General features: G+C 44.9%; 107 protein-coding genes and 2 riboswitches (2 of these 109 running past the window's edge). Of the genes, 49 read left to right on the top strand and 58 right to left on the bottom strand.

Annotated elements, in window-relative coordinates:
• On the top strand, positions 1–2103 hold the 3' portion of the coding sequence (locus tag ViNHUV68_RS14975; protein ID WP_391091279.1) for an ATP-binding protein. 294 nt of this gene lie to the left of the window's left edge; the window shows 2103 of its 2397 coding nt (coding positions 295–2397); its start codon lies off the left edge, out of view; the stop codon is at positions 2101–2103.
• 135 nt (positions 2104–2238) lie between these two features.
• Here the strand turns inward: ViNHUV68_RS14975 and ViNHUV68_RS14980 are convergent, their stop codons facing one another.
• Together ViNHUV68_RS14980 and ViNHUV68_RS14985 are read right to left on the bottom strand one after the other, a co-directional pair.
• Complete coding sequence (locus ViNHUV68_RS14980) at positions 2239–3495, bottom strand: Y-family DNA polymerase (RefSeq protein WP_038173227.1); 1257 nt, start codon at positions 3493–3495, stop codon at positions 2239–2241.
• Positions 3495–3902, bottom strand: coding sequence for a translesion error-prone DNA polymerase V autoproteolytic subunit (locus ViNHUV68_RS14985; RefSeq protein WP_391091281.1), 408 nt, complete (start codon positions 3900–3902; stop codon positions 3495–3497). The genes ViNHUV68_RS14980 and ViNHUV68_RS14985 overlap by 1 nt, the downstream gene beginning before the upstream one ends.
• Positions 3903–4319: 417 nt before the next feature.
• Here ViNHUV68_RS14985 and ViNHUV68_RS14990 point away from each other — a divergent pair, with 417 nt between their 5' ends.
• Together ViNHUV68_RS14990 and nfsA are read left to right on the top strand one after the other, a co-directional pair.
• Complete coding sequence (locus ViNHUV68_RS14990) at positions 4320–4835, top strand: hypothetical protein (protein ID WP_038173229.1); 516 nt, start codon at positions 4320–4322, stop codon at positions 4833–4835.
• A gap of 349 nt (positions 4836–5184) precedes the next feature.
• A complete protein-coding gene (nfsA, locus tag ViNHUV68_RS14995) occupies positions 5185–5907 on the top strand; it encodes an oxygen-insensitive NADPH nitroreductase (RefSeq protein WP_391091283.1) in 723 nt (240 codons plus the stop codon).
• A gap of 95 nt (positions 5908–6002) precedes the next feature.
• Here nfsA and ViNHUV68_RS15000 read toward each other — a convergent pair whose 3' ends face one another.
• The 4 genes from ViNHUV68_RS15000 to ViNHUV68_RS15015 form a co-directional block, all read right to left on the bottom strand.
• Positions 6003–6347, bottom strand: coding sequence for a YajD family HNH nuclease (locus tag ViNHUV68_RS15000; protein ID WP_038173231.1), 345 nt, complete (start codon positions 6345–6347; stop codon positions 6003–6005).
• 673 nt (positions 6348–7020) lie between these two features.
• Positions 7021–9339, bottom strand: coding sequence for a DEAD/DEAH box helicase (locus tag ViNHUV68_RS15005; protein ID WP_391091285.1), 2319 nt, complete (start codon positions 9337–9339; stop codon positions 7021–7023).
• Complete coding sequence (locus tag ViNHUV68_RS15010) at positions 9332–10030, bottom strand: hypothetical protein (protein WP_391091287.1); 699 nt, start codon at positions 10028–10030, stop codon at positions 9332–9334. The genes ViNHUV68_RS15005 and ViNHUV68_RS15010 overlap by 8 nt, the downstream gene beginning before the upstream one ends.
• A 333-nt stretch (positions 10031–10363) precedes the next feature.
• Complete coding sequence (locus ViNHUV68_RS15015) at positions 10364–11932, bottom strand: ATP-binding cassette domain-containing protein (RefSeq protein ID WP_391091289.1); 1569 nt, start codon at positions 11930–11932, stop codon at positions 10364–10366.
• 336 nt (positions 11933–12268) lie between these two features.
• Here ViNHUV68_RS15015 and ViNHUV68_RS15020 point away from each other — a divergent pair, with 336 nt between their 5' ends.
• Together ViNHUV68_RS15020 and ViNHUV68_RS15025 are read left to right on the top strand one after the other, a co-directional pair.
• Positions 12269–13075 carry a transporter substrate-binding domain-containing protein gene (locus ViNHUV68_RS15020; protein ID WP_391091291.1) on the top strand — a complete coding sequence of 269 codons (807 nt, stop codon included), beginning with the start codon at positions 12269–12271 and terminating at the stop codon, positions 13073–13075.
• Between the two features lie 333 nt (positions 13076–13408).
• Positions 13409–14482, top strand: coding sequence for a diguanylate cyclase (locus ViNHUV68_RS15025; RefSeq protein WP_391091293.1), 1074 nt, complete (start codon positions 13409–13411; stop codon positions 14480–14482).
• 56 nt (positions 14483–14538) lie between these two features.
• On the opposite strand, the gene ViNHUV68_RS15030 is transcribed toward ViNHUV68_RS15025, so the two are convergent.
• Positions 14539–15024: a VOC family protein gene (locus tag ViNHUV68_RS15030; protein ID WP_391091295.1), complete on the bottom strand. Its 486-nt coding sequence runs from the start codon at positions 15022–15024 to the stop codon at positions 14539–14541.
• 297 nt (positions 15025–15321) lie between these two features.
• Positions 15322–15471, top strand: a riboswitch (FMN riboswitch).
• Positions 15472–15576: 105 nt separating this feature from the next.
• Here ViNHUV68_RS15030 and ribB point away from each other — a divergent pair.
• The 3 genes from ribB to ViNHUV68_RS15045 all read left to right on the top strand — a co-directional run bounded on the left by ribB (position 15577) and on the right by ViNHUV68_RS15045 (position 20838).
• A complete protein-coding gene (gene ribB / locus ViNHUV68_RS15035) occupies positions 15577–16233 on the top strand; it encodes a 3,4-dihydroxy-2-butanone-4-phosphate synthase (RefSeq protein ID WP_038173241.1) in 657 nt (218 codons plus the stop codon).
• Positions 16234–16384: 151 nt separating this feature from the next.
• The gene (locus ViNHUV68_RS15040; protein ID WP_391091297.1) at positions 16385–18607 is read left to right on the top strand and encodes an EAL domain-containing protein; all 2223 of its coding nucleotides are present in this window, start codon (positions 16385–16387) and stop codon (positions 18605–18607) included.
• Between the two features lie 14 nt (positions 18608–18621).
• Positions 18622–20838, top strand: coding sequence for an ATP-binding protein (locus ViNHUV68_RS15045; RefSeq protein WP_391091299.1), 2217 nt, complete (start codon positions 18622–18624; stop codon positions 20836–20838).
• A 71-nt stretch (positions 20839–20909) separates the two neighbouring features.
• On the opposite strand, the gene ViNHUV68_RS15050 is transcribed toward ViNHUV68_RS15045, so the two are convergent.
• Positions 20910–22121 (bottom strand): MFS transporter, encoded by a 1212-nt coding sequence (locus ViNHUV68_RS15050; protein ID WP_391091301.1) that lies wholly within the window; start codon positions 22119–22121, stop codon positions 20910–20912.
• Between the two features lie 181 nt (positions 22122–22302).
• On the opposite strand from ViNHUV68_RS15050, the gene ViNHUV68_RS15055 reads away from it, so the two are divergent.
• Positions 22303–23220 (top strand): AraC family transcriptional regulator, encoded by a 918-nt coding sequence (locus ViNHUV68_RS15055; RefSeq protein WP_038173244.1) that lies wholly within the window; start codon positions 22303–22305, stop codon positions 23218–23220.
• Between the two features lie 39 nt (positions 23221–23259).
• On the opposite strand, the gene ViNHUV68_RS15060 is transcribed toward ViNHUV68_RS15055, so the two are convergent.
• Complete coding sequence (locus ViNHUV68_RS15060) at positions 23260–24294, bottom strand: extracellular solute-binding protein (RefSeq protein ID WP_391091303.1); 1035 nt, start codon at positions 24292–24294, stop codon at positions 23260–23262.
• Between the two features lie 349 nt (positions 24295–24643).
• Here ViNHUV68_RS15060 and ViNHUV68_RS15065 point away from each other — a divergent pair, with 349 nt between their 5' ends.
• On the top strand, positions 24644–27826 hold the full coding sequence (locus tag ViNHUV68_RS15065; RefSeq protein ID WP_391091305.1) for an HD domain-containing phosphohydrolase: 3183 nt from the start codon (positions 24644–24646) through the stop codon (positions 27824–27826).
• A gap of 57 nt (positions 27827–27883) precedes the next feature.
• On the opposite strand, the gene ViNHUV68_RS15070 is transcribed toward ViNHUV68_RS15065, so the two are convergent.
• From ViNHUV68_RS15070 to ViNHUV68_RS15095, 6 genes are all read right to left on the bottom strand, one after another.
• A complete protein-coding gene (locus ViNHUV68_RS15070) occupies positions 27884–28921 on the bottom strand; it encodes an OmpA family protein (RefSeq protein WP_391091307.1) in 1038 nt (345 codons plus the stop codon).
• The gene (locus tag ViNHUV68_RS15075) at positions 28914–31262 is read right to left on the bottom strand and encodes a fimbria/pilus outer membrane usher protein (RefSeq protein ID WP_391091309.1); all 2349 of its coding nucleotides are present in this window, start codon (positions 31260–31262) and stop codon (positions 28914–28916) included. Before ViNHUV68_RS15075 ends, ViNHUV68_RS15070 begins: the two co-directional genes overlap by 8 nt.
• 9 nt (positions 31263–31271) lie before the next feature.
• Positions 31272–31964 carry a fimbria/pilus chaperone family protein gene (locus tag ViNHUV68_RS15080; RefSeq protein WP_051686482.1) on the bottom strand — a complete coding sequence of 231 codons (693 nt, stop codon included), beginning with the start codon at positions 31962–31964 and terminating at the stop codon, positions 31272–31274.
• A gap of 66 nt (positions 31965–32030) precedes the next feature.
• Entirely contained in the window at positions 32031–32654 is a 624-nt protein-coding gene (locus tag ViNHUV68_RS15085; RefSeq protein ID WP_391091311.1) for a DUF1120 domain-containing protein, read from the bottom strand.
• Positions 32655–32686: 32 nt separating this feature from the next.
• Positions 32687–33289, bottom strand: a complete 603-nt coding sequence (locus tag ViNHUV68_RS15090; protein ID WP_391091313.1) for a hypothetical protein — start codon at positions 33287–33289, stop codon at positions 32687–32689.
• An 11-nt stretch (positions 33290–33300) separates the two neighbouring features.
• Positions 33301–34041 (bottom strand): DUF1120 domain-containing protein, encoded by a 741-nt coding sequence (locus tag ViNHUV68_RS15095; protein ID WP_391091314.1) that lies wholly within the window; start codon positions 34039–34041, stop codon positions 33301–33303.
• Between the two features lie 410 nt (positions 34042–34451).
• Between ViNHUV68_RS15095 and yegD the strand changes: the two genes are divergently transcribed.
• Positions 34452–35804 carry a molecular chaperone gene (yegD, locus tag ViNHUV68_RS15100; RefSeq protein WP_391091316.1) on the top strand — a complete coding sequence of 451 codons (1353 nt, stop codon included), beginning with the start codon at positions 34452–34454 and terminating at the stop codon, positions 35802–35804.
• A gap of 185 nt (positions 35805–35989) precedes the next feature.
• Entirely contained in the window at positions 35990–37015 is a 1026-nt protein-coding gene (locus tag ViNHUV68_RS15105) for a diguanylate cyclase domain-containing protein (RefSeq protein WP_391091318.1), read from the top strand.
• A gap of 98 nt (positions 37016–37113) precedes the next feature.
• Here ViNHUV68_RS15105 and ViNHUV68_RS15110 read toward each other — a convergent pair whose 3' ends face one another.
• The 5 genes from ViNHUV68_RS15110 to ViNHUV68_RS15130 all read right to left on the bottom strand — a co-directional run bounded on the left by ViNHUV68_RS15110 (position 37114) and on the right by ViNHUV68_RS15130 (position 45066).
• Positions 37114–38307, bottom strand: coding sequence for a DUF3103 family protein (locus tag ViNHUV68_RS15110; RefSeq protein ID WP_391091320.1), 1194 nt, complete (start codon positions 38305–38307; stop codon positions 37114–37116).
• Between the two features lie 261 nt (positions 38308–38568).
• Positions 38569–40962, bottom strand: coding sequence for a collagenase (locus ViNHUV68_RS15115; protein ID WP_391091322.1), 2394 nt, complete (start codon positions 40960–40962; stop codon positions 38569–38571).
• Between the two features lie 155 nt (positions 40963–41117).
• Positions 41118–42062, bottom strand: a complete 945-nt coding sequence (locus ViNHUV68_RS15120; protein WP_391091324.1) for a chromosome partitioning protein ParA — start codon at positions 42060–42062, stop codon at positions 41118–41120.
• A complete protein-coding gene (locus ViNHUV68_RS15125; RefSeq protein WP_391091326.1) occupies positions 42062–43387 on the bottom strand; it encodes an endonuclease/exonuclease/phosphatase family protein in 1326 nt (441 codons plus the stop codon). Before ViNHUV68_RS15125 ends, ViNHUV68_RS15120 begins: the two co-directional genes overlap by 1 nt.
• A 272-nt stretch (positions 43388–43659) precedes the next feature.
• Positions 43660–45066: an aminotransferase class I/II-fold pyridoxal phosphate-dependent enzyme gene (locus ViNHUV68_RS15130; RefSeq protein ID WP_391091328.1), complete on the bottom strand. Its 1407-nt coding sequence runs from the start codon at positions 45064–45066 to the stop codon at positions 43660–43662.
• 102 nt (positions 45067–45168) lie between these two features.
• Here ViNHUV68_RS15130 and ViNHUV68_RS15135 point away from each other — a divergent pair, with 102 nt between their 5' ends.
• On the top strand, positions 45169–46074 hold the full coding sequence (locus ViNHUV68_RS15135) for an EamA family transporter (RefSeq protein ID WP_391091330.1): 906 nt from the start codon (positions 45169–45171) through the stop codon (positions 46072–46074).
• A gap of 138 nt (positions 46075–46212) precedes the next feature.
• Here the strand turns inward: ViNHUV68_RS15135 and ViNHUV68_RS15140 are convergent, their stop codons facing one another.
• From ViNHUV68_RS15140 to ViNHUV68_RS15165, 6 genes are all read right to left on the bottom strand, one after another.
• Positions 46213–46452: a DUF465 domain-containing protein gene (locus tag ViNHUV68_RS15140; protein ID WP_391091332.1), complete on the bottom strand. Its 240-nt coding sequence runs from the start codon at positions 46450–46452 to the stop codon at positions 46213–46215.
• A 124-nt stretch (positions 46453–46576) separates the two neighbouring features.
• Positions 46577–47530: a LysR substrate-binding domain-containing protein gene (locus ViNHUV68_RS15145; RefSeq protein ID WP_391091334.1), complete on the bottom strand. Its 954-nt coding sequence runs from the start codon at positions 47528–47530 to the stop codon at positions 46577–46579.
• A 9-nt stretch (positions 47531–47539) separates the two neighbouring features.
• A complete protein-coding gene (locus tag ViNHUV68_RS15150) occupies positions 47540–48001 on the bottom strand; it encodes a YaiI/YqxD family protein (RefSeq protein WP_038173571.1) in 462 nt (153 codons plus the stop codon).
• 66 nt (positions 48002–48067) lie between these two features.
• Positions 48068–48388 (bottom strand): heavy metal-binding domain-containing protein, encoded by a 321-nt coding sequence (locus ViNHUV68_RS15155; protein WP_038173260.1) that lies wholly within the window; start codon positions 48386–48388, stop codon positions 48068–48070.
• Positions 48389–48398: 10 nt separating this feature from the next.
• Entirely contained in the window at positions 48399–48683 is a 285-nt protein-coding gene (locus ViNHUV68_RS15160) for a hypothetical protein (protein ID WP_391091336.1), read from the bottom strand.
• Positions 48665–49285, bottom strand: coding sequence for a LysE family transporter (locus tag ViNHUV68_RS15165; RefSeq protein ID WP_391091338.1), 621 nt, complete (start codon positions 49283–49285; stop codon positions 48665–48667). The genes ViNHUV68_RS15160 and ViNHUV68_RS15165 overlap by 19 nt, the downstream gene beginning before the upstream one ends.
• Positions 49286–49435: 150 nt before the next feature.
• Here ViNHUV68_RS15165 and ViNHUV68_RS15170 point away from each other — a divergent pair, with 150 nt between their 5' ends.
• From ViNHUV68_RS15170 to nhaD, 4 genes are all read left to right on the top strand, one after another.
• The gene (locus ViNHUV68_RS15170) at positions 49436–50944 is read left to right on the top strand and encodes a phospholipase D-like domain-containing protein (RefSeq protein ID WP_391091340.1); all 1509 of its coding nucleotides are present in this window, start codon (positions 49436–49438) and stop codon (positions 50942–50944) included.
• Positions 50945–51272: 328 nt separating this feature from the next.
• A complete protein-coding gene (locus ViNHUV68_RS15175; RefSeq protein ID WP_391091342.1) occupies positions 51273–52577 on the top strand; it encodes a cation:dicarboxylate symporter family transporter in 1305 nt (434 codons plus the stop codon).
• 166 nt (positions 52578–52743) lie between these two features.
• Complete coding sequence (locus tag ViNHUV68_RS15180) at positions 52744–54060, top strand: hypothetical protein (RefSeq protein WP_391091344.1); 1317 nt, start codon at positions 52744–52746, stop codon at positions 54058–54060.
• A gap of 376 nt (positions 54061–54436) precedes the next feature.
• A complete protein-coding gene (gene nhaD, locus ViNHUV68_RS15185) occupies positions 54437–55876 on the top strand; it encodes a sodium:proton antiporter NhaD (protein WP_391091346.1) in 1440 nt (479 codons plus the stop codon).
• A gap of 39 nt (positions 55877–55915) precedes the next feature.
• On the opposite strand, the gene ViNHUV68_RS15190 is transcribed toward nhaD, so the two are convergent.
• From ViNHUV68_RS15190 to ViNHUV68_RS15200, 3 genes are read right to left on the bottom strand one after another with little or no spacing between them, the layout of a single operon-like run.
• The gene (locus ViNHUV68_RS15190; protein ID WP_038173267.1) at positions 55916–56302 is read right to left on the bottom strand and encodes a hypothetical protein; all 387 of its coding nucleotides are present in this window, start codon (positions 56300–56302) and stop codon (positions 55916–55918) included.
• Between the two features lie 4 nt (positions 56303–56306).
• Entirely contained in the window at positions 56307–56780 is a 474-nt protein-coding gene (locus tag ViNHUV68_RS15195) for a methylated-DNA--[protein]-cysteine S-methyltransferase (protein ID WP_038173268.1), read from the bottom strand.
• On the bottom strand, positions 56777–58141 hold the full coding sequence (locus ViNHUV68_RS15200; RefSeq protein ID WP_391091348.1) for an AlkA N-terminal domain-containing protein: 1365 nt from the start codon (positions 58139–58141) through the stop codon (positions 56777–56779). Before ViNHUV68_RS15200 ends, ViNHUV68_RS15195 begins: the two co-directional genes overlap by 4 nt.
• Before the next feature lie 150 nt (positions 58142–58291).
• On the opposite strand from ViNHUV68_RS15200, the gene ViNHUV68_RS15205 reads away from it, so the two are divergent.
• Both ViNHUV68_RS15205 and ViNHUV68_RS15210 read left to right on the top strand, forming a co-directional pair.
• The gene (locus ViNHUV68_RS15205; RefSeq protein ID WP_391091350.1) at positions 58292–58495 is read left to right on the top strand and encodes a hypothetical protein; all 204 of its coding nucleotides are present in this window, start codon (positions 58292–58294) and stop codon (positions 58493–58495) included.
• 213 nt (positions 58496–58708) lie between these two features.
• Entirely contained in the window at positions 58709–59287 is a 579-nt protein-coding gene (locus ViNHUV68_RS15210) for an FMN-dependent NADH-azoreductase (protein WP_038173271.1), read from the top strand.
• Positions 59288–59366: 79 nt separating this feature from the next.
• On the opposite strand, the gene ViNHUV68_RS15215 is transcribed toward ViNHUV68_RS15210, so the two are convergent.
• Entirely contained in the window at positions 59367–60260 is an 894-nt protein-coding gene (locus ViNHUV68_RS15215; protein WP_038173272.1) for a LysR family transcriptional regulator, read from the bottom strand.
• 195 nt (positions 60261–60455) lie between these two features.
• Here ViNHUV68_RS15215 and ViNHUV68_RS15220 point away from each other — a divergent pair, with 195 nt between their 5' ends.
• Entirely contained in the window at positions 60456–60815 is a 360-nt protein-coding gene (locus ViNHUV68_RS15220) for a DUF413 domain-containing protein (RefSeq protein ID WP_038173273.1), read from the top strand.
• A 120-nt stretch (positions 60816–60935) separates the two neighbouring features.
• On the opposite strand, the gene ViNHUV68_RS15225 is transcribed toward ViNHUV68_RS15220, so the two are convergent.
• The 4 genes from ViNHUV68_RS15225 to ViNHUV68_RS15240 all read right to left on the bottom strand — a co-directional run bounded on the left by ViNHUV68_RS15225 (position 60936) and on the right by ViNHUV68_RS15240 (position 64044).
• On the bottom strand, positions 60936–61187 hold the full coding sequence (locus tag ViNHUV68_RS15225) for a DUF3081 domain-containing protein (protein WP_038173275.1): 252 nt from the start codon (positions 61185–61187) through the stop codon (positions 60936–60938).
• Between the two features lie 83 nt (positions 61188–61270).
• A complete protein-coding gene (locus ViNHUV68_RS15230; protein WP_391091353.1) occupies positions 61271–62518 on the bottom strand; it encodes a tryptophan 7-halogenase in 1248 nt (415 codons plus the stop codon).
• A 39-nt stretch (positions 62519–62557) separates the two neighbouring features.
• Entirely contained in the window at positions 62558–63625 is a 1068-nt protein-coding gene (locus tag ViNHUV68_RS15235; protein ID WP_391091355.1) for a methyltransferase, read from the bottom strand.
• 26 nt (positions 63626–63651) lie between these two features.
• Positions 63652–64044, bottom strand: coding sequence for a hypothetical protein (locus ViNHUV68_RS15240; RefSeq protein WP_038173279.1), 393 nt, complete (start codon positions 64042–64044; stop codon positions 63652–63654).
• Positions 64045–64118: 74 nt separating this feature from the next.
• Between ViNHUV68_RS15240 and ViNHUV68_RS15245 the strand changes: the two genes are divergently transcribed.
• From ViNHUV68_RS15245 to ViNHUV68_RS15335, 19 genes are all read left to right on the top strand, one after another.
• A complete protein-coding gene (locus ViNHUV68_RS15245; protein WP_391091357.1) occupies positions 64119–64850 on the top strand; it encodes a beta-ketoacyl synthase chain length factor in 732 nt (243 codons plus the stop codon).
• Positions 64832–65638, top strand: coding sequence for a 1-acyl-sn-glycerol-3-phosphate acyltransferase (locus tag ViNHUV68_RS15250; protein ID WP_051686485.1), 807 nt, complete (start codon positions 64832–64834; stop codon positions 65636–65638). Before ViNHUV68_RS15245 ends, ViNHUV68_RS15250 begins: the two co-directional genes overlap by 19 nt.
• A complete protein-coding gene (locus ViNHUV68_RS15255; protein ID WP_038173281.1) occupies positions 65622–65882 on the top strand; it encodes a phosphopantetheine-binding protein in 261 nt (86 codons plus the stop codon). The genes ViNHUV68_RS15250 and ViNHUV68_RS15255 overlap by 17 nt, the downstream gene beginning before the upstream one ends.
• 15 nt (positions 65883–65897) lie before the next feature.
• On the top strand, positions 65898–66155 hold the full coding sequence (locus ViNHUV68_RS15260) for an acyl carrier protein (protein WP_038173283.1): 258 nt from the start codon (positions 65898–65900) through the stop codon (positions 66153–66155).
• Positions 66155–66715, top strand: coding sequence for a hypothetical protein (locus tag ViNHUV68_RS15265; protein ID WP_038173286.1), 561 nt, complete (start codon positions 66155–66157; stop codon positions 66713–66715). The genes ViNHUV68_RS15260 and ViNHUV68_RS15265 overlap by 1 nt, the downstream gene beginning before the upstream one ends.
• A 4-nt stretch (positions 66716–66719) precedes the next feature.
• On the top strand, positions 66720–68099 hold the full coding sequence (locus tag ViNHUV68_RS15270) for an AMP-binding protein (RefSeq protein ID WP_391091360.1): 1380 nt from the start codon (positions 66720–66722) through the stop codon (positions 68097–68099).
• An 11-nt stretch (positions 68100–68110) separates the two neighbouring features.
• Positions 68111–68470, top strand: a complete 360-nt coding sequence (locus ViNHUV68_RS15275) for a 3-hydroxyacyl-ACP dehydratase (RefSeq protein WP_038173574.1) — start codon at positions 68111–68113, stop codon at positions 68468–68470.
• A 1-nt stretch (position 68471) separates the two neighbouring features.
• Positions 68472–70178, top strand: a complete 1707-nt coding sequence (locus ViNHUV68_RS15280) for a glycosyltransferase (RefSeq protein WP_391091362.1) — start codon at positions 68472–68474, stop codon at positions 70176–70178.
• Positions 70162–71715, top strand: coding sequence for a histidine ammonia-lyase (gene hutH / locus ViNHUV68_RS15285; RefSeq protein WP_038173291.1), 1554 nt, complete (start codon positions 70162–70164; stop codon positions 71713–71715). Before ViNHUV68_RS15280 ends, hutH begins: the two co-directional genes overlap by 17 nt.
• On the top strand, positions 71715–72164 hold the full coding sequence (locus tag ViNHUV68_RS15290) for a thioesterase family protein (protein WP_038173293.1): 450 nt from the start codon (positions 71715–71717) through the stop codon (positions 72162–72164). The genes hutH and ViNHUV68_RS15290 overlap by 1 nt, the downstream gene beginning before the upstream one ends.
• On the top strand, positions 72161–72769 hold the full coding sequence (locus ViNHUV68_RS15295; RefSeq protein WP_391091364.1) for a LolA-related protein: 609 nt from the start codon (positions 72161–72163) through the stop codon (positions 72767–72769). Before ViNHUV68_RS15290 ends, ViNHUV68_RS15295 begins: the two co-directional genes overlap by 4 nt.
• Positions 72741–75077, top strand: a complete 2337-nt coding sequence (locus ViNHUV68_RS15300) for an MMPL family transporter (protein ID WP_391091366.1) — start codon at positions 72741–72743, stop codon at positions 75075–75077. The genes ViNHUV68_RS15295 and ViNHUV68_RS15300 overlap by 29 nt, the downstream gene beginning before the upstream one ends.
• On the top strand, positions 75074–75688 hold the full coding sequence (locus ViNHUV68_RS15305) for a DUF3261 domain-containing protein (RefSeq protein ID WP_391091368.1): 615 nt from the start codon (positions 75074–75076) through the stop codon (positions 75686–75688). Before ViNHUV68_RS15300 ends, ViNHUV68_RS15305 begins: the two co-directional genes overlap by 4 nt.
• A 7-nt stretch (positions 75689–75695) precedes the next feature.
• Positions 75696–76883, top strand: a complete 1188-nt coding sequence (locus ViNHUV68_RS15310; protein WP_391091370.1) for a beta-ketoacyl-ACP synthase — start codon at positions 75696–75698, stop codon at positions 76881–76883.
• Entirely contained in the window at positions 76876–77340 is a 465-nt protein-coding gene (locus ViNHUV68_RS15315) for a hotdog family protein (protein ID WP_391091372.1), read from the top strand. The genes ViNHUV68_RS15310 and ViNHUV68_RS15315 overlap by 8 nt, the downstream gene beginning before the upstream one ends.
• Positions 77337–78062, top strand: coding sequence for a 3-ketoacyl-ACP reductase FabG2 (locus ViNHUV68_RS15320; RefSeq protein WP_038173300.1), 726 nt, complete (start codon positions 77337–77339; stop codon positions 78060–78062). The genes ViNHUV68_RS15315 and ViNHUV68_RS15320 overlap by 4 nt, the downstream gene beginning before the upstream one ends.
• On the top strand, positions 78059–79282 hold the full coding sequence (locus ViNHUV68_RS15325) for a beta-ketoacyl-ACP synthase (protein ID WP_391091373.1): 1224 nt from the start codon (positions 78059–78061) through the stop codon (positions 79280–79282). The genes ViNHUV68_RS15320 and ViNHUV68_RS15325 overlap by 4 nt, the downstream gene beginning before the upstream one ends.
• Before the next feature lie 265 nt (positions 79283–79547).
• A complete protein-coding gene (locus tag ViNHUV68_RS15330; RefSeq protein ID WP_038173303.1) occupies positions 79548–79760 on the top strand; it encodes a cold-shock protein in 213 nt (70 codons plus the stop codon).
• Between the two features lie 293 nt (positions 79761–80053).
• A complete protein-coding gene (locus ViNHUV68_RS15335; RefSeq protein ID WP_038173304.1) occupies positions 80054–80266 on the top strand; it encodes a hypothetical protein in 213 nt (70 codons plus the stop codon).
• Between the two features lie 32 nt (positions 80267–80298).
• Here ViNHUV68_RS15335 and ViNHUV68_RS15340 read toward each other — a convergent pair whose 3' ends face one another.
• Positions 80299–80820 carry a DUF2058 family protein gene (locus ViNHUV68_RS15340; RefSeq protein WP_391091375.1) on the bottom strand — a complete coding sequence of 174 codons (522 nt, stop codon included), beginning with the start codon at positions 80818–80820 and terminating at the stop codon, positions 80299–80301.
• Positions 80821–81085: 265 nt separating this feature from the next.
• Between ViNHUV68_RS15340 and speA the strand changes: the two genes are divergently transcribed.
• The 5 genes from speA to ViNHUV68_RS15365 all read left to right on the top strand — a co-directional run bounded on the left by speA (position 81086) and on the right by ViNHUV68_RS15365 (position 87065).
• Positions 81086–82996, top strand: coding sequence for an arginine decarboxylase (gene speA / locus ViNHUV68_RS15345; RefSeq protein WP_038173306.1), 1911 nt, complete (start codon positions 81086–81088; stop codon positions 82994–82996).
• Positions 82997–83923 carry an agmatinase gene (speB, locus tag ViNHUV68_RS15350; protein ID WP_038173308.1) on the top strand — a complete coding sequence of 309 codons (927 nt, stop codon included), beginning with the start codon at positions 82997–82999 and terminating at the stop codon, positions 83921–83923.
• A gap of 80 nt (positions 83924–84003) precedes the next feature.
• A complete protein-coding gene (locus ViNHUV68_RS15355) occupies positions 84004–85014 on the top strand; it encodes a DUF2804 family protein (RefSeq protein ID WP_391091377.1) in 1011 nt (336 codons plus the stop codon).
• Between the two features lie 33 nt (positions 85015–85047).
• Entirely contained in the window at positions 85048–85896 is an 849-nt protein-coding gene (locus ViNHUV68_RS15360) for a sterol desaturase family protein (RefSeq protein WP_391091379.1), read from the top strand.
• A gap of 233 nt (positions 85897–86129) precedes the next feature.
• Positions 86130–87065, top strand: a complete 936-nt coding sequence (locus tag ViNHUV68_RS15365) for a universal stress protein (protein WP_391091381.1) — start codon at positions 86130–86132, stop codon at positions 87063–87065.
• Here the strand turns inward: ViNHUV68_RS15365 and mnhG are convergent.
• The 8 genes from mnhG to ViNHUV68_RS15405 form a co-directional block, all read right to left on the bottom strand.
• Entirely contained in the window at positions 87062–87388 is a 327-nt protein-coding gene (gene mnhG, locus ViNHUV68_RS15370) for a monovalent cation/H(+) antiporter subunit G (RefSeq protein ID WP_038173315.1), read from the bottom strand. The two genes, ViNHUV68_RS15365 and mnhG, sit on opposite strands and share 4 nt — an antisense overlap.
• Positions 87385–87648, bottom strand: coding sequence for a monovalent cation/H+ antiporter complex subunit F (locus ViNHUV68_RS15375; protein ID WP_157631130.1), 264 nt, complete (start codon positions 87646–87648; stop codon positions 87385–87387). The genes mnhG and ViNHUV68_RS15375 overlap by 4 nt, the downstream gene beginning before the upstream one ends.
• A gap of 10 nt (positions 87649–87658) precedes the next feature.
• A complete protein-coding gene (locus ViNHUV68_RS15380; protein WP_391091383.1) occupies positions 87659–88135 on the bottom strand; it encodes a Na+/H+ antiporter subunit E in 477 nt (158 codons plus the stop codon).
• Positions 88132–89625: a proton-conducting transporter membrane subunit gene (locus ViNHUV68_RS15385; RefSeq protein ID WP_391091844.1), complete on the bottom strand. Its 1494-nt coding sequence runs from the start codon at positions 89623–89625 to the stop codon at positions 88132–88134. Before ViNHUV68_RS15385 ends, ViNHUV68_RS15380 begins: the two co-directional genes overlap by 4 nt.
• On the bottom strand, positions 89625–89975 hold the full coding sequence (locus ViNHUV68_RS15390; protein WP_391091385.1) for a Na+/H+ antiporter subunit C: 351 nt from the start codon (positions 89973–89975) through the stop codon (positions 89625–89627). Before ViNHUV68_RS15390 ends, ViNHUV68_RS15385 begins: the two co-directional genes overlap by 1 nt.
• The gene (gene mbhE, locus ViNHUV68_RS15395) at positions 89975–92542 is read right to left on the bottom strand and encodes a hydrogen gas-evolving membrane-bound hydrogenase subunit E (protein ID WP_391091845.1); all 2568 of its coding nucleotides are present in this window, start codon (positions 92540–92542) and stop codon (positions 89975–89977) included. Before mbhE ends, ViNHUV68_RS15390 begins: the two co-directional genes overlap by 1 nt.
• A 267-nt stretch (positions 92543–92809) precedes the next feature.
• On the bottom strand, positions 92810–94393 hold the full coding sequence (locus tag ViNHUV68_RS15400) for a BCCT family transporter (protein WP_038173320.1): 1584 nt from the start codon (positions 94391–94393) through the stop codon (positions 92810–92812).
• 72 nt (positions 94394–94465) lie between these two features.
• Complete coding sequence (locus ViNHUV68_RS15405) at positions 94466–94648, bottom strand: hypothetical protein (RefSeq protein WP_391091387.1); 183 nt, start codon at positions 94646–94648, stop codon at positions 94466–94468.
• Between the two features lie 216 nt (positions 94649–94864).
• Between ViNHUV68_RS15405 and ViNHUV68_RS15410 the strand changes: the two genes are divergently transcribed.
• The gene (locus ViNHUV68_RS15410) at positions 94865–95707 is read left to right on the top strand and encodes a hypothetical protein (protein ID WP_391091389.1); all 843 of its coding nucleotides are present in this window, start codon (positions 94865–94867) and stop codon (positions 95705–95707) included.
• Positions 95708–95773: 66 nt separating this feature from the next.
• On the opposite strand, the gene ViNHUV68_RS15415 is transcribed toward ViNHUV68_RS15410, so the two are convergent.
• The 5 genes from ViNHUV68_RS15415 to ViNHUV68_RS15435 form a co-directional block, all read right to left on the bottom strand.
• Positions 95774–96712 (bottom strand): hypothetical protein, encoded by a 939-nt coding sequence (locus ViNHUV68_RS15415; protein ID WP_391091391.1) that lies wholly within the window; start codon positions 96710–96712, stop codon positions 95774–95776.
• Positions 96713–97025: 313 nt separating this feature from the next.
• Positions 97026–98414 carry a DASS family sodium-coupled anion symporter gene (locus ViNHUV68_RS15420; RefSeq protein WP_391091393.1) on the bottom strand — a complete coding sequence of 463 codons (1389 nt, stop codon included), beginning with the start codon at positions 98412–98414 and terminating at the stop codon, positions 97026–97028.
• A 261-nt stretch (positions 98415–98675) separates the two neighbouring features.
• Entirely contained in the window at positions 98676–99974 is a 1299-nt protein-coding gene (locus ViNHUV68_RS15425; protein WP_038173324.1) for a PAS domain-containing methyl-accepting chemotaxis protein, read from the bottom strand.
• A gap of 111 nt (positions 99975–100085) precedes the next feature.
• Complete coding sequence (locus ViNHUV68_RS15430) at positions 100086–100937, bottom strand: alpha/beta fold hydrolase (RefSeq protein ID WP_391091395.1); 852 nt, start codon at positions 100935–100937, stop codon at positions 100086–100088.
• Between the two features lie 108 nt (positions 100938–101045).
• Positions 101046–101633: a TetR family transcriptional regulator C-terminal domain-containing protein gene (locus tag ViNHUV68_RS15435; protein WP_391091397.1), complete on the bottom strand. Its 588-nt coding sequence runs from the start codon at positions 101631–101633 to the stop codon at positions 101046–101048.
• Positions 101634–101873: 240 nt separating this feature from the next.
• On the opposite strand from ViNHUV68_RS15435, the gene ViNHUV68_RS15440 reads away from it, so the two are divergent.
• A complete protein-coding gene (locus ViNHUV68_RS15440; RefSeq protein ID WP_391091398.1) occupies positions 101874–102896 on the top strand; it encodes an acyltransferase family protein in 1023 nt (340 codons plus the stop codon).
• Positions 102897–102951: 55 nt separating this feature from the next.
• On the opposite strand, the gene ViNHUV68_RS15445 is transcribed toward ViNHUV68_RS15440, so the two are convergent.
• The 5 genes from ViNHUV68_RS15445 to thiD form a co-directional block, all read right to left on the bottom strand.
• A complete protein-coding gene (locus ViNHUV68_RS15445) occupies positions 102952–103338 on the bottom strand; it encodes an MAPEG family protein (protein WP_038173330.1) in 387 nt (128 codons plus the stop codon).
• 76 nt (positions 103339–103414) lie between these two features.
• On the bottom strand, positions 103415–103726 hold the full coding sequence (locus tag ViNHUV68_RS15450; protein WP_391091401.1) for a metalloregulator ArsR/SmtB family transcription factor: 312 nt from the start codon (positions 103724–103726) through the stop codon (positions 103415–103417).
• 65 nt (positions 103727–103791) lie between these two features.
• Entirely contained in the window at positions 103792–104550 is a 759-nt protein-coding gene (locus ViNHUV68_RS15455; protein WP_391091403.1) for a phosphatase PAP2 family protein, read from the bottom strand.
• Between the two features lie 132 nt (positions 104551–104682).
• Positions 104683–105633, bottom strand: a complete 951-nt coding sequence (locus tag ViNHUV68_RS15460; RefSeq protein ID WP_038173334.1) for a sensor domain-containing diguanylate cyclase — start codon at positions 105631–105633, stop codon at positions 104683–104685.
• A 134-nt stretch (positions 105634–105767) separates the two neighbouring features.
• A complete protein-coding gene (gene thiD, locus ViNHUV68_RS15465) occupies positions 105768–106598 on the bottom strand; it encodes a bifunctional hydroxymethylpyrimidine kinase/phosphomethylpyrimidine kinase (RefSeq protein ID WP_391091406.1) in 831 nt (276 codons plus the stop codon).
• A 93-nt stretch (positions 106599–106691) separates the two neighbouring features.
• Positions 106692–106790: riboswitch (TPP riboswitch) on the bottom strand.
• A gap of 132 nt (positions 106791–106922) precedes the next feature.
• On the opposite strand from thiD, the gene ViNHUV68_RS15470 reads away from it, so the two are divergent.
• A complete protein-coding gene (locus ViNHUV68_RS15470; RefSeq protein WP_038173336.1) occupies positions 106923–107813 on the top strand; it encodes a LysR family transcriptional regulator in 891 nt (296 codons plus the stop codon).
• A gap of 59 nt (positions 107814–107872) precedes the next feature.
• On the opposite strand, the gene ViNHUV68_RS15475 is transcribed toward ViNHUV68_RS15470, so the two are convergent.
• The 4 genes from ViNHUV68_RS15475 to ViNHUV68_RS15490 form a co-directional block, all read right to left on the bottom strand.
• Positions 107873–108025 (bottom strand): hypothetical protein, encoded by a 153-nt coding sequence (locus ViNHUV68_RS15475; protein WP_169739000.1) that lies wholly within the window; start codon positions 108023–108025, stop codon positions 107873–107875.
• A gap of 390 nt (positions 108026–108415) precedes the next feature.
• Entirely contained in the window at positions 108416–110293 is a 1878-nt protein-coding gene (locus ViNHUV68_RS15480; RefSeq protein ID WP_391091408.1) for an alkaline phosphatase PhoX, read from the bottom strand.
• Positions 110294–110746: 453 nt separating this feature from the next.
• Complete coding sequence (locus ViNHUV68_RS15485; protein WP_391091410.1) at positions 110747–111580, bottom strand: arginase; 834 nt, start codon at positions 111578–111580, stop codon at positions 110747–110749.
• 5 nt (positions 111581–111585) lie between these two features.
• Positions 111586–112311, bottom strand: coding sequence for an IclR family transcriptional regulator (locus ViNHUV68_RS15490; protein ID WP_038173340.1), 726 nt, complete (start codon positions 112309–112311; stop codon positions 111586–111588).
• 274 nt (positions 112312–112585) lie between these two features.
• On the opposite strand from ViNHUV68_RS15490, the gene ViNHUV68_RS15495 reads away from it, so the two are divergent.
• Both ViNHUV68_RS15495 and ViNHUV68_RS15500 read left to right on the top strand, forming a co-directional pair.
• Positions 112586–113677: an efflux RND transporter periplasmic adaptor subunit gene (locus ViNHUV68_RS15495; protein ID WP_038173341.1), complete on the top strand. Its 1092-nt coding sequence runs from the start codon at positions 112586–112588 to the stop codon at positions 113675–113677.
• Between the two features lie 121 nt (positions 113678–113798).
• On the top strand, positions 113799–114404 hold the full coding sequence (locus ViNHUV68_RS15500) for a TetR family transcriptional regulator (RefSeq protein ID WP_391091413.1): 606 nt from the start codon (positions 113799–113801) through the stop codon (positions 114402–114404).
• 23 nt (positions 114405–114427) lie between these two features.
• On the opposite strand, the gene ascB is transcribed toward ViNHUV68_RS15500, so the two are convergent.
• On the bottom strand, positions 114428–115343 hold the 3' portion of the coding sequence (gene ascB / locus ViNHUV68_RS15505; protein ID WP_391091415.1) for a 6-phospho-beta-glucosidase. 476 nt of this gene lie beyond the right edge of the window; only the last 916 of its 1392 coding nucleotides appear in the window; the start codon falls outside the window, past its right edge — the gene reads right to left on this strand; it ends in the stop codon at positions 114428–114430.

Consider the following 115343-nt stretch of genomic DNA (forward strand, 5'->3'; position numbering starts at 1 on the left):
AGTTCTGGTATCGAGTCGGATTATGACGGTCAGCAAGCGTTGAATTATCTAGATAGCTATGTCCAACGTTTTTACCAGTTAGCGGATGTGGTACTACTTATATACGGAACCACTGATAACAAAGGTTTGATCGACAACCTCAAGAACAAAACATTGGCTTTTGAGCGAATTCTCATTGACGAAGAGTCAAAACAACTCAACGTTATGGTGCTTTCTGCACAAGATCTGATGTATCAGTTTTTCTCTGATTTTAACCCAAGTGTATTAGCGAAAATTGAACGTAGTTTAGAGCAGATGCAGTTGCAGATTATCAATGATGGTGCAAACGTTGAGCTATCTCGTCATTTCCAAGAGTTTCGGCTCGCCTTTTATGCCCTGCGTGGCGCTTATGAACAGTTTGGCTATTCACACAACCAAGGTCAGCTAGGAGAGCTAAGGACGACCATTCATCAGTTGGAGGAGACTTTAAATACGCTTTTCAATGTTTTGCCTATCCACGTTAACAACCAAGTCGCGATGTATGAAAATTATCGTTTCCTCGCATTGATTCTGCTCGTCGCATCCATTCTGCTGATATTGTTTTATGTCACTCGCCAAACCTCAATGCTGGAACAACAGCTGATTGATGCCCGTGAGCATGAGCAAAAAGCCAATCAAGCTAAAAGTGCCTTTTTGACAAATATGTCTCATGAGATCCGCACACCACTTAATGGCATTATAGGCATGACTGAGATTCTCAGAGACTCACGGTTAAGTGCAATACAAAAAGATTACCTAGCAACAATCAACGCCTCTTCGCAAACCTTGTTGATGCTGATTAATGACATCTTGGACCTATCAAAAATAGAGTCCGGTCATATAGAGATTTGCCTTCATACCACCGCGATCAAAGAAACTATTTTCGACACCGCAGCCCTTATCGCTCCAAAAGCTCAGCAGAAGTCGTTAGATATACACATAGATCTTGACCCAAAACTACCTGACTATATCAAGGCGGATGAGCAAAAACTTCGCCAAACGCTGATGAATCTGGCTTCAAATGCAATCAAATTTACGGAGATAGGATGTATCACCTTTTCGCTTCAACTGACTAGCCAGACCGACAGTACAGTGACTATCAGCTTTTCAGTTAAAGATACTGGCATTGGCATCGATGAAACGAAGCAGCAGCAAGTGTTTGAAGAGTTCAAACAAGAGCACGTGACCACATCAAAAGACTACGGTGGTACCGGTTTAGGCCTCTCTATCTGTTCAAAGATGGTAGCCATGATGGGGGGTAAAGTTGAGCTGATATCGGTAAAGGGACTCGGCAGCGAATTCAGGTTTGAACTTGAATTTGAGAAAGATAGCCATCAAATGAGCAATGACATACACGTCGCAACTTGTTACTTCTCAGACAGCCCGAACCCCCTGCTGGAGTCTGACCTGACTCGTTACAGCATCGAAACCATGACGCTGGCGAATGGCAAAATTGAAACGACCGTTATCCCTGAAGATACGGTGGTATTATTTGACGATCATACTCAGTACCAAGCACTGAAACGTAAATTTTCTCAACAGGACTTGGTTTTTATTTGTGATAACAGGCATCTCGTTGATACAAACGATCTCGAGGTTTCTGCTTTCCTCACGAGCCCTCTATTTGGTCAACGACTTTTGAAGACACTTCGTGACTTGCGTAATGTCGAGGCTTCGCAGCCAAGATCTACCACGAAGAGCCAAAGTGCCTTCAAGGTATTAGTGGTTGACGATAACAGAGTGAACCAGCAAGTTGTAACTCTTAACCTTCAAAAACAGTCGATTGATTTCGTCATCGCTAACAATGGCCAAGAGGCCGTCGAGATATTCGAGCAGGACCATGAGAATATTGGCCTTATACTGATGGATTGTGTAATGCCAGTGTTAGATGGGTTTGAAGCAACCAAAGCAATTAGGGCGTTCGAGCAACAGCAAGATCTCAAACGAACCCCCATTATTGCTCTCACTGCTGCAGTGCTCGATGATGATATTCAAAATTGCTACAAGAGTGGGATGGATGACTATATTCCTAAGCCATTCAAACGAGAAGTATTAATGGAGAAGCTGGCTATATTACGTCATTAGATGCAATGAGTGCCATGATTGTTGTCGTCACCCACCAGTAATGGGCAGGTACATCGATAAACAGAGTTAAACTCTATGGCTAACCACTTACCTATCATTAGAAACCGACATCTGGCCAAGAATTTATCCACACCATCAACACTTTATGTTTGGTAGCTCTTGCCAGCGGGTTGTGTACTGAGGCGACGACATTTCACGCCGCATTGCCCATTTTTGAGATATACCTTGCGCCGCTAGGAAGATAGCATCACTCCCAAACCTATTATTTAGCATGTCATATACATTGATTAGTTTAGGGTTATTCGGGGTGAGGTTGAATAAATCAGGCTGTTCATACTGCCCATCAACTAAGTCAATCAGCCCAACGCCAATCTTATAAAACCTCACATCCTGCTGAAATAACTGCTCTGCCAGCCGAGAAGCCACTTGAGTTATGTGAGTAACATCGGCAGTAGGATAAGCAAAGCGATGAACGGCTCTACGCGCAACGGGAGTCGTGTCAAATGGCGAGCTATTCGCGAAACAGAGCATAACCCGACAAAGTGACTTTTGCTTACGCGCCTTAAGGGAAGCAATATTGGCGTGTTTGCACAACGCCTGTTGTAACGACTCAAGTTCGATAATTCTCTGCCCCGCACTGCGAGTAGAGAAAATCTGTTTTTTATCCGCCCTGACCGTATCCCAACCTTTACACTTTTGCCCATTAAGTTCGCGTACCGTACGCTCAACTTCTACGTTAAACTCTCTTCTGATCAGAGCAGGTGGATAATTGGCAAGCTTGAGTGCGGTATCAATGCCCATCATGACCAAGCGATGAGTCAGTTTTCGGCCAATGCCCCATACGTCTGCGACATGCAGTTGTTCTAAAACAGCCTTACGCTCTCGTTCACTATCTAACACACACACACCATTGTAGCCCTGTATCTTTTTCGCAGCATGATTAGCCACTTTGGCCAGTGTCAATGTCTCCCCAAACCCAACACATACGGGTAAACGACACTCACGCCACACGGCTCGCCTTAATTTTATTCCGTGTTCTTTGAAACAACGAATGGCTGGATAGCTGCGTTCAAGCGAGAGAAAAGACTCATCGATACTGTATATGTGTTGCTCTGGTGCAAATCGGCCAATCACCTGCATCATTTTTGCTGATAAGTCAGCGTACAGCTCATAGTTAGATGAGAGAGCAATAACCCCTTGCTGTTCACAAAGTGCCTTAACTTGAAAATAGGGTTTGAACTTCTCAACGCCAGCCTCTTGGGCTTGTCTGTTGGCGGCCACCACACAACCGTCATTATTGGACAAGACGATGATGGGTTTTCCACGCCAATCGGGACGGAAAACTTGCTCAGCGCTGCAGTAAAACGAGTTAGCATCAACCAGAGCAAACATTAGCTTGTTCTCAATAATTGACTGACTCGATGGCAACGAATAGAGCGAGTGACGATCCCTTCAAGGGAGAACTGGTCAAATTCATCAATGGGTACAGGTTGATATCGCTCATTGGCAGAGAGGAGTAAACGGTGTTTTACATCGATCTGTTTACAAATAAACTCTCCATTGAGGTTCGCCACTATGATGTCGTGATCTTGTACATTTAACGAGCGGTCGACGATGAGTAAATCTTTATCAAAAATACCGACACCTTGCATCGAATCACCGCACGCATAGCCAAGAAAGGTAGCGCAAGGGTGTTCAATCAGTATCTGGTCTAGATCTAATGCTAGCTGAGTATATTCCTCAGCAGGGCTTTCGAAGCCAGTTATACCAGCATGGGCAAAAATAGGGATGACTTTCATATAGTGATACACTGTGTTTATATACAGTGTATTGTATTTCAGATTCACCATTTTGCAACCGAACAATGCAGATAGATGTCGGTATAACCATTTCCTCCAATCAAACAATCGTTGGTCACAATCGTTGAAATGTTGGTGTATATAGCCTGCTGATGCGCCACAAGCGGTCACATTTAACAACACGTACTCCATCCAATTTGTCGACGAATTTCATTCATGGTTTTTATGGAGTGCTACATGATCCTCATTACATCGAAAATAACGCCTCTTCAATTGTCACTTGGATAGGCCAAGTTAGGCCGAAAATCAGTGTGTCACCGGATTAATCTAACAAAACTCCAATGCAAAAGTTTGCATAAAAAATAATTGATACTATCGTAATTTATGGTGCAAACGACAACGATGAGGATAATAAGTATGAAACATTATATTGGATTAACGTTAGTTGGTGCATTGGTACTGGCTGGGTGCCAGTCTACATCAATGACCACCGAAGAATCTGCACTGGTTAAAAACGTTTGTAGAGTCGGCGATGATGCTGATGATAAGTCAAGTAGCTGGGATGCATATAAACAGTCGATAATGGATTGTGGTGGCTTCGAGATTTTCACTGAAGACATGATTGAAGGTAAGACAGTTACCCGAACAAACAAGAAAGGCAAAACAAGGGTCTACACATTCAATCAAGATGGCAGTGGGATGTTTGTAGGTAGCAAGGGAGACGAAGCTATATCGTGGCTCATTACTCAAGATGGGTATTTAGATATTACGTTTGACAATGATGGCTGGACAGTAACTTGGGCTCTGTTAGCAGAAGCAGGACAGTATTGGGCGGTTAAAATTTATGATCGTGATGCCAATGACACTGAGCAGTACTTATGGAGTTCTAGTCTGAAAGTAGAGCCAACACTCATGGATAAAGACCAAAGCTGATAGTCAATCAGCTTTATTGGCTAACCATCAAAAAATCGCCAGTGCTTACACTCAATTTTTGTCCAACACTGAGCTAACTACAAAAGCTAGCTCAGTGTTGGGAGTTTCTGAGTTAACGATTTTGTTGCGGATAATCTCAAGTATTGCGATCGTACTTTTACAGACTGAATTACCACCAATTTAGTCTCAATCTTTATTACTCCCCTACGCCTACTTATTAAGCAGCTTTCTATCTATAGCTCGCGGCCAAATAGTTAGATTTATGCGGCTTTTAGATTTACCCTATCGCTAAATACCGTTATGGTGAATTCGTCACCCTTTCAAATTCAAAAAAGGATGTTGTTCCATCATGAACAGTACAATAGAAACCATTCTCGGCCATTGCTCCATTCGTAAGTTCAGTCCTGAGCCGATTGAGTATGAACAGTTACAAACCATCATTCAGGCTGGCTTGGCGGCTTCTTCTTCTAGTATGTTGCAGGTTGTGTCGATTATCCGGGTAACGGACAACGAAAAGCGTAAACAATTGGCACAGTACGCTGGTAATCAAGCGTATGTGGAAAGTGCGGCAGAGTTCTTGGTATTTTGTATCGATTATCAACGCCACGCGACCATTAAACCTGATGTGCAAGTGGATTTCACAGAGTTGACACTTATCGGTGCGGTGGATTCTGGCATCATGGCTCAAAACTGCTTGTTAGCAGCAGAATCGATGGGGTTAGGTGGCGTCTATATTGGCGGTCTAAGAAACAATGCCGCGCAGGTGGATGAACTACTCGGATTACCTAATCACACCGCGATTCTGTTTGGCATGTGCCTAGGCCACCCAGACCAAAACCCAGAGGTGAAACCGCGACTTCCAGCCAATGTTATTGTGCATGAAAACCAGTATCAAGCGCTCAACCTTGAGGCTATTCAAGCCTACGATCAAGCCATGCAAGACTACTACGCAAACCGCTCTAGCAATCAAAAGCAAAGTACATGGTCACAAGAAGTCACAAGTAAGCTCGCTGGAGAATCTCGCCCTCATATTCTGCCCTACTTGAACAGCAAAGGGCTGACAAAACGATAGCATAACGGCTTACAAAAAGGCCTCAATGAGGCCTTCAATAGCAACGAGATTTTTAGAGCACAAACCTCAAATCGCCTGAGCTGATTACTTTACAATCACTTCTTGATCATCTTTGCTAAATCAGCAAATGGATTGTATGTCGCCCCTTGGTGTTCGTCTTCACCAGGCTTGATTTCACTACCATAGCGTTCATGTTCTAGGTATTTACTATGCTCATTATCGTGGCAATAGAGACATAACAATTCCCAGTTGCTACCATCTTCGGGGTTATTTGTGTGGTCATGATCTTTGTGGTGAACGGTTAATTCGCGCAGATTTGAATATACAAACTCTCTAGCACACCTTCCGCATACCCAAGGATATAGTTTTAGTGCTTTCTCTCTATAACCAGATTCTTTACGTGCGTAATTAGCACTGGTTCCGTAATGGTCTGATGACATGTTTGTACCCTAAGTAGTAGTTAAGCTCAGATGCTAGCACGAGCACAAATTGGAAAAAAGTGACCAATGTTAAGACTCACGTTATTGTTCGCGATCAGCCATTGAGCTTGAAATCTAGACCAACAAACTAAGCGCATATTCTGTTATTAGGAAATTGGTCAACTCATGACAAAAGAAGCGCCCTAAAACTTGCTCTGGCACACAAAGGAGAAATCTGAGTTAATCACTTGGTGATCACAAACAAACTGCTGACACGAAAACTCATAATTGGACAATAATGTGTTTTGGAAAATCAAACATTAACAAATGACTAATAACTTCAGGTATGACAAATAGCTAAACCTGATAGAAAAACTGCCACCAAAAAGCAAAAGACAAGACCTGACCCTATTGGTTTTTAAAAAGCAAAAGACAAGACCTGACCCTATTGGTTTTTAATTGCTGAAGCACATGATAATCAAAAAGAAATATCTAGATTACAATATTACACGGACAAATGGATTAAGTCTGTCAATTCAAAAAAGCATCCCTCCAGCGCTCGATTTAAGCGTAAATTAGATCGGACTAAGGATTTATTAGAAGAAAAAACATTAATTAGAGACCAAAAAAACAAGTTGAAAAAATAAACAATTTAGTTAAAAAACAAAATAAGGAGCATTATAGCTCCTTATTTTTAAACATATCTAGATATAAGCTCTTTCTGCTCACTTGATAATGAATCGATAGACTCTTTAAAGGTAATTCTACTAGAGTCAACCATATCAACATGATCTTTCAACCATGAAATATCTTCAAAAGAAAATCCATATTTAGTAAGCCAGATTTCCATCTCATCATTAGTCCCATACCTTAGGTAATTTTGCAAATATATAGCACGAACATCTTTTGTTTTTTCAAAGTGCAATTCCAAAGCTGCTGATATAGGGTCATTCATAGATAATGAAATCACCTTATCTAAATAATCATAAGTATCGTAAATTACAATATCATAATCTAACTTGTTCACAGACTCATACTCACCAAATAATCTTGCACCTTTCAACTTACTATTTGGGATCGATGCAGCAATAGGAGAATACCGAACTTTAATTTTTGAAATTTCTTTACTAGCTTCAGACTCGGTTAACTCTTTTCTTTTTAAACGAGCCATTATCTTTCTCTGCTCGTCCTTTTGACAAAGAAAACTGTATCTTAACGACACAATCTCACTAAATGATTTACCTTGAATATGCCATAGCATGATAGGAATTGCCGCACTTAAAACGGATGCTTCCGCAGAGTTTAGCTTAGGTCTTCTTAAATGCTGAGAGTATATTTTCTTAAAGTTTGTTTTAACCTTATTTCTAACATAATCGCTTAGTGAGTAATACTCCAAACCAGTTATAGTTTTATCGCCAATAAGTAGATTATCAAGTATGTATTTTATTTCTTTGTCAAGGTTTGAATCCCTTATTCTCTCTATTTGTTGATTAGGCAAGTGTAAATTATCATCAAACGTGCCATTTTTAATTGATTCAGCCAAATCCCTTTGATCAATGTCTATATCAGCGATACCTAAGTCAAGCTTACTATTATTATCAAGACTTACAGTTTCTTTAAACCTACTGGAAAATGTTCCAACATTTGCTTGTTTAACTATAGTATAGCCGAAATCGAAGAGCCCCTTACTAGTTGATGTTCGGCCTGATCGCCCAATTAAATTCTTCAGTGTAATTGGCTTCATATTGTTAAAATTATCGATCCACACCAAGTCGAATGGCATATTGATTCCCTGAACAAGCGTTGAAGTAGCGAAGCATATTCTAGCATATCCTTTGCGAATAAATTCTTCAGCCATAAGGCGAGCTTTTAAAGGCATTGACCCATGATGAATAACAATACCGCGAGACATAAGATCAATGAGAAGAGAGTACTTCTCATTTCTAGGTTTTTCTGATGCTCCGATAAACCCTTTAAGTTTATTAATTAATTCTTTGGCAGAGGGATCTGTAAGAAATGGACAATACTCTATGTACTTTCCAAAATCCAGTAAGTGTCGACCTTCATATATTTTATTCTTAGATATATATACTAATAAAGAACCACCAGACTTTATTATGTCACCAGCTAAGTCTCCTTCGATCGGAACCTGTTTAGATGATATATTCGGAGAAAAGTATTTAAATTTTTTATCTTCACCTACCGTAATAAATAACTTACCCGCAGTGTATAAGTTATAATTTTTCGATTCCGAATCTTCAATAAATTTATGCTTTTTAAGTTGAGCTTCTGGATTATTGACAAATGGGTGAGCAAACACCTTTTTTGCAGTAGGAAATGCCATATCTACGCGTCTAACTAACGCATCAAATGTCATTCCTCTAATATCCTCCTCAGATATTTGAGCTTCATCTAGAAGAATAAGCTCTATATCGAAAACATCTTTGTACTTTAAAATCTCAGAGCCCCTTTCAGGGGTTACTATAAATACTCTTCTAATAGATTTGGAAGTATTAATGTTTTCTACAAACTGTAATACTAATGTCTTATCATCAACAATATCTAATACTTCATTATAGTATTCAGCGATAAGAGCCCTAGAGGGAACTATTATCAATATATCCTTAGATGTACTTTTTATAAGTTCTCTAAAAAGAAATGATTTACCACTACTAGTCGGAGCTGAAAAAGAAAAATATTTATTATTCTTAATACCACGAAATGCACTAGCTTGCGTAGCTGTAAAATAATGGCCCATCTCATCATGAATAGATTTAGAGTAAATTGAATAAAACTCTTCAATAATACTCTTCGGCTCACTCACCTTATAGAAAAGTCCAATAGCAGAAATGAACTTATTCTCATAAATTTTAAATTTGTCAGGATGACATTTTTTTATATAAGCTAACCTTTCAAAGGTCAATGAAGAGACCGGACCTTTAGTATGAATTTCATATAAAGAGTCACGCAATATCTTATCAACCTCAACACCATCTATCAGATCTCTAATCACTTACCGTAACTCCTATCAAATAAATTTCTTTTTCGTTTAGAATATCCTTTAGATAATCACTATCAAATGCATTTGATATAATACTAATCGGCTTTTTAGAATTTATAGAAAATGCAGCAACATAAGAAGTTTTTTTCTCTAAATGATTATTTACAGCCTCTTCAGAAACAAAATGCTGTAAATCAACTAGCTCCGCATCGTGCTTCTTTAAATTAATAAAGTCTCGAATCTGTTCTAAAGCATTCCTATAGGGGTTTATTTTTCCACTATATTTAGCTTCACCAAATGCTATGAGTGCATCTTGTGTCTCGGTGTGGAAGTCAAATCCCGGATTACCCGTTATCTTTTCTTTTAGTAACTCGGCAAGGGGAACTTTGACATGTCCAAACGCTGCGACCAGCGCCTCTTGTGCAGAAGCTGAAATCATAAACTCGCCAAACTCTTCAGTGACTTCGTCTTCGACTTTCTTCAGAATGTTATCTACTAGCTTAGTTATTGTTCGGGTTGCTCGGGCTTCATACGACACTTTCTGTACTGGACCTAAATCCTTTAACCAACAAATGTCTTCAATGATAGAGATCATTTCCTCCGCTCTAGCCTTAATATTCTCTATATTAATCAGGATAGAGTGGACACTTGTCTCGACGCCAAATGGGGTCATGTCATAAGTTTTCTGTTCTGTTAGATTCATATATAGAACCACACCTGCCTAGGCTTCTTAAGTACAACTTTATACTCAACTCAAGGTACACCTAGCAGTTTCATATTACAAATTTAGTCATTGAATTTGCTGTATTAATCATGAAAAGCGTTTCATCAAACAGACAGATAAGATTCAGTATGTCGCTTAAACATAATTTAGATTGATCCTGAAGCCAAAGGGAGATATCAGGGTCAGGTCTTGCTTTTTGCCACGGAATACAAGTTACGTTTAAAAAACAACTGTAACCTACTTGGCAACATAACAAGTTTTGGGGCAACTTCATGTTACCCCATTTATGCTCCGCTAGACATTCTAGGCAAGTTACATGGTGACTTGTATCTGGACTCCTGATTCACAAGCAAAATCATGATCATGGCTTACGAGAATAAAACCACCGCGATAATCACATAGAGCCTGTGCCAGCATTATTTTCGAGTCTAGGTCGAGATGGTTATCTGGCTCATCGAGTAGTAACAAAGGTTGCTCAGGCTGATGACTGACAATAAGCATGGCTAACTTCATCTTCTCCCCGCCGCTAAGCATGCTGCCAAGACGAAATACACTGTCACGACGAAAACCAATACCTGCGAGTAATGTTCTGGCATCACTCTCTTTGATACCGCGGCACTGTTGTATCAAGTTATCTAGTATCGATAATTTCGCTCGAATGACACCAAAATTCTGGTCAAGATAATACAATGGCGTATTCAGTTGCAGCTCCCCTTGCTGAAGCGAAATCTCACCCAATAGTGTTTTCAGCAGGGTTGATTTACCACTACCATTGTTACCTGTGAGGTGTATCTTATCATTAGCATATACTTGCAGTGAGATAAGCTTAGTAGGACCAAAAGGCAATACAGCTTCAAACATTGAAATCACTTTGCGTAAGCGGCTTGGGTTGTGTTCCAAGTGAAGCTTTTGTCCTTTCAGTTGTTCTTTTCTTGTCTTCAGTAACTGCTCTTTATCCAGTAAGTGAGCTTGACGACGTTGCTCGTTTTTATTGCGATTAGAAGCGCGAGCGGTCGCTTTATCTTTTTTGCCATCAAGTAGAATTTTGGGCTGACTCCCGTCTTTGCGTAATTTAATGCCTTGTGCGGCTCTCTGATCTGCCTTTTCACGGTTTCTCTGAGCTTGCATTTCCAACTTTTTTCTCTGCTTATCTACGCTGGCAAGTTGTCGATCTACTGCTTGTAACTCGGTACGTTTTTGTTCGGTATATAAATCGTAACTCCCACCAAACACTTGTATCCCAAGTCCAGAAAGCTCCCAAATTTCTTCCATTTCACGCAGTAACACTCGGTCATGGCTAATAAGTAAAATCGCACCTTTGAACGCTCGCATTGATTCAAGTAACCACTGCTTTGCATCAACATCAAGATGATTGGAGGGCTCATCTAAAATCAGTAACTCAACCTCACTCTCAAACAACTGCCACAGTTGTAATCGCGCTAATTGTCCACCACTGAGTTGAGTGCAAGGAAAATCTGCATCTGGTGGTAAGCCGATTTCTTCAAGTTGCTGAGTAAGTAATATCGGCAAACCCCATTGCTCGCCAATTACATCAAACCAATGCTGTGAACAATCACCTGATTCAACCTGCTTTATCGCTTCAAGCACTTGCTCTTTACCCAAGAACTGGGCAATAGAAAGTTCGCCAGATAACAACTGAGATGGTTGCTGGCGATATACCGAGAATGACTTAGGTAACGTGACAGTTCCACTCGATGGCGTTTTTTCACCACTTAAAATCGACGCAAATATCGATTTACCAACACCATTGCGACCAACCAGTCCAATACGATTCTTAATCATGGAACATGATAATTGTTGAAACAGTATCTCGCCGTTATCAAATTGATGACTAATATTGTGGGCCTGTAATACTGGCATACTTTGCCTCCTGTATGACAGGGACAACAGCCGCAGCTAGACAGTTAACAAAGATGAAATCAATGCAAATACGCACGCTTATCTGAGCGATTAAAGTAACCAAAATGTACTTGTAAAGAAATATCGGAGAGTGAGCTACGCCTACTAACCCTGTAAGTCCAAAAAAAATGAAAAATGGATGACAGGCTTAGTTGTTCATGTTGGCGTAATCTCCTGAAGAAGTGATAGGCAAAGGTTACTGTATTTTGTACTTCGGCGCAAATCAACTCTCATGGCACTATTTCAGTAACTGCCTATACTGTCAGTAACTTAACTTATTGTACTTGAGAGATAATTATGCCGTCGCAATCTAAACAAACAAAAAAAACTCTGACTTTTAATCTCCTCTTGGCAAGCTCTGTTGCGCTTGTTTCTACTGCTGTTTTATCAGATACGCTACGAATCGCGACGGATGAATGGTGTCCTTACGATTGCATCGCAAGTCAAAACCAAGGCAAGGTTGGTTATCTAGGTGATTTGCTAGTTGAAACTATGAAAGCAAGAGGCCATCAGGTTGAGTTCGTTGAAGTATCTTACTCACGTGGGCTGCAATTAGTTAGAGAAGGCAAGCTTGACGGTACCATGGCCTGCTTTCGAGAAGAAGCGCCGGATTTTGTGTTTCCAGAGTTTGCTCTGGGCAAGAGTAACAGTACCTTTTTTAGCCACAAAGACTCAAACTGGCAATATACAGGCAAAAAATCGCTTGAGCAGGCAAAAATGATCGGCATTATTAAAGGGTATGACTATGTTGATCCCACTGTGATGGATTATTTTAATCAAAATCCCAAAAACGTTCTTGCCATCACCGGAGAGAAGCCTTTAGAAAGGTTGCTTGAGATGCTAGTCAATGGTCGCTTAACCGCGGTTATTGAAGACAAAAGCGTATTGGAATACAAGGCCAAACAAATAGGCAAGTCCGACCAAGTCAAAGTCTCCGGCACCACCAGTGTCGTCATTGATGTCTACAGCAGCTTTTCACCTAAAAACCCTAAATCTGCTGAGTATGCCAAGATCTTGTCTGAAGAAACTCTGAAAATGCGAGAAGATGGTCGTTTAAATAAATTGCTGGAGCGGTATGGCATTCAAGACTGGCAAGCCCAATAAACGATGCCTCCCACCCCAAATAAAGCTGAGGGTTGTTAAGTGCGAGCTTTGCTGAAACGTTATCGCCAATCTATTGCGCTGCATCTACTGCTCGTTATCTTTGGCTTTTATTTTTTAGTGGCCGTGTTGGTCACTGTGGTACAGCTTTACAAAGAATATGAAAACACAAAAAAAGAGTTTTATGAGGAGATTCAAACCTTTCCAGCGACCTTTGGTAAGGGAATTTCCGACTCAGTTTGGACCTATAATCAAGAGTTACTGCAATCGATTCTACAAGGCATGTACAACCTTCCCATTGTGGTCGGAGTCAAAATCGAGTCGCTTGATCACAAAATGGATTTACAAATCGGTGCGGTGTTTAATCAACAACATCAGGTTGAATATTACGATTCAAAAGGTGACCCTACAGAAGAAAAGCTCACCGGCTTAGGTGCTAACTCTCTTTTCGAGCACGAGTTTCCTATTTATTATCAAGGACCCGCATTTAGCCAGGATATCCCATTAGGGACGGTGACTCTTTATTCAAATGACCAACTGGTTTTTGAGCGAGTAAAATATGGCTTTTTCCTTATTTTAATCAACTCCATTATCAAAACTTTTGTGCTTTGGTTTATAATTTATTTCTTTATTAGCAAGTACTTAGGAAGACCACTCAAAGAGTTTACCTTCAAGATTTATCAGCAAGACACACAATCACCACAGCCGATAGATTTAGCGATAAACTGGACTGATAAAAATGAATTGATCATATTAAAAGACAGTTATAACCAAATGATTGAGAGAGTAAACAAGCACCGCCACGAATTGTTAGAACTTAACCAAGTGCTAGATGAGAAGGTTAAAGCTCGTACCCGCGATCTAGAGCTGGCCAAGGAAAGCGCTGAGCATTTAGCCTATAGCGATCCACTCACTCAACTTTGTAATCGCCGTGCTTTTTTTGATTATGGAAACCAGCTGCTCAATCAGGCTGATCAGCAGCAAAGTACTCTGAGTTTGATCATGATTGATATTGATAATTTTAAAAATCTTAATGACACTTATGGTCATGCATTGGGTGATCAGGCGCTAGTCGCGTTTGCAACAACGCTTAAAAACAACCTCCGTTCAACCGACATCATCGGCCGCGTGGGGGGAGAGGAGTTTGCCGTTCTTTTGTCTAATATTGGCGAAGGTAACGCGATGAATATTGCCGAAACTCTTCGCCAAAAAATCAGTCAAATCGAACTAAAACATCAACAGTTATCCATTCAGTTTACCGCCAGTTTGGGAGTTGTAGAGACTTTACGTGGAAACTCAAATATAGACTCGTTACTTGCTCAAGCCGACAAAGCCCTTTATTTTTCAAAGCACCACGGACGCAATCAAGTTACTGCGTATTCGGCAATAGACACTATTGCGCCACAATAACGATAGTAAAAAGGGAGCTGACTTTCGCCAGCTCCCTTAATTCAACGCTTGGTTGCTTATTCGTACTCAGACGCGTACGTCTCTTGGTAAGTATGCGAGTAAAGCTCAAACAGGTTACCGAACGGGTCTTCTAGGTAAACCATTTTCTGCGGCTTACTGTCATCTTCAGGGTGGTAGCGCATAATATCCATGCGCACTTTACCGCCGAACTGCTCTGTTTTCGCCATCACACCTTCAAAGTCGTCAGTTTCTAAACAGAAGTGGAAAATGCCCAGACGTTTAAAGTCAACTTCATGGCGCTCTGCACGATCTTTCATCTCAAACAACTCGACACCAATACCATCGGTTGTCACAAGATGGGCAATGTTAAAGCCTTTGAAGCCTTCACCAAAGACCGCAATACACATTCTACCGATCGCCGATTCGCGCTCTTCAACCACCTTAGTGTTACTCATGACGACTTTCAAACCGAGCACCTGAGTGTAAAACTCAACGGCTTTGTCCATATCACCAACTAAGATACCAACATGATTCATTTTCATAATACACTCCTAAAAATTCAGTTTTTGCTGCAATGCTTGTTTCGATGAGGAGAGTATAAGTAGTCCGGATAATTAAATAAAATTATTGATTATTATTAATTTGATAATATTAAATTATCAAATAACACTCTGTTAATTACATTCAGGTGATTGTCTTTATTGGTTTCAACTCATGCTGGCCAGTTTTACATCCGCCGATGCATATTGATTACTGAATGTGTGAGTCACCCTGTCAGCGAGTTATTGATTTTCCTCTCAAAGCCGATAGAATCAGACGGCTTTATTAGCAAACGTTTAATTTATTCTCAGGGCGGGGCGCAATTCCCCACCGGCGGTATTCCCCACCAACATATAGGGGTGAGCCCGCGAGCGCTCGATTCGTCGAGGTCAGCAGATCTGGTGCAAACCCAGAGCCGACGGTTATAGTACGGATGAGAGAGAATGAAAACACACCATCACGCCCTGCGTGCCGTGGTGTATTTCGTTTTGGCTGGGGTTATCTACCCCAGTGCTCATGTATGCCCTGGTTCTGGTGATATTTAGGAGTTAACCATGAATCAGTCATCTCTACTTGCCGAATTTGGCGACCCAATCATTCGCGTTGAAAACGCACTCAATGCATTAAAACAAGGCCGAGGCGTCCTGTTGCTCGACGATGAAGATCGAGAGAACGAAGGCGACATTATTTATTCTGTTGAGTCTTTAACCACGGAACAAATGGCGCTAATGATCCGCGAATGCAGTGGCATTGTTTGTCTTTGTCTACCAGAAGAGCAAGCCGATCGTCTTGAGTTGGTGCCGATGGTTACCAACAATAACAGTGCCAATCAAACCGCATTTACCGTGTCGATTGAAGCAAAAATTGGCGTGACCACTGGCGTCTCTGCGCAAGATCGAGTCACCACGATTAAAACGGCCGCTAACCCAACGGCAAAAGCGTCTGACCTTGCTCGTCCAGGGCATGTATTCCCTCTGCGTGCACGTAAAGGTGGTGTGCTCACTCGTCGAGGTCACACTGAAGGGACTATCGATTTGATGCAAATGGCCGGATTACAACCTGCGGGCGTTTTGTGCGAAGTGACAAACCCAGACGGTAGCATGGCGAAAACCCCAGAGATTATTGCATTTGGCAAACTGCATAATATGCCAGTACTGACGATTGAAGATATGGTCGCGTACCGTCAGCAATACGATTTAAAGCTCGCTTAAAACGATAATTAGCCAAGTGTTCACGGCACTTGGCTGTCATCCTATCTACCTTAGTGTAACTGCCTGTCTCAAAATACTTTCTGTTCTTCGCAACTCTGCCGATCTGTGACTAAGCTTTTAACTTAGCCATACTCCACAATATGAGGGAGCGATGAACAATAAGCACAACGAATCTGATGATTTGATGGCCATCATTGAAGATGACTCAAGGTCAAGTGTCACAACACTTCCCAGCCACAATTGGCGAATCTTGGTTGTGGATGACGACGCTGAAGTTCATCACGCAACCAAATTAGCACTGAAAAATTTGATCATTGAAGATCGTCCGCTTGAACTGATCCATGCGTATTCGGCAGCTCAAGCAGAGCAACTATTGCAGTCTGAAAAAGATATTGGCGTCATCTTGTTGGATGTGGTGATGGAAACCGACAGAGCCGGGCTCGATTTGGTTGAAGCCATTCGTGAAAAACTCGACCTGCACGCGATCCGAATTATCTTACGTACTGGTCAACCGGGTTATGCTCCCGAAATGGAAACCATCCAACGTTACGATATTAACGACTACCGAACCAAACCCGAGCTAACTCGTATTCGCTTATTTACTATTTTAACCAGTGCCATTCGAGCTTATAAACAGATCCGCAGTCAGCAAATCATGCGTCAGGGGCTTGAGAAAGTCGTCAAAGCCAGCACTGAGTTGGCCAACCTTCATGGAATGCGAATGTTCGCCGAAGGCGCCGTTAAACAAATTAGTGCCATCATCCAAATTGAACCTGATGGGCTGATTTGCGCGCAAGAAAACCTAGATAGTGATGAGTCGTTTTTGAGTCCACAAATTATTGCGGCATCAGGGCGCTACAGCCGATTTGTTCACACCCCGCTCGAAAGTATAGATTCAGAGACGATTCGTCATTCCATTCTGCGTTGTTTGGAGCAAAAGACCAGCCTGTTAGAAAGCGGATTAACGCTCTACTTTTCTACTGAGCAAGGTCGTGGTATCGCAGCTTATGTAGACATTAACCGGCCATTAGAAAGTATTGACCGACACTTACTCGAAGTGTTTTGTGCTAACCTTTCGGTCGGGTTTGATAACGTTATTTTGTACAACCGCCTTGAAGAAAAGGCCTTTAACGATCCTTTGCTCAATATTCCCAACCTTAATAGCTTACGTAATTTTCAATATACTCCCAAACACGACCAAGATTGCGGCCGGCTGGCGTTAATCGATATCGACGACTTTTCTGCCTTCAATGACAGTTTCGGCCACGCCACCGGTGACGGTCTACTTGGTTCAGTGGCCGCTCGCTTACAACATTATTTCCCCAGTTGTTTCTTGGCCCGCGTTGGTAGTGATGTTTTTGCTATGGTTGGTTCAGCCAAAGAGGTGATTAGCGAACAGATCCTATCGCTGTTCGAGCAAAGCCTTTTAGTTGATGAGCAACCATTTAAGATTACCGTTAGCATCGGGCTGGTTGACTTGCCTTGCCAAGACTTTAACTCATCAGCACGTTATAAAGATGCGCAATTGGCCCTCAAACAAGCCAAACTGCATCATCGTGGTTCAACGGTGTGCTTCTCGGCAGGAATGGGCCAAGATGCGCGTGACCGCATGCAATTGCTGACCGAATTAAAACAGGCACTCAATGACCACGCCTTGTTTATGATGTATCAGCCAAAATATAAACTCTCAACCTTAGAGCTAACTGGAGTGGAAGCCTTGCTACGTTGGCGCAACAAAGACGGTCAATTGATTCCACCTGATCAGTTCATTCCCCTTGCAGAACAATCTGGATTGATGGTCAGCATTGGCGCTTTTGTTATCGAACGCACTTGCCAAGAGTTTAAGCAGCTCCAGCAGGCTGGCTATTCTGAGCTCACGATGGCCATTAATGTTTCTCCGGCGCAACTTGAAGAGAGCAATTTTGTACCCTTGCTGCAAAGCGCCTTTCAACGCCATCAAATTAATCCTCACTGCATTGAGCTTGAAATCACCGAGACAGTGGCGGCGAAAAACTTATCTGAAATTTGCCAGGTGCTAGACCAAGTACGCCAGTTAGGCTGTAAGATTGCCATTGATGATTTTGGTACTGGTTTTTCATCTTTAAGTATGTTGCATAGCCTACCCGCGACTCGGCTAAAAATCGATCGAACCTTTGTCAACTCGATAGGCCAGGACGACAGCATCGCCAAAATGATCGTCAACTTGGGCCAAACCTTAGGCATGGAAATCACCGCTGAAGGCATCGAAAACCAGACTCAACTAGAACAACTTAAAGCCTTCCAATGTGAAGAGGGACAAGGTTGGCTGTTCGCAAGAGCCATGGTGATGGACCAGTTGATCCGCTTTGCCAGTACACCACTGGATATTGACTAGGGACGAAGTGCAAGATGAAAGATTCAGGTCACTCCAACGATACTATGTACTCACAAAATTCGGCTCATATGAGCTCAAAAGCGCTGATCACTCGCCACAGATTGATGATTTACGGCGCACTGGTTTTGATTATCTTACTGACCTTGGGCAACGCGCTCTATTTGAGTAAAGAGATTCGAACTCAGGAGGTAAGCAAGCTCCGACATCAAGCACTAGAGACCATGTTGGCGCTCAACAAAACCATCTCTGTTTCTATCAACCATGTTGGAAAAATGCGCAACGCGATAGAAAGCGCCTATCAATATCCAGATCTTACTCCAAGTCAGTCCGCCCTTGAGTTTCTTAGTAAAAACACCCTTGGTTCACCAAAAAATGCGCCGTGGGAAAACCTTCCAGATCAACTTAAAAATCACATTGGTCAGCTTTACGTTCGTTCCAACAGTCGAGATTACTCGTTTGACCAACGCGCTCTACTGACGATGGTTCCTGAAATCGTCGCCACCCACGCCCAGCATAACGATTTCCAGTGGAGTTATTACTACGATGCCAAACAAGCACTGAGCTATCTTTATCCTTGGTTGAGCTATAAAGACTTACTGCAAGCTACCGAAGCGAGTGACATGGACCAAGCACTCGATATTATTTATCAGGCGGGCGGCACCTACCCTCTCGACCTGATTAAGCCTGAAGCCAATCCACAACGTGACCAGGTATGGACCACACCCTACATGGATGCGGGTGGCAAAGGCATGATGATTTCTCTGCTAGCGCCTGTCTATGTTGATGGTGTTTTTGTCGGTGCAGTAGGCACCGATATTACGCTTAAGGTATTAGATACCATTTTGACCGAGCGTCCACTCGATATCGCACGCTTGGTGATTGTCGATGAGCAAGGGTTGGTGATTGGTGATAGTAAGGGCACACTGCAAAACACGACCGAAGCCGTGAAGCAACAAGGCGTGTTGACGTTAGTTGCACAAGGTGAAGCTCATCAAGTGGACCACGCGACCTTACACAGCAGCGCACAAGGTTACTGGAGCTCATATCAACTGCCTAATACCCCTTGGCGATTGGTGTTAGAAATTACTGATGCGCAGTTAGGATCGCACATCTTCACCATTATTATGCCCAACTTAATTATGGCAACCGCTTTCACCTTACTGTTGCTATTTGTGGTGCTTTATCAACATTGGAACTTTAGCCAGCCCGCTCTCCGATTAGCTCAGTTTGTCGAAGAGTTACCTAGCAACAAAACGCTGGTGCTCCCCGATATTCCAGATAGATGGTCATACTGGTTTGAGCGCGCTGCCAACACAGAAAAAGATCGACGTGACTACCTTGAAAAAACCAAACAACAAACCGAGGATCTCGAGCAACGGGTTGAAGAACGTACTCAAGAGCTCAAACAAGCACTTGATATATTAAAGGCAACCCAAGAAGAATTGGTGCGATCAGAGAAACTCTCAGGACTGGGCTCACTGGTCGCGGGCATTGCCCATGAACTCAATACCCCTATCGGCAATGCGATAGTGGTTGCTAGCAGTTTGAAAGACTTTAACCGAGAGTTTGTCGAATCGACCAAAGAGGGGTTGCGCCGGTCGGTGCTCGATAACTATATAGAACAAAGTGGTCAATCCGCGGACAGTATTGAACGTAATCTCAGACGCGCGGCAGAGCTGATTTCAAGCTTCAAACAAGTGGCAGTCGATCAATCCAGTTATCAGCGTCGAACCTTTGAACTTGATGAGATCCTCCACGAACTTAGGATCACCATGTCGCCCAACTTATCACGCAGTAACATCACCCTAAGCGAAGCCTGCCAACACAAAATAAAAATGGATAGTTACCCGGGTCCACTCACTCAAGTGCTGATGAACTTGCTGTCAAATGCCTTAGTACATGCCTTCACCGATCATGAGCAGCGTCAGATTGAAATCAAAGGGTCATTAGAGCAGCAACATGCGGTGATCACCGTCACCGACAATGGGCTAGGAATTGCCAATGAACACCTTAACAAAGTCTTTGATCCTTTCTTTACCACTCGACTTGGCCAAGGAGGCTCAGGCTTAGGGCTAAACATTGTTTACAACTTAGTCACGGGATTACTGGGTGGAGAGATAAAAGTCACCAGTGAATTAGGTCAGGGCTGCTGCTTTACTCTCACTCTGCCTCTTGTTGCGCCAGAGAATGAAAATCCTGACGCTGACGAATCTATCATTGATATCCGCTAGCCAGTCTCGCTCATCTAACCTGTCACTGCGCGCCCAGAGCGGCGCAGTGACAGCTACTGACTCAAGCCCCCTTAAACCGCTGCGTTACGCAAAGGAGTATCAACATGCGTTTTCAATGAAAACACCATTAATAAAATTACCGCCAACGCTGAACCACCAAGTGACACATATAAGGTGCTGTAATAGTTAAACATTTGCGCCACTATGCCAATCGACAAGCTTGAAACCAACATACTCAGACTAAGCATACTGGAAAAAAGCGTCGAAGCTGTGCCCAGTCTATCGCGCATCATATCTTGCAGTACCACCATACCTAGGGTGGCGCAAACACCAATAAAGAAACCATTGAGCAGCTGCGCACCCAGCATGGCGATAAACGAAGTGCTGGTTAACATGATGCAATAAAACACGATACCGCTGACCACCGCCATCGTCATCAGTTTGATGGTGCCGAGTTTCTGTGCCAATTTACCCGCCCATAACATCACTGGAATTTCACACAACGCGCCAGCGCCAAATAGAAAACCAAGCCAGTTAGGGTTAACTTGGAGTTCTTGTGAGAGGTAAAGCGGCATGCTTGTGATATAGAGATTATTGGCCGAAAACGCCGCTACCAACGCCAAGCAGTACAGCGCAATTAGGCCATTGTTGTGACTCGATTGCACAGCTGACGATTGGGACGCTTGATCACCTTGAACTTTAACGCTGTGATTAGGTGAACTAGCATTGGGTAAAAACAGCACGACCACGCCAATACCTACCGTCACTATCGCCGCCGAAACCATAAACGAAGCGTTAAAACCAAAGCTTGCCTTGAGAATAAACGCCAAAGGAGGCCCAAATACCCAAGCGATGGCAATGCCAGCGCGCATAGTCGAAAGAAAGGTGGTGCTGTCACTGGCATGTTTATCAGCGTACTCACGACCTAGCGCAAACAATTGGCCAAAAGACGCCCCACTGACACTGCCAAATACGGTGGCAATCATAACCGCCGTCCAATAATCACGCACCACGGTAAAACTGACGACCGTAATTAAATAGCAAAAAAGTGCAGCCAATAAAATCGATTTTCGTGACCAACTGCGGTCTGATTTCGCCGCCAATAGTTGTGAAACAACCACCGAACTTACCACAGACAAAAACATGTATAGGCTCAGCTTAGTTGGTTCTGCGCCTAGCTCTTCAACGATAAATAAACTAGAAAGCGGGTAAAAAAATGCACCACATAAGCCAGCAACAAATGCGGTAAAAACAAACAACATGGCAGTTTTATCTTTGTACATTTTAGCCCCTCTTTTATCGACTATTGAACAATGATTTATTGCCGCTAGTCTAACCAAACTCATTATGATGAAATGATGTTATTCGAGCCAACTCTGATACTAATCATTCAATATATAAGAACTCTTTGACAGAAAAGAAGTAGTAACATTAATCTATCGCCTCATTTAGCTTGGAATTGATATGAAACCATTTATCGAGAATGTGCTCAGCACGCCCAACTACGATTGGCTGGTACGCGACTATCGCTGCCAAGTGAACAAGCAGACGTTCTCTTGCCCTTGGCACTACCACGCTGAGTATGAGTTAGTGCTCTATCTTGATGACGATGATGTTTTTACTGGTCATTACCTAGCGGGCGATGCGATTGGTAAAGTGAGGCGAAATACCCTGTTGTTATACGGCCCAGGTCTACCCCATTTGATTAAAGGCACCATTTCTGCCACCAAAGAAAAAGAACATCGCTCAATCGTAATATGGTTTAAACAGCATTGGGTTGAAAGATTACAAGCGGCCATTCCAGAAGCCCGTCATCTTAGGCGAGTACTGGAACAGGCCGCATATGGGCTTAAATTTTCTCAAGGCACCGCCGAAACCGTTGCTCAAGCATTAATTAATATTGAAGATTTACCGCGACACCATCAAGCCGTTCGCTTGATGGAGGTGTTAATTCACCTCAGTGATGACCTCAACACCGAAAAGATTTCATCGACACCTTATCGTCTCAACCAATTAACTGACGACAAAGACGCCCATCGAAAAGTCGAGCTGGCGTCACGTTTCATTGAACAAAATTATCATCGTTCGATCAAAATTTCCGATTTGTGTCAGTCGCTCCACCTTAGTGAAAGCTCAGCCTATCGTCTTTTCGAAAAGCATTATGGGGTGAGTTTTTCTGATCATCTTAAACAGTATCGAATAGGTAAGGCGTGTGAGTTACTGGTGAATACCAATAACCCCGTTTCTTTGGTAGCAGAAAAATCAGGATTTCAAAATCTATCCAACTTTAATCGCCAGTTTAGAGCGGTTAAACAAATGACCCCGTCTAAATTTCGTCGTCAGTTCGAGTTGGGCGAACCACTAAAACGAGTCAACCATTGACATGAAAAAGGAGCGCACTGCACTCCTTTGGTTATTTGACTATTGGGTTCTTAATCGTTGCCAATATTTTTCGTAAATGGCCAGCGCTTGTGGGCCGACATCATTGATAAACTCACCGTTTTTGACATCTTGCTCGGCGGGGAAAATGGTCGGGTTATTTTTTAATTCATCAGGCAATAAGGCTCGTCCGGCTTTGGTTGCCGATGCATAACCTAAACTCTTGACGATCTCCGCCTGATTGTCAGCTTGGTACATAAAGTTAATAAATTGATGAGCCAAGGCTTTGTTTTTACTGCCCGATGGAATGGTGAAGTTATCCATCCACAGTATCGCTCCCTCTTGTGGCATCACAAACTGCAATTCTGCCATCTCTACTTGACCTTGATAGGCATTTCCATTCCACTGCATACCAACTACAGCGTCACCAGACAAAAACAGCATTTGCGGTGCATCTGAATTATAGAGCAAGACATTCTCTTGTAGATCGACTAACGAGTCATACGCGGCTTTGATTTCATCCTCATTTTGACTGTTGATGCTAAAGCCTTTCAGTTTGAGCGCCATGCCAAACACATCACGGATATCGTCAATCAGCATCACTTGCTGAGTGTATTTTACATCCCAAAGATCAGCCCAACGGGTGATCGGCGCATCGACCATTTGCTGGTTGTAGCTGATGCCTGTCACACCCCAGATATAAGGAAGTGAATAGCGGTTTTGTGAGTCGTGTGCTTGGCCAAGCAAGCCATACATCGTGTCTTGCATATTAGGAATTTGTTTGTGGTCTAGTTCAGATAACAACCCTTCACGCGCCATTTTGTCGATAAAATAAGCCGACGCAAACACCACATCGTAGCCACTGCCTTTGACTAGCTTAAGCTTAGTGTACATAGATTCGTTATTTTCAAACGTGGTGTAGTTGATGACCACATTTTGTTGTTTCTCAAAAGCTTTTAGCGAGGCTTCCGGTAAATAGCCACCCCACGCATAGACATTGAGTACTGTCTTTTCAGCATAGGAAAAAGAACTAAATGCCAGCGCGGTTACCATCAAGCCCTTAATCAATGATTTCATAGTTTGCTTATCCAAAACAAAGCCAGCACCATGCTGGGATCAGGCGCATCATTGAGCAAACGTTAAATAATTGAAAACAAATTATATTTATCCTGAAAAGAAAAATTGATTATCGAGATCGAACGGCATAAAACCTTTTATTTTTAACTCTCGCTCTAAATAGGAGATGTGCCCTTATTGCAAAGTAGGCAAGAGAACACACAATTTACTAATAGTTATGATTAGTTAGTGCAGCTGCAAATATGTATTAAGTCTGACAACGGCTCTCAATCACTGCTTATTTACTTTTACATAATTCATACAAGTTCATATAGTCACGGATAAATTGAGAGGACAATCGAGCGAAACTATGAAGCTTAAAGGTAAAAAAGTGACCATCCGTGTCGCCCTCGGGACATTATTTGTATTGGTCACCGCCACCACCATCGCTGTTGCCGTTTCGCTGCAATATTACTTTTATAAAAAGTCAGAGCTCGATAACACACTGCTCAAATACCACAACATTTCAAGTCACATAAAAACGCAGTTGCTACAACTGGATAAAACGGCTGTCGGTCTGATAGATAAAGCCGCTTTATCATTCGACATCTTTGATATCTCCATCAAAGATCAAGATCAGTTACTGAAATTATTTACAACCATATTGTCATACGACGACAATATCTACAGCACCTACCTTGCAGATGATCAAGAGAATCTATTTCAAGTCATCAACCTTAATGCCAAAGCCAGCCAAAGAAAAATTGCAAGTGAAACCGATGAGAATTGGCTTGTTGTCGACCACTACACTACTAGCGAAGGTCGCAACAAGACCCTCTACTTCTACGATAATGCATTAAAACTAACACGCAGCATGACCGTTAAAAGCAATTTAATTCCCTCGCTACGTCCATGGTTTCAAGACGCCCGTGTCGATACAGTGAACAAAACCGAACCTTACCTATTCAACCACCTAAATATTAGTGGGCAGACCTACTCAAAACGAATCCAAAACACTAATCTTGTTGTTGGTCTCGACTACACACTTCCTACCATTCAGTCTTACTTAAAACGTAACGATCAGGCCATTATGTCTGAAAAATCGTTCGAAGCTTACCTCTTCCTAGAGGATGGTCGCCTAGTCGCAACTAATCAAGACATCAAGATCGATCAAGACCTTCCTGTGACTCAATCATTGAATTTGACCGAGGCGCAAAAAACGCTTATCAACAGAACACCACCATTAACAGTTTCAAGCCAACTTGATTGGGAGCCGATCGATTTCGCGGTCTCCGGCCATCCGTACGGATATGCGATCGACCTGATGAATTTAATTAGTTTAAAAACTGGCTTAAAGTTCAATTATATCAATGGTTTGGACTGGGAAAAGCTAGTACAACAATTTGATCAAGGACACATCGACCTACTTCACTCTGTCGCCACTGGCAGTCATTCTGAACGACCCAATCCTAATCTCCTACTACCTATGTATTCTTTACCTTACGCGCTTGCTGTCACCAACAATGACACCAATATTGAAACGTTGCAGCAAACTCAAGCATTGAAAGTGGGTGTACTCGAAGGTTGGACTATTCTCAATCAGTTTAAACAAGCCTTACCACTAGCCCAATTCAATGAATACCCGACTTTGAGCGCAGCTCTAGAAGAACTTAATCAAGGAATTATCGATGCCGTGCTTGATAATGCTCTGGTTTTAGATAAGAAAATATCAACCCTCGCGATTAAAAATTCATCCGTGATGCCGATTTCAGCACAGATCCTCAATGATACTTTCAGTTTAAAAGTTAAACCTTTACACGCCGATCTGCTTCCGATCATTTCGCAGGCTTTAGACAGTATCACTGATGAAAAAGGCCAGCAGTACTTACGAAGTAAGTGGATGAGAGAGCGTCCTATTTACACCCATATTCCTTACGAATCGCTGCTCGAACTGAGTAAAGCGGCTCAGAATCATGGAACGATCCAAGAGATCACACTTAATGGTGAACACTTCTACTTATTCTTAGAAAAGCTTGCCACATCAGAACAACAAATCGTTGCAATTTTAATCAAAAAACAACAAATATTAGATTCCGTCAATCAACGTATTTACTACTTTCTATCCTACTCTTTGATTATATTGTTTCTACTGCTACCAGTAGTATGGGTATTAGCGATTCCCGTAGTGCGACCAATTAAAGAAATAGAACGCCAATCAAAGCTGATTGCACAGCGTCGTTACCACCAGATCGAACTCATTCCTAGCCGTATAAAAGAGACTCACCAGCTTTCTGATTCCATGTGCTCTATGGCTACAGCACTCCATGCTTACGAGAAAGAACAACAGCTATTTGTCGACTCCTTTATTAAGCTGGTTGCCGATGCCATCGATGAAAAATCGCCTTATACTGGTAGCCACTGTATGCGTGTTCCTGATTTAGCCATGATGTTGATGGAAAAGGTACAAAATAGTGATAGCACTGAGTTCGATGGTTTTAGTTTTAAGACTCGTGCTGAATGGCGTGAGTTTGAAGTTGCCGCTTGGCTGCATGATTGCGGTAAGATCACCACACCCGAATATGTGGTCGACAAAGCGACCAAGCTTGAAACTAACTACAACCGCATCCATGAAATTCGTACGCGTTTTGAGGTGCTGTGGCGCGATGAGAAAATCGCGGCGCTAGAAAGTCAGCTAAATGGCACAATAAGCGATGAAGAAGCAGAAAAAACGTTATCCGAGCGCTTTAGCACACTTAATCAACAATTTGAATTTATCGCTCAAGCCAATATCGGTGGTGAGTTTATGAGTGATGAAAGCATCAAAAAAATCGTCACGATTGGCCAACAGACTTGGTATAAATATTTTGATGACAGCTTAGGCTTATCTTCGAATGAGCTCGAACGTTATCAACGCCAACCACTATGCAAAAACAAGCTTGAAACTCTGCTCAGCGATAAGCTCTCTCACCTTATTAAACGCGAGAGAGACTATCAGCTTGCCCCTGATCTAGGAATTGATATGGAAATTCCAGAGCACATGTACAATCTAGGTGAAATCTATAACCTAACGATTCGCCGTGGCACACTAACGGTAGAAGAACGATTTAAGATCAATGAGCATATGATTAGCGGTATCAAAATGCTCAATAACATCCCATTCCCACCAGATCTTGAGCGGGTACCGCGTTACGCGACCACTCACCATGAAACCCTTAAGGGCACAGGTTACCCACGCAAACTATCAGCGCAGGATCTTTCGATACCCGAGCGCGTACTGGCAATTGCTGATGTATTTGAGGCTCTGACTGCATCTGATCGACCGTATAAACAACCTAAGACCATCAGTGCCGCGCTCGATATTTTGCATAATATGGTTAAAGACAATCATCTAGATAGCAGGCTGTTTAAGTTATTCATCCAAGAAAAAGTCTATCTTATTTATGCCCAGCAATACCTAAAGCCAGCGCAGATTGATGAGATCAATATCGACAAATATTTAACATCGACCAACAATTTATTTAGCAACGACAAGACAAATAGTAGCGCACAATAAGCGCAGAGCGTGGTAACGAAAACTTACCGATAGGATAAACCTAGCAATCCAGAATGTTTATTCATCACTCTCGTCCCCTTTAAGAATAGCTGGGCATACCTGGTCACACTGAAACTGTTGAATAACGATCTCAACGCGTCGACGACTATGATGGTGTGCTCCTAGTGTATGGTTAGAAAATACTGGCAGTTGTTCACCTCTCCCTTCAGTAGTGATCCATGCATTGGGCAGCCCTTTATCTACCAATGCTTGTCTCACCGATTCGGCACGCCGCTCCGACAAACGCTGGTTGTAACGAGTGGAACCCACTTCATCCGTATAGCCGACGATCCTAATCTTAGCCTGCTCACCCTGTTTTAACCCACTAACCAGTTGGTTAAGAGCCTGATGATGATCGAAGGATAGGTTGACATGGTCAAACTCAAAAGGGGGTAGCAGCCATTTAACATCACGAATCATCTCAGCTAATGTAGCCTTCTCCACCTTCGCCGGAGAAAGCGGCTCTGGTGGAGGTGTAGTTGTACTCTCCACATTCAAGGAGGTGAGGTGCTCCGTCGGAGATGCAGAGTCAGGCCGACCAAAATAATAATGAACACCAAGTATCCCTTGGTGCACATCAAACGTATCGCCTACACCAGGAGTCAGACGATAACCAAGGTGAGCAGCGAGATCATCGGTAAAAGCGTAACTCACGCCCGTTTCAAGAAGTGGAGACACACCCTGTTCAGCCCCGTGCCACGAAGTAGAAGTCCAATAAGTCACACCCAGACGACCGTAATAACCAAACCTAGATTGCGTTCGATGATAAGTGGCGCTCACACTATACAAGTCAGCTTCTAACTCTTCCATCTCTGGATCCTGCGTTGCAAAAAAAGTATAGCCTACTCCCACACTCAGTGAATCACTTATGGCTTTACCTAGTCCTAGCCCTAAAAATGGACGAGACACGAACTCATCCACCTTATTGCTCTGAACAGCTAACACTCCCAGTTCCATTTCCCCAAACCACTCTGAGGCAAAGGTAACCATAGGCAACGCACTCAAACAGACCACAACCCACACATTACAGCCCATCATCGGTCTCTCTTTATTCATGACATATCACCGAGGTTTCATAACTAGATGCATCTTGATTTTGAGAAAAATCTGGCGCATCAATTCGGCAATGCGCTTGGGACCCCATCTTAATAAAAAGAGGGTACGTAATAGCGTCATCCTCAAGTAAAACAAGTCCCTGACCAATAACGGTAGTAATGTATTCCCCCTCAAGAGTACTAACTAAAGCCCCCAGTTTCGGTCTCTCTCCTTTTTCCGTCTGGACCGACAAGACGACCGAATGGTGATGTGAGGCTTCAAACTGATGAAAGCCCACCGAGCCATAGGAAAGCTGAACATTTTTTTTGATAGAGTTTAATTTAACGTTATCTGGAATAGAGCTGGGCACTACCTGAATCACAGTATCCTGATAAGCAGGAATACGGTTTATTACTGCTAGGCCGGACTCATTCGTTACCTGTTGCGCCCCTCCCCCAGATAAAACAATATCTTTAGTATCGTCGATAGACACCACGGCAAAGGTTTCCCCAATAGGTGCTGAAGAAGCAATCAACTCCTTTTTGGCCAACACGACACCACCATTCAAACTGACATAGGAGGAATAAGTATGATTATCTGAAACACTCCCCCCAACAGAAACACTACCCAATCCTTTTTGAGTACTGTAAGAAGTGGCGACATTATCGCTGTCACCGCTTCGACTGTAGTCTAGCGACCATTGACCGTCGTCAAGCTGATTGCGATAAGATAGCCTATTATACCACTGGCTTGCGGTATAATTCGTGTTCCAAGAAGCCGTTTCTCTTGGGCCTAAAGGCACCTGAACGGTGACATAAACAGATTCGTCCTTCTCTCCCTCTTCGCTATGGCGTGATTGCAGATTAACCGACAAGTTCGCTATATTGAACGACTTACTGTAACTTAGTCCGTAGGTGGTGATGGCATCATCATTGTATTGAACGCTTTTGTTGTGATACATAGAAATACTGCCGTAATTATTCAGGCTCAAAGACGCGGACAAGGAGTAAGAGTAATCGGGCTTGTTATCGCTTTCTGTTGCATCACCGACATCACTTTCGCTGCGGTAATTTGGCGAGAACTTATTAAGCGCTACACCTACCGAGCCTCGCTTATCCCACCAGTTGGTATTGACACTGGTCTCTAAACTCCAGCCTAATCCGTTGAATTCATTATTCGAATATTTTTGTTTTATAAAACCACTCCAAAGATCGCCTGAATAATGGAACGTCCCGGCATACCCTAAGTACTGCTGATGGCCCAACCAGAGTGCGGAATAATCAAACCCCATGCCATTTAAAAAAGGCCCTCGATATTCAGCCAACACTAAGGGAGATCCCCCCCCTTCCTCCTCGCTTTCATAAGCGCCCAATGCAATGCTAAAACTAGCCGCCTGTGTGCTCGGCTTTCCTTCGGCGATGGTGGGCACCTCAAACGTGTCAACTTCCCCAAGACTGTTTTTGATCGACACGGACAACGGCCGCCCCGAGGTTATCCCAGAGACCTGTTCAATGCGGAACGAACCAGGTGGCACCATGGTAGTGTATATCACCCGATTGGCTTGCGAAATTTCCACCACAGATTGCTCTGTGACGGTGCCTTCGACAGGAATGAGCAATTGCTGAGATGGCAAGGAATAGTTGGTAGATGACCATTGCATACCAGTAAACCCCACACCACCAAAGCTATCACTTTTGGCTTGAAGCTGGCCGACTTGAAACAACGTACTTTTGTCGAATACCTCGGTCGCCAAATAAAACTCCTGATGGCTCAGCGACCACTCATTACGATAAAAGTTAACGTATTCACGACTTCTAAAAACCCAGTTATAGGCATTAAATCCCAGCTCTAAGTCTCCATTCAACGAAGGAATACGCTCTGTTTGCGACTGAAAAACACTGCCATAGATTCGATAGTTCATCAGCCCTGCCACCCCTCCAGTGTCATAGGGTAGAGGGGCGTCTGAGGTATCAATGTATTCATTGGGCAATGTTAGGTGCACAGCATTTTCGTCTGGCAGATAACGCACCTCCAACAATAAGGGTGGTGCGCAGCTATCCCCAAAATAAGTGGATTTTAGAGTCAGTGCTTTCGCTAAGGCTTGGTCAAAACACAAGGTGCCATCAGATTGAAAAAACAGAGCGCTTTTTTTCTTTATTGAACTATTAATTACCACTTCAACGGCGTTGTCCCCAGGATAAAACTTTTTATCGGTAGCAAAAAAGTCTGCCACATCTGAAGAAATACCGCGACTCTCCAACAAAGCCTTATCAAAGACTACAAAGCCTTTCCCCTCTTTGGCATATACTAGCGAAAAAGCCCATCCCCATATAAATATCCCTCCAATGATGATCCATTTCATCTTATCTCACTACTGCCCCCAAAATGTGACATCTTTGAGTTTGTACCCATAACGACTCAATGGAGAGAGCACTAACCCTTGCGACTCTGCACCAATGGGAATGTCAGGCAAAGTCACGCGCTCTCCGGGACGAAGGTAAGGCTGCCCAAAGCCAACGGTTTTACCCGTTTTTACCAGCGTAACTTGTGGTATGAGTCTAACCACTTGGCGAGAAGGGTTATGCAGAATCAGCGTATCGGATTTTCTGGTCAGAGTTAAAGCCTCCCAAGGAGTGCCACTAGGTACCCAGTTATCGGGTGTAATAAGAAACCCTATTTCCTGACGAACGGGAATACTGATGTTGTTTGCTCGTGGCTGGCCGACCCCTTCAAATCCCACTTTCAACAGGTACTCTCGGTCGATAGGATCGCCTGGGCGCAAAGTAAAGGTGACGTATTGCGTACTGTCAGCATTGACTCGGGTTACAGGTGGGTTAATCAACACCCTATCGGCGAAGGCTTCATCCCCCGGCAAGTCTTCTAAAGTCGTCAAAAGAAGCATCGGAGTCTGTCCCGTATTTGCCACATTGAAGGTGACATCCTGTTTACCCGCCTCTAAAATGACGGTGTTGGTTTGTAGCTTAAAACTGGTCGCTAACACAGGAAAAGCCAAAAGGGTGGCCAAAAGAAAAGGCAATATTGCCTTAGGTTTAAACCTCAACATTAAAGAAACCTCTCATCAAACAGGAAGATTAACTCCTCCTGTTTGTTGTACATCAATACTTTAGTGTTAAATACTAAAGGCAAAGTTCATGGTAGCTGAACCATCTAGTTCAACGTTACTCACAATTGGCCCGAAATCAGAGCTTCTACTCAAGTAAGGAGTAATTTCCACATCTGCCTGAAAATTTCTGCCACTCTTTAGCTTACTGCTCCCTTCTGCCCAGCCAGTCACATAGGTAGAACTATTGGTTAGAACCACGCTTTCAACAGCATTGAAACTGCTAGTTTCAGACTGCATCAATTTAGACAGTTCCCCATCAACAGAGGCGTTTATAACTCTACCTGTGTAATAACCTATATTCCCTTGGTCTCCGTTTTTACCAAGACCAAACCTGGTTGTTGATGACGAAGTCACAGAATCGCTGCGATTGTCCACCGTTTTGAATGTCAAATAAGTGGTCGCATCACAGTTAATCGTGTAGGTTTGCTTTACGGTTCCCAGTTTTTTATCTTCCCTTCCAACCTGAGAAGAAGAAATCTCTCCAAAGTTGTATACACCTGCCTCGCTGGCAGTCACGGTACATGAAGGGGCCCTCACTGTCCCAGAAACCGTCAGTTCTGAATTCGGTGCGGGAGCGGCCATGGCAGAGCCTGCAATAATGAGTAAGCTTGGAAAAAAAAGCATTTTCATAAGTTTCAACTCCTTTGTTTTATTCAACATATTCAGATACCAAAACGAAAGTTCATCGTAAATGACCCATTTAGATCAATATTTTCCGCCGCGGCTTCAAGCCTCGCAAAGCTAGGGTGTACCGACAGGTCTGCTGTAAAAGTTTTCCCCACGCTCAAGGTGTTACTCGTGTCAGACCAACCAATAAAAGCGTTAGGTCTCGTATCTAACCACTGCTCTTGTGACGGAGTAAACAACCCAAAAGAATCAGTGTCAAAGGCTAATTTTTTATCAACGCCATCGACCATTGCGTTGTCAATCTTGACTTGGTAAGTACCGATTTTTTCCTCATTGTGCGTACCGAAACCAAATGAGGTGTTAGAGCTAGCAGTTGCAGTTCCAGCACGGTTGTCCACTGCGCTGAACAACATATACGTCTCTGCACTACAATTGATAGTCAGAGCCTTGGTAACCACGTCAGCTTGAAGTGTTGACAACGAAATTTGGCCAAGATCAAACCTTTGACCATCCTCAGCAGCTACCGTGCACGATGGAACCGAAACGATACCCTTGACTATAATCTCAGCGGTCGGCGTACTAGCCAGAGTAACTGAGGTCAGGAGCATGGAAGGAAGAGTAATAAATAGAGTTTTCATTAATTACCTCACTAAATACCAAAAGAGAAATTCATTGTCATAGAGCCTTGTAGACTCACATCCGTCGTGACATCACCAAAATCGCTGTTTCGTGCCAATATTGGTTGGATAGTGATGTCAGCAGAGAATTTTTGACCCGCATACAGGGTGTTTTTTGCCGCAGCCCAAGCGATCCACATGCCATTCTTAGAGGGAAAGAAAACCTCATCATAAACATGGAAGCTTCGGTCTGAGGGCGAATGGATAGAATAATCAGGATAGCCTGCACTGCCCGTATATCCTCCAGCTTTTGCAGGTTGGCCATCAACGCTGAGGTCACTTATGAGGGCAGTGTAGTAGCCCACCTTACCCTCGCCATTAAAGCCCAGACCAAAGGAGTTGTAAGAATTATAGGTCACGCTGTCTTGTTGATTATCAACGCTGCTAACCATTAAGTAGGTCTGACCATCACACAAAATCTCCCAAGTTTGAGCTTTGGCCGGCAGCTTGGTTTCACTTGAGCTGAGTAAAGTGTGGGAAATATCTCCGAAATCGTAATCTCCACCTTGTGGAGCTTCTACGGTGCAACTATTAGGGACAATCTTTCCAGACACAGCAAAGGTGATAGAAGGGCTATCAGCCAACACTGAAGGGGCAACAGATATAGACATCATTAAGATGTTGATGGTTTTCACTGTCCTTGACATACATACTTTTGTATATCTCCTAAAAAAGGGGACATTTGAATGTTCCTTTGTCACTGCTTTTTCCATAATTATTGTTCTCCAAAATGGGGTTGTTTGAATAGAGGAACTTAACTGCCTCGTTAAAACGCTCAGCCGTTCAGACGGATATAGACAATAGGGAGGTCGCAAGGGTATAGAATAGGTCGCACAGTGGTGCGATCACACTAGTCACATCATCCATCGCGAACCAACCCCAAATAAAAGCTATCAGCATCAGTCAAGACGACGCGGTTGATCTTGGTTTTTTTAATAGCGCATAGCAAACAAACACAATGTTTAATTTTTAACCTGATACATTTTTGACAACACTTAAGTGGCATGTGCCACATGTGATTAATCCTTACTTGTTTTTAGCGACCAAATTATGTATTGAATCGGTCCCTAAAGTGGGTAAACTTGCTCCCCCTTTTTCACTATGGTTTGAAATGGAGCGAAATATGTACATCGGATTTGACTATGGCACCGCTAACTGCTCAGTTGCCGTCATGAAAGATGACCAGCCCACGCTGGTTCAGTTAGAAGGTGATCAGACTTATATTGCTTCCACGATTTGTGCACCGACTCGCGAGTCCATTACCGAGTCCTTGTTTCGTCATCACAATATCAAACCCAGTGACGCCGTCGGTGAGCAGCTCCTTCGCGCCGCTATTCGCTTCAACGATGAAGAAGGTATTGATGTCACTCCGAGCGATATTTTATTCGGTGATGCGGCACTAAAGCAGTACTTGAGTGACCCTGACGATCACTATTTTGTCAAAAGCCCGAAATCCTTTCTTGGCGCAACGGGACTCAAAGCACCACAGATACGCTTTTTTGAAGATCTGGTGTGCGCCATGATGGTCAATATCAAAAATCGCGCAGAAACACAGCTCGCACAATCGATCGAGAGCGCGGTCATTGGCCGCCCCGTGAACTTTCAAGGAACCGGTGGTGACAAAGCCAACCAACAAGCAATCGCAATACTGGATGCCGCAGCAACACGAGCGGGCTTTAAACAGGTAAGCTACCAATTTGAGCCCGTCGCTGCAGGAGTAGATTTTGAAGCAACTCTGACCAAAGATAAGTTAGTGTTGGTCGTCGATATTGGTGGTGGTACAACCGACTGTTCACTCTTAAAAATGGGCCCAGAGCGCGCGAAAAAAAGTGATCGAAGCGATGACTTAATCGCTCACTCCGGTTGCCGTGTCGGCGGAAACGACCTCGATATTAATGTCGCTTTTCAGCAGATTACTCCGTATTTTGGCCGAGGTAGCGAGCTGTTTAGTGGCCGCGCAATGCCATTGACCCAATTTTGGAATCCGGTGGCGATCAATAGTGTTACCGCTCAGGGTGATTTTTATGCAGCAAGTAACCGCATGGCCCTTCGCGACTTGCATAAAGAGGCCAAGCAGCCACAGCAACTGGCACGCTTATTAGAAGTCTATCAGAACCGTTTAGGTCATCAGTTAGTCCGTGGTGCTGAGCTCATGAAAATTGCACTATCGAGTGCAGACAACGCAATTGAACACATTGTCCTGCGCGACGAAAAACTCATGATTGAGTGTAACCGTAGCGATTTTGCCCAAGCCATCGAGAGTACCTGCCTCAAGATAAGTCAACTGATTGATGAAGTATTACTCCAATCAGAAACCAAACCCGATGTCGTGTATGTCACCGGGGGTAGTGCTCGCTCGCCGATGCTGCGCGCACTGATTGAACAGCAATTACCCGGCATTGAAATGGTCACAGGTGACTACTTTGGGTCTGTCACCGCGGGCTTAGCACGTACCGCGCAGCATCATTTTGGTTAAATACATTTACAATTGATCATGCTTTAGTGTGGGCTTACTTGCCGCTGATTATTGCGCTTACTATTGATGGAACTATATTTATAACTGTGCGTCATCAATGTTTTTATTTAGATTAGGGGGCATTTGAGAGTTGGGTTGAGCGCTGCGACTGAGCGGTCTCATACTCATATTGGTATTCAATCTAGATGGATCTATTTGAGGAATGTATGCCGTCACATGAGAAACTGATACAAGTCATCAATATCCAGTCAGAGATAGTGAAACTGGGGCTTGATCTCGGCATGATCATGCAATTTGTTGTCGAGAGGACTTTATCCCTGGTTGACGCAGACGGCGCTGTAATTGAACTGGCTGAACAAGATGCGATGGTCTACCGCGCAGCCTCTGGGATCGCGGCCAAAAGCCTTGGTCTGCGGCTTAGTATTGGCTCAAGCTTATCTGGAATGTGTATTACCTCTGGTGAGATTTTAACCTGCCCCGATTCAGAAATGGATACTAGGGTTGATAAAGCGGCCTGCCGTAAGATGGGGATTCGTGCCATGGTTGTGCTGCCGTTAACCTACCAAGGCAAAACTATTGGGGTGCTCAAAGCCGCCTCTTCTCAAGCGCATAAATTTACCCAACCAGACATATTCTTACTAGATAAACTCGCCATCATGGTGGCTGCGATGATGTCTTTGTGTGAAAAATATGACCGCGATGCACTATTCATTAAAGCCACTCACGACGACATGACCGGGCTCGCCAATAGGGCGCTGTTTATGGATCGATTTCGCACTACTGTTGCTCAGTGCCAAAAGTTTGATCAGCAGTCCGCTGTTGTTATTAGTGACTTGGACGGGCTGAAGAGGATTAACGACAACCATGGGCACCGCGCCGGAGATGCCGTGATTAAAGAGTTTGCCCAACGCGTTCAACAAGTCAGTGACGTATCCAATACCGTCGCGAGATTGGGAGGCGATGAGTTCGGCGTTATCCTCTCTCCAATCAACCAAGTGAAAGACGTCGAGACTTTTGTTTACAACCTTGAATCAAACTTGGTAGCACCGCTGCATTTTGAAAACCAAACCATCAAGCTCAGTACCAGTTGCGGTTACGCATTAATCCCAAGCGACGGACTGGAAATCGATAACTTAATCGATCTCGCCGACAAACGAATGTATGCGGCTAAGCGTTTACGCTATACCAAGCATAAAACCCAACGTCACTAACGTCATTCTCGCGTAGCGGCAGTCTGGTTAAGACAAGACTAAATATTAACCAACGTCTAAGTAACAATGGGATCTTGCGATCCCATTTTCTATTTCATTTACTCAGTTGGCTCAATCGTCACTGGCTTAAAAGTCGCAGTGGCATTTCCCCCGGCGCCCGGGCGGTCAATATAGGGCGTGTTTTGCATTAGCGTGTAATAAACGTCTACATAATCATCGTCATTAGTAAGAACGCCATCAGGAATAACATCGATGATCTTACCTGTGATTTGGGCGATGATCGCATAGCCTTGCACTTCTGGGTCTGGGATCATTTTCAAGATCTCGCCAGCGGCACTGATCAGGAGTTTAGCTAACTCTTTATAATCTGTGCCATCATCTTGCTCCATCAAAATCATATCGACCGCGCCCCAACGGTAACGAGGCCACAAGATGATGGTCTGCCCTGGGTAGTAATCTTGGCCATCATAGTCGAGGTATGGCATTTCGACGAGATCGATTTGTGGTTCGGCGCGGCTTGGGTCAACACCAGTGATGATCGCATAAACTTCAGCTTTACCCGAGATCCAAGGTTCTTGGTCGTCATTTAGACGGATTTTAGTCAACTGGGTAGTGCTCAAAGGTTGGATATCTTCAGACATCACTGAACGACGGACTTGATTGATTTTCGTTTTCACCTCCGGCTCATCTATGGTCAGGTTCGTTTGCTGGCCTAAACGCTGCATTTCAGCCTGCATCGCTTGAAGACCAGCGCGCAGTTCTTTGGCGCCGTTGCTGTCGACAACCAATACTGGTACATCAGGCAGTTGATAGACATCAAGCTGGTGAAGCTGACCGTAGATATCGTACGCCTCAATGTATTGCCAGTTTGAGTCATCGCCAGCAGGCTCAAACGCGAACAATGGGCTCTCGCCTTGTTGCCATTTTTCGATCATAGAGACATCAGCGATACGTAATTCAATCAAAGAATCCGTAAAATCATCGACTCCTTTCATAGATCGGTAATTTTGATCGGCTTTTTGTAGCTGACGACTAAACGCCGAGTAGGGTTGAACCGCTTGAATATCAGAGATAGACGCAGAGAGGTGTTGCTCTGTAATCCGATTTTTTAAGCTCGATTCCAAACTTTGGTATCGCTGACTGAACTGAAGTGCCAACTGTTGTTTTTGCTGGCTGATTCGCTCCACTTTAGACGCTGTGTCTAAAGATTGGAGATCGATAGAATTTGCATTGGCTTGAAAGCCAACCACTGCCGTTGTAAGCATTAAGCTGATGGAAAGATTCGGTCGCATTAAACGTTCCTTGTTGTAATAATCATCAGTAGTAGAGCTTTTGCTCTTACCTTTACAACCTAATCAGCTTCATTGATGAGAGGAAGAAAAATGATTAGTTTCTAAACAAAATTCTTGCTCAAGATCACTGTATAACATTTCTTTCTTGGTATTTAATATTGCTTAACTCGTAAATTTAAAATTTTAAAATTAATAATTTGACATTTAAAATATAATAAACTAAGGCACTAAAATTAGCACCTTAGTCATAGGTCTTGTCGGTTAGTAAGCCGTAAATAACTCAACCACACTATTTGGTTGCTGTGCTGACAGGGTAAAGTGCACATAACCCGGTTTTTCGACCTCAAATTCAAGGTATTGATTTATTCCCTGACCTTGTGTGGAAAAGTCATATTGCTGCATTGATGCCCACCCTTCTAATCCAACAAACATACTGACTGGACTTTGGTCTGCTTGCTTTCCTGTTAACCAGACTCGCACGATACCCGGTCTATTGACATACAAACCAGCGTACCGAATTTGATTGATAGTCAGTACATTCGCCTGACTATTTTCCACAACAATAGGTGTGCGCTCATCGGTTTGTTGAACACTCTTACTCTTAGCGTAGGTCTTCACCTCAACAGCTCGGAACGATTCACGTGCCGTCAAACTGAAATAATAACGCCCCGGTGCAACTAACCCATTTGCTTGAGTTTGAAATTCAATCACTTCGTCACTACCCAGTCCAAAATGAGAAGTTTGGTAATCATAATAATGAGCAACGTTTTGGTAACTAGCATACAGATCGGCATCACCATCACCAGTGATTGATACATTAAACTGTTCAGTACCTTCGGGGACATCTACATAGAAAAGGTGTTCCTGGTAAGCTTGAGCTGAAAAGCTTTGTGTATGATTAAGCGCAAGGCTTGTGATCTGCTCCACGTTAGGTTGATCAATATCATCTGCACCATTACCAGATGAATCTTTCGCTACTATATCCAACCAATCAGAAAATTCTTGGTCAAGGGCAACACCTAATGAAGTCACCTCTTCAGCCCACTCTAGGTAGTTTCCAGCTCTTGCATACTGCAAAAGAGTATCAACTTCACTAGGGTGCTTTTCGAACATAAAGCGCACCGCTAAATAGCCCCAGCGATAAATACGATTCACATCGTGCTGGTAGTTGGTGACAAACACCTCACTCAGCGATAAATTTTGCGAGCCGATGAGTTCAAGCGCAGCCTGATAATCTTTCTGGTAATGCATGTACTCAGCAAAGCCCTCTAGCCACCAGACAATATGGCCCTCACTCAGCGTGTCATTGAACCCCCCATACAGATTAAAGCGGCCGTCAAGGTAATGAACGTATTCATGCTCTAAGTTAAGGATCGCCAACTCATCGCTCGCATAACGGTAAGCTAAAAAGCGCGCCACGTTGGCAGGTTGGTTGGGGTTTCCTTCAAGATACTGACCGCCATTATCGGTGCTATTACCGAACAAAAAATTTGAATAGGTGGTGTAGGCAGCGTTGTCTTGCCACACCACAACTTCAACCTGACTGTTGTTATCATCTGCGACAGGAATCTGGCCTGAATTCACCACTTGATGGAAGTCCGCTTCTTTGTCATTGAGGATGTCACACGCATGCTGTGCTTGTTGTTGAGTCAGATTCTGCGAGCGAATAATCGCAGCACCGTTGCATTCAAATCGATGTGCCAATAAACGCTGTTCTAACTGCGCTTTACTCGCTGCAATGTTCAGTTCGCGCGCTTTGTCTGGTGCATAGTGTGCCACCATTTCCGCTGCTCCGACCCACAGCTTTTCTTGCTCAGAACCAAGCGGGTAACGGCTCAAAATATGCTCTAGAAACGGCATGACTTGCTGATTCAGCTGAGTGTTTCGTCCTGCCAACAAGCGGCCAGTTTCACGCACTGCGTTATAAACCAAGAACTCGGCATCTGTGCCAAGCGCCCATAAGTTGTTGTCGACAAAACGCTTCAAGCGTTGCACATACGCTGGGTTACGTACTAATTCCGCGTAAAACTCATCTCGTACCACATGCCCATTCATAGCTCGGAATAGATTGTTCAATCCGTCAACATAGCGTAGGTTTTCGCTGCTTTGACGGTTAAACGAGTCGAGCAAAGAGATCATTGAATCCATCGTAATGGGCAGTTGTTTAACACTATCCACCAGTAGAGTAATGGAAGACATCGCCTGTACCTGTTCAAGACCTAAGTTGGTGGCGTAACCTGAACGAATAAAGCGATCTGAGAGCTGAGCGATAGAACGACTGAACGGCTCACTGAAATAGCCATACTGATTTTGAGTCGCGTAGCGAGCGTAATAGGCCGCTTTAAGCAGCTCACTCATATTGGCAATACGTTGCGCTTGCCCTTTTTCGGCCCGGTACTGGTCTACTTCTGCGGACAAACGCTGAACCAGCGGAGCCAGTGATGCTTCGCTGTACAGCGTCAAAGCCGCTTCTGATGGCGCATTAAACCAGGATTGGTAGCATGTTTGTTCGGCACCAGCGACACGCTCTATCCAAGCTTGGTTATGAGTTAAATCTTGATAATCACATTGTACGTTAGCGTGAGCGTAACTACTCAAGCCACTCAGTAGACAAGCACCCGCAACTTTGACAAGCACCCATTGACGTTGTTTCATTATTAACACCCTGTTTTTAATAATAATTTGCTGGCGCTTTATAACAAACATCAATGAAATGACTAAAATAACAACAGTTGCGTTTTAGACTCTGATTCAGAAATATGTCCCCTAACCCATCAAGCAATCGTTTCCATTAAACACTTATTTAACAATTAGTTAATACTAAAAAACTCAATACGAAACTGATCAATCTGCTGTTGGTAGTAGGCTTGCCATTGCGAATCACTCATCTGAGCGAAAGTTGTTGTGCGTTGAGAACTTAATGAAAACTTAAGCTCAGAGAGCTGACTCTGGTAGTCCATCACCTGTTGCTCTTGCGTGGCAACTTGCTGCTGGCGAGCAAGAATATCGCTCACCTGCGTAGGCGTCAGATAGAGAGACGATAACTGCTCAACCACCTGCTGCCTTTGCGCTAACGTATAGTTTGATGGAAGCAAAGTTAGCGCTTTCTCAAACCTAGCAACATCGCTTGTGAGACTCAGCGTGGCCTCATTAGCTTGCCAGCGTTCAATAAGCTGTTGGTATTGCTGCACATACTCCTCAGCAGGTTGCGATATAAGAGATTGCGCCTCTAAGGAGAAATCGTAGAGTGTAAACTCGTCAGCCAGAACTCGGCTTGACTCTAGCCCCCACACCATTTCAGCCTGCCGCTTCACTTGTGCCACTTTTTCCGCCAGTGTCGCAAACTGATTTAGCTCCATAGAGCCGATACTGTATTGCCACTGCTGCTTTAACTCTGGGTAATTCGCCACTAAGTCGTAGTCTTGATCAGACAGTGACGAGCTCAACTGTGCCAATTGGGCTTGGCAATTTTGCTCGCTTTGACACGTCAGCCAAAACGTCTCCAGTTGCTGCTGTAGTGCTCGTCCCTGTAACTCAGAAGGTGTCACAGATGAATCTGCCGTGTCTTGTGAGGCAACCTTTCGCTTTGATGGTACTTGCTTGAAAAGCACACTCTGGCTTAACGAAACTTGAGAAGAATCAGCGCGAGCCACATTGCTCTCGACTGACGGCAACGGGTTATCTGGCCCGAAGGCTAACCAACCGACAATGCTCGCCAAAAAGACGAGCATTAAGATTAACAAGAGGCGAAACATTACTTAATCACCGCAGTAACAGGAAAGTGATCCGATAGATTGTAGTGTGTCCACAGACGCTCATCGGTGGAACGCGGTACATCAACTCGATTGTCACTTGATGATGCAATCCGGTACTCATTACTAACCATCACGTAATCTAAATACTCAACGTTTTCTTCCCCTGACGTCACTTCTCCGGCAAAGTCGTTGATGCGTGGATCAAACGTTGAAGCGCTGTAGCCAGAGTAACTTGGCTCAACCGCGCTTAAGTTAGCGATCATCTGTTGGTAATCGCTAGGGAACTTAAGTTTGTTAACGTTAAAATCGCCGCTGTAGACCACGCTTTCACTGTGGGGAATATCGAGTGATTGAGCAAGTTGACGCATCTGTTTGAATTGGCGTTGACGATAATCGCGCGCGGTATCAGTATCGTAAGACGCCGTATGAGTGGCAAAAACATGGTATGCCACTCCCCCTTTGATCACTTCTGCATAATTCACGCCTTTGTCAGCAAAACAGTCAGTACCGGTACAGTCTGGAAAAACATATTGCGCTTGATTAACAATCGGGTAACGGCTAACAATCATCACGCCACCGTCGTAAATATTAAATCCGTCTTTGTCGAGCATGGTTGTCTGATATGGGTACTCTTTAGCTAACTCACGTAAAAAAGCTGCTCGCCCACTGGCAAACACCTCTTGCAGCACAAGCACGTCGTAACCTTTGACATAATCAGGAATCAAATCAAAGCGTTCTCCAATGTGTAAAGCAATCGCAGGAAGTGCCCAAATGTTATAAGTCATCATTTTTAGCGTGTTGGCATCTTGCTCAACCGTCTCATCGTTTTTTTGCGGCGTAATAGTGTAATGCAGGTCGTCATAGCGCGCCGTCTTCATCGATTTAAAAGCAAGTTCGGCACGGCGTTCGCCAAACGCTTGGCTAGTAAAGCGGTGGACGTTGCGATCATTGTGCAGTGAAAGAGCCACATCCGTCGCTGAGACACCATGCTCAAGTGTTGAATTGTACCAATGCCCTTTCATCACTTGCTGCAAAGTAACGCTTTCACCAATGGAGTTTGAAACCACCGTATTAAAACGGTACGTCTCACCCGACTTAACCCCTTCCCAGCGATTAAAACTCAACACCGGTTTGGTTTCCCAAGGGCCAAGGGTTTCTGTATGTTGCTGCCACTCTTCGCCATATTTGAGAAAATCAGAACCTTCCTGACTAACTTGAATGATCAAGGGCTGTGCCGAGTTGTTGGTGAGGTAAACATCGGTATCAGCAAAAACTGCGTTTGCCATCAGAGAGGCTAAAGCGATAGAACACTGCTTAAGATTCATTACGTTATCCTTGTTTGATTTTGTTTGGTGGCTCGAATCTAGAGCATATGCTTTACATTGTTGTTGTAAATATGTGACAGTTATTAAAAATAGGTTTGATATGTTACAAGCGTGAACTGGGCACAAATAATATGCAATAAGTTTACTTTGTTGGATAAAATTTGTGATATAAAACCAAGCATTAATGATTTTGAGCTATCGTCCATTGGATAACGTGACGCTATTGAAAGCGTTAACTAGATGCAATGAAACACAAATGCTTTGTTTGATTATCAAAGAGTAAACTCAGTGTCGTATTGTGAATGGCACTCAATGAGTTCAATAACCCTATCCAACTCTTGCTTGGCTTGGCCTTCGAGCGGGTAACCAAAGTTGATCCGTAAGCAGTCAGTATAAAGTTCTAGACTACTAAACAGCTCCCCAAGTCTGATATCAATACCTAGCATACTGATGCTTTTAGCAAAGGCTTCACGGTTCAAACACGAAATTTGTAACCAAAGCACCATGCCACCCTGTGGATTACTGATCTTAACCGTATCTGGCAAATGCGTAGTGAGATAATCAATATATTGCTGTTTTAAGCGCAACAGTTGATGGCTTCTGCGCCTAATATGCTTTGCATACTGACCAGAATCAATAAAGTCCGCGACCGCAAGTTGAATTGGCATGGCAACGCCATAGCTTGGCAACGCAAACTGCTTTGTGTAGTTTTCTAAAAATCGCCCTGGTAAACACCACCCCAAACGATAGCTTGGTGAAAGACTTTTTGATACCGAACCGCACCACAGAACATAGCCGTCTTTATCATAATATTTGGCTGGCAATGGTGTGTGGGAAGAGTGAGAAAGCTCTAAATAAACATCATCTTCAATGACGGGTATCCGATATTGATTCGCTAGGTGAGCCAACGTTTGTTTCTGACTCGCAGACATATTGATCCCCTGTGGATTCATATGTGAGGTACAAAAAATCGCCGCGTCGACGCGCTTGGCTTTAAGGTGGTGCTCTAACTGGGCTAAATCGATGCCCTCTTCAAAGGAAGGGATCTCGATGATTTTGCGTGACATTTGACCAAGCAGTTGCAAAGTCCCATTGAAACATGGCGAGCTAATTGCAATCGTATCGCCCGGCTTGGTACAAGACTCTAATGCTACTTTAATCGCCGACATGCACCCTGCTGTAATCACCATATCTTGTGCGCAGAAATGCAGATCTACCTTAGCAAAATGCGCACAGAGCGCTTGCCTTAGCATCGGTTCACCCTGCGCATCAGGATAATGGCTAAGCCGATTGCTCATTCTCTTTATCGCACGACGAAAACTTCGCTCTAATTCAGTAATAGACTGTTCATCGAGCGAAGTACTCGACACCCCAAGCGGGCCGCGGGCCGCGCAATAGGTTGGCGCGCTTAACTTAACGTTAGACACTTGGCTGTCAAACTGGACCCACTGCGGCGTAGTATGAGTTGGTTTTCTCGACGAAACAAAATAACCCGCTTGTGGCCGAGAGTGGATCCAGCCTTGTGACTCTAATTCTTGATAGCAACTAACAACGGTTGACATGCTCACTGCCTGTTGCTGTGCTAACTGGCGCAGTGAAGGCATTCTGCTCCCTTCTTTTCTCTTGCCGCTCTCTATCGCTTGTATAAATTGACTCGCAAGATTTTGATAGATGCTCATTCGTGTCTGTCCATCAAATTGTACTGGTTTTAGTTTCAAAAATTGTATCTGTATCCATTGCATTGCTCAAGAGATAATCAATCGAAACAGAGGAGAACAAAGATGAATAGAAAGGACTTGCTGCTAGCGATTAGTGTCATGGCAATTTGGGGGTTTAACTTTTCGATGATAAAAATGGGTGTGACTCATGTTCACCCGCTGCTGGTGACCGCAGCTCGATTTACCCTTGCGGTATTCCCGGCTATTTTCTTGATTGCTAAACCAAACGTCGCTTGGCGTTACCTAGTAAGCTATGGCGTGGTGTTTGGTGTTGGCGTGTGGGGAATGGCATCGTGGTCAATTTCTGCGGGTTTATCATCTGGCATGGCCTCTGTATTACTTTCGGGCAAAGTACTTATCGGTATGACCGTCGGAATATTACTATTTAAAGAACAAACGTCGATCAGTAAATTAATTGGCGCTGCCACCGCGCTAACCGCATTGGTAATTTTGGTCTCAGCCACTACCGGCAATATCACTGTCAACGGGATAGTATTAATTGTGATCGCCGCCTGCAGTTGGACATTAATGGGGGTGATCGTCAAGAAGTCTAACACCCGTGAGGCATTTGCCTTTAATGTTTGGGGGATGCTGTTTGCACCTGTACCGCTGGTTGTGTTGGCAACCTCTCTACATGGTGAACAGGTAATATGGCAAGCATTTGAACTTTGGGATTGGAATACGACTTTAGCGGTGGTTTTTCAGGCCTATCCAACCACTTTGTTCGGGTACTGGGTGTGGAATATCATGCTGATTAAGTACCCGTTAAGTACAACGGCACCTTTATCATTGCTTGTCCCAGTGTTTGCACTTATCAGCGGCTACCTGATGTATGATGAATCGTTATCCGTTGGTCAGATTATCGCATCAGGCTTGTTTTTAGTCGGGATTGGTTTAATCGTTCAACCCACTCAAACTAGCGCGAAGGGCTTGAGGCGATATAGGCTATTCGCATGGATCAAGGCTTGAAAAACCAAACCTGTGTTGCCAACATAACGGAGCAAAAAACAGCGTTAAGTGACACGAACAAAAAGACGAGATAAGCATCTAGCGAGTGATGGATGCTTATCCATAATATTGGGGCATGATCATAAGCAAAATTAGGTACTACTTGGCAACCAAATAGTGATGAAGCTTGTCTTTCATTTCTGCTCGGTTGTGTTTCATCAACAGCATTTCTTGGTCACTAATGGGCGAGTCACGCATCTCGAGTTTGCGAATGTTTTTGTCGAGATCGTTGTACTCCCTCATCAAACTATCAAAGTCATCATCACTTTTAGCCAGTGTGATGATGGTCTGTTTGTATTCTGGAAACTCTTTTAAAAGTGAGTGGTCTTCACCAAGCATATCGGCACCTTCTTGTTACTGGACATTCCTATTTGGACGTTTTTTAACCATAGCAATGAAAGCAGATTTTGAAAGCGATCTATCGCACTTACTGACATGAAATTTATGCAAGTTTGCAACGAATCTAAGGGGCTCGATAAAAGTGATTGAAACCAGGAATGTTTTGTTCCCAAATCGGCGGAGTGCCTATGTATTGCTGCACGGCCGAGATAAACTCTTTGACCAAAGCGGTCTGTTTGCGGTGCGGATATAAGGCGTAAAGTGCTAAGCCGCGATTGCATAACGTGTGGTTGGTCAGCAGTGGCATTAACTGCATCTCTTCGATTGAGCAACAGAGATTGGAAGAAGAGATGGTGACATAGCCCAAGCCATCTTGTACCGCCGATAAAAGGGTCTGAACATCGTTGACTTTGTACTTTCCGCGCATTTTATACGGTAGTGTGTTGCGCTGGTGCGGTTGCTCACTCAGATGGACAGTATCGACTATCAGCGAACGATTACTATATAACACCGAGGGCAACTTGATTAACTGCTCAGGGGTTTTAGGTTCACCGTACTGCTCAATGAACGCCGTGGAAGCTAAGATCACCGCACGAATATCGGCGACTTTCTTGGCAATCAAGCTAGAGTCATCCAACCTACCCAATCGGAAAGCGACATCAAAATGGTCTGAAATAATATCGGATCGCTTATCGTCAAGCAGCAGTTCTATTTCAACATCAGGATAGCGGCGCATGAACTGACTGATCACAGGTTGTAAATGATTCTGGCCTATATGATAGGGAGCAGTAACCCGGATGCGTCCTTTCGGCTCCGCTTGATAGGAGTCGGCTATCGATTGAACCTGATCCAAGGTTCCGACTAAGCTGTAAGCCTGCTGTAAAATTTCCTCTCCGGCAGGCGTGAGTGAAAACGATCGCGTCGAGCGATTAAGCAGTTGAACCCCTAACTGCGCCTCTAGCTTTTTTATCTGTTTAGATAACGAGGAGTTGTCCATATCATGCAGCGCGGCCGCCTTAGTAAACGAGCCCTGCTGCACCACATCAATAAACAAAGAGAGTTGGTTTACCAATGCCATATCAACGCCCTATTTTTGCGCACGCTGCCAATGCACTAACCACTTATCAAGATGGTTGGCAAATTGCTGACGATCGGCTTGATTGAGTGGTGCAGGGCCACCAGTTTGAATGCCGCTGCTGCGCATGGTGTCCATGAAATCACGGATATTAAGGCGAGATTTGATGTTCTCTTTAGTAAACATTTCTCCACGAGAACTCAATGCGTGGCCACCTTTGGTGATCACTTCATCAGCTAACGGGATGTCGCTTGTGATGACCAAATCGCCCGCCTGACAACGGCGAACAATTTCGTTGTCAGCGACATCAAATCCTGACTCAACTTGCAGCATGGTAATTTTGGCGAACGCTGGAGTACGGATAAATTGGTTAGCAACCAAGGCCACTTCAACCCCAGTACGCTCGGCAGCGCGAAACAAAATATCCCTTACTACAACGGGACACGCATCCGCATCAACCCATATTTTATTCAAACTCACTTCCTCTCTAATTCGCTATATTGCGGTCATTAGACCGCAATTTATCATCGTCGAACAGTGTTATTTGAATTTGACTGCGGTTCCACTGACACTCACCATCATCATGCTACCGCCACTGCCAATCACTTCGTAATCAATATCGATACCCACGATACCGTCAGCCCCTAGATCACGGGCACTCGCTTCCATCTCTTGAAAGGCAATTTCACGTGCACGGCCCATTTCACGCTCGTAAGAACCGGAGCGGCCGCCGACGACATCACGAATGGCGCCAAACATATCTTTAAAAATATTCGCGCCGAGAATCGCCTCACCGACCACGACCCCTAAGTAATCTTGGACCGGTCGCCCTTCAACGACAGAAGTGGTTGTTTTAATCATGGTGAACTCCTTATTTAACTCGCATTAAGCGGTGTTTTACGTGCATCAATTCGAATTCTTTCACTTGCGAGCATCGCATTGCTTCAACTTGAACAAGCATTGCTGGCGAATACCCTTTGCGTTTCATCCACTGAAAAGGTTCGCTGAAACTGTCTTCGTTGACGACAAAGGACTCCCCCTTACCTTCGCCACTAAAGACATTGACCACCCACACTCTGGATTGGAAATCGAGTACTTCGAGTAAGCTGGCTTTCATCTTGTCGAACATCTTGATTACTAACTGGTCAACAGCCATACACCGACCCCCATCATTAACGATCCTGCAATTCGATTCATTAGCCGAACGTTTTGCGATTGCCCTAATAGGCGCTTAAGCCCCTTACCTCCTGTCGCATACAGTGTCATACAGATAAACTCGAACAGTAAAATGATCGACACAAGTACCACCAGTTGAGGCGCTAAATCGCTGCTTTGATCAATAAAAGGCGGCAACAATGAAATCATAAATGCCCACCCTTTAGGATTCGCGATCGCCGTAACAAAACCCTGCACCACTAAATCCCAGTCGCTGTGTGAGACTTCGGTTTGCTCTTCTAGATTGATCGCCAGTTTGCCCCTTGAGCGCCACATTTGTACACCAAGGTAAAATAAGTAACCGCCGCCAATAAACTTAAGGGCGACAAATAGCCATGGATAATTGAGCATCACGGCGGCAATGCCAAGCACAGCAGCCACAGCCACCAAACCGACACCGACCAACTCACCCGCCATCATCCATAGCGCACGGCGATAGCCGATACTCATACCTAAGGTCAGTGCGAGCGTCATACACATGCCGGGAGTAATCGAGACAAAAAAGAAGGTTGGAATAAACATTCCCAGTAAAGCGGTATTCATAACTTGTCTTATTGTGAGTATTTGTCTCTAACATAATCGAATGTTTTGACAAAACCAATCCACTTATTGAGTTGTTTAGTGGTATCACTCGCCAATCATCATATAATCAGATAATTAACTCACGATAAACGCACATTGAGGTTAGCAACATTGGCTCGTTTTATTGTTATTTTGGCCTATGCAGTATGGCTTTCAGGTTGCGCGGCGATCTCGCCAAGCAACCAAGATCAAAAAATCGTCTCTTGGCACGTTGGCTATCAATCGGGTTCCGCACTAGCGAACTATTTTGAACAACTTCCCCATTCAGATGCTAGCTTGACAGGATTCTTACCTCTTGGTCAGGGTGAAGATGCCCTCTTAGCCAGACTGGCATTAATCGAATCCGCGCAAAGCTCGCTCGACCTGCAGTACTATATTTACCGCAGCGATGAAACGAGCCACCTATTAAGTTGGCGTTTATACCAAGCAGCACAACGCGGTGTCCGAGTCCGATTGCTGCTTGATGATATGCAAAAGCGTAACGATCACCATATGGCCGCGCTCAATGCTCACCCAAATGTTGAGATTCGCTTGTTCAATCCTCACCAATATCGTGACGCGCGACTGTTTGCCATGGTCAGTGATTTTGGACGTTTGAATCATCGTATGCACAACAAGTCGTTAACCGCTGATAGCGTTGCCAGTATTGTTGGCGGTAGAAACATTGGTAATGAATATTTTTCTTTTGAGTCGAATGTCGAGTTTGGCGACTTTGATCTATTACTGTATGGCGATGCCGTGCAGCAAACGGCGGATCAGTTCGACCTGTATTGGAACAGTCTTTACGCCGTGCCCATCGAGTGGATTGTCGATGATGGCAAACAACCCGATGATCGATTGATTGCTCAAGCCGTGGCAAAACACCAGCTTGAGCAAAAATTTACTCAAGGCCGTTACGATTTTACTCAACTGCCTCTCTATCAACAGCTCACTCAAGGAGAGATTGAATTATGGTGGGGAAAAGGAGAGATCTGGTATGACTCACCGGACAAGGTCGCGACCCAGAAAAGCCAACTAGTTGATAACCTTGCCGAGTTACTCAAGACGGTTGATCACTCAATTGTGGTTATTTCCCCATATTTTGTCCCCACCGAATCTGGAACCAAGGCGTTGATTGCCGCTGCACAGCGTGGGATTGATGTGACCATAGTGACCAATAGCCTTGCGTCTAACGATGTGTTTGCCGTCCATGGCTGGTATAGCAAATATCGTCAGTCGTTGGTCGAAGGAGGCGTCACTCTGTGGGAGGTAAAATCCTCAGCGGATCTGCAAAGTAAATGGAGTATTACCGGCAGCAGTCACTCAAGCTTGCATGCCAAGGTGGTGCTGGTCGACAATCATGTTCTGGTTGTGGGGTCAATGAATTGGGATCCACGTTCAGGGCAACTCAATACCGAGATGGCCGCTGTGATTGAACAGCCGGAATATGTTGCTCAAACAACCGCCTCACTGACCGCCGCGCTTGAAGAAAATGCGTATAAAATAGTGATCATTGATAATGATGTCGCCTGGCAAGACGTGTCTAACGGTATCACCTACCACTCGGAGCCTGATGCCAGTATGTGGAGAAGAATTGGCGCATGGTTCTCAGGTATATTGCCGATAGAACAACAGCTATAAGCACGATGTTGTTACTTAATAGTGAATAATCAGTGATTATATATGCACTTATTTGTGCCGAACATTATTATGTGCACTTAGTTTCTCATGTAATAAGAAACGTAAAAGTTTTAATAACCAGCATTTGCGATGTTAAAAAATAAAATATTTAGATGTAAAAACCACTAAATATAGTTAATGCAGTGTTAATAACTACAAAAACAGCGTGATGAAAGTCACATCTGAACGCGATCTTGATGAATTTGCTTTTTGATTTTCTACTTCGCCTGCTAACCTCCTGCTCGCCTTGAATTGAACTCAAGGTGCATAACTATAAGGAGTGTTCACTATGAATACCAAGAAACCAAAGTCGCTAACCACCCGTGTCATCATCGGTATGGTTGCAGGTATCTTGACAGGCTTTGCGATTCGCAGCCTATTTGCAGACAACGGATTTGTCGATGCATATATTGTCAATGGATTGTTCGAAGTTGGCGGAAAAGTTTTCGTCGCAAGTTTAAAAATGCTTGTTGTTCCTCTTGTGTTTGTGTCACTGGTTTGTGGTACAAGCTCACTGAAAGATCTCTCAACACTGGGCCGAATGGGCGGTAAAACGCTAGGCTTCTACATTGCAACGACCGCTGTTGCGATTACACTAGCACTGACGATGGGACACGTATTCCAACCGGGTGCTGGCGCAGACCTCACTGCCGCAAGTTCATTCTCATCGGCTAATGCACCGTCACTGGGTCAGGTCATCATCGACATGTTCCCAACTAACCCGATCAGCGCGATGGCTGAAGGAAAAACGTTACAAGTGATTGTGTTCGCCGTTCTGTTTGGTATTGCGATTAGCGCCGCAGGAAAACCTGGCGAGCGCATTGCCTCTTTCTTCTCAGATCTGAACGAAGTGATCATGAAGTTAGTCGCGATTCTGATGCACCTAGCACCTTACGGTGTGTTCTTCTTAATGGCAAAACTGTTTACTGGCCTCGGCTTGGGTGCAATCGTCAATCTGGCAGAATACTTCTTGGTGCTGGCGGGGACACTGGTACTACACGGTTTGGTGACCTACAGCCTAATGCTAAAAGGCTTTACTGGTTTAAGCCCAATCACCTTCTTGAAAAAGATGGAAGATGCAGTGATGTTCGCATTTTCAACCGCCTCTTCTAACGCGACGATTCCGGTTACGATGGAAACGGCGAAGAACCGCATGGGTGTTGAAAACCGTGTTGCTTCGTTCACTGTTCCATTAGGTGCGACAGTCAATATGGACGGTACTGCGATCATGCAAGGTGTCGCAACCGCATTTATCGCACAAGCGTTTAACATTGATTTAACCATGGGCGATTACCTAATGGTGATCATGACTGCAACCCTCGCTTCTATTGGTACAGCAGGCGTTCCAGGTGTGGGTTTGGTCATGCTTGCCATGGTACTCAACCAAGTGGGTCTACCACTGGAAGGTATTGCTCTTATCATGGGTGTTGACCGTCTATTGGATATGATTCGTACCGCAGTCAACATTACTGGCGACAGCGCAGTCACTGTCATTGTTGCCAAGTCGGAAGGTGCCCTAGATGAAGCGCGCTTTAATGATCCGATGGCGGGCGTTAAAGAAGAAGAAGTTCATTTGAAACGTTCTGAAGCCTAAATTTCACTAGCTTAAGCCAAACCCGAGAAAGACTTTCTCGGGTTTGTTGTTTCTACTCAATGGCTTTGCTTATCCACACCGATTTTTCCTTTCAGTCACTACGCAAATGTAACCAACAACGACCATAATTAACAAATTCATCAATAGTAATTATTGGGATTTGATTATGTGGTTCAATCGTAGGTTTAGGTTACTTGTTGTACTGCTAAGCGGTGCGCTTTGGTCAGTGGTGTCTTTAGCCGCTCCAAATTTTGATATTCCTCCTGGCTTATCTGTCGCGGCCGCAGCGCAGCAGAAATATAGCCAAACACTGTTGCAGACCGAAGACGTTGTCGGCCATGGCCTAGCTGTTGATAACAGTGGTCAAGGGATCATTGTGGTGTTTAGCACTTCACCGACGACAAAAGGTATGCCGCAATCTTTAGATGGTGTTACCGTCAAAGCGGTGTATAGCGGCGCGTTTTATGCGTTTGCCCCACCCACTTGTGGTGGCCCGCCAGAACAACGCCCTGCCGAGTGCTTTGCTGAACCAGAACCGAGCATTGACCCTAGTGCAAGGTTTCCACGTCCCGTCCCTATCGGAGTGTCAACTGGACATCCAGCAATTACCGCTGGCACCATAGGTGCGAGAGTCACCGATGGCACCTATGTGTATGCACTGAGTAACAATCACGTGTTTGCCAACTCCAACGACACCACTGTGCCTGAGAACATTCTACAGCCCGGCCCTTATGATGGTGGGGTTGAAAATGGCGATACCTACGCCACACTCGTCGACTATGAACCCATTTTGTTTGATGGCTCGGCCAATATTATGGACGCCGCTTTAGCACTGAGCGATGCCGGTTCACTCTCAACGTCAACGCCTTCTGATGGTTATGGAACGCCTTCTCAAAGCGTTGTTTCCGCATCACCTGACTTAGCGGTTAAAAAGTATGGTCGCACGACTGGCTTTACCCAAGGTAGCGTCAATGCGATCAATGCCACCGTCAACGTCTGCTATGAGGGCACGATCAGCTGCACGAAACTCGCGACTTTTGTTGGCCAAGTGGTGATCACCCCAGGGACATTTAGTGCTGGCGGCGACTCTGGCTCACTCATCGTCACTCAAAATGGCAACAATCCGGTCGCGCTATTATTCGCAGGTTCATCGAATTACACCATTGGTTCTCCGATTGGGCCAGTATTGTCACGCTTTGCGGTGAGCATTGATGCACAAGCGGCACCACCACCGCCAAGTAATGAATTCGCGCTCACGACCTCGGGTTATAAAGTAAAAGGCTTGCACAATATTGATTTGTCATGGATAGGGAGCGAGGCCAGTGCATTTGATGTCAAGATCGATGGGGTTGAGATTGCAACGGGCATCAGCGGAAATAACTACACCGATAGTACCAATAACAAGGGGGCTGGCAGTTACACCTATCAAGTATGTGAAGCCAGCAGCAGCCTGTGTAGCAACACATCAACCGTTAACTTCTAATATACATTTTACGCCCAGCTTTCCGTTGGGCTCTCTCGTTTTATGACGCTATCAAAATTGGCCAAACTACAAGCAAAAAGGCAAGATCAATGGCTACGTTTAGAGGGAGTGGCGGGGGGGTGCCATCACCCGCCATCATTCTCAACTTTGTTTAACGGTTTACACCAGTGGTGAAGCGCCTGATTGGCGTAAAAATCCCCTCGCACGGTCAAAGCTATCGCCGTGAATATTGTTGCCAACTGCACATTTAACGCACTCCGCCATTAATTAATTGCCTGAATTTCAAACAGATCCAACCTAACTCACACATAACATACGGTTTCAGCTCTAAAATAGTCACAGCATAATAACAATTCACTTTCAAAGGAGTGAAAGTATGAAACTGCAGTGGCCCCTTTTTGTTGCCCTTTTACTATTATTGCCATTTTCAACTCTCGCGGCGTCCTCTACTAGCCAAGTCTTGCCTCTGACGCAATCAACCACAGGTTATGCGGCGTTAATCATCTTTGCTATCGCTTATAGCTTAGTGATGCTCGAAGAGTACTTACAACTGAAAAAATCCAAACCAGTGCTACTGGCCGCAGGTTTAATCTGGGCAATGATTGGTTATGTTTATTCACAACATGACCAAATTGAAATCGCCCAAATTGCGCTCGAGCATAACTTGCTCGAATACGCAGAGTTACTGCTGTTTTTACTGGTGGCAATGACTTATATCAACGCGATGGAAGAGCGACGTTTGTTTGATGCATTGCAAGCGTGGATGGTTGGCAAAGGTTTTAACTTCAAAAGCTTATTTTGGCTAACAGGCATCTTAGCCTTCTTTATTTCCCCGATTGCCGACAACCTTACGACGGCCCTATTAATGTGCGCCGTAGTGATGAAAGTAGCGGGGGATAATACGAAGTTTATCAATCTTGCTTGTATTAATATTGTCATTGCAGCCAATGCAGGAGGCGCCTTCAGTCCCTTTGGTGACATTACCACGCTAATGGTATGGCAAGCGGGTCACGTCTCTTTTTCCGAGTTTATGCCGTTATTTATACCATCGGTATTCAACTATTTAGTTCCTGCAATGATCATGTCGTTGTTTATCCCCAACACCAAACCTGACGTTGTCCACCAGCATGTCGAGCTCAAACGCGGTGCCAGACGTATTGTCGGCTTGTTCATTCTTACCATTGCCACTGCGGTCGCTTTCCACGCAGTGGTGCATTTCCCTCCGGTCATGGGGATGATGATGGGCTTGGCTTACTTACAGTTCTTCGGTTATTTTTTGCGTAAAACACTTAAAACGTCATTACACAAAAAAGCCGCTAAAGCGATTGAGAACCGAGATGACTTCGCTCTAAAACGCTTGGGTTCAGTCGTGCCATTTGATGTATTTAGACGAGTCTCTCATGCCGAGTGGGATACGTTGCTGTTTTTCTACGGCGTCGTCATGTGCGTCGGCGGATTAAGCTTGCTTGGCTACCTCGGGCTTATTTCTGAGGTGATGTATACACAGTGGGATCCCATCTGGGCCAATGTGATGGTCGGGATCTTGTCTGCGATTGTCGACAACATCCCGGTGATGTTTGCGGTGTTAACCATGGATCCCTCAATGGATATGGGTAACTGGCTACTAGTGACTTTAACCGCAGGTGTCGGGGGAAGTTTGCTGTCTATTGGCTCTGCTGCGGGTGTTGCTTTAATGGGGGCGGCGCACGGAAAATATACCTTCTTTGGTCACTTAAAATGGACGCCAGTGATCGCTATCGGGTACGCAGTCAGCATTGCCGTGCATCTGATGTTGAACGGCGCTCTATTTACTTAAACAAAAACGATAACTTAAAAACTGATGACTTAGAAAAAGCTATGGCGAAGGCGTGAAATCGCGCTTTTGCCAAGTGCTGGCAAGCTGATATTTGGCGCACACACTGCAAGTCAGTAGTTCATTATCGCCATGAATACGCATCACGATATCTTCACGTTTCTCTTTAGAACTGTTGCGCATTTGGATAGTTAAAAAGTTGTCATTCACCTCAAAAGGCTTACTGATATCAAGCCCTTGTGCTTTGATGATGGTAACCTGAGCATTGCTAAACTCTAGACGATCGTCATTGTAGAGATTGTCATAGACGCCGACAAAAGAATACGTCTCACGGTTAAACAGGCGCTTGGTTTCTTCTTCTGAGCAGCCACTAACAGCGATCACAACACTGCAAAAAGCTATCATTGCGATCAAACGCGGTTTTACCATTCGATTACTCCGTTTTTTCAAGAGCGAGTAACTGCGCTTTTCGCTCTACGCCTCCAGCGTATCCGGTTAATTTACCGTTTTTACCAATCACTCGGTGGCAAGGGACGATGATTGAAACAGGATTTTTACCATTGGCTAACCCTACCGCTCGCACCGCTTTAGGGTTACCAATCGCATCAGCAATATCTTGGTAACTCCAAGTTTGACCATAAGGAATCGTGGTTAACGCTTGCCAAACTTGTTGCTGGAAAGGCGTTCCTACAGCCGCTATCGATAGAGTAAAGTGCCGACGTTGTCCTGTAAAGTACTCTTGCAGCTGTTTAATTGCCTGATTAAGAATAGGATGATCCTCACTGTACTCTCCTAAGCAATCAGGTTGTGTCGTCTGAGTTTCAAACCAAACCCCTAACAGTCCTTGAGCATTGGCTTGAAGGGTCACTTTACCCAGTGGCGATGTATAATACGTGTAATAGGTCATGCGTGACTCCAGCAATGAAATGTTGCGTAGCTGCCCCAAGGTGCGACAGATAACGAAGAAAGATGGGAAAACTGTTGCAGCGTTTTTTTCACGACTAAATCGCTCTCTAAGAAACAGTTTGGCTCACTCACCCCGCGTAATTTTGCGTAATTAACTGTCCACGGGCCGATTCCCTTCAGCGCCAGCCAATCGCTCGGATCCGCATCAGGTTGTGTGACAACGAAATCGGCAAAACGGGCTAAGGTCTGCTTGCGACTCTGAGGCATTCGCAAAAAGGATAAATCACTATTCGCCACTTCAAGCGGTGTAGGAAAATGGCTGACGTGATCAGGTTGTAATGTTTCGACTAATAAGTTGAGTTGACCAATTGCCGCTTTGATTGACACTTGCTGTCCTAGGATCGCGCGTACTCCCGCTTCCCACGTATTCCAAACACCGGGAATACGAATACCAGATCGCTTAACCAGACTCGGCTCCAGACTGCGCAAATGTTGTTCTATCACCGCAACATCTGTGTCTAAATCGAACATGCGCCGCAGCCGATTAACTAACTCTCTAAGCTGGGAGATATCATCGAGCTGAAATTCCACCCGCATTATGCCCGGCTTAGCGTGACCAATAGAAAACCAAGCTTGTTGACCGTTGAGCTCTACATAGCGCTGGTAGTGCGTTTCACTGACTGTTTCTAGCCCGCGAATAGCCCGCTGACGATAAAAATCCAGCATATGTTGCCAGTCAAGTGCCCCACGGTATGCTAAATCGACAAAGTTGGTTTGGACATCATCAGGCGTGTTTTTACGCACCTGCGATGGAGAAAGCTTCATCACTTTCTTAAACGCATCATTAAAGCGGCGTAGACTGTTAAAACCGCTCGCCAATGCAATATCCGTGATCGACAGCTGGCTATTGTGGAGCAACTGTTTGGCAAACATCAATTGATAGTAAAGCGCGTATTGCTTGGGTGACATCCCTAAATAATGGGCAAACAGTTTGCGTAGATAGCGATCCGAAATACCTAAACGCAAGCAAAGCTGCTCAAGAGTACTGGTCTGTAATTCCCCTTGCTCAATCATACGTACTGCGCGTTGGAACGTCACTTCAACACCTTTCCACGCCCACGAGTTTGGCGCGCTATCAGGGCGACAACGCAAGCAAGGTCGATAACCCGCTTGAAGAGCTTGTGCTTTGTCATAGAAATACTCTACGTTTTGTTCTTTTGGCAAGTTAGCCGGACAAATCGGTCGACAAAAAATACCGGTGGTCTTGACCGCGACATAAAATCGACCATCAAAACGACTATCACGTGCCATTCGCGCAGTATGGCAATCTTTTTGCGACAATTTAGCAAATCCGTGGCTCATGCTTTTTCCAATACTCTTCAAGGTGTTATTTGAAGTCTAATTTCTCTGATGTTAATTACTAGCCATTTTCGGAACTAAATCGTAGTTGCCAAGTGTGATGCTTGTTCTAAAGTTAGCAATGCAGATTAAAAAATAATAAGGAAGTTGGCTATGAACCTGCACTCTTGCACTATTGTGCTTAAAGATGATCTCACTATGACGTGTAATAATGTCGAACAAACGCTAAGCATTATTGATCAACATGGTTCGGCAAATATCGACAGAATCTTAATTGATGCCTTCGACGGCTCATCAGTCCGGTCTTATCACCAGTTGTCCATTGAGGAGTCGATAGAAAGTTTAATGAACCTCTAACGCTAACGCCAACGAAGCAGCCCTACTTGGGTTGCTTCGTATTGCCGTACCCGCCAATACTGATGCTTATTCGAAGCAAATCAGTACTCATTCGAAAAACTTGAACATTACGCTCGAAATCTGCCGATTCTCACCGACGCTGCTGTCCATTATAGTGTTTGCAACATAAACGAATAGGTTTGCATACAGCAAACCAATCAGTGAGGCAGCATTATGAAGAACACTCTTGTCCTAAAATCAAGCATCCTTGGCCCACATTCTCAGTCAACACTGTTGATTGATCAGGTGCTAGAAGGAAAAAACGGCATTATTGAACGCGACCTAGCGGAGAACTCGCTGCCTGTGTTGGATATGGACGTTGCGACCGCATTGCGTGGTGGCGAAAACCTCAGCGACGAGCAAAAAGCAATTCTAGCCCTGTCTGATCAGCTGATTGATGAACTTAAAGCGGTCGATCAAGTGGTGATTGGCGCGCCAATGTATAACTTTATGGTTCCAACTCAGTTGAAAAACTGGTTCGATATGATTGCCCGTGCTGGCGTGACCTTCACTTACACCGAAAATGGCCCAGTCGGTCTGATTGAGAATAAGAAAGTGATCGTGGTCACTACCCGTGGTGGTCTACACAAAGATTCGCCGCGCAACTCCATCGAGAGCTACCTAACCACAATGCTGGGCTTTATCGGCCTAACGGATGTTGAATTTGTTTACGCTGAAGCGCTAAACATGGGTGATGAGCCAGCTCAAGCCGCTCGTGAAGAAGCCGCCAAACAACTCAAAGACTTGGTTTAAGACCCAAGACGAACAAGCCTCACTGCAGTGAGGCTTGTTGTATTGTTTCATTCAAAATAGGCAAATTAGGTAAGGGTGATTACTCTTCACTGACTGAATCAGCCATTTGCTGAAAACTGTACCCGCTGACAGGATCGATCGTTTTCGCCATCTCTTCTACTTGTCTAATTGCCTCAATCGATGTACTGGCTTTACGATAGCTCAAGTAGATTGGGCGACACCACGCTGGCACTTCACTCACTTCGTATAACTGACCACTGACGATAAATGGTTCAACTAACGGCGTAGGTAAGTAAGCACTCCCTCCTTTTTCAAGGATGAAATCCAAAGCAATACGTGCATTTGAAGTACGCAGGTAAGGCGCTGGAACCTTAGCGTGACGCTCTGCATGCTCTGAGGCAAATTTGGTTCCCCAGTCAACATAGACATACCTGCCTGTAAATACCGATTCTAAGCAGTCCGGCTTGGTCGAAACCAAAGTTAACACCACATCGGCGACCTTTTTACAGTGCAATTCGTCGGCTTTGATTTGATCAAACGCAAATGCCATATCTAAGGTGCGCTCTTGCAAATTACGCGTCAACGCCTCTCGGCCCATAATTTCAGCGATAAAACCATAGCCATCGAACTCATCGGTGACTAAAGACAAACAGTTTTGCAGATACGCATCCCACACATTAGGGGTTCCACCGAGTGTCAGTTGCAATCCTTTACCATTTTCAAGAGAAAGCTCCATTTTGGCCTGCTGAAGAGTGCTCACCATCACTTCGGCGTAACTGATCAAGCGCTCTCCTGATGAGGTCAACTTGATGTTATTGCGATCGCGAATAAACAGTTGAGTATCGAAGTAGCTCTCAAGCTGCTTGATGCGCGCGCTGACGGCCGCCTGAGTGATATATAGGTTCTCGGCTGCTTTGCCAAAATGTCTGACCTGAGCCAGTTCTAGAAAGGTTCTAAAGACTTTTACGTCCATGGCTTTTCCTCTGCCAGTAGGCTTTCGAAAGATAGCAAATTGAGTAATTTTTTTAATCTTAAATTCACCAAAGTGTTATATAAAATCAATAAATTTATTCAATAGTGAAGATAGAAATTTTTTGTTTTTCTTTTGGTTAATTTACGCCTAACTTTCGATCTAGATTAACCACGTAGGCATACAGAGGCTACCGAAATGTCAGACACCCAATTCCGTCATGGCAAAAAACGTTTTTACGACAACACTAAATTTCCGCGCGGTTTCGCCAAATCAGGTGATTTTACGCTTGGAGAGGAAGAAATACTAACCCTTTATGGCGATACCATGCTCGGCTTAGAGTCTGGAGAGTTGACCCCTGAAAACGCGGAAGAAAAACATTTCGTAAAAGCGTTATCTAACCCGGGTAAAGCCAAGTCTAAGCTTGAGCGAGTGTGGCTTAAATATACCCAACTCGCACGTGGACGAAAACGATTCCACACTCTGAACGGTCGTAGTAAACCAGACGCCCTTGGCGAAGATTACTCAGAAGATGAGAATTTAGTAGAAGAAGTTTAAGCAAAAAGCCCCAAGCACCTAAGTGGTTGGGGCTTTTTCTCATTTGGGTTACTTGGCTTCAGAGTTACTTGTTTTCATCAAAATTAATTGTTTTCAGCACATTACTTGCTTTGATCAAAGCTACTTGGCCAACGTCGCGACCTTTTTCAAAAAGCTCTCTTTTTGATGCTCTTGGTCGTAGTCAAGATGGTAAGTATTGTGAAAACCGACTTTTAACTCAACGCCGTTACCACGCATATAAACGTTATAGCCATCATAATCGGCAAAGGCTTCGATTCCTTGATAGATTCTTCCTAGATCTGTCGGGGTTCCATTCGACATCACGGTTTCGTAAGCTTGCAGAATTTTACCTGGGTCAAGTTGGTTTTTCATGCGTCACCTTCCTTCGTTCTCTAGAAAAGTATGAGCAAAAAAAACCGATCTCGCCAATATAACCCCTTAAGTTAAACCAAACGTTAGCGACTGAGATCCTCGCGCACAAACTCAGCCAGTGTCGCTAATCTCTGCTCGCTATTTTTAACGTATGGATTATTGGTATCCCACGCGTAGCCAGCAAGAATTGACGAAATCATCTGTTTTATTTTCGGGTTAGGCGTTTGATAAAAGATCACATCCTGTAAGCGGCCGTTATACCAACCTTCCACATAAGTTCTAAAGGTGTTTACTCCCACCATCAAGGGCTGCGCATACTCCTTATCCCAATCGACGGACTCCCCCTTAAGCTGACGTACCACGCATTCGGCCGCATATTGAGCCGATTTCATTGCAATCGTCACCCCAGATGAGAAGACTGGGTCTAAAAATTCGCCCGCATTACCAAGCAGCGCATAATGCTGGGTAGCTAAATGTTTAACGTTTGCAGAGTAGCCACCAAGCTCCCCAGCCGGATTTGGGTACTGGGCATGAGCAAGTAGCTTGGCTAAGCCCGGCTCTTCATTGGCGAGCTGTTTAAGTGCGGTAATTTTGTCGTCTGGATAGCGCTCAAAGAATTCGGGCTCACCCACCACACCGAAGGAACAGACGCCGTTAGAAAACGGAATTAACCAATACCAAACATCATGATTATCTGGATGAACCGAGATCAGGATCTTATTGCGGTCATACTCGATATCCTGCGCAGAAATGTTATCGACAATGTGGGTAAAAATCGCTTTGCGTGGTGGCAGGCAAGACGGCTCCTCAAGATTCAACATTCGTGGAAGAACACGTCCAAAGCCACTCGCATCGAGCACGTAATCGGCCTCAATTTGATACGTCTCCCCTTGCTCATCACACACCGTCAGCACAGAGCGATCGCCAACAAACTCAAGCGACTTCAATTCATGCTGATAGCGAATTTCAACCCCTTGCTCGGCGGCACTATCGGCTAAGGCTTTATCAAACTGACCGCGCTGTACCTGAAACGTTGTTCCCGGACCTGCGGTAAATTTGTCGTTAAAATTGAATTGGGTATAAACCCCATTGCGACGAAACGCCGCACCATCTTTATATTGGAAACCGCAATGGTTGATGGCGTCGAGCATGCCTGCTTGCTCGATCACTTCCATGCAAGCTGGCAATAAACTTTCACCGATCGAAAAGCGCGGAAATTGCGACTTTTCAATCACTATGACATCAATATTCTGTGCATGAATCAGGGCAGAAACGGTTGAGCCAGAAGGGCCTGCACCAACCACAACAACTTGGGTAACTTGTTTATTCATTTTATTATTTCTTTGTTTGCTCACCGCATCAAGGTCGGCTTATTGTGATATTAACTTTAATAAAGTATGGCCAAGACCGATGTTATCTGTGCGTGTTTCAACCACCAAGCCAGCTTCGGCAACGATCTCTAGGAAGTCTTCGCTGCGATAGAATCGGCTGTTGCCGTTGGCCAAGCAGGTAAAGTAAAGCGAGGTAGCGTTCAGACTATACGAAGCGGCAGGGTATTTCTGCGCGTCCCAAAACAGTTCTAGGATATAAACCACGTCCCCTTGGCGCAATTGCGTTTTGACACGTTTGAGAATGCTGAGGATTTCCATTGGTGAAAAACAGTCAAGAAACTGGCTCATCCACCACACATCGGCCTGTTGTGGGAGCGCTTGAGATTTATCAAGCATATTCGCAGGGAATGGATGCACACGCTGCGCAAAACCTTGCTCGGCCGCATTTTTCATCGCCATTTCAAGCTGTTGCGGTAAATCAACAATAGTGACATTAACGTCGCTGTCATGACCACAACATTGCACTGCCCATTTACCAGTATTGCCGCCAATATCCACTAAGGTTTTTGGTTGGTTTTTAAACACTTCTTTTAATAAGACGGGAAACGAACGGTCAGAGTAGAAATGATCAAATTCAAACCAACTCTGCTTCGCTTGAGCGGGAAGCTGAGAGAGACCTTGATAGATGGTTTCCCAGTTGCCAAGCTCCTTCAAACCAGCCGGTTTTCCCTCGACGATGGCCTCAGTCAAATGCATCATCGCGGCGTAGCAAACATCCGCAGTGAAATCCATATTGGCTTTGGTCATGCCATCGTGAAGAAGAAAAAAGCCAAGGTTGGCTAACACATAATTAGGCTTGCGCCACAAAACAATATCAGCGCTGATCGCCATGTCGAGCAGCACCTTTACCCCATATTCAGAGACACCCGTTTGCTGGGCAATTTCAGCGGCACTTAATCCCTGCTCACCGAACTTGTCGAGCGCTGATAAAATACCGAGGTCGCGCAGAGTGCGCGCAGTATGAAACACGATCGGCGCAAACGAGAGCTTTTGTGCTTCTGTTTTTGCTTCTAACGCATTAAATGGATCTGTATTTTCTTGAACCACGAAAAACCTAACTATTATCTATTCAATTACTGCCCAGAGGCGGTTAAGGCCAACTGACGCTTAATATCAACATTGAGGTTATTTACCCAACGGTTGTAATTGCGATGAATTTTGCCATCAGATGATTTTAGATTTACTGAGTTGAGATAAAGAATCGAGTAATATTTGTCATTAAATGGAATTTTCACTTCTGCATAGTGCGAGCGAACTTGAAGTTTGGCCAACAACTCACCAGGATTGACTTCAGTAACAATCCACCCACGTTTGGTCGCAGCCTGCATAATTGCCATCTTTACTTGTTTACTTTGAAGATTATAAGTAACTGGAGTATCCTCAACGTTCATTACAGGCTGAACACGCCCACAACCAACGAGTAATAAAGCTAAGATTAATGAGCTAAGTAACTTTAATGGTGACATATTTATATTTCCTAAGAGGGGAGTATTTAAATCTGTAATAGTATTTCGCTGTAATCACAACAATTCAATTAGCTATGTCAAATTCAGATATCAAACTTTCATTCAACATCGACGCATGGCTTGCGCATTCTACCGGACTATCACTGTCTCATGAGTGGGAAACGTGGGCAAATAGTTTGCAGTGGCCTAGCGAAGGTAAGTGCGATGCTAGCGCCATTCCCGCCATGATGCGTCGCCGCATGAGCCAACTCAGCAAACTTGCGGTGCAAACCACGATTGAGTTGTTAAATCAGTACCCTGTTGATTACCTAGTTTTTGCCAGTCGACATGGTGAGCTACAACGCAGCGTTGCCTTGGTCAACGATATATTACGTGGTGAAGATGCCTCACCAATGGCATTTTCTCAATCGGTACACAATACCGCAGCAGGGCTTGCCACAATCGCGACCAAAAAAGCCATTCCGTTGACCTCGATTGCCGCCGCTGAAAACACCTTTCAAAGTGCGATTCTCGAGGCTTGGCTCTACTTAAACAGCTACCCACAAAGTAAAGTACTAGTCATTGATTTTGATGAACCTTTACCAGACGACTATCAACAATTTGAACAACAAGATTACCAAGGCTACGGGCTAGGTTTGCTGCTCTCACACGGTGAACAATTTACCTTAACCCAGCACGCAAGCCACGAATTTGACCCAACGGCCCTGCCTCAAGGGTTAGCGTTTCTTCGTCACTACTTGCTCAACCAGTCACAATTTCAGATTCGGGCACCACAACACACTTGGACATGGCAGCAACAACTATGATCAATCGATATTGGCGTGTGTTGGCTACTGGATTCTGTTTTAGCGTCTTTGGACTCGGCGGATTATTTCTTAGTTTCATCGTGGTACCAGCCATCAAAGTGGTGACACGCAATCAAACGCAAAGAGAGTATCGCGTTCAAGGGGCAATTCAGCGCTCATTTGATCTGTTTTGCCGACTGATGAAGTTCACCGGCGCAATCGATTATAAAATCATCGGTGCCGATTTGTTAAAGCAAGACCGCAACTGTCTGATCGTGGCCAATCACCCTAGCCTTATCGATTACGTTCTTATCGCTTCGCAGCTTGAACGCTGTGACTGTTTGGTCAAGTCAGCAATTTGGGCCAACCCGTTTATGAAACATATTGTTAAAGCGGCTGGTTACATTCCTAACGAAGCACCGGATGACCTGTTATCGCTGTGTGAACACCGCTTTGAACAAGGCAATGTGCTGCTGGTCTTTCCTGAAGGTACCCGCACCACTCCTGGCGTGACGCCAAAATTGCAGCGGGGCTCAGCACAAATCGCCGTGCGTACTCGCCGCGATTTACGCCTCATTCATATCAGCGTTTCTCCGAGTTTTCTCACAAAAGAGAAAAAGTGGTATCAAGTCCCGACGATTAAGCCTTTTTTCCTTGTTGAAGTTAAGGATAAAGTTGAGGTGGAGCCATTTATAGAGCAAACTACGTCTCCAACAATTGCGGCTCGCCGTTTACAACAGCATCTGGCTAAGACATTGTTTCCAGAAAATACAGAACTAAAAGTAGGCCCAAGTGGAAAAACTACATAACGAAATCAAGCAACTTATTATTGACGCCCTCAATCTCGAAGATTTAACCATTGACGATATTGAAACGGATGCACCGCTATTTGGTGATGGTCTAGGATTGGACTCTATTGATGCACTAGAGCTAGGTTTGGCGATCAAAAAGAAATATAACATTGTCATTGATGCCGATGATTCAAATACTCGTCAGCACTTTGCTTCGGTTAGTAATCTGGCCAACTATATTTCTGCACAAACTGGGGAATAATCCGTAGGTACTTTCATGACAGATGTAAATAAAGAGCAAGTATTTGAGCAAGTTAAAGACGCGCTTGAAGAATTATTTGAAATTGACGCTGCAGACATTGTACCTGAGGCGCACCTTTATCAAGACCTTGACCTCGACAGTATTGATGCGGTGGACTTAGTCGTTCACCTACAAAATGCGACGGGCAAAAAAATTAAGCCTGCCGAATTTAGCGCAGTGCGAACCGTTGACGACGTCGTTAACGCGGTTACCGAGCTTCTCAAGGAAGCCTAATGCGCCAATTGCTGACAGTTTTGTCTGCAGTGGTGCTGCTTGCCTATCCGTTCGCCGTTTACTTCGGTATCGAACAATATGGCCTTTCCATGGTGGGGATACTACTCATCGCCGCCTTGGGAGTCCGCCTATTCTCTGTGCAACGTTCCCAACTTAAAGAACTTAAGTATGTTGCTCGGATAAGTGCGATCACTGGCATCTCACTGGTGGCTTTAGGCATGGCTTTCAAACAGTACGGCTGGCTGACCTTTTACCCCGTGGTGGTCAACCTCGCCATGCTGATTGTCTTTGCGTCAAGCTTCAAGCAGTCGCAAACCATCATTGAACGATTAGCAAGATTGCAACAGCCCGACCTACCTGCAAGCGGCGTCGCCTACACGCGAAAAGTGACCGCTGTGTGGTGTCTATTTTTCGTTTTCAATGGCCTGTTTGCCCTGTACACCTGCTTTCACTCGCTCGAGTTGTGGACGTTGTATAATGGCCTAATCAGCTACCTGTTGGCTGGTGCTCTGTTTGCGATTGAGTGGATTGTGCGCCAGTTTATTCGTAAGGACCAATAACCCGATGATGGATTCCTTTTCTTGCCTTGCAAGCTTAATGCAAGCACCACGTGATTCATCATCGATTGTCGCGTTCGATCATCACAGCCAAATTGCATGGCCACAATTCCAACAACACGTCGCCAGTCAGGCACAATTCCTGCAATTACAGTCAGGGCAACGAGTCGCGCTCTGTTTTGGCAACAGCTACTTATTTGCTGTACATTTTTTTGCCAGCTGTTATGCAGGAAAAGTGATTGTTTTGCCCGGAAACTATCAACCTGAAGCCGTGCGGGAACTTAGCGCTCATTATGATGTGTTGTTGCACGATAATGTCATTGCTCCTGCCGATCAAATCAACCGCGTGCTGATCAATCAAGACTCGCTGGCCCAATGCAAGTTAAGTGGCGAATTTGCATGGACGGCATTATCCACCGAGGCGATTGAACTCACTCTCTTTACCTCTGGTTCAAGTGGTAAAGCCAAAGCCATTAGCAAGAGCTTACAACAGCTCAACAGTGAGATTTGCCTTCTAGAGTCCTTGTGGGGAGAGAAGATGGCCGGGTCACGAATCGAGAGTACCGTCTCTCATCAACATATTTATGGCTTACTGTTTCGCTTGTTATGGCCTCTGTGTGCAGGTCGCCCTTTTGCGATTCACAATTTAGAGTTTCCTGAGCAAGTGACACATCGTGCACACCAAGATTGCGTGCTGATCAGTAGTCCTGCGCTATTAAAACGCTTATCCGAAGAGCACAACAGTGCACCTCTTCGTTGCCTGTTTTCCTCTGGAGGTCCACTAAGCACTAACGCTGCGCAACATAGTCAGACACTGTTTGGCCACTTGCCAATTGAGGTGTTCGGTAGCACGGAAACTGGCGGTATTGCCTATCGTCAACAGCAGACTGCGGCTACACCGTGGCGCTTATTTCCTAATATTGAAGCTGACCTTAACCGTGAACAATGCTTACGTTTGCGCGCCGAACATATTGATGGCAACAATTGGTATCAAACTGCCGATGCTTGTCACTTCCATGATACAGTCCACTTTGATCTGAAAGGCCGTACTGATCGCATCATTAAAATTGAAGAGAAGCGCGTCTCTCTGGTTGAAGTGGAAAAACGCCTTGAACAGTTAGAGTGGATTGAAGAAAGCGCGGTGGTCGCCATGATGGATGGCAACCGACTGTCACTTTGCGCCGTCATCGTTGTGACCACTTTAGGTGAAGCACAACTGGCTGAGCTAGGCAAAGGGAAATTTTGGCTCGCACTGCGTCAGGCGCTACGCGGCTGGTTAGAACCCATTGCTATTCCACGTAAATATCGCATTGTCGATGAAATACCACTCAACAGCCAAGGCAAACGCCTGGTGGCTGAAATAGAACAACATTTCCAAGCAGAATAATGAATAACGACATGGAAAAAAGAAAACCCACGCTGCTTAAGGCGCAAACCGTTAAAGATCAGGCAACACTCAGCTTTAAAGTGGATGCGGATATTCTCGATTTTCGCGGCCACTTTACGCACTTTCCGTTGTTGCCAGGTGTGACCCAAATCGATTGGGCGCTGCATTACGCAATTCGCTACTTAAACACGCCTAAAAAGTTCAAAGGTATGGAAGTGATTAAGTTTCAAGAACCTATCTTGCCAAATGCCGAAGTCACTCTCGACCTCAATTGGGATAGCGACAAACAGAAACTGACGTTCAAATATAGCTCACAACAAGCGCAGCGGTTAGTCACCCACTCATCGGGCAAAATGAAATTAGGTGGTTAACGTGAATGATTATCAAGCCTGTTTCCTTATCCCCTGTTATAACCACGGCAGCACGATTGCCGACGTGGTGTCATCTCTCAAACCTTTTAACTTACCTTTTATCGTGGTTGATGACGGCAGTAATAGCGAAACTAAACAAGCGTTGCACACCTTAACGGAACTTGAGTCGATCACTTTGATTACCTTGCCCGACAACCAAGGTAAAGGTGGCGCCGTAATGACAGGTATCCGCCATGCCCACCAGCTTGGGTACAGCCATGTCATCCAAATTGATGCTGACGGTCAACATGATATCGATGCTTTACCAAAACTGATTGCGCGTTCGCAAGCCTGCCCGACCCACTTGATCTCAGGCCAACCTGTCTATGATGACAGCGTACCTAAAGCGCGACTCTACGGGCGCTACGCAACGCATATCTGGGTATGGATAGAGACGCTCTCACTGACGATTAAAGACAGCATGTGTGGTTTTCGTGCTTACCCAGTAGCCAAAACGGTCGCCGTGCTTGATAAGTATGCTATCGGCACTCGAATGGATTTCGATATCGAGATCTTAGTGCGGATGTATTGGGAAGAGGTCGAGATTGAGTTTGTCGAAACACGGGTCATTTACCCACAAGGTGGCATTTCCCACTTTGATGCATTGTGGGATAACGTCAAAATCAGTTGGATGCATACCAATTTGTTTTTCGCCATGTTACCAAGAATCCCTAAGCTAGTGGCTCGTAACCGCCGCCGAGCACAACAGAGCAACGCACATTGGTCAAAACGTCAAGAGCAAGGCACGATCTTGGGCATTAAACTGATGCTGGCGGTTTACAGCGTACTAGGACGGGCAGTCTTTAATCAAATTCTCAAGGTCGTGATTGGTTACTACCATCTTACCGGCAAAGAGGCCAAACAAGCGTCACAACTCTATCTGAATCAGTTAAAGAAATACGCACAGGAAAACTCGCTGCACTTGCCAGCCAAGCTCGACAGTTACCATCACCTACTGTCGTTTGGTCACACTATGCTCGATAAACTGGCTGCTTGGAAAGGCGATTTTAGTGTTGATAATCTCACGATTCATGGCCAAGAACATTTTCAATCTATGGTCGAGCAACAGCAAGGCGTGGTGCTGCTGGGATCTCACCTAGGTAATATCGAGCTGTGTCGCGCGTTGGGCCGCAGGCACGCCGATGTCAAAATTAATGCTTTAGTGTTTACCGAACATGCCGAACGTTTTAATCGCGTGATGAAAGCGGTTAACCCAAATTCAGAGCTCAACCTGATCCAAGTCAGCTCCATGGGCCCAGACACCGCGATTTTACTCCAACAAAAAATCGAACAGGGCGAGTGGGTAGTCATCGTCGGCGATCGCACCTCGACCAGTAAAGAGAGCCGGTCGGTGTGGGCCAACTTTTTAGGTCAAGCGGCGCCGTTTCCGCAAGGCCCCTTTATGTTAGCTTCAGTATTAAAAGCGCCCGTTTACCTTCTATTTGGCTTACGTGATGACTCGCGCAAAAAGCCGCATTTTAATGTCTATTTCGAGCATTTTAGCGACCAAATCGTTCTACCTCGTCAAACGCGCCAACAAGCGCTAGCGCAAGTCGTACAGGACTACGCGAACCGTCTTGAACACTACACCCTGCAAGCCCCGCTACAGTGGTATAATTTTTTCAATTTCTGGACTTTAAGTAATCAGCAAGATGACGATGCAAAATAACAACACCATCACTTTTGGCGCCCAAGCGCTCACCATTGAAGACGTTGTGGCCATTGCCCAAGGTGCCAACGCTCATCTCAATAGTTCACCCGACTTTACCGCCAAAATTGATCGTGGTGTGGCGTTTCTTGAACGATTACTCCAAGAAGAAGGCGTAATTTATGGCGTGACAACGGGTTACGGTGACTCATGCACGGTGGCCATTCCGCCCAACTTGGTCGATGAGCTGCCACTGCATTTAACCCGCTTTCACGGCTGCGGTTTAGGCGACGTGCTGACTCATCAACAGTCTCGCGCCGTGTTGGCAACACGCTTATGTTCACTTGCACAAGGGGTATCAGGCGTGACCCACGATCTACTTAATCAGATTGTGACACTGATTAATCAAGACATTGCCCCACGCATCCCGCAAGAAGGATCGGTGGGAGCAAGTGGTGATTTAACCCCCCTGTCTTACCTAGCGGCAGTATTGATTGGCGAGCGAGAGGTGATCTATCAAGATGAAATGCACCCAACCGCCGAGGTATTTGCCAAGCTTGGTATTGAGCCCATTCAGCTAAAACCTAAAGAGGGCTTAGCGCTGATGAATGGTACCTCAGTAATGACGGCGCTCGCCTGTTTAGCCTATAAACGTGCCGAGTACCTTGCTCAGCTGTGTACCAAGATCACCGCGTTGGTTTCAGTCGGTATGCACGGCAACGATTTCCATTTCGATGAAGCCTTGTTTGCGGTTAAACCTCACCCAGGTCAGCAGCAAGTCGCGGCTTGGCTACGCGATGATTTAAAAGCCGAACGACCACCACGCAACAGTGACCGTTTGCAAGATCGCTATTCTCTGCGCTGCGCCCCTCATGTCATTGGTGTGGTACAAGACTCGCTACCGTGGCTACGTTCAATGATTGAAAACGAGCTCAACAGCGCCAATGACAATCCAATTATCGATGGCGACAATGAACGTGTTTTGCATGGCGGCCATTTCTATGGGGGTCATATTGCCATGGCGATGGATACGCTAAAAACAGGAATAGCGAATCTAGCAGACCTCTTGGATCGTCAAATGGCGCAGTTGATGGATTACAAATTCAACAACGGCTTGCCGTTTAATTTAACTGGCGCTGAAGGTGAACGAAAGCCGATCAATCACGGTTTTAAAGCCGTACAAATTGGTATTTCAGCTTGGACCGCAGAAGCCCTAAAGAACACCATGCCGGCAAGTGTTTTTTCACGCTCAACCGAGTGCCACAATCAAGACAAAGTGAGCATGGGCACCATCGCTGCCCGTGACTGTTTACGCGTTTTAGAACTCACAGAGCAGGTCGCAGCAGCATCTTTACTGGCAAGCGTCCAAGCCATTGAAATTCGTCGCCGCCACAATGAGCTTGATGAACACCACATGAGTGAAAGCTTAAAGGCGATTCGTGATGCCGTTTTAAGCGAGTTTGAGTTTGTTGTAGAAGATCGCCCACTTGAGCACGATTTACGCCATTTCATTGCGCATATTCAGCAGCGCCATTGGCCGCTTTATCCGGAGGCTTAATGCAACAAGAGACTCAATTCCCACTTGAATCTGAGGTGACATTAATCACCTCATTCCAAGATGCCGATCCGATGGGTGTTATCTATCACGGTAACTACTTTCGCTTTTTTGAGGAAGCGCGCCGCGTACTGATGGATAAAATTGAATATGGCTATTTGGCAATGAATGACTCTGGCTATATGTGGCCAATCATTGACACTCGGGTTAAGTATGTCAAAGCGATTGCGTTTAACCACACCATTCGCGTCTGTGCCAAGCTCACTGAATGGGAAAACCGCCTGCGCGTTGACTACATCATTTATGACGCCGAAAGCGGCCAACGAATGTGCAAAGCCCACACCACTCAAGTCGCGGTATCAATCAAACAGCAAGAGATGTGTTTTGCTTCACCGAAGGTGTTTATCGATAAAGTTGAGCAGTGGCACAAGTACGGGAGATTGAGCGAATGAAAGCACGCCTATTCTTCACCCTACTCGCCCTGTCTCCACTTTGTTGGGGTAAGGTGAGCAACCTTGATGAGCTTGAATCCCGACTGGCGCAACACAGTGTTATACGTGGCGAATTCACCCAACGTCGCCATCTTGAAATGTTTGCACAGCCGCTCTCTTCACAGGGTGAGTTTACCTTAAGTAAACAGCAAGGTTTGTTGTGGCAACAACACAGCCCCTTTGCTGTCAATCTGGTTCTGACCCAAGATAAGCTGCGCCAGACGTTCGCCGATCAAGCGCCGCAAGTGATCAAGGCTGAGGATAACCCGATGGCATTCTATTTTAGTCGGGTATTTCTGGCTGTTTTTCACGGCGACACGGATGCGCTAAAAACGCAGTTCGATCTTGATTTTAGTAGCAGTTCACAAGGCTGGCGCTTAATCCTAACACCTCGTCAAGCACCGCTTAATGTCGTATTTTCATCGATTACCTTAAACGGCCAACAACAAGTCGACGCGCTGACCTTGCAAGAGATTCGTGGTGACAAAACGGAAATTCAATTCTCGAATCAAACTCATCAACCAGAGACTTTAACTGATGCTGAACAAGCCCAATTCAGCTTCTAATCGTTTCACGATCAAGCACAAGATCGCCCTAGCGTGGCTTTCGCTGGTATTGTTGTTTATCGCTTTGCTGGCGAACCAATGGCTAACATCGCCACAATCGCCGATTGAAACCAACATCCTTAAGTTATTGCCAAAAAATCAACAAAGCCCCGTTGCAGAGCAAGCTTTTGAAACTGTCGCCAATAACTTGAGCGATAAAGTCGTGTTTATGGTTAGCGCCAACAACCAACCATCCCTCTATTCAGCCGCCGCTCAGCTTGAGCGGTCCTTGGTCGATAGCGGGCTGTTTAGTGATGTGGTGGGTAAAATTAATTCTGAGCAGCAAAATCAGTGGGCCAGTTATTATTTCCAACACCGTTTTCAGCAGCTAACGCCCGAACAGCGAGCACGTTTAACGACAAGCCCACAACAACAAACCCAGTACGTTATCCAGTCCATTTACAACCCATTTTCAGGTGTGACTGGCAAAGAGCTAATCAGTGACCCTTTTTTGTTATTTCGTGATTACTTATCCCAGCTCACTGCGCTCAACTCCGCCTTTACCATCAACAACGGTTTCTTGTCAGCTGAATATCAAGGTCAACAATATTTGCTGATCAGCGCCACCTTGCATGATTCACCATACAGCTTCCATGCCCAGCAAGGTGTCACTACAATAAACGATATTGAGCAAACCATTCGCCAACAATATCAAGCCGATATTGATCATACTGGTGTCCTGTTTTATGCCGAATTTGGCACCCAAAGTGCCAAATCAGAAATTAGCACTATCGGTTTGTTTTCACTGCTTGGTGTGGTGATATTGATCATTGCCGTATTTCGAAGTCCAGTACCGCTGATATTAGCGCTGCTCTCTATCGGGGTCGGATTGTTATCCGCCCTCGCGATCACCACTTGGCTGTTCGGCACTGTCCACTTGTTTAGTCTGGTGTTTGGTGCCAGCCTGATTGGCGTCTCGATTGACTATGCCTTCCACTACCTGACAGAACGATTAGCGGCTGGTAATCAGTGGGATAGCCGCCAAGGGCTCAAGCATATTTTTGCGGCCATTACCATGGGGCTTGTGACCAGTTTAATCGGCTACTTAGGCATGTTGATTGCCCCGTTCCCAGGTTTACAGCAACTGGCACTCTTCTCGTCCGTCGGTTTGATTGCCGCCTACGCCACGGTGGTCGCTTGGTACCCGGTTCTGGCCGTAAAGCCAAGTGCAAGTCGTCCATTACCAGGCCACACTTTGTCTCAGCGATGGCTGACGTTATGGTCGGGAAAATGGATCAAGTTGGGCTTGCCTGTGCTGGTATTAGGTATCAGCTTACTGCCGCTGAGCGCGCTCCATTATGACGACGACATTCACCAGCTACAGGCCATGCCAACTGAGTTGAAACAACAAGAACAACGAATCGCTCAAATCAGTGGCGTTACGTCTTCGCAACAGATGTTGGTCGTCACAGCTAGGGATGATGAAGCACTCCTGCAACGACTCGAATCACTTTCAAGCACACTGGAGCAGTGGCAAATGAGTGGCGTTGTTAGCCACTATCAGAGTTTGGCTCAATATCTGCCATCGCAAGCGACGCAGTCTGATAATTACCAGTTAATTGCCACGCTTTACGACACGCAAGCCACCGCGTTGGCGAGCGCCCTAAAACTGAGCAACGTACCGAGTTTAACCCAACCTCTTGCGCCTATGACGCTGCAAGACTACCTCGCCCATCCGGTTTCAGAGCCGGTTCGTTTTCTCTACATTGGCCAGGTTGACCAACAAGTCGCTGCCGTTGTGGTTCTAAATGGCATTCAACAGCTGGCAACCGTCAAAGCATTTGCCCAAGACCATTCTGACATTAGCTACCTCAACAAAGCCGAGGAAATTTCCACATTGTTTGCTGAGTATCGACTAAAAGTGATGGAGTTACTGCTGCTGGCTGTGAGCTTAATTGGCATTCTACTGACTAAGCGTTATGGTTGGAAACATGCGCTACTGATTCTGCTGCCTTCGGTGATCGCCTGCTTAGCGGGGATAGCCACGGCTTCCGCGCTTGGCTCGACACTCAATTTGTTCAATTTGCTGGCGCTTATTCTCATCGTTGGGATAGGTATCGATTACACACTATTTTTTGCTGAAAAAGCACGTAGTCCGAGTACACTGCTCGCCATTAGCCTCTCTGCCATGACCACACTGCTGTCATTTGGTTTGTTGGCACTCAGTCAAACTCACGCCATTCATAGTTTTGGTATTACCGTGCTCAGTGGGATTTTTGTCGCTTGGCTGCTCTCACCCCTTGCCATCATCGATCAGGATAAAAAATGAAGACCCGTAACTCTGTTTTAGTGTTGATCCTGAGCCTGATGCTCAGCGCCTGTGCGTCAGAGCCACAAATTTCAACGCCACAGGTCGAGATAAGTCGTGGCACTAGCGTCACTCTTCCCACGCCGCGCTCGCTGGGGCTTTCACTAAGCGCGAGTCAGTTAATTGAGGCGAAATGGACCGCGGGCGAAAAAAGCCAAACTCAACAATTACCAGTGCAACTGCAAGTCAGCCAAGAGCAGTTAGTATTAGCGGGATTTTCATCTTGGGGAACACGGATTCTATCGCTAAACTATCAACAAGCTGGGATAACCAGTGATGTTCTCCCCGGTTTAGGCTCAACACTTCCGGCGCCAGAGCAGGTGCTATTTAACCTAATGATCACGCTCTGGCCGAGTTCTGCTTGGGAAGCCTCACTAAATGAGGTAAGGTGGCAAATGATTGATAACGACTACTCCAGAGCTCTTTTCAATAATAACGGCGTTAAAGTCATTGATATCCAGTACAGCAATAAAGATAAGCTCAATGGAACGATCACTTTCCACCATTTGATTGATAACTACACGATCACAATTAAAACGCTGCAACACCAGCAACAACCATTAACACCATAGATAGCCCATGCTGACACACGTTTCTCTACCCATTTTTATTCAAGACTGTGGCTTTCACTCTGCAATGGGCTTTGAGCACGCTCAGATCCATCAATGCCTGTCCGGTCAAAGCAGCGCCAACATGGTGCGGGATGACCAAATTCTAAATTCAGGCCGCTCGACTATCATAGGTCGAGTTGATGACGAACTGCCATTAATCCCAGACCATCTGACGATGTTTAATACGCGTAACAACCAGCTTGCACTCTCAGCAATTAAGCAAATTGAAAGCTCGGTTAACGCCGCGATTGAAGAATATGGCGCCGAGCGAATCGCGGTGATCATTGGCACCAGCACCTCAGGCATTGCCGATGGCGAAATCGCCTATCAACAAAAGATCAATCACGGTGACTTTCCAAGCGATTATCACTATCGCAAACAAGAGCTTGGCAATACCAGTGACTTTATTGCGGCGTATTTCGCCATTACAGGTCCCTGCTATTCGATTTCGACCGCCTGCTCTTCAAGTGGCCGAGTCTTCATTACCGCCCAGCGCCTACTTCGCAGTGGTTTAGTGGATGCAGTGATTGTCGGTGGCGTTGACAGCATTTGCCGCCTCACGCTTAATGGCTTTAGTGGCCTTGAAGCTCTTTCAGCAAAACTATGCCAACCGTTTAGTGCATCGCGTGATGGGATCAATATTGGCGAGTCTGCCAGCGTGATGCTGCTTAGTAACAAACTGGCTAAAGTCGCCCTGCTTGGGGCCGGTGATAGCTCAGATGCTCATCACATTTCTGCGCCTCACCCACAAGGCAAGGGCGCGCAACAAGCGATGCAAAATGCCCTCGATGACGCCAAGCTTACCGTCAGTGACATTGGCTATATCAATGCTCACGGTACCGCAACGCCACTCAACGACAGTATGGAAAGCCAAGCGATTGATCGCCTGTTTGCCGATCACGTTCCGGTCAGCTCAACCAAGCCATTGACAGGCCATACCCTAGGCGCAGCCAGTGCGACCGAGGCAGCCATCGCCTGGCATATTTTATTTTACGATTTACCACTACCGATTCAGCATTGCCAAGATAAAGCGGACGATATTGCCGTGACATTAGTCGAGACTCAAACTCAACTCCATGGCAAGGCTATCTTAAGTAACTCTTTTGCCTTTGGTGGTAATAACATTAGTCTTATTTTTGGTTACTTCCATGACTAGCATTCCCTCTATTGACCAATTGCTTCCGCATGACGAGCCGATGATCCTGATTGATCGCGCACTCGAAGTCGAGCAAGACTCTATCCATTGCCAAGTCGAGATTTCGTATAAGAATCCGTTTTTTAATACTCAAACTAACACGCTACCCGCGTACGTGGGGATTGAGTTTATGGCGCAATCTGTGGCCGCTTGGTCTGGTTACCATGCTCTGACTCGCGGTGCGCAACCATCGATTGGTTTTCTGCTCGGTAGCCGCCGTTACAACACATATTGTGACGAGTTTGAGCAAGGGCAAATGCTCGATATCTACGCAGAAAAAATGATGGAAGATAACGGTATGGCCGTGTTTACTGCCCGTATTGAGCATCACGGTGAGACCGTGGCCAGTTGCCAGTTAAATGTCTATGTACCCACAGAAAAAAAACTACAAGAAATGAAGATTAGGAGTCAATCATGACCCGACACGTTTTAGTGACAGGCGCAAGTAAAGGCATTGGCAAAGCGATTGCTATCCAATTAGCCAACGATGGATTTACCATTGCCGTCCACTACATGGGCGATCAACAAGGTGCACAGCACACACTCGACACCATCATTGCACAAGGTGGCAGCGGACGTTTAATCCAGTTTGATATCAGCAATCGTGAAGAGTGCCGCGTTAAACTTGAAACGGACATCAGTGAACATGGTGCCTACTACGGCGTAGTTAATAATGCAGGTATTACTCGTGATACCGCTTTTCCTGCCATGACAGAAGAAGAGTGGGATGGCGTTATTCATACCAACCTCGATAGTTTCTACAACGTCCTACACCCTTGTGTCATGCCAATGGTGCAAAAGCGTAAAGGCGGGCGTATTGTCACTTTAGCTTCAGTATCTGGTTTGATGGGTAACCGAGGGCAAACCAACTACAGCGCCGCAAAAGCAGGCGTTATTGGCGCGACTAAGTCGTTGGCACTTGAACTGGCTAAACGGAAAATAACCGTCAACTGTGTCGCACCCGGGCTTATCGATACTGGAATGGTTGACGAGCACGTCAAAGAGCACGCAATGCCACAAATCCCACTGCGCCGAATGGGCGAACCAGAAGAAGTCGCTGGTTTGGTGAGTTACCTGATGTCTGATATCGCCAGCTATGTGACGCGCCAAGTTATTTCAGTCAACGGAGGCTTAATATGAGTCGTCGCGTTGTGGTTACAGGTATGTCTGGTGTTACCGCATTTGGTAATGACTGGCAATCGATTGAACCCAAATTGAGAGCATGTGAAAACGCCACTCAATACATGCCCTCTTATGAGCAATATGATGGCCTAAACACCAAACTTGCCGCGCCCATCGACCACTTTGAATTGCCAAAGCACTATAAACGTAAACAAGTACGCGGGATGGGACGCGTGTCTAAACTGGCGACTGTCGCCACTGAAAATGCACTGGAACAGGCTGGGTTACTCGGCACCGAGGTTCTTACTAATGGTCAAACAGGCATTGCTTACGGTTCGTCAACTGGCAGTACCGATGCCATTGGCGCTTTTGGCGTGATGTTAAACGACAAAACCACCAAAGCAATTACCGCTACAACCTACGTACAAATGATGCCTCATACTACGGCCGTTAATGTTGGGCTTTTCTTTGGTCTAAAAGGTCGCGTTATCCCGACCAGTAGTGCTTGTACTTCAGGTAGTCAGGCGATTGGTTATGCTTATGAGGCCATCAAGCATGGCTATCAAACCGTGATGGTCGCTGGCGGCGCTGAAGAGCTATGTCCAACCGAGTCAGCCGTTTTTGATACCCTTTTTGCCACCAGTTTAAAAAACGATGCTCCGAAAAGCACGCCACGGCCCTATGATGCGCATCGCGATGGTTTGGTTATCGGCGAAGGGGCGGGCACCCTTGTACTTGAAGACTACCAACACGCCAAAGATCGCGGAGCAACAATTTATGCTGAAATTATCGGCTTTGCCAGCAACTGTGATGCCGCACATGTCACTCAACCACAAATGGAAACCATGCAAATTTGTATGGAGATGGCATTGCAAAACGCGGGCATAGATGCGGATAAAATTGATTATGTTTCTGCCCATGGCACTGCCACCGATCGTGGTGACATTGCCGAGAGCAACGCCACAGCGCAAGCATTAGGTAAGGTACCCATAAGTTCACTGAAGAGCTACTTTGGGCACACCCTAGGAGCGTGCGGAGCGATTGAAGCATGGCTAGGCTTAGAAATGATGCACACTGGTTGGTTTAATCCGACACTGAACCTAGACAGCTTAGACCCCCAGTGTGGCCACTTAGATTACATCACTGGCACAGGCCGTAACCTAGAGGTGACGTATCTGATGAGCAATAACTTTGCTTTCGGTGGTATTAATACATCAATTATTTTTGCCAAACCTTAACGTTTACAGCCCTCTAGAAGGGCTTTAAACAACCAATGCAAAATAATTTTAAAAAATGTTTAAATAAAGCTTTACACCTCCCGCCAAAGAGGTATTATGTACGTGCTCTGCAGAACAGGGTTATTAGTGAAACCGCAAGTCAAAAGTAAATCCTTAGAATTACCGCGTCATCGTTGTTATCCTCAGTGTTTCCCTTAGCTTCACCGTTACATTAAATAGTCAAAGTTTCAGCGCACTACATTAAATTAAATATAAGGGACACATTATGTCTAACAAAACAACTGGCACAGTAAAATGGTTCAACGAAGAGAAAGGTTTCGGATTTATTTCTCAAGAGAATGGCGGTGCTGACGTATTCGTTCACTTCCGTGCTATCGCATCTGAAGGTTTCAAAACTCTGAAAGAAGGCCAACAGGTTGCTTTCGAAGTTGAACAAGGCCAAAAAGGCCCACAAGCTGCTAACGTTGTAGCTATCTAATTTGAATTGGTGCAAGCAACATCAGTTGCTTGCACCAACTCTTCTCTAACCCTCACTATTTATCCTCTTTTTCGAACCTATCAAAACTTTGCACCTATCCTCACAAACTGTGCTTCTGTCTTCCTAGCTTCTCGTTTTCCAAGATAAATAACTGGCAACACCTCTATTAGTTTGATTTATGATCAAACCGATTTTTCATTAAGGCTTATTATGTCTCGTTCAACCGGTCGTAAGCGTTTTTGGTTTCAAAACGCACGCAATACTAAACAAATTTCACAAAAATAAGGAGAACTATGACAGTCCACTTTCATATGTTCCAAACTAGCCAGATCTGGCAAGCCGCTGTACACCAACTCAACAGTGATATTCTGCTTCGACATATTCGTGTTAACAGTGAAGTTGGTAATAGCCATCTTGCTCTCAACTACAGTGAAGACAGTCACACTGGTCAAATTCTTAATCAAGACAATGGCATTATTGGCGAGTTCATGGTTGAGCAGGCATAAACACTCGCCAATTAATTAGATAAACGTTCTGATTACCACATCAGATCGTCAGGTACGACAAAATCTGCGTATGGGTCATCTTCCGCGGCAATATCCTCTGCCAACGCATTTTGTTCAATCAACACACTGTCGTCACGCATGGCAATCTTCTTCGCCACTATGCTAGGAATGACGACATAAGACTCTTCATGACGCGCTATCGATAAAATTCCTTTCGCTAGCTGATCACGAACCAATGACTCAACATACAGTGACTTCACTAATGTCCCATCAGTAAAGTTGTACTTGATGTCACCCGCTTTCTGATCGAGTTTATTCATTTCAATAAGCTGCTTAATCTGCGCCTGAATCTCTTTATTCAAACGCTGCTCTTTTTGCTCATTGCTGAGCGCTTTATCGTGCTCTTGTTGCTGACGTTTACTCTCTTCAACCGCCGCTTTTACTTCACGCGCTTGCACACGCGACTTCTTAGAGCCTTTTTTGGCCTTTTTCAGCTTTTTCTCATTCACTAAGCCAGCTTTAAGCATCTGCTCTTGCAGGGTTAATTTTGCCATGGTCATTCCACCCGTAATCAATTTGCCCACAGTTTAACGGTTCAGCTCAGGCAAATAAAGACACGTATTCACATTGAAAAAGCATTTGCCAAACTTCCGATAAAGCAATCCTAACGATAAATTGTTTTTGTTAGACACGATAAGCGTTTTAACCGTTAATACGCTCGACCTAGCGGCCTAGAATTTATTACCAACCCTATGTCTGGTATGGCTTCCCCTACCTGTGAGCCATGTTTATTTCCTCTCTGTTTTTGTGAGTTTTGATGTGGAAAACATTTCCAAACTTGATCGTATTCGTGCTGATTACAACGTAGATTACTGGAGCCAAGGCTTCTACGGTATTGATAACCAAGGTGAAGTTTATGTTTCACCTCGTAGCGATAATGCTTTTCAAGTTCCGCTAAGCCGTATTGTAACTAAACTTGTGCAGCACCAACTCAACCTGCCTGTATTAGTGCGATTCCCACAAATCTTGCACCAACGCGTGCACGGTATTTGTGAGGCGTTTAACCAAGCGATCGAAGAATACCAATATCAGAATAACTATCTGCTGGTTTACCCGATTAAGGTTAACCAACAAAAAGAAGTGGTTGATGAGATTCTTGAAAGCCAGGCTCAACTCGAAACCAAGCAGCTCGGACTCGAAGCAGGCAGTAAGCCTGAACTGTTAGCAGTATTGGCACTCGCGCAGAAAGCCAGCTCAGTGATCGTTTGTAACGGCTACAAAGATAGAGAATACATTCGCCTAGCATTGATTGGCGAAAAACTTGGTCACAAAGTCTTTATCGTCCTAGAAAAACTGTCTGAGCTTGATCTCGTGCTGAAAGAAGCCAAGAGTCTAGGTGTAAAACCACGTTTAGGCATTCGCATTCGCTTGGCGTCGCAAGGGGCAGGAAAGTGGCAATCGAGCGGCGGTGAGAAATCAAAGTTTGGTCTATCGGCTTCACAAGTATTGACGGTAATCGAGCGTCTGAAGCAAGAACAACAGCTCGATGCGATGCAACTGGTGCATTTTCACTTAGGTTCGCAAATGGCCAATATTCGCGATATCCGCAATGGCGTGAATGAATCGGCGCGCTTTTACTGCGAACTTCGGGAAATGGGTACCGACATCAAATACTTTGATATTGGCGGTGGCCTTGCGGTCGACTATGACGGCACGCGCAGCCAATCATCTAACTCAATGAATTATGGCTTAATTGAGTATGCACGAAACATTGTGACCACCGTAGGCGATGTATGTGAGCAATACGCTCAACCAGTGCCTGTGATTATTTCGGAATCGGGCCGTTCATTAACAGCGCACCATGCCGTTTTGATCACTAACGTGATTGGTACCGAGGCGTATCACCCAGAAGACGTCACTGTACCAAACGAAGATGACCCAACATTACTGCACAATATGTGGAGCAGTTGGCAAAATCTGCAAACTGGTAGTGATGCTAGAGCTTTGATTGAAACCTATAATGATACTCAGAGCGATTTGGCCGAAGTGCATACCCAGTTTGCGACTGGCGTGATGAACCTTCAGCAACGTGCATGGGCAGAACAACTCTCATTACGAATTTATTATGAGTTGAGCCGCCAAATGAGTAACAAAAACCGTTTCCATCGCCCTATACTTGACCAATTGAGCGAACGTTTAGCGGATAAATTCTTCGTTAATTTCTCGCTGTTCCAGTCGCTACCTGATGCTTGGGGTATCGACCAAGTATTTCCAGTGCTGCCCTTATCAGGCTTGGAAAATGTCGAAGATCGTCGTGCGGTGATGCTCGATATCACTTGTGACTCAGACGGCGCGATTGAACAATACGTCGAAGGTCAAGGGATTGAAACCACCTTGCCAGTACCCGCTTGGAGTAAAGACCAAGAGTACTTGATGGGATTTTTCCTGGTTGGCGCGTACCAAGAGATCTTGGGGGATATGCACAACCTATTTGGCGACACCCATAGCGCGGTAGTCACCGTTGACGAAAACGGTGAAGCACAAATTGAACGTATTGACGAAGGCGACACCGTTGAAGATATGATGCGCTATGTTCATATCGACGTTGATAAAATTCGCCTTAACTATCGTGAGCTCGTTTCTGAACGCGTTAACGCCGATGAGCAAGCTTCGATTCTCGCTGAATTAGAAGGTGGCCTGACGGGCTACACCTACTTAGAGGATTTCTAAATGAATGATTTGTTTACTAAGACTGATTATTCACTCTACTCAAACTCGATGAGCTTTTTGCGCAGACCTTATCTGCGCAACCCTGTCTCTGCGGATGCCGACCTTGTCGTACTCGGTGTCCCACTCGACATGGCAACGTCTGGTCGCCCTGGTGCTCGTATGGGCCCGGATGCGATTCGACGCGCGTCGGTCAACTTGGCTTGGGAAGGCAAAAAATTTCCTTGGGACTTCAACGTATTTGAACGTGTCAAAGTGATCGATGCCGGTGACTTAGTGTTCGATAGCGGTGATGCGGAAGACTTCACCTACCGCTTAGAAGCGGCCACCAGTGAAATTCTTAAAAGCGGCAAAACCATGCTCGCATTAGGCGGCGATCATTTTATTACTTTGCCGATTTTACGCGCATATGCCAAACATTATGGCGAAATGGCTTTGGTTCACTTTGATGCCCATACGGATACCTATGCCAACGGCAGTAACTATGACCATGGCACAATGTTTTATCATGCGCCGAAAGAAGGCTTAATTGCACCAAAGCATTCGGTACAGATTGGCATTCGCACCGAATACAAGCAGCAAGAACATGGTTTTAACGTCATCGATGCAATGCGAGCTAACGATCTCTCTGCAGACGAGATTGTCATGCAAATCCGCGACATCGTCGGCGACAAGCCTGTCTATGTCACCTTCGATATCGACTGCCTTGATCCTGCGTTTGCTCCCGGCACCGGAACACCCGTTTGTGGTGGCTTGAATTCAGACAAGGTACTTAAGGTTATTCGTGGGCTGGCGGGGATAAATATCATCGGCATGGATGTGGTGGAAGTCTCTCCTCCATACGATCACAGCGATGTGACCGCCCTGGCTGGTGCGACGATTGCTCTTGAGCTGATGTATGCCTGGGCGTCAAAGCGCGAAAGCGAATAAGCTCTACAAAAAAAGCTGACTTTCACCGGTCAGCTTTTTTGCTTAAACTAGTCTGAGTGTTAACTGTTTGTAAATAAAGCATGATAAAAACTCAAACGAAACCCGAGCGTTTAATTGGCCCAGAAGGTAAGCCTAACTATGGCTACTTCAATGCTGCGCCAAACCAGCTCGGTATCGATAACTTTGACTATCGCAACGCAATGGACAAGCCAGCAAGCCGTTTAGCCAAGCACTTCGATTTTAAGCAATTTCAGTTTGTTAGCCTATTTACCAAACGCTATGTAGTGGGTATCGCTATCGCCGATATTCGTTATTTAGCTTCTGCTTTTTGTTATGTCTACGACCGCGAACAAGACACCTTAGTTGAGCAGACGTGGCTGAGGCCACTCGGTTTTGATCACCAGATGTCTGGATCTAGTTTCCATGGAACCTGCGCCATTGCAGGTAAACTGAGTTTTGATATTCACCAAGGTCAGTGGCACGTTCATGCGCGTAGTCGTCACCTCGAATGCGATTTAACACTGCGGCCACTCAAAGCAAGTTTACCACTCGCGCTATGCACACCAACGGGTTACACAGGCTGGACCTATACCCAAAAGCACAATGGATTAAGGTTAGATGGCAAACTTGAAGTTAACGGCCACCAAGTCGACCTCAGCCAGGCTTTCGCGGGTTACGATTTTTCCGCTGGGTTTATGCGCCGAGAAACCAGTTGGCGTTGGGCCAGCATAAGTGCTCACAACCAAGGAAAGGTCATCGGCCTCAACCTCGCTGCGGGTGTTAACGAAACCGGAGCCTGCGAAAACGTACTTTGGATCGATGGTGAACGCCATTTACTTGGCCCCGCGCAGTTTGAGTTCAATCGTGACGATCTAAGCCAAACTTGGCGAATTACCTCGATTGATGACGCGATAAATCTCACTTTTCAGCCGCTTAATAAACGCAGTGAAAAGCTTAATCTTGGTTTTCTAAAAAGTAACTTTCGCCAGTTTATTGGTCATTTTAGTGGCGAGATTTGCGATAATCACGGCGAAAAACATCAACTACATCAAATCATCGGCTTAACGGAAGACCACTATGCTAAGTGGTAAGCTGAAATGATCACCATTACGAGTCACTGAGACATGGATTTCACGACCTTAATCGACAACCCAGAGTGGCTGCTGATGCTACTCGCACCGTTATTTATTGGCCTGATGTTGGCCGAGTACTGGATAGGTCAAAAACGTGGTCGTCTGCCAGAGAACTCTGCCTATAAACTGAGAGAAGTGGCGTGCAACTTTACCCTCGCAGGGATGCATCAATTGGCCGATTTGATAACGGGATTGCTGATTGTTCAGCTCTACCTATGGCTGTTTGGTTGGCATCTGTTTGATATTGAGATGACCGTCAGCACTTTTTTGCTCCTGCTTGTGCTGCAAGACTTCTGCTACTACTGGTTTCACCGCGCCAGCCATCGCATACGCTGGATGTGGGCAGCTCATGTCGCGCATCACAGCTCAGAGCGAATGAATTTTAGTACCGCCTTTCGCCAAAGTTTGATGTACCCATTCGCGGGCATGTGGCTGTTTTGGGTGCCGCTAGTCATTGTTGGCTTTGAACCCAAATGGGTCGTGTTCGCCGTTTTGCTCAACCTCGGTTTACAGTTCTTCGTCCACACTCAGTGGGTGCGCTCATTAGGTTGGTTAGAATTAATTTTCAATACGCCGTCACATCACAGAGTACATCACGGACGCAATCCCCAATATATTGATAAAAATTACGCCGGAGTCCTGATTGTTTGGGACAAATTGTTTGCCACCTTCGAGCCAGAAATCGAAACCGTTCGTTATGGCATTAGCAAACCCATCAAAAGTAATAATCCTATCGTTGTGACGTTCAAAGAGTGGCAAACGATGTTTAATGAAGTGCGCCGCAAAGGTCTCTCGTTCAAGCAGCGACTCAGCATTCTCTTTTCACCACCACATGATTAAGGCACTTTGACAACAAAGTGCCATTCCTTATCTTTCTAATTATTCAAAAGTGCCACAATCGCTTTAACCGTGCTTATCGCGATCAAATCCGCAATACCTGTTTACAAATCGGACTTGGAAAAGTGCGATCTTAATACAACACTTAGAGGGCGGTGTTGTACTTCGCCAAGCTCTTGGTCTGCGCTAAAAATGTCAAAGGTAATCGAGACACACTGCCAATCAAGGAGACAGGTATGAAAAAATTTAAGAACATACTTTATGTGAGCCGAGGACTACCAAGCGAAAGTGACTCGATAGGACAAGCGCTCAGGCTATCGGCCAATAATAACGCGACTCTCAACGGTTTAATCGTAAGCCCACCTTTACCCGATCATATGGAACAATACCAAGAGATCTACCGTGGCTCTCTCTTTCAATCCATAGAACAACAGATAAACAGCGTAAGACAGAGTGACTCAATCACTGAATCACAGACTCCTTTCCCATTGCAACTTGCTTGTGACGAGCAGCCAGCGGTGAGTATTATCCGCGCGGTTAACCAGCACCACTACGATTTAGTCATCAAAGATGCCGAGCCAGTCGAAAACAATGGTGAAGGTTTCAAAGCAATGGACATGACATTGTTACGCAAATGCCCATGTCCCGTTTGGCTTAATCGCCCCGCCCACCAGCCACGAAATAAACGTCGAGTTGCGGTCGCTATCGATCCGACGGCCAGCAATGATGAACACCATCGCTTATCACTTAGGCTTCTTGAGCTATCACGGTCGATTGCTGATAGTTGTGACAGTCGCTTACACATCGTTTCATGCTGGGAATATCAGTTGGAGCGTTATCTGTATCAACATGTTTGGATTAAGATTGAAGATGATGAGTTAAATCGAGAGATTAAGATCGCGCAACAACACCATCGCGAAGCGCTCGATCAACTGATCCGCGAAGCACAAATTTCTGGCAATGTGCAGATCCATCATTTGCATGGACTTCCCGATGAAAAAATTACTGCATGTGTCGAAAAAAATAACATCGACGTTTTGGTAATGGGTACGCTAGCAAGAACTGGCATTCCGGGTTTTGTCATTGGTAATACCGCTGAAAACATTCTTCAAGCGGTCAAATGCTCACTTGTTGCACTCAAACCCGATGGGTTTGTTTCACCAATCAATTAACCGCCACGCTGGGATTTATTATCTGACGATTTGTTATTGCGCCACATTGGGTAACCACTGTGGCGCATCGCTTTACCAAGCAAGTGGGTCGCCACCGGAGCGGTGAGAAAGATAAACAGCAAGGTGCCAACAACACGTGAAAGAACCGTCAAATCAGGAATCGCCAACGCAACAGCCAGTAGCAACGTACTTAATCCCACGGTGCCCGCTTTCGTCGCCGCATGCATCCGCGTGTAAAGGTCAGGCATGCGTAACACGCCTAAACTGGCAATCATAATCAGTAGCGTACCGATTACCAGTAGTAAACTAATCACCAGCGTCATTTCTCTTCCCCAATACGTCGAACGATCAAGCGAGCAAATACAATCGTACCTAAGAACGCTACCAGCCCAAGGGTGATCGCAATATCAAGCAAAGGCTCTTGTCCGCTATCTAAAGTGAACACCGTAATAAACCCAACCGTGATAAAGGCGATCAAATCAAGTGCCACCACACGGTCAGCAAGGGTTGGTCCTATCACTAACCTGATCATGGCCATCGCAATACTGACCAATAGCCCAGCATAAGCAAAGGTCAGTGCCATGTTTAACCCGTCATCCACGTGTTACCTCCAAAATTCGTTTTTCTAGCCCGCTTTTAATCGGTTCGATCACAGCCTGATGCTCTTCGGCAAACATCGCATGGACGATCAAATGTTTTTTATCAGGTGTCACATCCAAACTTAAACTACCGGGCGTCAACGAAACCATGTTGGCAAGCAGTGTGATTTCAATATCGCTCCTCACATCCAGTGGTACATAAACAATGTCGGGCTGGCTGAGATGGGTTGGTGTGACAACATCCCACACCACTCGCGCCGCCGAAACGATCAGTTCGTATAAAAAGAAACACAGAAGATTTATCACGGCATAAAAACGCTTGAAATAACTGGTTTTAAGACCAAACGGCTGACTTAAACGCAGCGCAAAAAAGCCAATCACAAAACCTAGCGTGAAATTCGCACTGTCATACTGACCATTGAGCATCATCCACGCAGCAGCAAGAAATAAGTTGAGCAAAAAGTAGTTCATTGCTGCCCTCCTAATACCGCGGCTAAATACTCTTTAGGGTCAAATAACTGTGCTGCTGCAACCTCGGCAAAACGGTAAAATGGCTCAGCCACGAGGCCTATCACGATCGTCAGTGACGTCAACGTCATAATAGGAAGATAGTAACGCCATTGACCATTCAAACCACAAGGGGGCTTAGCTTGCTCATCAAGTGGCTTCCAAAACGCCTCACTCCAGATCTTGCTCATTGAAAACACCGTCAGTAACCCAACGAGTAGAGCAACCGCAGCAAGCCAAAAGTACTCTTGTTCAATACTGGCTTTAATGACCAAAAACTTGCCCCAAAACCCGGATAGAGGTGGAAAGCCCGCTAAAGAAAAGGCCGGAATGAGGAATAATAGCGCAAGTCCGGGCATGGTTTGATAGGCCCCACCAAGCTGACGCAGTTGGCTTGAGTGATATTTTTTCTCTAGAACGCCGCCAATTAAGAACAGATTGGCCTTCACTATGATGTGGTGAATGATGTAGAAAATGGCGCCAGTCAGCGCCAAAGGTGTATATAGCGCCAAGCCCATAATCATATAGCCAATTTGGCTAATTATATGAAAAGAAAGTATTTTCTTCACATCAAACTGACTAGCCGCCCCCAAGACTCCCGTTAGCATTGTGAGCCCAGCTAACCAGATAAAAACCGGTTGAATCGTCGTGTCAGCCAGTGGAAAAACCAAAGTAAACACTCGAATCAACGCATAAACACCGACCTTGGTTAGTAACGCGGCAAACAGCGCAACGACGCCACTTGGTAACGTGTGGTAAGAAGCAGGCAACCACGCAAACAGTGGAAATAAGGCTGCCTTAATCGCAAAAGCAAAAAGAAATAGCACCGCGATCATCTGCTGCGTGCTAGCGGCTATCTGCGCTGATTTACCGTGTAAATCAGCCAAGTTTAAAGTTCCCGTCGCGCCATACATCAAACCAATCGCGAGCAATAATGTTAACGTCGAAATCAGGTTGAGAATAACGTATTTCACGGCTCCCTCTATCTGTGTTTTAGTCGCATCGAGTACCATCAAACCAAACGAAGCAATTAACATCACCTCAAACCAGACATACAGATTAAAGATATCGCCAGTAAGAAAAGCACCAAAGATGCCCGCCAATAAGATATGAAAGTAGGTGTGATATAAGCCATAAGATTTTTTATCGCGTAGATCACCCATCGCATAGACGACGGCCACAATACCGATAACCGCGGTCACCATCACCATCGCGACACTAAGATAGTCAGCCACAAAAACAATGCCGAATGGGCCACTCCAACCGCCGAACGCCACCGCTTGAACCCCATCTCTCATCACTTGATTGACCAAAGCAGCGCACACCAAAAGTTGAGCCGCGGCACTGGTGACACTCAACCATTCTATTGCGCGTAACGAAGCTCGAACGACATATAAAGTCACCGCGGTTATCAATGCGATTAAAACAGGTAAGGTTAATAACAAGCCGGTCATCATTCTCGCTCCGAGTCACGCATTTGATCAATGTCAGCGCAACCTGTTTCAATAAACGCCCGATAGATCAGCAACAAAGCAAAAATCAGCAAACCAAAGCCAATCACAATTGCGGTAAGAATTAAGGCCTGTGGCAAGGAGTTTGCTGCGTCTGCAGGCGGGAGAGTCGCCTCGAAGTCAATCAATGGTGGTACGGCAACCGTTAAACGCCCCGCAACTAATATAGCCAAATTCACCGCGCTGCTCAGTAGGATTAATCCAAACAACAACCGCAATACATGCCGCTCTAGCAGCAAATAAACACCTGCGCTAACCAGCACTCCAACCACGAGACTCCATAGCACTTCCATCAATCAAGCTCCTCATTCACTCTGAGCATCATCCCCATCACTCCACCGATCACGGCAAGGTAAATACCAACATCAAAGATCAATGGGGTGCCGATGGGTAGGATCTCTTTCAACCACAATCCGGTTAAGAATGCTTGACCAGAGGCGAGCCCCATCACCCCAGCAAACATACTCAATGCAACGCCAAACAAAGCGAGGCTAAACGGGGAAAAGTGGATTCTGCGTTCAACATAACGCGGTGATTCAGACAACATTAATAGTGACAAGCCAAGTACGGCAATCAATGCGCCGATAAAACCACCACCCGGTGCATTGTGGCCTCTAAGTAGCAAATAAACGGAAAACACCAGCATTAATGTTGCAACTATATGAGCCGTGGTGGTGAAGATTAACGATTGTACTCTATTGATGTAGCGGTTTTGCTTAGGTAATAAACTCACGGCTGCCAACCCTGCGATCACCACCACCACCACTTCTCCGAGCGTATCAAAGGCACGAAAATCAACCAAAATCACGTTGACAATATTGCGCCCATAACCACCAGGTAAGCTGTTTTGGGCAAAGAATGTCGTGAGTGTGGTATCGAGCGGTTGCGCGGTAATGGCAATCAATAACGAAGTCACTGAAAGGCCAATCACTGCAGCAATAATGCCGTGACCCAAGCGTCTTATTTTCGGATGCGGTGGTACTTGACTGAGTCTAGGTAGATGGCGCATCAAAATAACCACGAACACGACCATCAGCGTTTCAACTAATAACAGAGTTTTGGCAACATCTGGGGCGCTAAAAATCATAAAAACTAAAGTGGTTAGAAAGCCAATAACGCCCAAAGAAGCCACGGATAATAGTCGAGACCCCGAGCGCAGTACGACACCCACGGCAGCGACAATCAATAACGCGATGGCAACCTGATAAAGCGCGAGGTTAGTGAAATCGACCCAATGCAAATCTGGTAGACCAACGCCAAAAGTGAGCAGCAGTAGCGCTAAGACCGTCAATGACATCATCGCATAAAGAGACAAGCGCTTTTTCTGGAGCAGATCCGTTTGAGCATTAGCCACAAACATTAACCCATTGAGGCTGCGATCGAACAGATCATCAGCACTCGGCGTTTTATCCATCCATTGAGACAATCGAGCAACGCTGCGATCATAGTAGCGATAAAGCACGGCGCCGAGTAATAACGTTATCACGCTCATAAATAGGGCCGTGTTCACACCATGCCATAATTTAACGTCTGGTAACGAGACTGGTGGGGTAACGGTCGACACGCCACTGATGAGTATGTACTCACTTAGCCATTCGAGCCCAAGTAGTGGTACTAACACACTACCCAACGCAAGCAACAGCGCTGGGAGCCATAACCCAATGTCACGTTCTATCGCTTTAGCAGGCGGCGAGTCTGGGGTAGCTTTGACCAAAAAAGGCTTAATCACCAACACCAGTGCCATCGTGACCATTGCAACGTTAATCAGCAAAAGCGCCACTGAAGGCCAAACGCTAACATCAAGTGCCGCTTTATACATGTACTCTTTACTCATAAAGCCAAGCAGTGGTGGCACACCCGCTTTCGATAACGCTGCGCCAACCGCGGCAATAAAGCTAAACAGCATCAATGCTTTTAGCCCTTTTACCCGATGGAGATCGCGCGTTCCTGTGGCTTTATCGATATTACCGATCACCATGAACAGCGCCGCTTTGTAAAAGGAGTGGGCGAGAATAAAAATCAACGCGGCAAGGACCGCCAGCTCTGTACCAATACCCAACAATAACGTCAATTTACCCAAAGCCACATTGGTGCTGTATGCCAACATCAGTTTTAAGTCGGTTTGTTTCAGTGCCAATAACGCACACCAAATCGCCGTGACCGTACCAACAATGGTTAGGCTGTAAAACCATAGCTCGTGATTAGCATAGATAGGCGATACACGCGCCAGTAAGTAAATGCCAGCTTTGACCATGGTTGCCGAGTGCAAATAAGCACTAACAGGAGTTGGCGCAGCCATCGCATTAGGTAGCCAGAAGTGAAAAGGAAACTGTGCAGACTTGGTAAAGGCACCAACCAACACCAGAATTAACGAAGGAATAAAAGCATCATGCTCAACAATCAGCGCAGCACGCTCAATGATCACCCCCAATTGATAACTGCCCGCCATCATGCCCAGTAAAATTAAGCCGGCGAGTAACGCAAGTCCGCCGCCTCCGGTAATGAGTAACGCTTGTAACGCATTTTTGCGCGAAACTGACTTATGGTGATTAAAGCCAATCAGCAAGTAGGACGTTATCGTGGTTAATTCCCAAAATACAAACAGCAGTAAAATATTGTCACTCAATACTATTCCTAGCATGGCCAGCATGAACAACGTCAGGTAGAGATGAAAAGAGAAGCGCGCATGACTTTGGCGCAGGTATGACCATGCATAAAGCTGAATTAAAGTGCCAATGACAGTGATTAAGCCAGCAAACAGCATCGACAAACCGTCCAGCCGAAGCGCAAATTGAATACCTAAACTTGGAATCCAATCAGATTGATGCTCCCACCCTTGCGGCGAGTAGACAGATAGCATTGCAACGAACAAACCAACAGGTAACGCAGCAAAGAGCAATAAAAGATAATGTCCAAGTCGGTTGTTGTGTCGATTTCTCATCCCTGAATCGAGCGATCCCATGGCCACCACTGACTGTATTTAAAACATTGATTTAACTGTAAGCCATTAATCCGTTCTCTGCTAAACCAATTAACTTAACACCAGTATTTTTTTACCTTTTGATACATTATCAAGGACCCATAAAAAGAAAGAGCCCAAAAGGGCTCTTATCAATCAAACGGAAAGTTAAACCAAACCTTGTTCTTTCGCCATATGGCTAGCGATTTTCGGCGCTTGCCATAAGCTTGGCAACAATATGAACGAGACCGGTACAGCAGTAATAACAATGAAGGATTGCAAGGCTGAGATTCCGCCGGCTCCCATCGATATCAACGCAATCGCGACAATCCCCATCATGACACCCCAAAACGCACGGATCGCAGCACTAGGCTCGGTTGAACCTGTCATAACGACACTGATGGTGTAAGTCATCGAGTCACCAGTCGTCACGATAAAGGTGGTGGTTAAGATCAAAAACAGCACCGACATTATTATCGGGAAAGGAAGCTCTGCGGTAATGGCAAGCAGTGCAGCCGGTAAATTAAACCCTTCAAATGCCGTTGAGATAGTTCCCGGATTCGCCAGTTCAAAGGCTAAGCCGCTGCCGCCAACAATACTGAACCAGAAGCAAGTGATCAGTGGGGCTGCAATACTAATCGACAAAATGAGCTGTCGAATCGTGCGGCCACGTGAGATTCGAGCAATGAAAATCGCCATCATAGGACCATATCCAATGAACCATCCCCAAAAGAACACGGTCCACCAGCTTAACCAGCCCGTATCACCACGGTAAAGCGCCATCGGGAAGAAGTTGTCGATCATGCGGCCAACTCCTTGCACATAACCATCAACAATGAAGCTTGTTGGGCCAAACAGTAAGATGTAGCCAATCAGAGCCACTGACAATAAAATATTGTAGCGACTGACAATTTGAATCCCCTTACTTACACCACTTAGAGCCGACAAGGTGTACATAGCAATGGCAAACAAAATCACCAAACTTTGAGTCAAAAACGTATCTGGAATAGCAAATAATTCGTTTAAGGCATAACTAATCTGTAAGCCTAGGAAACCAATCGGGCCGATAGTACCAGCAGCCACAGCGATAATGCTGCACGCATCGGTTACATTACCAATCCAACCATCGATCGCTTTACGACCAAAGATGGGATAAAGCAGAGTGCGAGGCTTAAGTGGCAGACCTTTGTCGTAATGAAGGTGCATCAATACAATCGTCGATAGACAGCCTAAAATGGCCCAGGCTAAGAAGCCCCAATGCATAAAGGATTGCGACAGTGCGTTAATCGCAGCTTTTTTTGCCGTCGCTTCGCCATACAACGGCGGCGCAGAAACATAGTGCGCAATCGGCTCGGCGGCGGCCCAAAAAACACCACCACCTGCAAGCAGAGTACAAAGTACAATCGATAGCCACTTAAAGGTATCGATTTCTGGTCTCGCTAAGCCACCCAAACGCACGTAACCAGTGCGACCAAGAGCGATTGCCAAACCAATAAGGAAATTGAGTAAAAGAAGAACTTGCCAGTAGGCACCAAAGTATTGCGTTGCAAAGCCAAAGCCTGCGTTAACCATTGCGGTTAGAGAGTCTGAACTCGTCAATGCGAGCACAACGAACAGGGAAAGGAAACTACCACTTAACCAAAAAACGGGGTTGGTTAACTCAAGGCGCTTAAGAATAGAGGGAGGGTGGATAGCAGAATAATCTGCGTCCTCGATCGGAACATGAGAGGCGGCATTCGTCATATTTGACATAAGTACTTCGCTTTTTAGGGCTCGGAAGCCGTGTATTTCCCTCACACAGATTACAAAAAAGTGTGAGGACGTTCAAAAAGCTAGCAATACTAACATGCTCTGGCCCACATGATAACCACCGAAATAACAATGAATAATACTTGCTCTATAAACCGCTGATTTTAATCCAATGATTTTTATCATGGTTAGATAAGTACGCTGCTGTTGTTTTGACCTGATCTCATCACTGAATGCGCCGTCTGCAACGGCAATCATCACACTCCTTAAATCACACCACAATAGTACTGAATCAGTACGCTGGATCGCCACGAATTGCTATTTATTAACTAACGTAACTCACTCAAACGTTTTTGCCCCTTTTCGTGTTTCGTCAGACAAACACATTCGTCAAACCAAGCAAGATTTGACTTACTTTTTCTCATACTTATATTGTTCAATTGATTCTTAGTACTCAATGATGGAGGTTGAAACTTGGCTAGTGATGTTGATTTGGTGGTCGAGGCTATCAATGGGCTAAAATCTAACGCATTTAAAGATTATATTTTCCCAATAGGAACATTGGCGATTTCTGCTTTTATAGGACTGAAAACATCATTCTATGCGATTCGCTACGCTGAAGATGTAAAAGCAGACATTCATAAGATTAGAGTTCTCAATCAAACGTTGCTGTCTGCCAATCAAATGCGCAACTCTTTAATGGCGATTAAAGGTAATTATCATGGAAAATTGCAGTCTCACCCTATACAGCGGGTGCTAGCAATACCACCTTTGGCAAATTCACCAGTTATTCGTCAATTTAACCCTATAGACTTATCTTTTCTCGCAGATAAGGTTACGCTAGCGAGTTTGGATGAACACAAATGGATTCGTGTAGAGTACATAGATACGTTGTTCAGGAATTTTGATAATGCTGTACAGCAATGGAAGTTACTAACCAAGGAAAAACTAAGCCTTCAACCGAAGCTAAACGGACTTATGGGAGTAGGTTTAAATAATTCACAAGTAATTAATGTACTAGGTAGAGAAACGCTCTGTAAGTTGATTGACCTTACAGAACAAACCCTACTTATTACAGATCAGCTTCTTGTGGAAATAAGTTGCTTTTTGGTTGCATTCCCTAATGTTGGCAGCGAGTTCATAAGTGACCAGAATCGTAAAAGGTATGGTGGTATGTTGAGATTCGAGTTGCCCGATAGCGCAGACTCAAAATCACTCCTATCCGCTTGTCCACCTTTAGATTTTATGGCGTGTGCTATTTTATTTGGTACGACAATAGATGAATTAAAGTATCGTTATCGACCTATTTACACTTAGGTGAAAACTCCTTTTTTATCGCCCAAAATGAGTTTTGCCCCAATTTTGGGGAGGGGGGATGAGCCGTTACCCAGTATAGAGTTCGTGGTCTTTAGGGTAGCTAGAAAGAGATAAGTAAAACACGTGATTTAAGTCATCAGCCCACTTTCTATAGCGACCTAACTCTTTATTACCAATGTACAGTTTATTAAATATTATGGTAGATGAAGATATCATATCGTAAACATTATATAAGTGGGGAGATCTATCAGCTATAGTATAAGAATACCCTTTACCATCAAATTTAAGGTTCCAAGAGTAGTTTATATTTATTTCAAAGTCGAATTTTAGCGTGACAAATTTATTATCGACAATTATGCAATTATCTACTGAGTATATTTTTGTATCTGGTGGTAGAAATAAACCTTTCGCAATAAAACCTGATAGAGATTTTTCAGGATAATTTAACTTGCAGTCTTTTATTAATTTATTTGTGCTTATATACGTGTCTTTTTCTTTGTGATTTTCATCAATTCTATAGTTTACACCCCCACCGTTTATAAGTGGATTTTTTTTCATGTCCCAATCTGGTAGGTTTCTTATTATGTCGCCAATCAATATGGTTTTAGCTACGTCATAGAGCTTACTCATAAGAACTTTACGTTCATTTATGTTTAGATGCTGAGCATTTGAAGAGTGTTGAATTCCATAGTAAGTGGCTAAGTTTTCACGATTGTATATATCAAACTTTTCATGCCTTTCTCTGAAATTGTTTTTTAAGTGATGTATGGATACACCATTATCTCTATGAATAATGTAAGAAGTAACTTCACTTCTCACTTCTTCACTTTGTAACGAAAAAAATAAATTCATTACAAACATAATAAAAGCAGCAACTAATGCAGAATATGAAAATACGACATCTTTTAATAAAATGTTTTTACCAACAATATTAAATCCAATTAATATAAGTATTATTGCTAATGCTAAAAGTGGTGTATAAAACCATATTGTATTCCATTTCATTAAATATACTTTCCATTGTCAGCTTTAAGTTTAACTATGAGTATATAAGTTATTGAACCCATTGTGTACTCATAGTTAAACGTACAATTATAATTTATAATTCCTGACCATTTATGCTATGTAGTGAAGTTCGGCTTTACCTTTTGGAGTTTTACATACTACAGATAATGCATGAAGCACTAATGTTCGATTCCACGAAGCTCACTTCTGTCCAAATACAATTACCATCCACACTCTGAGCTGAGTACCTGTAAAAAAAATCCTCGAATCACTTCGAGGATTTTTTGCTCTTATGTAGAACTTAACACATTATTTACGTCCAAAAACTTAGCGCGATAAAGGTCAGTACGCCAATACATGCGATGTTGAGAATAATCCCGACACGCATCATCTCACTTTGCTTTATATGTCCAGAACCAAACACGATGGCGTTAGGCGGCGTCGCCACTGGCAACATAAAGGCACACGATGCCGCTACTGCGATCAACACAGATAAGACAACCGGTGACATACCAAACGCTTCTGCCACACTGGCAAACACTGGAATTAACAATGCGGCGCTCGCTGTGTTGCTTGCAAACTCCGTCAGGAATACAACAAAGACTGCGATGACTGCAATAATAAAGAAAATGCCAAGGTGCGAGATCATCTCACTCAACCCATTGGCCAAAAAGACACTGGTGCCCGTCGCTTTAAGTACGTTACTCAAACAGATACCGCCACCGAACAACAGCAACACACCCCAGTCAGCGGTTTTTTCAATGTCTTTCCAGTGCACGACACGTGCAAAATTGACGGCGACGATCGCCCCCAAAGCGACGATAGTATCGAACTTAGCGTAACCGCCAAGCATGGCATTGATCGGTTTGCTAAAAATCCACAAACAAACGGTCGCAGCGAAAATCAGCAAGGTGACAATTTTTCCTTTGTCCCAATTCACTGACTCATGATTAAGTTCAAACTGACCTGAAAGATCCGGCTTTAACACCGCAAACAGTACAACTATCGACACAGGTAATAAAATTAAGCTGGTTGGTACGCCAAACCTCATCCAGTCAGTAAAGGTTAACCCCACTTCGGCCGCTGCAATCGCATTTGGTGGGCTACCGACAATCGTTGCGATACCACCAATACTGGCACTGTACGCAATACCAAGCAGCACAAACACATAGGTTTTGTGGCCACTTTCAGAATTCACCTTGCTCAATACACCAAGCACCAATGGCAACATCATCGCAGTAGTCGCAGTATTACTGATCCACATCGAAAGCGCAGCTGTGACACCAAAAAGCATGAACACTGCAACACTCATTTTGCCTTTCGCAACAATCAGTACTTTATCGGCAATGACCTTATCTAGCCCTTGGCGATGCATTGCAGCCGCAAGTGCAAAACCGCCCAAAAACAAAAAGATGATGGAGTTAGCGAAATTATTTAACGCGGTTTGGGTATTAAACACACCAAACAGTACCGCCATAATGGGCACTAAAATAGCGGTTACCGTAACGTGTAGGGCTTCAGTTAACCAAAGAATCGCAACAAACGTTAACATACAGATCCCCAATACAACTTGAGGATCAAAGGGTAACGTAAAATACATCACCGCAAACAAAATCACATCCGCTAAGATGATCATGCTGTTACGGTTAAAAAACCATTCTCGGGTATTGGTCGGTAAAGGGACACTATCGTTTCTATTCATTATTATTTTCCTTATGAGGGCCATGTGGCATGCAAAGGATCCCACATAACCTCACGTGAAAATAATTTTTCATTGCGAATTTGTTAACCATATCAACAACAAGGTTGTAAATGTTAACGTCATGAATAATTTGAATATTTTTCCATCTATAAAGTGCTCATTTTTTCATCTCGTCATTGATAAGCAGTGCCAATAAACCTCCGAGCATACATTGACATCAATGACCAATTTAAAAATAGGCTAACCATAAAACATAAGTCACTAAGAAGACTGACTGTCAGAAAGTTGTAACACGGTGTTAGAAACGTTCTCGGCACCTTTATGTATGTCGTCCATCACCGATGATACTTCGGTAATTTTGGCATTCCCGGCTTCTGAGATTGATGACATTTCAGTTATTCTAGCAGTGACTTCGTTGATAAGACCCTGATTCTCTTCAACAACACTAACAATCTCGTCAGTGGAGTCTGAAGTCCGAGACGCGAGTTTTCGCACTTCGTCAGCAACAACAGCAAACCCCCTTCCATGCTCGCCCGCTCTTGCCGCTTCAATGGCCGCATTAAGAGCTAATAAGTTAGTTTGGTCTGCTATGCCTTGTATGGTCGACACAATATCTTGAATATTTTGCGAGCTCGATTTTAGCTGTTGTACTTTTTCGGCGGTCTCTTGCGCTTTTTGCGATACGTTTAAAGAAACTGCAACAGAATCGGCTAAAAGCTTAGAGCCTTCTTGGGCGATTTGTGCCGTCTCGACCGACGTAGAATAGGCGATCTCTGAAGCTTCAGCTATTGCGCGGTTACGTTCAACACGCTCTGTAATGTCGGTGGCAAACTTAACGACTTTTACAACATTACCAGCGCTATCCATTATCGGATTGTATGTTGCCTCTATCCAGACACTCGATCCGTGGGCGCTACGACGCTGAAAAAGTCCTGATTTTATCTGGCCACTTTGTAGTTCTTGCCAGAACTTAGGATTTTCTTCATAAAAGTCATCAAAACAAAACATCCGATGATGCTTTCCTTCAACTTGGTTATCACTATAGCCTAATGTTTTTAAGAAGTTAGCGTTGGCAAAAAGTATGGTTCCACTAGGATCAAACTCAATAATGGCCTGCGATTTGTCTAAGGCTGAAAAAAGAGCATCGTTCTTTTGATTTCTGTAATACAGCTGAGTGATATCCGAAGCAATCTTTGCGATGCCCGTGACCTTACCGTCCATGTCCTTAATCGGGAAGTAGGTGGCTTCAAGAATGATGGTCTCGCCTTGCTTGTTCTTTCTCTCAAAAGTCCCCTCCTTGATAATGCCATTGGCAAGATCTTGCCAGAAACTCAAATAAATAGAAGAACTGGTATAACTATCAGAACAAAAGATCTTGTGGTGTTTTCCTTTCACTTCATCCAACGAATACCCTACAACATTCAAAAACAGTGAGCTTGCATCTTGGATGATTCCTTCTAGGTTGAACTCGATCCATGCAACATGTTTTTTTAATGAAGTGTACACATCATCGGCATGACTAGACTTTAGCGGTGACTCTTTCTTCTTAGTAAAAAACATAACGAACCTTAGGTGGAGAACCTTGCTGACACTTATATAACCATGATAGACGAAAAATGAGATGTACGTAGACTAATGATCTGCGCCTGTTGTTTCGAAAAATCACTCGCATTAAGCAACGAGCTTATCGAAACTCTCCATGACTTGTTGGCACTTCATCACTCGACCGTGACCTTGACCTTGCGTGGTGACTAACTCGACATTGTCCATCTCCTCAGCTGCTTTTTTCGAGACTGGATACTTGGTAAATTTATCCCCCTCATCATGAACAATAATGGTCTTAGCTTGTCGCTGTTTCAGCTTGCCATACGGATCGATAGATTGAATTGGATAACGGTATTCTTGTTCAACATCCGATACCACTGCGTTAAATAAGCGCATTGAGTAGCCAGAGCGCGCGACACTGCCAAACAGGTTATCGAGGTAGTCAAGTACTGGCGCAATAAGCAAAAAAGGCTTACCCGCCAATTTGCGATGATGACACTCAATCGACGACGCCGTCCCCATACTGTGCGCGACTAACCCTGCCACTTCTTGTTCAACACTATCTAAAATCACCTCAAGGCCATGAACAAAAGCTGGAATGTGGCCGTAAGCACCTTCGCTTTGACCATGTGCAGGATGATCGTAAGCTAGCGCAGTGAAGCCTCGACTTGCGATATGCTCCATCAGCGGATAAAACTGGCTTGAACTGCCGGACCAGCCGTGAGTTAAAATCCATATCGGCCCACTGCCAAGCTGATACGTTTTTAATACCCCCTCTTTAGATATCACCTCGCCTTTAATTAAACCCTGCGGCTCGGCGTTTTTTGGTTTAGTTCGCGCCGGAGTCAACAATAACTTACGCGCCGTCTTTTTAGCATGCTGGGGCAATAGCGTGTAATGCAAGCGTGTCGTCAGGTTGACTAAACTCTTCTTAATGCTGAATTTTTGTGAAGTATTAAAGTAAATCTTCTCACTCATGGGTTTTTCCTTTTACTGCCAGTCTTTACATCAACGAAAAAACGAACGACCGTGCTATTTGTGATTAAATAATAAGCCGAGTAGTTAACTACTCAGCTTATCTGAATGTTATTTCCAATCGGCAACCAAGCGCTTTACTCCCGACCAAAAGTGTTGATAGCTTGCTTCTTGACCATGAATTGAATAGAACAAGTGCGCACTAAGATAGAGCCCGTATAACTCAAACGTGGCTTGCTTCGGGTCTAAGCTCTGGCGAAATTCACCGTTTTCGATCCCTTTAGCCACTTGAATACGTAAATATTCAATCCAAGATGCAATGGTCTTTTTCAGTACGTGTTGAGTCGGAGTAGATTCTGCGCTGGTCTCTTTCCACGCATCCAGGAACATGCAACTGCCCTGAAACGAATGATTCCAACCAAGCCAATTATCGAGCAACATCGTCAACTTGCCTTCTATCGTGGTTGGCTCTCGTAGCCGCGCAGGGGCAATAACACGCTGGGTAAACACCGCATTAGCATACTCTAATACCGCTATTTGCAAGTTGTCTTTTGAATTAAAGTGGGCAAACAAACCGCTTTTAGACATCCCACACTGCTTAGCGAGTTCACCAATCGTCAAGCTTTCTAAACCATTCTCGCTTGCTAGTTCAAACGCGGTATTCAGAATATTGTCGCGGGTGATTTTGCCTTTGCTCATACTGCTCTCTCATCATTACAGCTGTTACTTTTAGCACACTCGTACTTTTTTTGCCAACTTCTTATCAGTATTTCGCTTTGTGTATAAACCAATGACAGCAGAAGAAATAAACTCACTTATTGAGAGAGCTCGCATAATCTCTATTGACTGACCATTGTCATACGACAATTTGATTAGAATCATCCCCCTTTAGCTATCTATTGGTATAGCTTCACAGATTTTGTTGATTTAGTGATCATTATGGAAAATAAAAAAATTCAGAGCATTGAACTTGGTCGGGTCGTCGCTATCATCGCTATTGCCGCGATGCATTGCCAGATGTTCATCAGCTATTGGCAGTTTGATGGCACGCCGTGGGTTGGTTATTTGTTCAATCAAGCCACTCGCTTTGCTGTCCCACTGTTTTTCTTAATCTCTGGTTATTTGATTCAACCCAAACTGGTGCTCGCGCCAACGCAAACCTTGTATCGATATGTCTCGCCGCTGCTGAAGGTGTTTGTTGTTTGGAGTGTCATTTGCCTTGCAATGCCGTTTAACTTGGCCACCGTGGCAGAACATGGCTATTTAGCCGAACGACAAGGCTATTGGGGATTTTTAGCCCAAACACCGCTTAACTCACTACTTGAAGGTGGGTTGGTGCATTTATGGTTTATTCCCGCGTTGATGATTGCCGCTGCTATTGGTGCCGTACTAAGCAAATATAAACAGACCGAGCTATTTGTACCACTGGGTCTTGCGCTCTACGTCTACGGCGTTCTCGCAGGTAGTTACCAAGAGTTTACCGGATTTTGGGCTCCATTCTTTACTCGTAACGGCCCGTTCTTTAGTACGCTTTTGTTTGCCATCGGCTTTAGCATTCGACAACAATCCATTACCGCCACTAGCCGCCAGGCACTGTGGCTCGCCTTGATTGGTATGGCGTTGCACTTCACCGAGGCAGCTGTCCTCAATCACTTTGGCCAAGCCTTTAATGCCAATGACTTCCTGTTTGGCACAGTATTGTGGGGCAGTGGTTGCTTTTTATGGCTGCTGTCTAAACCTAGCCTTGGCGCTCAGAGTTGGCTTGCAGCCCAGTCACGATATGTATTGCCATTTTATGTTGCCCATTTGCCGATGATCATTGTAATGATGAATATCACCGGGATACTTGAGCTCAACGGACTTAGCAAGGATGCAGTGATTCTATTTGGTGCTCTTGTGATGACCTTTGGTCTTATCAAAGGTTTAGCAAACACCCGATTGTATCCTTGGCTATTTCGCTAATCTAATAAAAAAGCGATGGATTACCATCGCTTTTTTCACTCACCGGATGTGACATTTACCACAAACGGTCAAAAGGTAAATTGATCATATTCAGCACAATTAAGCCAACAATTGCCGCAAACGTAAGCTTCATACCTGTGATTCGACCCTGCAACTTATCGGCCAATATCGCTTGCGCATGTAACACACGCCCAACGACGAATGTAACGCCAATCAGATGAATCGTCCAAGGCGCCGCACCATTATACTCGGCGAGAGCCAGCATAATTAAAGTAATTGGCACATAGTCAACCGCATTACTATGCGCACTTCTTGCCATTTGCAACGCACTAACGCCACCATCGGCATACTTAATTTGCGCTTTGCGCCTTTGCTTGATCACCTCAATGGCGAGCCAGATCATCAAGCCTGCCGAAACCGAGGCATAAAGAGCAGTAATCATTGCTTCATTCCCTATCCAATAAACAGATCAAGTGCTAAACCACAAGATCATCAAACCGTACCCGTTCGACGAGCACTCACGAGTTACAGCTTGATGAGCATTTCTCTTCGGCGCAACACTCTTCTTGCAAAAAGTCGATAACACCCTGTAAACATTGGTAATCGGTCACACAGTAAAGCGTGCGTCCTTCACGACGTTGGCTGATTAAACCCACAGACAGTAAACTGGAAATATGGTGAGACAAGGTTGAACTAGGAATTCCTAACGCTTGTTGCAATCGACCTACCGCAATACCCTGGTAACCAGCTTTGACGACCCGTTTATAAATGCTGAGTCGGATCGGGTGTCCAAGTTCTTTTAAAGCTTTAGCAACGGCTTCAAGCTCCATAGCTTTTTCCTCACAATTAGACATTTCCAAAATAATCGAATAATAAGGATTATGCAATCGCCGAACTAACGGGTTAACTTTTTATGCTGAGAAAACGCAGACAAAGTGAACCATCGCTCAATCAGTCGATGTATGTTAGGCATCAGCAGATAAACTAAGCCAACAAATAGAATCGACCCGACCAGATCTATCGGACGGTGCATCCCGAGCCATAGACGGCTGTATGCGACCATTATCGCCCAAGCACCCAACCCAATCACCAGTGCATAGCGCTTGTACTCAATAAACACGCCACCAAAAAATGCCAAGCAAATCGCGGCGAAAATGGTATGTCCAGATGGGAATGAATAGTCTTTTTCACCCTGCCAGTGCTTGGTTCTCCAAGGTGATACTTGTTTTGAAACCTGTTCAATAACGTGCGTTTGCTGAGCATCATTTAATTTATAGAAATGTTCAGCTTGAGGAATGAATAACTGATGGACAAGAAGAGCGGTGTAAGGACGCGGGCTTTCCGTCATAGGCTTTAAACCGGTTTTAGCCACAAAACCAATCACAAGCAAAATACTGAGGTGAACCAAAAGTGCGATCAATCGAGAACGGCTACCGACCAAATACCAAGTGATGGCGACTAGCAACGTCAGGGTGATGAGAAAACCATTGGCCCCTGCGGAATCCGTTATAAGGGTAAAAGCCATACCTGAAAACGGACTCACATCGCTCAATAAATCGATGTGACTGACCAACGCAGACATTGGCGCGACCAACAATAAAAACGTAACCAGCAACAGTAAACCTGCGCGTTTGTTTTGAATAACAGCTTTCACTATACACCACACAACTAACCCCACCCACCATGTAGGCATATTAGCTGAAGGTGTCGACAAAATTCATCAACCTAATGTCAATTTGACGACAAGTTAATGACTAATCTTTCTGGGATTACATTAGCAAAACGGTCAATGTTTAGACTTAAACATCCGTTGATCAGCCATCTCCAATAACACTTCAAGATTCATATCACTCTTTTCTTTCGCCGATGCCACACCAACGCTAAATTCGAGTTTGTAGGGGTTCTTCTGGTCTTGATTAAAGGCATCAAGCGCCTCATTAAAACGGCGGATGGCCACATTCGCAACCTTTTCACTTGCACCAGACATCAAAACTACAAATTCGTCACCACCAATCCGCGCAATAACATCCGAGTCTCGAAATGATGAGGTAAGCAGCCGAGTAAAATCGACCAACGCCTGATCACCTGCGGCATGACCGAGTGTGTCATTAACTTGCTTAAAGTTATCTAAGTCGAAAAATGCCAACGAGACCGCTAACCCACCAACCAAACAGTGTTCCATCGCCTTGGGGGCGAGCAAATCGAAACCTCTGCGATTAGAAATGTGAGTCAGTGTATCGGTTGTTGCCGTTAAGCTGGCAGAAAGCTCGTTTTCAGCTATTTTGGCTAAATCAATCAGATCAATAATTTGCTCTTGGCTAAGCTGACGCGGTTTGGTATCGAAGATACACAAGGTGCCAAGCTGATAGCCGTTTTGATACATCAGCGGGACCCCAGCGTAAAATTGCACACCGAACTCCCCCGTTACCAATGGATTGTCGCAAAACCGTGTATCCTTGAGAGTATTAGGAACAATCAGCGGCTCATTACCCAAAATGGCATGGCCACAGAATGAAACTTCTCGTGAGGTCTCTTTGACATCTATCCCATCACAAGATTTAAACCACTGCCTGTCACTATCAATCAAACTCACGACAGCAACAGGCACATCAAAAAAACGTCTCGCCAAGCGCGTCAATCGATCAAAACGTTCTTCTGGTTTCGTATCTAGAATATTGAGTCGTTTCAGCGCCTCTACTCTTTGCGCTTCATTATGTGGCTTTTGTGGCCCCTGCATTCAATTGATCTCTTAAGACTTTATGGTTAGATACTAGCACCTAAAAGAGTATATGTTGAGATAGGACAACGATTATTCCACTATTAATAGCAAGGTCAAACTCGGAATACATTTGTAAAGACAACGTATTTGGCTTAACGCACATGAGAATGCCCCGTAAAAAAGTGATGCACAGGACCATGTCCCCGGCCAACGTCAAGCTCATCAGCATGAGTTAACGCTTGAGTCAGATATTGCTTTGCTAAACAGACGGCTTTATGCAATCGATGCCCCTGGGCCAGATAGGACGCGATGGCAGCGGAGAGCGTGCAACCTGTGCCATGGGTATTGATGGTCACTACCCGTTGAGATCGGATCAACTCACTGTGATGATTGGTCACAAGTAAATCATTACTATCGGAGGTTTGATCTAAGTGTCCTCCCTTAAGTAGCACCGCTCGGGCCTGAAGGGCGCGAAGTGGCTCTATTAGCGCCCCCATTTGGTCTTCATTGGTTGGCGTGTTAGCCCCGATCAATGCTGCCGCTTCAGGTAGATTCGGCATAATTAAGTCTGCGAGCGGTATCAGCTCGTTTTTTAAACTCTCAATGGCGCTGCGCTGCAATAGCAGATCACCACTGGTGGCAACCATAACAGGATCAACCACCAGCCATTGAGGCTGATACTGACGAATTTTTTTTGCAACAACGCGGATGATATCAGCATCGGCCAGCATACCCACTTTCACCGCAGTAACCTGTAAATCAGAAAATACCGCATCAAGTTGACTCGCAACATGCTCAGTGGGCACGGGATGAATAGCGCTCACACCCTGAGTATTTTGTGAGGTAATGGCGGTGATCACCGAGCAAGCATAGCTGCCGGTGGCTGAAATGGCTTTGATATCAGCTTGAATTCCAGCGCCGCCTCCACTGTCTGAACCAGCAATGGTTAATACAATAGGTGGCGTGTCTTGTAAATGCGGCATATAAGCTCCTACAACAAGACGTAGGAACCCTTGCTTGATGACCGAGAAATTTGATCTCTCCGGTATTAAGTAAGGCCATCGAACCCAAAGAAAGGCACGATGAAAATAGTTCCCTACGTCAGTGCTAACTGAATCAGGTTCAACGGGTCTCGATTACGATCTCAGCCCAAATAGGCTCCCCGACTATGAACGCAAACAGTAACAGCAATTTGGATTGATGGGTAGAGCAAAATTGCTTGTCGCACAGTAGCATAAACACCACTACCTAAAATTTTAGTTATCACTTAAACTATCTAAGATAATTTTTCGTTATAGGTATGCAGTATGCTTAATCCGACCTGGCTGAAAACCTTTGTGACTTTAATCGATACGGGGCACTTTACTAAAACCGCCGATAAACTGTTTATGACTCAGCCTGGAGTCAGTCAGCACATTAAAAAGCTTGAGGAAACATGTGGTCATCCTCTCATTGAGCGTCACAACAAAAGTTTTGAAATTACCGAAGCGGGAAAAATCGTCTATCAATACGCAACCGAACTTGAGTCACAACAGCAGCAAATGCTGATGTCACTCAATCAAGATGACCCTTGCGCGGGCAGTATTACTCTTTCGTGCTCTGGGTCGCTGGCACTGTTGCTTTATCCACACCTGCTCGATTTACAATGTAAATGTCCACTGCTCATTACCCACTTAGAAGCCGCGCCACATCACAAGATACTGGCCGATGTCATTAACGGTGATATTGATTCGGGGATAGTCACACGTGAACCCTCCGATCCGAGAGTCGATTCGCAACGCATTGGTCAAGAGCCGCTGTGCCTGATGTTACCTAAACAGTACGCCACAGACTCTCTAACGGAAGAGACACTAAAGCAGATAGGCTTGATTCGCCACCCAGACGCCGAGCACTACTTATCACTGTTTTTTTCTCGTTGTGGTGAACAGGCGCTTGAAACCATCAACATTAACCTATTGCCGATCAAGGGCTACATTAACCAATTGAGCCAAATTTTACTTCCGGTCGCCAAAGGTCACGGCTTTACGGTACTGCCGCGAAGTGCATTTGAAACCTTTGCCGAGAAAGACTCTATCGCGCTTTACCAGCCAAATATTGAGGTTGTCGAAACGCTGTATTTATTAACTAAACGCCACCGCAAGCTGCCTGCACGCTTTGAAACCGTCAAACAGGTGATTACTCAACAGTTGAATCAATAATACTTTCGCGATCAAAAAAGGAGCCTTCTCAGCTCCTTTTTCGTTAACAGTACTGTTATTTATGCTTCAAGGACGCCTTCACCTGACATCTCAGAGATAAGCAGTAGATCTGCTTCATCCAACTTCATGCCAAAGACAGGGAGGCCATGCTGTGCAACCCAGCAACACATAAATACGAAGAAAGCTAACACGATTATACCTAGTGACACCATAATCAATCTCCTTCTGGGTTATCAAATAATGTATCGATAACTCGCAGGTGAGAGCATTGAGAATGATAAAGCAAAAGGCCGTTGAAAATACGTGTTCTTATACGTTGTTCGATGCACGATTAACGAATTGCTCGTTAGGATGTGTGTGTCAATTGCGCTTAATAGGTTCGTATTCACTCTGGGAGTTTACTTGGTTCTCTACACCTTTGAAGTTATTTGGATACCTTATTAATATAGTGACAGCGTTTAGACGACGCAACCATCTAGCGTAGTTAATCGATAAAAGATCACAAAATTTATGCGAGTTAACGCATAACAAAGCAATGTTTTGTTGTGAAACGCAAAAAATGGGGCACAAGGCCCCACTCATCAAACTATTACCTCATGATACTAAGCACCAATTACGCCACCATCTTGACGAGTGATCGCCATAATCGTCGAACGAGGTTTGCTGTCACCGCCTGCTGGGAAGTGCGAAGGGGCACCTTTTTCTCCTGGGTGCTGCACACCAACAAACATCGTTTTGTAATCGGGTGAGAAGGTTAAACCCGTGATTTCACACGCTATCGGCCCGGTTAGAAAACGGCGAACCTCTCCCGTCATCGGATCACCACATAGCATTTGGTTGTTTCCTTGACCGGCAAAGTCGCCCTTATTCGAGTAATTACCATCGGTTTGAATCCATAAGCGACCCGCTTTATCAAAGCCAATGCCATCAGGACTGTTAAACATATTGTTTTGATTAATATTGTCACTACCAGCGTACAAACTGCCTTGGTGAACCTGTGGGTTTCCTGCAATTAGGTAGAGATCCCAATCAAAACTATCTTTGCTGTGATCGCCATTGCTTGGTAGCCAACGTACTATTTGCCCGTAGTGGTTCTCTTTACGCGGGTTTGGGCCACCAACCGGCTGTCCCTCTTTGACACCACGGTGTTTATTGTTGGTCAGAGTACAAAATACATGCTGGTTATCGGGATGAACGGCGACCCATTCTGGACGATCCATGGTGGTTGCTCCCACCTGAGTCGCCGCACGACGAGCAAAGATCATCACCTCAGCTTGGCTGTTAAAGCCGTTCTCTTTGGTTAGGCCATTTTTGCCATAAGTGAGTTCCAACCATTGGCCTTGTCCCTTAAGCTCGTTGTCATCTATTTCAAATTTGGCAACGTAAAGGGTTCCCTCTTCTAACAAACGCCGATTTGCAGCGTCATCACTCGGCTTGTATTTGCCTTTCGAGACAAACTTATACAAATGCTCTCCACGCTCGTCGTCACCCAGATAGACCACAACATGACCATCGTCATTGATGAGTAGCGCTGCGTTTTCATGTTTAAAACGGCCTAATGCCGTGCGTTTCATTGGTGTTGAGGTCGGATCATTCGGGTCGATTTCTACAACCCAACCAAAACGATGGGGCTCGTTGGGGTGTTTTGCGACGTCGAAACGCTCATCGCTATCGTGCCATTGATATTTACTTTGAGCGGCTTTAATACCGTATCGTTTATGATCGTCAGACAACTCGGCGCGACCACTCGTCCCAAAATACCCATTAAAATTTTCTTCGCAGGTTAGGTAAGTCCCCCATGGCGTTTGTCCGTTGGCGCAGTTATTAAATGTACCAAGCGGTTTCATCCCAGAAGGGTCTAACTCTGTTTGCATTAATGCATGACCAGCAGCAGGGCCCGTCAGTCGCATTTCGGTATTGGCGGTAATACGACGATTTCGTGTCCCGTTTTTGTCTAACTTCCATTCACCACCTGATTTGACGATTTCAAACACCGTCACGCCATGTGCTGCTTGCGCTTTTAACACATCATCAGCCGTCATCGCGTTGCCACCGTGATCAAACAGTAAATCGTAATTAGTGTATTCGTTATTGACCGCGATAACCGCACGGTTCTCACTAATGGGGAATAAACTCATACCATCCGTGTTGTCACCAAATTGGCGCAGTTGAGCTTGCGAGCCCTGCTTACCACTGGGATCAAATGCTGGCGCGTCAGCAAAAATAGGATCGCCCCACGAGAGCAGTGGTGTCGCCTTGTACCCTTTGGGTACGATAAACGTATCACTCGTCGACGCGGCAACGGCTTCAAAGTTAAGTAAAGACGTCTCACTTTGCGCCGCGAAAGCCTTGGTAATCGGGTTAAGCGAAAGGAAGGTACTGGCGCTGACTGCGGCCGTTCCGGCGATAAATCGACGACGTGAAAGTCGTGCATCGATCATTTGGCTGAATTGAGAATCTTGTTGGTCACGATTCCACATTGCTGACTCCTTGCGTAGTTATTTTTATGTAAATGCGCTCAGATAGTAGAAGCGGGCCGTGACACTTGGGTTAAGTTATTGTTTATTCTTAATGAAAGTAATATGGCAGTTATTGTTAATTTACATGACAATCTTATGCTAATGCGCGACTGCGCACTTTAATGTAATGAAACACCGATTTCATACAAAAAAATGTGATCACAAACCTAGATATTTTGTCCGTTGGCCGCTACATTATCTTTTGTTCATGAGGAACTAGGTTCACAAAAGCTCATTGACGAGCAATGTTGTTTTTTAAGTGAGGGATTATCATGAAAAAAATGAGAAAAGCGCAGTTGCATCGCGTTCGTATTCAGTACTGGAAAGAGTCGAACAAAAACGCGAGCAATCATAATCACGCGCAAATTCACCGTGCTAAGCTGGCTTAACCGCCAGCTTTTGTGTATCTAGCCCCTACGCCGCTCTATCGCGCAAAGCAACCAAGGCTTCTAACTCGTGCAGTATACTTTGCGTCTGTTTCGAATAGAGGTGCTTATCTTTGTAGCCAACCAACTGAATCAGGCGAACCTTGCCACAAATCATTAACTGACGCAGTATTCTATTGACCATTTGTACCTCTAGTGCCGTCTGATTTTCCAGCTGGGAACGTGGATAGAGGCAAGCCAAATCGATATTGATGATCACATCATCACAATGGGTTAAGTAACTGGCCAATTGTTGTTTGACTTGAAAGCGATGACTAAAAGAGCATTCTTCCATGGTCAACCAATCACAGCCTAGATCTTGCGCATAGTCAGTCCATCGGTTTTCCACCAGTGAATGATCGATACCAAGACAAAATAGCCGACATTCATTATATCGAGAAAGAGCAAAATGAAAGGCACTGCCCTGCTCTGGCTCCAGAGAGTCTTTAAGTTCAAACTGACGCCCGATGTGCACAACACCTAATTCTCGCTTTGGCGAGTGAAGCAAAGGTAATGAGTGAAGTAAGGTTTCACTGTGATTGGTCAACACAACTGGCATAGCTGCAGAGCCTAAACATTGGCTTAAGTGCAACTGGTATTCACCACGGGCTCTGACACTGAGGTTAAAATGACCACCGTTAAACCAACGCTGACCGTGATTGTCGATCATCCATTGATAACTCTCTTCTAAGTTCTGATTAGCCATTTCGAACTCAACATGGCTCATGGGTTTAAGCGGTTCGCTTACGCTAAGCATGACTAAACGTTGAGACGTCAGTTGTGCAGAATCATGTTGATTGTGACGGCGAAATAACCCAAACATTTCCATTACCTCTCGGGGGGCAAAGCCCTTGCTGCTTGAAGAACGTGAAGAATAATCCTTTGTTGATTCATTTGAACTCGATGTGCAGGCGCCATCACCGAAATCGCCCCGACCAGTTTGGAACCTTTCATTACCGGAGCGCTGATACCAGATACCCCAACATCAATTTCTGATGTGCTCACCGCATAACCTTGATTGCGGATCTGCGCCAGTTCTTGTTGCCACTGTTCAATGCGTTGGTGCTCGTCAAAGTAGCGCAAAATTTTGTCACAGCGAGCCTGAGGCATGTAAGCTAGCATCACTTTAGATGAGGCGCCTCGTAGCAGGGGTTGACTTTGACCCTGGACGTAGCTGCAACGAAGCGCCTGCATGCTCTCTTTGCGACTGACACACAATGCTCGATAACCGACCGGAACCATGTAAGCGGCCATTTCGCCAGTCTGCTTCTGTAATCGGTTGAGCACCGTGTCAACCACATCTAAATCGTGCTGGCTAGTTTGATAGCTGCGCATTAACAACAAGGCTGCCGGACCTATGATCAAGGTTTTGTCATTGGGGCTTTCTTCAATCAGATTCCATTCACGTAGTAGCTTCAAATGGCGATATAAGCTACTGATCGGCGTACCTAATTGCTCACTAAGCTGCTTTGCTGTCACAGGGTGATCATTAACTGCAACTTGCATTAAAAGCTGCAATACCTTCTCGTTAACTTGTCCACTATTTTGCTTCATAGAGTTCACGCTTATTTGTATCGTTACCTTAGAGTCACGATCAAATTCTATTCTTATAAATTGGGAATAAGAAACAAATAATGAACATATATTCTCATTTAATAAGAAATTACATCTAACGCCAGCCACTTTTGTCCTGATTCAGGTTGCTGATGCCACCCACAAAACTTTACTTAATGGTAAAGTTAAAATACTCTTCATAGCCATAAAAATTATAAACCAATCATCGCATTAGATAAGCCAGACAAATAATGAACTCGATTCAGGGACAGCTATGAACAAACTCGCCCTCTCACTTGGCCTAAGCTTAACACTCGCTCCTGCCTTCTTTTTTAGTTGCCAGATTTCACAAGCGAAGTCATCTGAAAGCACCACTGCCTACATGGTTGAACTGCCTATTGAGCGCAGCGCAACGAAACTTATCGCCCTAGAAGGTGAATTTAAGCCTTCTCAGTACACTCAAATAGTTGCCGAAAACAGCGCTAAAATTGTCAATATCTATGTTCATGATGGAGAGTATGTAGAAAAAGGCGCCCCGCTACTTGAGTTTGACCCGACCTTAGCAGCATTGGCCGTCAAAGCCGCTGAAAAAGAATATCAGATGGCAACAAGGAACATCATCGAGTTAACTCGAACCTCGCAAGAAGATGATCCAAGATTCCAAACCGCTGTTCGCGCAGTTGAAGAGACCAGAAATAATTTACTGCTTGCGCAGAAAGAACAAGAAGCCACCACGATACACGCGCCTTTTTCAGGAAAACTCAGCCAAATTCGTTTCAACGCTGGCAACTATGTCAATGAGGGAGCATTAATCGCTGAGCTGGTGGCAAACGATACGGTTGAACTGCACTTTACGGCGTCGGCTGAAGTATTGAACGTATTTCGTCAGATGCTAAATAACGCCCCTGATAGCCTACAAGCGTCAATCATTAATAAAGATGGCCACTATATTGAGGGTAAACTTAAATATGTTGACGCTAAGCTGTCTGATCAAGACGCCTTTCTCAGAGCCTATGCGGTTTTCGACAACCACAATGATGAACACTTAATTGGCTCAAAAACCGCGTTCTATCTTAATAGCCCAGGTCCTGAGCCACAGCTGTTTGTGCCTAGCTCGGCGATTCATACCAACGATGGAACGCCGACTCTGTTCGTTCTGGATAAGCATCGAACGGTACAGGCCAAACAGGTCACTCTGGCGAAAATCAAAGAGAGCTATAACGGATATGTCCCGATAGAGTCTGGTCTAGCATCGGATGATTTTGTGCTAACCACTCCCGACGCCCCTGAGTTAGTCGGCAAGAAAATTGATCCTATGGTCAATCTAGTCAACCAGATTAATGAGATCTTAAAACGCCAATCTTGATGGTAAAAGCAGCAAACGGTCGGTAAAAGATGAAAAAACTCGCATTAACTGACACAAATGATAGAAGGCACAGCAATTTATGGTAGCTTGGCATTTTTCCCCATCCTGTATGGATAAAGGTATGGACAAACGAAACCAACGCAGTGAACGGACTAAGCAAAACATTCTATCAGCAGCAATTGAGTGCTATAAGGAAATGGGTGTACAAGGGGCATCTTTAGAGCTGATTGCTCAAAAAGCCAACTCAACAAAACCTACGCTCTATTCGCACTTTGGCTCGAAAGAAAAGCTCTACCAAGCCGTTGTTGAATACGTCATGAGTGAAGAAAAGCTCAATCATACGCTGGCAGATTTTGACCCAAAGCGCACAATACGTGAGCAGTTGATCGAGATTTTTACTCAGCAGCTTGACCGAGTCATGCAATGCGAAAAACGCCGCCTGCTTGTCGCAATTACTATTGAAGCCATGTGCCAAGGCCAGTGCCACCTCAATCAAGTTGAGGGCATTAAATCCTGCGCAATGGAGACTTGGTTAGAACAAGCCATCAGCCATGGTGCACTACCGAAGCAAGATACAGCGGAGCTCGCCAATAATTTGTGGGCACTGGTGAAAGGCCGAACTTTTTTCCCAGTCTTTCTCGGCATGGCGCCAAACGACCCACAAGAGCGGTTAAAAAACTTAGAATCTGCGATAGACTTTTTCCTTGGCTGCCAAGGCGCAAAGTAAAGGAGACAATTGGCTCCTTTACTTTATGCGTTTAAAGATTCACCGTTCGAACGAATCACTTGCTGATACCAATAAAAGCTTTTTTTGCGTTTGCGCGCTAACGTTCCACTTCCATCATCATGACGATCAACATAAATGTAGCCATAGCGCTTACTCATTTGTGCGGTTGAGTTCGCCACCAAGTCTATCGGTCCCCAACTGGTAAAACCCATTAGCTCTACCCCATCAAGCACGGCTTCTCGAGCTTGCAGCAAATGATCGTTAAGATAAGCAATGCGATAGTCATCGACAATCTCACCATCGGGTGTCAACTCATCACGAGCCCCTAAGCCATTTTCAACAATAAACAGTGGTTTTTGGTAACGATCATGTAAAAAATTAAGCAGAATTCGCAGCCCTTTCGGATCGATAAGCCAGCCCCATTGGCTTTTTTCCAGATATGGATTGGGCACACTATCGATGATATTCCCAACCTCTTTGTGTTTTGGATCAGCACTGGCACAGCCGCTGGCGTAATAACTAAAGGAGATAAAATCAACACTGGCGCTAGCTAACACGTCGACATCATCAGGCTGCATTTCTATCTCGATGCCTTGCTCACGGAAATAGCGCAACATATAACCTGGGTACTTTCCGCGAGTCTGAACATCACCAAAAAACAGCCATTTATTGTTCTCATGCATCGCAGCTAGCACATCATCTGGATGACACGTCAGCGGATAATTAATTGCGCCAAGTAACATGTTACCGATCTGAGCATCTGGAATGATCTGGTGGCACAAGTTAACGACCTGCGCACTGGCAACTAGCTGGTGATGTATGGCTTGGTAAATTGCTTGTTCATTGGCATTTTCCGCTAAACCAACACCAGTAAATGGCGCATGAAGAGACATGTTGATTTCATTGAATGTCAGCCACAACTTTACGCTGTCTTTATAA

It is taken from the genome of Vibrio sp. NH-UV-68 (assembly GCF_042940635.1).
GTDB classification, from domain to species: Bacteria; Pseudomonadota; Gammaproteobacteria; order Enterobacterales; family Vibrionaceae; genus Vibrio; species Vibrio pacinii.

Excerpts from the sequence above, each read along its gene's own strand:
- ViNHUV68_RS14980 (WP_038173227.1), bottom strand. The coding sequence starts at position 3,495 with ATGTTTGCTCTGGTTGATGCTAACTCGTTTTACTGCAGCGCTGAGCAA.
- ViNHUV68_RS14985 (WP_391091281.1), bottom strand. The coding sequence starts at position 3,902 with ATGAAAGTCATCCCTATTTTTGCCCATGCTGGTATAACTGGCTTCGAA.
- ViNHUV68_RS14990 (WP_038173229.1), top strand. The coding sequence starts at position 4,320 with ATGAAACATTATATTGGATTAACGTTAGTTGGTGCATTGGTACTGGCT.
- nfsA (WP_391091283.1), top strand. The coding sequence starts at position 5,185 with ATGAACAGTACAATAGAAACCATTCTCGGCCATTGCTCCATTCGTAAG.
- ViNHUV68_RS15000 (WP_038173231.1), bottom strand. The coding sequence starts at position 6,347 with ATGTCATCAGACCATTACGGAACCAGTGCTAATTACGCACGTAAAGAA.
- ViNHUV68_RS15010 (WP_391091287.1), bottom strand. The coding sequence starts at position 10,030 with ATGAATCTAACAGAACAGAAAACTTATGACATGACCCCATTTGGCGTC.
- ViNHUV68_RS15015 (WP_391091289.1), bottom strand. The coding sequence starts at position 11,932 with ATGCCAGTATTACAGGCCCACAATATTAGTCATCAATTTGATAACGGC.
- ViNHUV68_RS15020 (WP_391091291.1), top strand. The coding sequence starts at position 12,269 with ATGCCGTCGCAATCTAAACAAACAAAAAAAACTCTGACTTTTAATCTC.
- ViNHUV68_RS15025 (WP_391091293.1), top strand. The coding sequence starts at position 13,409 with ATGGATTTACAAATCGGTGCGGTGTTTAATCAACAACATCAGGTTGAA.
- ViNHUV68_RS15030 (WP_391091295.1), bottom strand. The coding sequence starts at position 15,024 with ATGAAAATGAATCATGTTGGTATCTTAGTTGGTGATATGGACAAAGCC.
- ribB (WP_038173241.1), top strand. The coding sequence starts at position 15,577 with ATGAATCAGTCATCTCTACTTGCCGAATTTGGCGACCCAATCATTCGC.
- ViNHUV68_RS15040 (WP_391091297.1), top strand. The coding sequence starts at position 16,385 with ATGAACAATAAGCACAACGAATCTGATGATTTGATGGCCATCATTGAA.
- ViNHUV68_RS15045 (WP_391091299.1), top strand. The coding sequence starts at position 18,622 with ATGAAAGATTCAGGTCACTCCAACGATACTATGTACTCACAAAATTCG.
- ViNHUV68_RS15050 (WP_391091301.1), bottom strand. The coding sequence starts at position 22,121 with ATGTACAAAGATAAAACTGCCATGTTGTTTGTTTTTACCGCATTTGTT.
- ViNHUV68_RS15055 (WP_038173244.1), top strand. The coding sequence starts at position 22,303 with ATGAAACCATTTATCGAGAATGTGCTCAGCACGCCCAACTACGATTGG.
- ViNHUV68_RS15060 (WP_391091303.1), bottom strand. The coding sequence starts at position 24,294 with ATGAAATCATTGATTAAGGGCTTGATGGTAACCGCGCTGGCATTTAGT.
- ViNHUV68_RS15065 (WP_391091305.1), top strand. The coding sequence starts at position 24,644 with ATGAAGCTTAAAGGTAAAAAAGTGACCATCCGTGTCGCCCTCGGGACA.
- ViNHUV68_RS15070 (WP_391091307.1), bottom strand. The coding sequence starts at position 28,921 with ATGAATAAAGAGAGACCGATGATGGGCTGTAATGTGTGGGTTGTGGTC.
- ViNHUV68_RS15075 (WP_391091309.1), bottom strand. The coding sequence starts at position 31,262 with ATGAAATGGATCATCATTGGAGGGATATTTATATGGGGATGGGCTTTT.
- ViNHUV68_RS15080 (WP_051686482.1), bottom strand. The coding sequence starts at position 31,964 with ATGTTGAGGTTTAAACCTAAGGCAATATTGCCTTTTCTTTTGGCCACC.
- ViNHUV68_RS15085 (WP_391091311.1), bottom strand. The coding sequence starts at position 32,654 with ATGAAAATGCTTTTTTTTCCAAGCTTACTCATTATTGCAGGCTCTGCC.
- ViNHUV68_RS15090 (WP_391091313.1), bottom strand. The coding sequence starts at position 33,289 with ATGAAAACTCTATTTATTACTCTTCCTTCCATGCTCCTGACCTCAGTT.
- ViNHUV68_RS15095 (WP_391091314.1), bottom strand. The coding sequence starts at position 34,041 with ATGGAAAAAGCAGTGACAAAGGAACATTCAAATGTCCCCTTTTTTAGG.
- yegD (WP_391091316.1), top strand. The coding sequence starts at position 34,452 with ATGTACATCGGATTTGACTATGGCACCGCTAACTGCTCAGTTGCCGTC.
- ViNHUV68_RS15105 (WP_391091318.1), top strand. The coding sequence starts at position 35,990 with ATGGATCTATTTGAGGAATGTATGCCGTCACATGAGAAACTGATACAA.
- ViNHUV68_RS15110 (WP_391091320.1), bottom strand. The coding sequence starts at position 38,307 with ATGCGACCGAATCTTTCCATCAGCTTAATGCTTACAACGGCAGTGGTT.
- ViNHUV68_RS15115 (WP_391091322.1), bottom strand. The coding sequence starts at position 40,962 with ATGAAACAACGTCAATGGGTGCTTGTCAAAGTTGCGGGTGCTTGTCTA.
- ViNHUV68_RS15120 (WP_391091324.1), bottom strand. The coding sequence starts at position 42,062 with ATGTTTCGCCTCTTGTTAATCTTAATGCTCGTCTTTTTGGCGAGCATT.
- ViNHUV68_RS15125 (WP_391091326.1), bottom strand. The coding sequence starts at position 43,387 with ATGAATCTTAAGCAGTGTTCTATCGCTTTAGCCTCTCTGATGGCAAAC.
- ViNHUV68_RS15130 (WP_391091328.1), bottom strand. The coding sequence starts at position 45,066 with ATGAGCATCTATCAAAATCTTGCGAGTCAATTTATACAAGCGATAGAG.
- ViNHUV68_RS15135 (WP_391091330.1), top strand. The coding sequence starts at position 45,169 with ATGAATAGAAAGGACTTGCTGCTAGCGATTAGTGTCATGGCAATTTGG.
- ViNHUV68_RS15140 (WP_391091332.1), bottom strand. The coding sequence starts at position 46,452 with ATGCTTGGTGAAGACCACTCACTTTTAAAAGAGTTTCCAGAATACAAA.
- ViNHUV68_RS15145 (WP_391091334.1), bottom strand. The coding sequence starts at position 47,530 with ATGGCATTGGTAAACCAACTCTCTTTGTTTATTGATGTGGTGCAGCAG.
- ViNHUV68_RS15155 (WP_038173260.1), bottom strand. The coding sequence starts at position 48,388 with ATGATTAAAACAACCACTTCTGTCGTTGAAGGGCGACCGGTCCAAGAT.
- ViNHUV68_RS15160 (WP_391091336.1), bottom strand. The coding sequence starts at position 48,683 with ATGGCTGTTGACCAGTTAGTAATCAAGATGTTCGACAAGATGAAAGCC.
- ViNHUV68_RS15165 (WP_391091338.1), bottom strand. The coding sequence starts at position 49,285 with ATGAATACCGCTTTACTGGGAATGTTTATTCCAACCTTCTTTTTTGTC.
- ViNHUV68_RS15175 (WP_391091342.1), top strand. The coding sequence starts at position 51,273 with ATGAATACCAAGAAACCAAAGTCGCTAACCACCCGTGTCATCATCGGT.
- ViNHUV68_RS15180 (WP_391091344.1), top strand. The coding sequence starts at position 52,744 with ATGTGGTTCAATCGTAGGTTTAGGTTACTTGTTGTACTGCTAAGCGGT.
- nhaD (WP_391091346.1), top strand. The coding sequence starts at position 54,437 with ATGAAACTGCAGTGGCCCCTTTTTGTTGCCCTTTTACTATTATTGCCA.
- ViNHUV68_RS15190 (WP_038173267.1), bottom strand. The coding sequence starts at position 56,302 with ATGGTAAAACCGCGTTTGATCGCAATGATAGCTTTTTGCAGTGTTGTG.
- ViNHUV68_RS15195 (WP_038173268.1), bottom strand. The coding sequence starts at position 56,780 with ATGACCTATTACACGTATTATACATCGCCACTGGGTAAAGTGACCCTT.
- ViNHUV68_RS15200 (WP_391091348.1), bottom strand. The coding sequence starts at position 58,141 with ATGAGCCACGGATTTGCTAAATTGTCGCAAAAAGATTGCCATACTGCG.
- ViNHUV68_RS15205 (WP_391091350.1), top strand. The coding sequence starts at position 58,292 with ATGAACCTGCACTCTTGCACTATTGTGCTTAAAGATGATCTCACTATG.
- ViNHUV68_RS15210 (WP_038173271.1), top strand. The coding sequence starts at position 58,709 with ATGAAGAACACTCTTGTCCTAAAATCAAGCATCCTTGGCCCACATTCT.
- ViNHUV68_RS15215 (WP_038173272.1), bottom strand. The coding sequence starts at position 60,260 with ATGGACGTAAAAGTCTTTAGAACCTTTCTAGAACTGGCTCAGGTCAGA.
- ViNHUV68_RS15220 (WP_038173273.1), top strand. The coding sequence starts at position 60,456 with ATGTCAGACACCCAATTCCGTCATGGCAAAAAACGTTTTTACGACAAC.
- ViNHUV68_RS15225 (WP_038173275.1), bottom strand. The coding sequence starts at position 61,187 with ATGAAAAACCAACTTGACCCAGGTAAAATTCTGCAAGCTTACGAAACC.
- ViNHUV68_RS15230 (WP_391091353.1), bottom strand. The coding sequence starts at position 62,518 with ATGAATAAACAAGTTACCCAAGTTGTTGTGGTTGGTGCAGGCCCTTCT.
- ViNHUV68_RS15240 (WP_038173279.1), bottom strand. The coding sequence starts at position 64,044 with ATGTCACCATTAAAGTTACTTAGCTCATTAATCTTAGCTTTATTACTC.
- ViNHUV68_RS15245 (WP_391091357.1), top strand. The coding sequence starts at position 64,119 with ATGTCAAATTCAGATATCAAACTTTCATTCAACATCGACGCATGGCTT.
- ViNHUV68_RS15250 (WP_051686485.1), top strand. The coding sequence starts at position 64,832 with ATGGCAGCAACAACTATGATCAATCGATATTGGCGTGTGTTGGCTACT.
- ViNHUV68_RS15260 (WP_038173283.1), top strand. The coding sequence starts at position 65,898 with ATGACAGATGTAAATAAAGAGCAAGTATTTGAGCAAGTTAAAGACGCG.
- ViNHUV68_RS15265 (WP_038173286.1), top strand. The coding sequence starts at position 66,155 with ATGCGCCAATTGCTGACAGTTTTGTCTGCAGTGGTGCTGCTTGCCTAT.
- ViNHUV68_RS15270 (WP_391091360.1), top strand. The coding sequence starts at position 66,720 with ATGATGGATTCCTTTTCTTGCCTTGCAAGCTTAATGCAAGCACCACGT.
- ViNHUV68_RS15275 (WP_038173574.1), top strand. The coding sequence starts at position 68,111 with ATGGAAAAAAGAAAACCCACGCTGCTTAAGGCGCAAACCGTTAAAGAT.
- hutH (WP_038173291.1), top strand. The coding sequence starts at position 70,162 with ATGACGATGCAAAATAACAACACCATCACTTTTGGCGCCCAAGCGCTC.
- ViNHUV68_RS15290 (WP_038173293.1), top strand. The coding sequence starts at position 71,715 with ATGCAACAAGAGACTCAATTCCCACTTGAATCTGAGGTGACATTAATC.
- ViNHUV68_RS15295 (WP_391091364.1), top strand. The coding sequence starts at position 72,161 with ATGAAAGCACGCCTATTCTTCACCCTACTCGCCCTGTCTCCACTTTGT.
- ViNHUV68_RS15300 (WP_391091366.1), top strand. The coding sequence starts at position 72,741 with ATGCTGAACAAGCCCAATTCAGCTTCTAATCGTTTCACGATCAAGCAC.
- ViNHUV68_RS15305 (WP_391091368.1), top strand. The coding sequence starts at position 75,074 with ATGAAGACCCGTAACTCTGTTTTAGTGTTGATCCTGAGCCTGATGCTC.
- ViNHUV68_RS15310 (WP_391091370.1), top strand. The coding sequence starts at position 75,696 with ATGCTGACACACGTTTCTCTACCCATTTTTATTCAAGACTGTGGCTTT.
- ViNHUV68_RS15315 (WP_391091372.1), top strand. The coding sequence starts at position 76,876 with ATGACTAGCATTCCCTCTATTGACCAATTGCTTCCGCATGACGAGCCG.
- ViNHUV68_RS15320 (WP_038173300.1), top strand. The coding sequence starts at position 77,337 with ATGACCCGACACGTTTTAGTGACAGGCGCAAGTAAAGGCATTGGCAAA.
- ViNHUV68_RS15325 (WP_391091373.1), top strand. The coding sequence starts at position 78,059 with ATGAGTCGTCGCGTTGTGGTTACAGGTATGTCTGGTGTTACCGCATTT.
- ViNHUV68_RS15330 (WP_038173303.1), top strand. The coding sequence starts at position 79,548 with ATGTCTAACAAAACAACTGGCACAGTAAAATGGTTCAACGAAGAGAAA.
- ViNHUV68_RS15335 (WP_038173304.1), top strand. The coding sequence starts at position 80,054 with ATGACAGTCCACTTTCATATGTTCCAAACTAGCCAGATCTGGCAAGCC.
- ViNHUV68_RS15340 (WP_391091375.1), bottom strand. The coding sequence starts at position 80,820 with ATGGCAAAATTAACCCTGCAAGAGCAGATGCTTAAAGCTGGCTTAGTG.
- speB (WP_038173308.1), top strand. The coding sequence starts at position 82,997 with ATGAATGATTTGTTTACTAAGACTGATTATTCACTCTACTCAAACTCG.
- ViNHUV68_RS15355 (WP_391091377.1), top strand. The coding sequence starts at position 84,004 with ATGATAAAAACTCAAACGAAACCCGAGCGTTTAATTGGCCCAGAAGGT.
- ViNHUV68_RS15360 (WP_391091379.1), top strand. The coding sequence starts at position 85,048 with ATGGATTTCACGACCTTAATCGACAACCCAGAGTGGCTGCTGATGCTA.
- ViNHUV68_RS15365 (WP_391091381.1), top strand. The coding sequence starts at position 86,130 with ATGAAAAAATTTAAGAACATACTTTATGTGAGCCGAGGACTACCAAGC.
- mnhG (WP_038173315.1), bottom strand. The coding sequence starts at position 87,388 with ATGACGCTGGTGATTAGTTTACTACTGGTAATCGGTACGCTACTGATT.
- ViNHUV68_RS15375 (WP_157631130.1), bottom strand. The coding sequence starts at position 87,648 with ATGGCACTGACCTTTGCTTATGCTGGGCTATTGGTCAGTATTGCGATG.
- ViNHUV68_RS15380 (WP_391091383.1), bottom strand. The coding sequence starts at position 88,135 with ATGAACTACTTTTTGCTCAACTTATTTCTTGCTGCTGCGTGGATGATG.
- ViNHUV68_RS15385 (WP_391091844.1), bottom strand. The coding sequence starts at position 89,625 with ATGACCGGCTTGTTATTAACCTTACCTGTTTTAATCGCATTGATAACC.
- ViNHUV68_RS15390 (WP_391091385.1), bottom strand. The coding sequence starts at position 89,975 with ATGGAAGTGCTATGGAGTCTCGTGGTTGGAGTGCTGGTTAGCGCAGGT.
- mbhE (WP_391091845.1), bottom strand. The coding sequence starts at position 92,542 with ATGCTATCTGTCTACTCGCCGCAAGGGTGGGAGCATCAATCTGATTGG.
- ViNHUV68_RS15400 (WP_038173320.1), bottom strand. The coding sequence starts at position 94,393 with ATGTCAAATATGACGAATGCCGCCTCTCATGTTCCGATCGAGGACGCA.
- ViNHUV68_RS15405 (WP_391091387.1), bottom strand. The coding sequence starts at position 94,648 with ATGATTGCCGTTGCAGACGGCGCATTCAGTGATGAGATCAGGTCAAAA.
- ViNHUV68_RS15415 (WP_391091391.1), bottom strand. The coding sequence starts at position 96,712 with ATGAAATGGAATACAATATGGTTTTATACACCACTTTTAGCATTAGCA.
- ViNHUV68_RS15420 (WP_391091393.1), bottom strand. The coding sequence starts at position 98,414 with ATGAATAGAAACGATAGTGTCCCTTTACCGACCAATACCCGAGAATGG.
- ViNHUV68_RS15425 (WP_038173324.1), bottom strand. The coding sequence starts at position 99,974 with ATGTTTTTTACTAAGAAGAAAGAGTCACCGCTAAAGTCTAGTCATGCC.
- ViNHUV68_RS15430 (WP_391091395.1), bottom strand. The coding sequence starts at position 100,937 with ATGAGTGAGAAGATTTACTTTAATACTTCACAAAAATTCAGCATTAAG.
- ViNHUV68_RS15435 (WP_391091397.1), bottom strand. The coding sequence starts at position 101,633 with ATGAGCAAAGGCAAAATCACCCGCGACAATATTCTGAATACCGCGTTT.
- ViNHUV68_RS15440 (WP_391091398.1), top strand. The coding sequence starts at position 101,874 with ATGGAAAATAAAAAAATTCAGAGCATTGAACTTGGTCGGGTCGTCGCT.
- ViNHUV68_RS15445 (WP_038173330.1), bottom strand. The coding sequence starts at position 103,338 with ATGATTACTGCTCTTTATGCCTCGGTTTCGGCAGGCTTGATGATCTGG.
- ViNHUV68_RS15450 (WP_391091401.1), bottom strand. The coding sequence starts at position 103,726 with ATGGAGCTTGAAGCCGTTGCTAAAGCTTTAAAAGAACTTGGACACCCG.
- ViNHUV68_RS15460 (WP_038173334.1), bottom strand. The coding sequence starts at position 105,633 with ATGCAGGGGCCACAAAAGCCACATAATGAAGCGCAAAGAGTAGAGGCG.
- thiD (WP_391091406.1), bottom strand. The coding sequence starts at position 106,598 with ATGCCGCATTTACAAGACACGCCACCTATTGTATTAACCATTGCTGGT.
- ViNHUV68_RS15470 (WP_038173336.1), top strand. The coding sequence starts at position 106,923 with ATGCTTAATCCGACCTGGCTGAAAACCTTTGTGACTTTAATCGATACG.
- ViNHUV68_RS15475 (WP_169739000.1), bottom strand. The coding sequence starts at position 108,025 with ATGGTGTCACTAGGTATAATCGTGTTAGCTTTCTTCGTATTTATGTGT.
- ViNHUV68_RS15480 (WP_391091408.1), bottom strand. The coding sequence starts at position 110,293 with ATGTGGAATCGTGACCAACAAGATTCTCAATTCAGCCAAATGATCGAT.
- ViNHUV68_RS15485 (WP_391091410.1), bottom strand. The coding sequence starts at position 111,580 with ATGTTTGGGTTATTTCGCCGTCACAATCAACATGATTCTGCACAACTG.
- ViNHUV68_RS15490 (WP_038173340.1), bottom strand. The coding sequence starts at position 112,311 with ATGAAGCAAAATAGTGGACAAGTTAACGAGAAGGTATTGCAGCTTTTA.
- ViNHUV68_RS15495 (WP_038173341.1), top strand. The coding sequence starts at position 112,586 with ATGAACAAACTCGCCCTCTCACTTGGCCTAAGCTTAACACTCGCTCCT.
- ViNHUV68_RS15500 (WP_391091413.1), top strand. The coding sequence starts at position 113,799 with ATGGACAAACGAAACCAACGCAGTGAACGGACTAAGCAAAACATTCTA.